Below are 113,998 nucleotides of genomic sequence, written 5' to 3'. Positions count from 1 at the left end.
AAAAGCACGATTTACGTCTCGGCGGCTGCGCTGGCGCTTGGCGCGTTTGTCGGCTCGGCTTCGTTCGAGCCGAATCCGGCACGCGCGTTCGCGCAGGGCGAGAATGTGTCTCAAGGCGAGGGCATGCGTCAAAAGCTGCCGAGCTTCGCGCCGCTCGTGAAGCAGGTGAAGCCCGCCGTGGTTTCGATCCGGGTGAAGGCGAACGCGGCGGCGAGAGCGGCGTTCGGGGACGATGAGGGCGGTCAGAGAGGAAATCCGTTCGAGGGCTCCCCGTTCGAGCGCTATTTCGGCGGCCCGAACGCCCCGCGCGGCGGCTTCGGCCCGTGGGGCGGCATGCCCGGCGGCAAGGGCGGCCCGCGTCAGCTCGTAACGGCGCAAGGCTCCGGCTTCTTCATCTCGCCGGACGGCTATCTCGTGACGAACAACCACGTCGCGCAGGACGCGGTGAGCCTCGAAGTCGTGATGGACGACGGCAAGACCTACACCGCGAAGGTGGTCGGCACCGATCCGCGCACAGACCTCGCTTTGCTCAAGGTGGATGGCCGAGACGATTTTCCCTACACGAAATTCTCGCGCTCCGGCGCTGAAATCGGCGACTGGGTCGTCGCCATGGGCAACCCCTTCGGGCTTGGCGGCACAGTGACGGCGGGCATCGTCTCGGCGCGCGGCCGCGACATCGGCGAAGGCCCGTATGACGATTTCATCCAGATCGACGCGTCCGTCAACAAGGGCAACTCCGGCGGCCCGACCTTCAACGAAAGCGGCGAGGTCATCGGGGTGAACACGGCGATCTATTCGCCCTCGGGCGGCTCGGTCGGCATCGCGTTCGCCATCCCCGCGCCGACGGTGGAGCGCGTCGTCGCGGCGCTGAAAGACAAGGGGCACGTCACGCGCGGCTGGCTCGGCGTACAGATCCAGGGCCTGACGCCCGAACTCGCCGAGAGCGTCGGCCTGAAGAGCACGACCGGCGCGCTGGTGGCGGCCCCCCAAAGCGGAAGCCCCGCCGAGAAGGCCGGAATCAGGACGGGCGACGTGATCACCGAGGTCGACGGCGCGGAAGTGAAGGACGGGCGCGACCTCGCGAAGAAGATCGCCGACCTTGCGCCGGGCTCCGACGCCAAACTCACCGTGCTTCGAGGCGGCGAAACGAAGACCATCGATCTCAAGATTGGACAGTTGCCGGAGAAGAGGACGCAGCGCGCAAGCCTCTCGGACAGCGGGAAGACCGGGCTTGACGATCTCGGCATCGCGGTCGCTCCCGCCGCCGACGTTAGCCCGAACGACAGTCAGGGGCTTGCCGTTGTCGGTGTCGAGCCGGGCGGCAGGGCGGCGGAAGCCGGGCTCGCCGAGGGCGACATCATCATGCGCGTCGGCAATCAGACGGTGAACCGCCCCGGCGATCTGAAGCGTGCGCTTTCCGATGCCGGCAAATCGGGCAAGAAGAACGCGCTCGCCCTCGTGAAGCGGAACGGCGATCAGCGGTTTGTCGCCCTGCCCGCGGTTGGTTAGGTCTTGCACAGCCAGCGCCGTCTTCCGGCGCTGACCCCCATCGAAAACCTGAACGCCGGAACGGATGCGCCGCTCCGGCGTTTCCTGTACGTGGGCTGACGGTTTTTCGCCCCCGGCAAGCGGCGAGAGGTCTTGCGGGAAACGGCGCCAACACCGAAATGACGAGTGCATGATCCGCAACAGGAGCGTGCCCAAAAGCAATCCTGGACGACAAAAGGCAAGTACGCCCCATGAATTTCTTCCGCACCATGCTCTTGCTCGCCGCGTTGACGGCGCTTTTCATGGCGATCGGCTTTCTCATCGGCGGCCAGACGGGCATGCTCATCGCGTTCCTGATCGCGGGCGGGATGAACATGTTCGCCTACTGGAACTCGGACAAGATGGTCCTCGCGCAGCAGGGCGCCGAAGAGGTGGACGAGCGTACCGCGCCCGAGCTTTATTCCATCGTGCGGCAACTCGCGGCGAACGCGAGCCTGCCGATGCCGAAGGTTTACATCATCCACACCGACCAGCCGAATGCGTTCGCAACCGGCCGCAACCCGGAGAACGCGGCGGTCGCGGCGTCCGCGGGGCTCCTGCGCATCATGAGCAAGGAGGAAGTGGCGGGCGTTCTCGCGCATGAACTGGCGCACATCAAGAACCGCGACACGCTCATCATGACGATTGCCGCCACCATCGCGGGCGCGATCTCCATGCTGGCGAATTTCGGCATGTTCTTCGGCAACCGCAATAACGGCGGCGGCGGCATCATCAGCACGCTGCTTGCTGTGATCGTGGCGCCGCTGGCGGCGGCCATCATCCAGATGGCGATCAGCCGCTCGCGCGAATATGTGGCCGACAAGGATGGCGGCGAAATCTGTCAGCGGCCGTTATGGCTCGCGTCCGCGCTCCAGAAGATCGAGCAGGCCGCGCATCAGATCCCGAACCAGCAGGCCGAGCGCAACCCCGCGAGCGCGCAGCTTTACATCATCAACCCGCTGTCGGGGCAAGGCATGGACAATCTGTTCTCCACGCATCCGAACACGGCAAACCGCGTCGCGGCGCTCGTCGAGCAGGCGCGCCAGATGGGCGACACGCAGCAGCCGACAGCGGCGCACATGTCGCCGGTTCCGGGCTTCGAGGACGGCGCGGGCCGAAGCGGCCCGTGGCAACAGCGCCCGCGCTCGGGTCGGCGGCCGTTCGAAGTGGGGCCGTGGAACCGCCGGTCCTGAGCTTGAACGGGCGAGGATGGATTTCGATGAGATGCGGCGCGTCGCGGTAAAGCGCCATTGTGCGACGCGCCGCTTTTGCCCATAAGAGCGGACCTTCATCGAAGCGCTTCCGCTTTGTGCAAACCCGAAAGGCCCGTTCGTGGCGCCGAAACCTTCTTCGAATACGACCGACTCCGATCACCATGCGCCCGTGAAAGGCGCCCCGTCGTCCGGGCTGATGGCCCGCCGCCTCGCTGTGTTCCTTCTGAAATCGGTGCTGCACGACCACCAGTCCTTCGACGAGGCCTTCGCCGGGTCGTCCGCGCGCGATGCCTTCGCGGCCATGGAAGCGCGCGACCGCGCCTTCGCTCGCGCCATCGCGACAATCGCGCTGCGCCGCCTCGGCCAGGTCGAGGACATGATTTCGCGCTTCCTCGAAAAGCCGCTCCCCGCCGATGCCTTCGAGGCGCGCGCCATCCTCATCGCAGGCACGACGCAGCTGGCCTTCATGGATGTCGCGCCGCATGCCGCCATCGGGCTGGCGGTGGAGCAGGCGAAGGCTTCGCGCTTCAGCCGCCATCTCGGGGGCCTCATCAACGCGGTGCTGCGGCGCGTGAGCGAGAACAAGGCCGAGATACTTCGCGCGCAGGACGCCTCCGTGCTCAACACGCCCGCATGGCTCCGCGAGCGCTGGGTCGCGCATTACGGCGAGGCCACGGCGCGCGAGATCGCGGGCGCGCATCTGGAAGAGCCGCCGCTCGACCTAAGCGTGAAGGCCGATGCCGCAGCATGGGCCGCGAAGCTTCAGGGCGACGTCATGCCATGGGGATCGGTGCGGCTATCGCACAAGGGCCGCGTGGAGGAAATCGAAGGTTACGCCGAGGGGGCGTGGTGGGTGCAGGACGCCGCCGCCGCGATCCCGGCGCTGCTGTTGGGCGATGTCGCGGGCAAGCGCGTGGCCGACCTTTGCGCAGCACCCGGAGGCAAGACGGCGCAGCTTGCGGCGGCGGGCGCGCGCGTGACGGCGGTGGACATTTCGGCCTCTCGGCTTCGGCGGCTCGGCGAAAATGCCGCGCGGCTCGCGCTTTCCGTCGAAATCGTCAAAGCCGGTGTCGTCGAATGGCAGCCGAAGGAGCGCTTCGAGGCGATCCTGCTCGATGCGCCATGCTCGGCGACGGGCACCATCCGCCGCAATCCCGACATCGCCTATCTAAAGACGGCGGAGGACATCGCCGCGCTCGCTCGCGTGCAGAAGCGGCTTCTCTCGCACGCGCTGACGCTGCTTGCGCCGGGCGGTACGCTGGTCTTCGCCACATGTTCGCTCGAACCGGAAGAAGGGGAGGCGCAGATCGCGGCGCTGCTGGCCGACCGCGCCGACGTGCGGCTGCTGCCCATCGATGCGGCGGCGCTCAATTTGCCGCCCGAGGCGATCACGGAGAACGGATGCCTGCGCACGCTGCCGTTTCACGCAGGCGGCATGGACGGCTTCTTCGCCGCGCGGCTGACGCGAAACTGAACGCGCGTTGGCGGCTCGCTTGCGCCGCTTACGCCTTCGCCAGCCGGTCGAACGCCTGAAGATTGCGCAGCAGCGCCTCAAGCTCGCCGAGCGGCACCATGTTCGGCCCGTCTGACGGCGCGCGATCCGGGTCTTCATGCGTTTCGATGAACACCGCCGCGACGCCGACCGCCACGGCTGCGCGCGCCAGCACCGGCACGAAACGCCGGTCGCCGCCCGTCGCTGTGCCCTGCCCGCCCGGCTGCTGGACCGAATGCGTGGCGTCGAACACCACGGGCGCGCCCGTCTCCGCGAGGATCGGCAGCGCGCGCATGTCCGTCACGAGCGTGTTGTAGCCGAAGCTCGCGCCGCGCTCGGTCACGAGCACGTTCGGGTTGCCCGCCGCGAGCACCTTCGCGACCACATTTTTCATGTCCCACGGGGCGAGGAACTGGCCCTTCTTCACCTTAACCACGCGGCCCGTTTCGGCGGCGGCGATCAGCAGATCCGTCTGGCGGCACAGGAAGGCGGGGATTTGCAGCACGTCCACCGCCTCGGCGACGCGCGCGCATTGCGATGCTTCATGCACGTCCGTCACGATGGGCAGGCCCAAACTCTCGCGGATTTCGGCGAAGATCGGCAGCGCCGCATCGAGGCCGAGCCCCCGCATCGCGTTCGCGCTCGTGCGGTTCGCCTTGTCGAAGCTCGTCTTGAACACAAGGCCGATGCCGAGACGGCCCGCGATTTCCTTCAGCGCCGACGCCATTTCGAGCGCATGCGCACGGCTTTCGAGTTGGCACGGCCCCGCAAAAAGCGCGAGCGGCAGCGCGTTGCCGACGCGGACGCCGCGAATGTCGACCGCGCTGTTGGGCGATTGCAAGGTCATGGGTGAGCCTCGGGTTGCGAAACGGTCCGTTACGAGCGCCGCCCTCGGCGCCGCCTCGGCAGTTTATAGCCGCCGGAGACGGCAAGCGACAACGGCTTTCGCCCGCATTCACGGACCCTAAACGAGGCGGCTTTGCGCCACGGCCGCCGCGATGAACGACGAGAACAGCGGGTGCGGCTCGAACGGCCGCGATTTCAGCTCCGGGTGGAACTGCACGCCGATGAACCACGGATGATCCGGGATCTCGATGATTTCGGGCAGGCTCTTGTCCGGCGACAGACCCGAGAAGCGCAAGCCCGCGCGCTCCAGCTTGTCGCGGTAGGTGATGTTGACTTCGTAGCGGTGGCGATGGCGCTCGCTGATGCGCGTCTGCCCGTAAATCTGGGCGACCTTCGAACCTTCCGCGAGCACGGCTTCGTAAGCGCCGAGCCGCATGGTGCCGCCCTTGTCGCTTTCCGCGTGGCGCTGCACGGCCTTTTCGCCCGCAACCCACTCCGTCATGAGGCCGACGACCGGCTCCGCCGCAGGGCCGAACTCGGTTGAACTTGCTCCATCGATCCCGGCGACATGACGCGCCGTTTCAATCACCGCCATCTGCATGCCGAAGCAGATGCCGAGGTAGGGCACGCGCTTGATGCGGGCAAATTGCACAGCGTCGATCTTGCCTTCCGTGCCGCGCTCGCCGAAGCCGCCGGGGACGATGATGCCGTGGATGTTTTCGAGATAAGGTGCGACGTCGGCCTTCTCGAACAGCTCCGAGTCGAGCCAGTGAATCTTGACGCGCACGCCGTTTTCGATGCCGCCGTGGCTCAACGCTTCGGTCAGCGACTTGTATGCGTCTTTCAGGTTGGTGTACTTGCCGACGATGGCGATGGAAACCTCGCCGTCGGGATGGTCGATGCGATCCGAAATCGTGCGCCACACGTCGAGGTTCGGCTCGGGCGCGTCGGTGATGCCGAAGGCGGCGAGCACTTCGCGGTCGAGCCCTTCGTCGTGATAGGCGAGCGGCACATCGTAGATGTTCGGCACGTCGAGCGCCTGAATAACGGCGCTCTCGCGCACATTACAGAACAGCGCGATCTTGGCGCGGTCGCTTTTCGGGACGGGCAGTTCGGAACGGCAGAGCAGGATATCCGGCTGGATGCCGATGGAGCGCAGCTCCTTCACCGAATGCTGCGTCGGCTTGGTCTTAAGCTCGCCCGCCGCCTTGATGTAGGGCAGGAGCGTCAGATGGATGAAGATCGCCTCGCCGCGCGGGAGTTCGTTGCCGAGCTGGCGAATCGCCTCGAAGAAGGGCAACCCCTCTATGTCGCCGACCGTGCCGCCGATCTCGACCAGCACGAAATCCGCGCCCTCGTTGCCGGAGAGGATGAAGTCCTTGATCGCGTTGGTGACGTGCGGGACGACCTGCACCGTGCCGCCGAGATAGTCGCCGCGGCGCTCGGCAGAGAGCACGTTCTGATAGATGCGGCCGGTGGTGATGTTGTCGTCGCGGCGCGCAGAGACGCCCGTGAAGCGCTCATAGTGGCCGAGGTCGAGGTCGGTTTCCGCACCGTCGTCGGTAACGAACACTTCGCCATGCTGATAGGGCGACATCGTGCCGGGATCGACGTTGAGATAGGGATCCAGCTTCCTCAATCGCACGGAATAGCCGCGCGCTTTGAGAAGCGCGCCGAGGGCCGCCGATGCGAGCCCCTTTCCGAGTGAGGAAACCACGCCGCCGGTAATGAAGATATATCGCGCCATGGACCTTGAACGTAATACCTTGCGCGCCCGAGGGAAAGGGCGCTGCCGTGGTTTCAACTTCTAGCCGGTCCGATTCCGAGAGCAAATGCCGGATTCAAAGGACCACTAGCGTATGCCGTTGGGCGCCGCTCTCGCGCCGCATCGGGTCCGCCTTGCGACGGCCTATTGCTGGGCGGGCGCGGCCGGCTTCGGAATACTGAGCTTGGGCAGCGCGGGTGCGTCGGCGGGGGCCTGAGCAGGCGCGGTCGTGGGCGCCGTGGTGCTCGTCGGCGTAATCGCCGAGGTAGGCGTCTTGCGCTGGCCGATGATACCGAGCGTGATCGAGGTCAGGAAGAAGATGGCTGCAAGGATCGCCGTGGTGCGCGTCATGACGTTGGCCGCGCCGCGCCCGCTGACGAAACCGCCGCCACCGCCGCCCATGCCGAGCGCGCCGCCTTCCGACCGCTGAAGGAGGATAATCACCACCATCGTCACGGCGACGACGATATGAAGCACAAGAAGGACGTTTGCCATTTCTCTCGACCGGTCGGGAATTTCGGAAAAGTTGCTCCATACATACCGGTTTCGGCGCCAAGATCAAGCGCGCGGGACACTTTAGCCGGGGCGCGCGTCACCGCGCCCGTTGCCGAAGGTGTCCGGCGCGAGCAACTGCGGGGAAGCGATTATGGAGTGCCGACGCCCACCGCCTGCGCCGGGGCGGGCGGCCTGGGCTGCTGCGCGACGGGTTTTTGTGTCTGCGTCGTCGCGGCGGCTTTCGGCCTGGGCTTCGCGGCCCGATCGGTGCCGGCCGCAGTCGCAGGCGCGCTGTCCGGCCCGGCCTGCGGCTTAACGCCGTCTTCTTTTTCGAGGTTCTTGAGTTGCACGAGCGAACTCGGCGCCATGCAGCGGAACTTCATCTGCTCGTCAAGTTCGATGTATTGTCGGACGAGGTTGAGATCGGACGCCGAGAGATTCGCTACGGCCCAGTTCGGGCCTCGCTCCATCAGGCGGTCCACGTCGAGGGCCTTGAGCGCCTGGAGGTCTTGCGTGAGCTTCGCGCACACCGCCTTGTCCTGTTGCGCCCCGTTCGCGGGACCGCCGGCTATCGCGGCGATGACCGCAAGCGCCGCCATCCCTGAAAAGGCAAATTTGCCCGCCTTCCCGGCGGAATTTCCATCGCATTTCATCGGGAGGGCCTTTCCCCCTGCGATCGGGAGCAATCCCGCCGCATCGGACTTATCTTGTAGCGTCTTCGCATGACGGAAAGATCAACGCGCCGCACGCCTCTCCGAGGCGCGTGCCGCCGCCGTGACGATTTCAAGGAACGTTGCCGCCTTGAGACTCGCTCCGCCGACCAGCACGCCATCCACTTCCGGACTTTCGAAAGTCGACGCGGCATTCGCGGGGCTGACCGAACCGCCATAAAGGACGCGCCAGCGCAGGCCGCTCGTCTGCCGGAAGCGATCCTTCAGGCAGCCGCGCACGATTTCGTGGACGGCCGTAATCTGCTCCGTCGTCGGTGAGACGCCCGAACCGATGGCCCAGACGGGTTCATAGGCGACGATGGTCGTTTCAGGTGTCGATTCGTCCGGCAGGCTGTCGGCGAGCTGGCGGCGGCAAACGCTGGCGGTCAATCCGCGGATGTGCTCGCCGCGCGTCTCGCCGATACAGACGACGATCCTGATGCCGGCGCGGAGCGCTGTGGCGGCCTTCGCGCGTATTTCGCGGCTCGTCTCGCCATGTTCGCCGCGCCGCTCGCTATGGCCGAGGATGACGGTCGTTGCGCCCGAATCCTTGAGCATCAGCGCCGACAGGTCGCCCGTGAACGGGCCCCTTTCACCGACATGGCAATCCTGCGCGCCGATCTCGACCGCCGACCCCTCGACGATCTGTGACGCGGCATGCAGAAGCGTCGCGGGCGGAAAAATCGTGACGTCGGGCGCGTTTTCAACGGAAGCGACGCCGTCGCGGATGGCCTCTATCTGCGTGATGTCTGCCCGCAGGCCGTTCATCTTCCAATTGCCTGCGACATATAGCTTCGGTCCGGACATTGCGTTTCTCTCGCTGGAACGGGGCGCGCGGAGGAATTTGTTGAAGTGGGCCGACCTCGCGAATCTTGATATTGCGCGCACGTTTTTATTCTCTAAATTACGGCCATCGCGAAACGTGCAAGAAATGCGCGCCCGAATCAAGCCTGCTCTGGCTTGAGCATTCAAGGACTTCATCTGATGCATTTCCTCCGGAAAGTGGCCGTCTTCTTTCTGTTCGCCATTCTGATCGGGGCGTTCGCCATAAGCATGGGCGGCAACTATTATGGCGACCGCGAGCGCCGCCAGAGCGTGGCGACGGTCGGTTCCGCGAACATCTCGCCGGAAGATTTCCGCCGCGCCTATCAGCGCGTTCTGGAAAACGTCAGCCAGCAGGCGGGGCGCCGCATCTCGGCTGCCGAGGCTCAGGCTTTCGGCCTTCCGAACCGCGTGCTTCAGGGCCTGATCCAGGACGCGGCGCTCGACCTTGAAGCCAAGGAACTCGGCGTCGGCCTGTCCGAAGAGGGCGTGCGCCGGGGGATCACGAGCCTTGAGGTCTTCCAGGACAAGGGCGAGTTCAGCGCCGACAAATATCATCGCTTCCTTCAGAGTATCGGCTATTCGGCGCCATTCTTCGAGCAGGAATTCAAGGGCGACCTCATGCGGCGGCAGTTGCGCGGCGTTTTCGACGGGAGCGGCGTGGTGTCGAAGGCGTTGCTCGATGCCTACAACAAGTACGGCAACGAACAGCGTACGCTCGCCTATTTTACCCTGACGCCCGAGGCGGCGGGGGCGGTCCCCGCTCCGACCGAGGCCGAGCTTGAGGCGTTTTTTGAGAACCGCAAGCCGCAATTCATGACAACGGAACTTCGCAAGGTGTCGGCGCTCGCCATTTCGCCGCAGATCGTCGCCAAAACCCTGACGATTCCGGACGAGGATCTCAAGGCCGAATACACCGCGAAGTCGTCGGTCTATTCGGTACCTGAGCGGCGCAAGCTTGAAATCGTCCCCTTCAAGACGCGCGCCGATGCGGAAGCGGCCTTTGCGAAACTCAAGTCAGGCGCGCGAGACTTGCTCGGCGTCGCGAAGGACGCGGGCTTCAGCCAGCCCGATATCGATGCGGGCGTCGTATCGAAGCAGGAACTGGCCGACAGGTTCGGCATCAACGATGCCATAGTGAAAACGGCTTTCTCGACGGAGAAGGAATGGACGGCGCGGCCCGTGGACGGCCCCGTTTCGACCGTGATCATTCGCGTTCTGGACGTTATTCCCGGACAGGAGCAGAGCTTCGACCAGGTCAAGGAAAAGATCCGCGCCGATCTCGCGAAGACGCGCGCCCAAAGCGAATTCCAACGCCTGATCAAGGCGTTCGAGGAAGACCGCACAACGGGCATACCGCTCGCCGACAGCGCGAAGAAGCTGAATTTGCCGCTTGAGGATGTCACCATCGATCGATCGGCCAACGGCGCCGACGGCAAGCCGGTAACGCTTTCCGCGGTGCCGGCCGGGCAACTCGCCGATGCCGCCTTCAAGTCCGATGTCGGTGTCGAGAACGAAGCCATTCGCCTTCCGGGCGGCGGTTATGCGTGGTTCGAAGTGGCTGACGTCGTGAAGCCTCGCCAGAAGCCGCTTGAGGAAGTCAAGGGCGAGGTCGAGGCGGCCTGGCGCGCCGATCAGGTTCGCGACAGGCTCGCGTCTAGGGCACGCGATCTGGTCGCGCGGCTCGACAAGGGCGAGCCCATCGCAGCCGTCGCGAAAAGCGCTGGCGCGACGGTCAAGACGAGCCAGCCCCTGAAGCGCAACAGCAAGGAAGAGGGGATTCCACCGGCGGCGGTGGCGCAGGCATTCACCTTGCCCGAGGGCGGCGCCGCATCGGCGGCGTCGGAGAACGGCACGTCGCGCGCCATTTTTCAGGTCGTGAAAATCACGCCCCCCGGCCCTCTTTCGGAAGAGCAGGCCAAGGGAATCGAGCAACAGCTTGCAGGCGCGATTTCGGACGACAACTTTTCGGGCTTCCTGAACCGGATCACGACGGTGTCTCCGATCTCCATCGACCGCAAGGCTTTCGCCAATGTGGCGGGAGGTTCTTATGACGGCGAATAGATTTCGATGGCGTCTCCCTCCCGCTTGATCCCACCGAGACGCAACCCCGCATTCCGAGAACAATCCGATGAAGGTCGAACCTTCGTTTTCCGAGTTCACCGCCCGCTACGATTCGGGCGAGCCGCAACTCGTCTTCACCCGCCTTGTCGCCGACCTCGAAACGCCCGTCTCCGCCATGCTCAAGCTCGGCGCGTCGCGGCCGTATTCCTTCCTGCTGGAATCGGTGGAAGGCGGCGCGGTGCGCGGCCGCTATTCGATCATCGGCCTCGATCCCGACCTCTTGTTTCGCGCGCAAGGCGACGTCGCCGAGATCAACAGCGACCCTTCGGCAAATGCAGACGCGTTCGAGCGCACCGGCGAAGGCACGCTTCAGGCGCTGCGGTCGCTGCTCGCGGCCTCGCATATCGATATCCCGGCGACGCTGCCGCCCATGTCGGCGGGCGTGTTCGGCTATCTCGGCTACGACACCGTGCGCCTCGTCGAACGGCTTCCGTCCGACAAGCCCGATCCCATCGGCGTGCCCGACGCGTTGCTGATGCGCCCGACGGTCATGCTGATCTTCGACGCGGTGAAGGACGAGATGACCCTCGTCGCGGCGGTGAGGCCAAGGCCGGGCCTCTCAGCAAAGGCCGCGTATTCGCGCGCCATCGACCGCCTGACGGAAATTCAGGATACGCTCGAACAGAAAAGCGCGCATGCCTCCTCTGCGGACGGCGTCTTCGATGCGATCCCTGCCGCCACCTCCAACATGCCCGCGCAAGCCTACATGGACATGGTGACGCGCTCGAAGGAGTACATCGCGGCGGGCGACATCTTCCAGGTGGTGCTGTCGCAGCGCTTCGCGGCGCCGTTCGAACTCCCGCCCTTCGCGCTCTATCGGGCGCTGCGCCGCGTGAACCCTTCGCCCTTCCTCTATTTCCTCAACTTCGGCGACTTCGCGGTGACGGGCTCAAGCCCGGAAATCCTCGTTCGCGTGCGCGATGGCGAAGTGACCATCCGTCCCATCGCGGGCACGCGTCCGCGTGGCGCGACGCCGGAGGACGACAAGCGCCTCGCCGCCGACCTCCTCGCCGACGCGAAGGAGCGCGCGGAACACCTCATGCTGCTCGACCTCGGCCGTAACGATGTCGGTCGCGTTGCCGGGATCGGCACGGTTCACGTCACCGGAAGCTTTTTCCTCGAATATTACAGCCAGGTGATGCACATCGTTTCGAACGTGATCGGCCGACTCGACGGAAAATTCGATTCCATCGACGCGCTGATGGCGGGCTTCCCGGCAGGCACGGTGTCGGGCGCGCCGAAGGTTCGCGCGATGCAGATCATCGACGAATTGGAAACGGACAAGCGCGGCGTCTATGCCGGATGCATCGGTTATTTCGCGGCAAACGGCGAAATGGACACGTGCATTGCGCTTCGCACCGCAATCGTGAAGAATGGCACGATGTATGTGCAGGCGGGTGCCGGCATCGTGGCCGACTCGGTTCCGGCCTCCGAGCAGGTCGAGTGCGAGAACAAGGCGAAGGCGCTGTTCCGCGCGGCGGAAGAAGCGGTGCGCTTCGCAGGTCAGGCCGGGCGGGGTCAGTAACGGGGCGTTCTGGAGTTGTGCCATGAAGACCGTAACGCTGTTCCGCCACGCCAAGTCGGGCGACAAGGACAATCCGAACATCGACGATTTCGACCGCCCACTGAGCGACCGCGGACTCAAGGCGGCGCCGAAAATGGGCGCCGCGCTGCGTGATCGCGGCGTGCGCCCGGATCTCGTCCTGTGCTCGCCGTCGGTTCGCACAAGCCAGACGCTGACGCTGGCGAGCGCCGCCGCGTGGGACGATCCGCCGAAGATCGACTTCGACAAGAAAATCTACGAAGCGAGCGAGCGCACCTTGCTGAAGCTCCTGCGGGAGTGCCCCGAGGATGCGGGTCACATCATGCTCGTTGGCCATAATCCGGGCTTGCAGGATCTGGCCGTGAGTCTCGCGCAGCCGGGCAGCGATGAGCGCCACGCGCTGAAGGAGAAACTGCCGACCGCCGCCATTGTCAGCTTCGAATTCGACGCCGACGCGTGGAACGATCTGGAGCCGGGGACGGGCCGCGTCCGTCTTTTTCTTACGCCGAACACGCTTCCGCACGGCCAAGGACAAGAATAATGATCATCATCATCGATAATTACGACAGCTTCACCTACAACCTCGTCCACTATTTCGGCGATCTCGGCGTGGAAGCGGCCGTCTATCGCAACGACGAGAAGACGGTGGCGCAAGTCTTCGCGGAGAAACCGGAAGCCATCGTCATGTCGCCCGGCCCGTGTACGCCGAACGAGGCGGGCATCTGCCTCGACCTCGTGCGCGAGAACAAGGGCCGCATCCCGCTGTTCGGCGTATGCCTCGGTCATCAGACCATCGGGCAGGCCTTCGGCGGCAACGTCATCCGCGCGCCGATCCTGATGCACGGCAAGATGTCGACCATCCATCATCAGGGCACGAGTCTGTTTCGCAACCTGCCGGACGGGTTCGAGGCGACGCGCTACCATTCGCTCATCGTCGAAAGCGACACGCTGCCCGACTGCCTCACCGCGACCGCGCGCACCTCGGACGGCCTCATCATGGCGCTGGAACATAAGGACGAGCCGACATTCGGCGTGCAGTTCCATCCCGAGAGCATCGCCAGCCAGCACGGCCACGCGATCCTCGCGAACTTCCTGACGCTGGGGGGCGTTCGCTTCTCGCCGAGAAAACCGGGGCTTGTGCCTTCGCAGGCCGCCTCCCCCGCATCCGTGGCAGCTTGAGGCACCGATGACTTCGCCCGTAACCGTCTCCGCAGCGTCCGACCTTCACATCGGGTTTCGGCTCGCGCTGGAAAAGGCCGCCATCGGCTCAACGCTCGGCGAGGATGAGGCGCGCGACGCCTTTCTCGCCATCATGCACGGCGCGGTTTCCGAGATCGAGCTGGCAGCTTTCGTCGCGGCGCTGAAGGCGCGCGGAGAAACGGTGGACGAGATCGCGGGCGCGGTCGCGGCCATGCGGTCGCTCATGGTGCCGGTCGAAGCGCCGGAAGGCGCGCTCGATGTCGTCGGCACCGGCGGCGACGCGAAGGGCACGTTCAACATCTCGACCGCCACGGCCTTCGTGCTGGCGGGCGCAGGCGTGCCGGTGGCGAAGCACGGCAACCGCGCGGTGTCGTCGAAGTCGGGCGCGGCCGACGTGCTCGAAAAGCTGGGCGTGACGCTGAAAATGCCGGTCGAGCGGCACAAGCGCTGCTTCGAGCGCGCCGGGCTTACGTTCCTCTGGGCGCCGACGCATCACCCCGCGATGCGACATGCCGCGCCGGTTCGCGCCGCGCTCAAGCTGCGCACGATCTTCAACCTGCTCGGCCCGCTCACCAATCCGGCCAGCGCGAAACGCATGCTGATCGGAGCGTACTCCGAGGATTGGCTGAAGCCCATGGCGGAGGTGCTTCGGCGCAATGGCGCGCACCATGTGTGGGCCGTGCACGGCGCTGACGGCATGGACGAACTTTCCACGACGGGCGCGAGCCGCGTGGTCGAACTGAAGAACGGCGCGTTCACCTCGTTCGACGTGCATCCTCGCGACGCTGGCCTGCCGGAAGCGCGGCTCGAAGATCTGCAAGCCGGGACGCCGGAAGACGCCGCCATTGCGATGCGCGCGCTTCTTCGCGGCGAACGCGGCCCCTTCCGCGACATCGTGCTGCTGAACGGCGCCGCCGCGTTCATCGTCGCGGGCCGCGCGGCGACCTTGCGCGAGGGTGCCGCGCTTGCGGCCGCCTCCATCGATGAAGGCCACGCGGAAAAGGCGCTCGACGGCCTGATCGCCGCCAGCGCCGACACACCCGACGCCGCCAATGACGACCGGCCGAGCGCGGCCGTAACAGGATAAGCCATGAGCATTCTCGACCGCATCGTCGCCTACAAGAAAGAGGAAGTGGCCGCCGCGAAAGCGCAAGCTTCGCTCGCCGAGCTTGAGGATCGCGCCGCCGCAGCGCCTCGCGTGCGGGATTTCTTCGACGCCCTGTCGCGCCGCGTCGCCTTGGTCGAGCCGGCGCTGATCGCCGAAGTGAAGAAGGCGAGTCCGTCGCGCGGGCTGATCCGCCCCGATTTCGACCCGGCCGCCATCGCGCGCGCCTATGAAGCGGGCGGCGCGAATTGCCTTTCGGTGCTGACGGACGGCCCGTCGTTCCAGGGCGCGCCCGCCTATCTCGTCGCCGCGCGCGAGGCGTGCTCGCTGCCGGTGCTGCGCAAGGATTTCATGGTCGATCCCTATCAGGTGACGGAGGCCCGCGCGATGGGCGCGGACTGCATCCTCGTCATCATGGCCTGCACGACCGACGCGCTGGCGGAAGAGCTGATCGCCGCCGCGAGCACGCACGACATGGATGTGCTGGTCGAGGTGCATGACGAAGACGAACTTGGCCGCGCGCTCGCGCTCGATTCGTGGCTGATCGGCATCAACAACCGCGACCTCAACAGCTTCGAGACGCGGCTCGAAACCACGGAGCGGCTCGCCCGGCTCATTCCGCCGGGGCGCATCGTCGTTTCCGAAAGCGGCATTTTCGCTCCAGCCGACATCGAAAGGCTCATGCGTCAAGGCGCGGGCGCGTTCCTCGTGGGCGAAAGCCTCATGCGCCACGACGATGTCGAGGCCGCGACGCGCGCGCTTCTCGGCGGCACGGGTCGTGGTGAAAGACACGCCGCCAGCGCATGAGCGGGCTTTCCCATATCGACGGGAAGGGCGAGGCCGCCATGGTCGACGTTGCGGGCAAGGCCGAAACGGTGCGCACCGCAATCGCCGAAGGCTGGCTCATGACGGCGCGTGAAACGCTGGCGCTGATCGAGGATGGCGCGGTCGCAAAGGGCGATGTGCTGGCGGCGGCGCGCATTGCGGGCATCATGGCGGCGAAACGCACCGCCGATTTCATCCCGCTGTGCCATCCGCTTTCGCTCTCCAAGGTGAGCGTCGGCTTCGAGTTGCACCCGGAGCGTCCGGGCGTGCGGGTGGAGGCGCTCGCGAAGGCGACCGGCAAGACCGGCGTCGAAATGGAGGCGCTGACGGCGGTCTCGGTCGCCTGCCTCACGCTTTACGACATGCTGAAAGCCGCCGACAAGGCGATGGTGATCGACGGCGTGCGCCTTTTGAGCAAGTCCGGCGGGCGAAGCGGCGACCGCCCTTAGAGGCCGTTTCGATCTGATCGACTGGTTGGAGCCGACCCCGCATCGAACCACCGCCACTCGTCCACGGAGGCAAGGAAGACATGCCGAAACTGATTTCCGTCGACGAGGCTCTCGCGAAAATTCTCGCCGACGTCGAGCCGGTCGGCGCTGAAGCCGTGGCGCTTCACGACGCGCGAGGCCGCGTCCTCGCTGCGGACCTCGCGGCGAAGCTCACGCAACCGCCTTTCGACGCATCGGCCATGGATGGCTATGCGGTGCGCGCTGTCGACATCGCCGCCGCGCCCGCGCGCCTTGCCGTGATCGGTGAAGCGGCGGCGGGGCAAGGCTTCGCGGGTACGCTCGGGCAGGGGCAGGCCGTGCGCATCTTTACGGGCGCTCCCGTCCCGGAGGGTGCCGACGCCGTCGTCATGCAGGAGGCGGCGCGGGAGGCAGATGGCGCGGTGACGGTGCTCGAAGCCTCGCCGCCCGGCGCGCATATCCGTCGCTGCGGCTACGATTTTCGCGAGGGGGACACGATGCTCCCGGCGGGTGCGACGCTCAACGCGCGCCAGATCATGCTTGCCGCCGCGATGAATCACGGGGCGCTTCGCGTGCGCCGCAGACCCGTCGTTGCCGTGCTGGCGGCGGGCGACGAACTTGCCGAGCCGGGCGCGGAGCTTCGCGCGGGACAGATCGTGTCGTCCGTCCCGGCGGGGCTTTCGGCGGCGGTCGCGGCATGGGGCGGGTCGGCGAACTGCCTCGCCATCGCGCGGGACACGCGGGGCAGCCTCGCCGCCGCTATCTCTGCTGCAAGCGATGCGGATCTTCTCGTCACCATCGGCGGCGCTTCGGTCGGTGCGCACGATCTCGTTCGCGGCGCGCTGGAAGCCGTCGGCGCGCGGTTCGAGGTGATGCGCGTGGCGATGCGGCCCGGAAAGCCGCTCATGGCGGGCCGTCTCGGAGGCCAGCGCGTGCTGACCCTGCCGGGCAACCCCGTGGCGGCGCTCGTCTGCGCGCGGTTGTTCCTGAAACCCCTGCTCGACCGGATGCTCGGCTGTGTGTCGAATGATGCGGTCGACGAGGCGCCGCTCGCGGTTGCCGTTGCCGCCAACGGCGCGAGGCAACATTACATGCGGGCGCGCCGCGAGCGCGGTGCCGTAACGCCGCTCGCCGATCAGGACAGCTCTCTCGTCTCGGTCTTCGCCGCCGCCGATTGCCTGATCGTGCGCCCGCCATACGCTGCGGCTCTCGATGCGGGCAACACCGTTCCGGTCATCCCGCTCGACTTTTAGCAGGTAGTGGAGCGCTTTTCCTCGGAGTCAGTGCGTCCAGGTGCCGATCCGGCCATATTTGAAATTGTCGGCGTAGGACTTCTTGATGATGGCGCGTGGGTTCGGCTCGAACACGCGATAAGGGATCGCGTTTTTCTTCGCGTAATCGACGGCCTCTTCCTTCGTATCGAAGAACAGCCTGATCTGGCTCAACATATCCTTCGAGCTTGTCCAGCCCATCAGCGGCTCGATTTCGCGCCGGGACGCGGGTTCGTAGTCGAGCACCCAGCCCTCGGCCTTCGCCTGACCGGACTGCATGGCGGTCTTCGCCGGTTTATAAATTCGCGCGATCATGTGCATTTCAACGGGAGCAATTGTTCCTCCGTTGAATTTGGGCCATACCGGCGCAAATGACAATCGCAAACAGCCGGGCCGAAGCATGACAATTCTGGTAACAGGCGCGGCGGGGTTCATCGGCTTCCACGTCGCCAAGGCACTGCTTGCTCGCGGCGAGGAGGTTGTCGGCTTCGATAACATCAACGGCTATTACGATCCCGCCCTCAAGCATGCCCGGCTTGAACGCCTCTCGGGTGCCAAGGCGTTCAGCTTCGTGAAGGCGGACCTCGCCGATGCCGCCGCCGTGCGCGACACGTTCGCGCGCTTCGAGCCCCGCCGGGTGGTGCATCTCGCGGCGCAGGCGGGCGTGCGCTACTCGCTGCAAAACCCTCAAGCCTATATCGACTCGAACGTCACGGGCTTTCTGAACATCCTTGAAGGCTGCCGCGCGCACCGGCCGGAGCACCTCGTCTTCGCGTCGTCCAGCTCGATCTACGGCCTGAATACGAAGCTTCCCTTCGCCGAGGCCGACAGGACCGACGCGCCCGCGAGCCTTTACGGGGCGACGAAGAAGGCGGGCGAGGCGATGGCCCACGCCTACGCGCATCTTTTCAAGCTGCCCATGACCGGCCTGCGCTTCTTCACCGTCTACGGCCCATGGGGGCGGCCGGACATGTCGCCCGCCATTTTCACGAAAGGGATTCTTGAAGGGCGCCCCATCGACCTTTACAACCACGGTCATCACGCCCGCGACTTCACCTATATCGACGACATCGTGGATGGCGTGTTGCGCGTCGTCGACATGACGCCGCGCGCGAGCGGCCCCGCCCTCGAAATCTACAACATCGGTCACAACGAGCCGGTGCGGCTCACCGACTTCGTGGCCTGTATCGAGGCGGCGACCGGCAAGAAGGCGATCCGCAACCTGTTGCCGATGCAGCCCGGCGACGTGGCCGAGACGCATGCGGATATCGAGCGGCTCGCGGAGGCGACGGGGTTCCGGCCCACCACGCCAATCGAGGTCGGCATTCCGCGCTTTGTGCACTGGTATCGGGACTATTATCGCGTCTGACCGGGAGCGAAGCGCCGCCTCGGCATCCGGGCTACCTTGCCTGCAAGACTCCCGCGTTCGCTGCCGCAAGTCTCGCCACGCTCCTGCGCAAGGCGACCTGTATCGCCGGTCCCTTGAACCTGTGCGCCTCGTATAGCGCCTCGATCTGAAGCCCATGCTCGAAGTCCTCGCCCGTGATCGCGGACGGTGAGAGCATCAGAAGCTTGACGTTCCGGAACACCGGAGGCTGTTCCGGTGCGTCTTTCAGGATGTCGTAGGCCAGCGACTTCTCGGACAGAAGGATGTCGGAAGGCAGCGGCTCGAAGGCGATGTCGTCTTCCTGCTCCTCGCCTTCCTCCGCGATGTCCGGCACGTCTTCCGGATCGCGAGCCAGGCTGTCGGGCTTCGCAAGCGTCTCCGGCAGACGCATGATCGATGCGGGCAGACGGTCGGCGTCTTTCGGCGCGGCTTTCGCAGGGGCGGCCGGGGCAGTGTCGGGCACGGAGAGGCTGGCGCGGCGCAGCAGCGGTGCGTCGTCTGCAACGAGGCTCGCGAGCATGGTGTTGGAGGCGCGCTTGCGAGTTACGACCCACGGCAGTTCCTTGCCGCTCTCTTTCCACTGCGCCAGATAGAAGCGCGAATCCTGAGGCGTGAGCGGGCGGCCATCGGCGGGGACGTGCTTCGAGCGGCCGTTCGGGAAGATCACCGCCAGTTCTGGGCGCGTGACGCGCGGCCAGTGGCGGACATTGCCGGTGTCGACATGCACGAATGGCAGGCCGGATCGCGGGTAATAGCCGACGCCGCCGCGCTCCTTCACAAGCGCAGAATAGCGGATCTGCTTCAGCGGCACGTCCGGAAACATGAGGTCGGCGGCCTGTCCGGTGATGTGGCGGCTGTTGCGCGCCTGTCCGCCGCGCGTGTGGCGCAAAAGCTCGTTCGTGCCGCCCGAACGGTAGCCGCAAATGAGGTGGATCGGTTCCTTGGAGCCGAGTTCGTTATGCAATTCCCACATGAGGTCGATGAGAGCCGGATCGATCCTGATGGTCATGTTCCGGCGCCAGTCGCGCATGAAATAGTTGAGCTTTTCGAGAGCTTCCGGGATGTAGCGTCCATCCCTCTTGAAGGCGATCGAAATCTTTTCCTTCGTGTGGATGTTGTACATCGAGATCGTGCGTTCCTCGGCAGAAGAAACTCCCGCCGCAAGGAAGCTGAACGCAACGCATAACGAGACTACCGCAGCCTTCATCAGGCCGCGCACGCCGCCAAACGCAACAACTATCACCAGTTGAACCCCTGTTTCGCGCCGACAAGCGCTGGTGTTCTCTACTCGACTGCGGTGCCGCCAGGTTGATGTCAGCAAAAGCACACGCCTTAGTAGATAAGCTCGAATTGGTAAACAAACCGTTAGGAAAGAAATGAGAGAAAAAGAAGGCGCGGCGAAAACTCGTTATGACATTTGCGCATCGCTCAAGCTAAATGATTGGCGGTACGCGCAATTTCCACATGTATGAAAAAATTCGGCGAAGAGTCGGACGGACGCGTTCCAGAATGGAAGCCTTCACATACCGTTACGACAAGAGGTCGCAATCCGACTAGGAGGGCTGGGCCGACGGCCCGCTTCCGGCAGCCCTTGCCGAGCACGCGCCCGACCGAGGCCGCCGACGCATCGAACGCCAGATGGCCGAGGCGCGTCTGCCGGCAGGAAAGACGCTTGGAAGTAATCATTGACGGAGCTTCGGGCGGCAGGTCGCTGGACAGCGCGACCGTTCACCACCTCGCGTTCGCTGACCGTGCGTTTGTTGCCGCCTCGGCTTCGCGGGTGGGATCATAGGGGCAATCGCCGCATTCCTCGTCCGTCAGATCGCTCGGATAGCGAAGTTTGCTCCTGTCATGCCGAGCGCGTTAGAAAGACGGTGGCACCGATGCTGATGCGTCGGACATGCTCGCGCCAGCCCTGCGGGCGAACAGCGACTAGCGCTTCATCGCAGGCCGATCAGTCGACGGGACGATAGACCCCCGCCGCGGCGTCGAACATCAATGGAGTGGCTACGACCGGACGCGCTGCGCGCCGGATACGACGGTCGGTCCGGCGGATCGCCGCCTCGACACGGTCAGCCTCGCGCCTGAACCAGCGCAGGGCGAAGACGAGCATCAAAGCTCCCAACGCAACAGCAAAAACCTGAGACATCACTGACAACCCCGACATTTGACATGAACGCGTCGGCTCCCGCCGACTACAGCCCGAAGCGCGCCCAGATCGCACGCTCTTCGAGGGCAGAGATCAGATCATCAGCAAAACCTTGCGCGAAGCTGACACCAACACCCGCGCCGGAAACCGAGACGCCCACTCCCGCTTTCCGCCTGAAGAATCCGCGCTCTGTGGAGATAAGCTTTAGCCGCACTCTATCTCCGTATTCCGAGCGCATCTTTGCCCTGAGATCAATGATGCCATCGATCAGGCCAAGTTCAAGAGCTTGCCTTCCGGACCAGAACTCGCCTGTGAATAAGTTTCCGCTCGAATTGGTGATGCGGTCGCCGCGGCTTTCCTTCACGAGCGCGATGAAATCTTCGTGGACTGTAGCCTGAAGGCGCTTAAGCCGCGCAATTTCCTCTGCCTTTTCCGGCCGGAAAGGATCGAGCTGCATCTTGTTTTCGCCGGAGGTGTAGATCCGCCGGTCGATGCCGAGCTTGTGGATAAGGTGAACGAAGCCGAAGCCCGCCGAAACCACGCCGATCGAGCCGACAATCGACGAGCCGTCCGCGTATATCTCGTCCGCCGCGCAAGCAATCATATAGCCGCCCGATGCCGCGACGTCCTCGCAGAAGGCATACACAGTCTTGTCGTGCTCCTGCTTGAGCGCGACGATGCGATCATGGATCAGGCGCGACTGAACGGGCGAACCGCCCGGCGAGTTGATCTGAAGCACGACCGCCGGACCGCTTGAGGCGAAAGCGCGGTCGAGCGCATTGGCGCATCCCGCGAGCGTCAGCCCTTGGCGCAGCGGCGAGGCCGCGCCGATGGTTCCGCTCAGACGCACGACGGGGATGGTGGTCCGCCCGCTGGAAAAAAGGTTGCCCGGAAAGATGTTGCCCCACATCGAGGTGTTGGGGCGAGGGGCCGGTTGTGTTGGCTCGCTATCGACATCCATGGAAACCCGCATGACATTTAGCCTCGTCGCTACGCGCCGGAGAACGCGGCCTGGTAAATATTATGACACATGTGTGTATGTGAACGAGGTTAACAAGCCATACGCGGCCGAGTTGCGGCTGGAGCCTGTGGCAAAGCGCGCAGCCGGAAGCGCTGCCGCCATGCCGACTCTCCAAAGCCCCGGTCAAGCGCGAAGCGCAAGCGATTGGCCGTGACGCAAGATTGCCGTTGCGGCCGCAGTCGGCGCGCCGTCCGCCTCGTGAAGCACGACGCCCGGCAGGATCGACGCGGGCGCGCGGCTCCCCTTGATGCCGCTGACAATGACACGGATCGCAGGCGCGCCGTTCCTCGGATGAAGCGGCAGGATGCTCACGGCCCCGAAGCGACGGTCGAAAGCGGCCAGGATCTGCGGCAAGGCGTCCGCCGTATGGATCACGGTCGCGCTGGCGGAGGGCCTTGCAGCGGCGGCGAGGAAGCGCGCCCAGTCCTCGAAGCCACCTTCGGCCATGGCGCGGGCGCGACTGTTTCGCGCGTCTTTCGAAGGGCGGGTGCGGCCGTGCTCGAAGAACGGCGGGTTGGCAATAACGTGGTCGTAGGTTTCGCGAAAAAGGCCCGCCGCTTCGAGCGCCGTCCATGTGTCGGTCACATCGGCGTTGACGACATCGAACCGCCCGTCGAGGCCGTTTCCGGTCGCGTTCTCCCGTGCCAGCGTCACAAGCCCGGCATCGATGTCAACGCCGGTGACGCTCACGCCCGGAACCCGCGCGAGGAGGCATAAAGACGCCGCGCCCGCCCCGCATCCCGCTTCGAGCACGCGCTCGCCCTCCCGCGCCGGACACGCCGCCGCGAGAAACACCGCATCGAGACCGGATCTGAAGCCCGTCCTCGGTTGCCGAACGGTCACCCGCCCGTCGATAAAGGCATCACACGTGAAAGTGACAGGACTCGTCATACGGCTTTTGCAATATTACGATGGTAAGACGCCGCCGGAGACAGTCCGCCCCGCGATCTGATCGCCGAGGCCGGCATCCGTGAGGAGCTTCGCGCTTTCCTCCCAGTCTTCGGCGGCGACGAGAACCCGCCGGGGAAAAGCGCCTATAGAGCCCTCTATCGAACTGACGTGAACGTCTGCGATGAGAGCCGGAAACCCTGCATCGTCTAACAAAGAGTTGACATAACTGAGGAGCACAATATCCGTAGTGCGCAACAACTCTTTCATCGAGCAAGCCTTTTCGGACAGGACAGGCATCCAGGGACATTAAGCCACGTGGCTAACTTATCAAAGCGGTGTTTTTCTGGTGCCCTGACGAGGTTCGCCCAGACCGTCATCATGCCCAAGCAGCACATTCGGAGGAAATCATGAACTTGGCGGCTCAAGTTCAGGAGCGCAGCGATCCGTCGGCGGCGCTCGAACCTCTTCTGCGGCTTGTCCATGACGAAATGGCCGAGGTGAACAACATTATCCTGTCGCAGGCCCGGTCCGACGTTGCGCTGATCCCCGAACTCGCTCGCCATCTCATCAATTCCGGCGGCAAGCGGCTGCGCCCGATGCTCACCATCGGAGCCGCCAAGATGTGCGGCTATGAAGGCATGGGCCACATCATGCTCGCGGCGTCGGTGGAGTTCATGCACACGGCGACGCTTCTGCACGACGACGTCGTCGACGAAAGCGACATGAGGCGCGGCAAGAAAAGTGCGCGCATGCTGTGGGGCAACCAGGCGAGCGTGCTGGTGGGCGACTTCCTGCTCGGGCAGGCCTTCCGCATGATGGTGGATGTCGGCTCGCTCGGCGCGCTGAAGGTGCTGTCGGAGGCGTCCTCCGTGATCGCAGAGGGCGAAGTCTGGCAACTCGCCGCCTCCAAGAACCTCGCGACCACCGAGGAAGAATATCTGAACGTCATCATTTCGAAGACGGCGGCGCTGTTTGCCGCTGCGGCCGAGATCGGCGCGATCCTGACCGCGCGCGACGCCGAGGAGCAGGCGGCGCTGCGTCTCTACGGCACCAACATCGGCCTTGCGTTCCAGCTCATCGACGACGCGCTCGACTATTCGGGCGAGGCGGCGAACCTCGGCAAATGCGTCGGCGACGATTTCCGCGAAGGCAAGATCACGCTGCCCGTGGTGCTTTCCTATCGGCGCGGCACACCGGAAGAGCGCGCTTTCTGGCGTCGCACACTTCAGGACGGCGCGATCGAGGACGGCGATCTCGAACACGCCATCCAGATCATGCGGCGCCATAACGCCATCGAGGAAACGATCCAGCGCGCTGTGTACTACGGCAAGGAGGCGCGCGAGGCGCTCGCAATCTTCCCCGCCGGCGAGGCGCGCAAGGCCCTGATGGACGCGGTGGATTTCAGCATCGCGCGCATGCATTAGCCCTTTGGACGAAGCGGGGTCCGAGCCTCGCCGTCGCCCGTTGAACAATGCGCGCATTGGCGCTGGAAAACACGGCTGGAAGCTGATCTGCGATCACAATGGCGCTTCCGGCGAGCGCGGTTTCGTGATTTGTAATTTCATATGACCAATGTTCCGCCTCCTGTCGCCATCATCATGGGCAGTCAGTCCGACTGGCCCGTCATGCGCGCCGCCGCGGCCGTTCTCGACGAACTCGGCGTACCTTATGACACTCGCGTGATTTCCGCTCACCGCACGCCGGAGCGCCTTTATTCCTTCGCGAAATCGGCGCGAGCCGAGGGCTTCAAGGTGATCGTGGCAGGCGCCGGCGGTGCCGCGCATCTTCCGGGGATGACGGCGGCGCTTACCACATTGCCGGTGCTCGGCGTCCCCATCGCGGCAACCGTGCTGAAGGGCCAGGATTCGCTGTTATCCATCGTGCAGATGCCGGCAGGCGTTCCGGTCGGCACGCTCGCGGTCGGCGAACCCGGCGCTACCAATGCCGGTCTGCTCGCCGCATCGATCCTCGCGCTCGGCGACGCGGCGCTTGCGGCCCGGGTGGATACGTGGCGCGCGAATCGTTCGGCCAAAGTGGCGGAAAAGCCCAATGACGTTCCGTGAGCCTCTGCCCCCCGGCGCGACCATCGGCATTTTCGGCGGCGGGCAACTCGGGCGTTTTCTTGCCGTCGCAGCCGCCAAACTCGGCTTCAGAACCGCCGTCTATTCCTCCAAGGAGGATAGCCCGGCCTTTCAGGTCGCATCGCAGCATTGGTGCGCCCCATACACGGACGAGGCCGCGCTCGCGGACTTCGCGCAGAATTGCGACGTGATCACCTTCGAATTCGAGAACGTCCCCGCCGCCGCGCTTGAGATCGCAGCCCTGCGCACGCCGGTTTGGCCGCCCGCTCGCGCCGCCGCCATGACGCAGGATCGGATCGCCGAGAAGCGCTTCCTGACGGCGCTCGGCCTTGGCACGGCGCCCTACGCGGTCGTCGAGACGGACGCCAACCTTACTGACGCCGCCGCGTTCTTGGCGCAGCACGGGCGTGGCATTCTCAAGATCGCGCGCGAAGGTTACGACGGCAAAGGGCAGGCGCGCGTGTCCAGCGAGGCCGAGCTTCGCGACGCGTTCGCCGACTTTTCCGCCGCCTGCGTGCTCGAAGGCATGGTCGACTTCGCGCTGGAGATTTCTGTTATCGCCGTGCGCGGTGCGGATGGCAGGGCTGCGGCCTACGACTGCCCGGAGAATCGCCATAGAGACGGCATCCTGCATCAAAGCATCGTGCCGGCTGCATGCCCGCCCACGCAGCAGGCCGCCGCACAGGAGATGGCCACGCGCATCGCCGCCGCGCTCGACTATCGCGGTACGCTTGGCGTTGAATTTTTTGTCATGCCGGGCGGCGAACGCGTTCTCGTGAACGAGATCGCCCCGCGTGTCCACAATTCCGGCCACTGGACGATGGAAGCCTGCGTCATAAGCCAGTTCGAGAACCACATTCGCGCCGTCGCGGGGTGGCCCATCGGCAGCGTGGAGCGGCACTCCGACGCGGTGATGACGAATCTCCTTGGCTCCGATGTGCTTGAGTGGCAGGACATTCTGAACCGCGATGCGGGTGCGTCCCTGCATCTCTACGGCAAGTCGGAGATCAAGGACGGTCGCAAGCTTGGACATGTGACCCAAATATCACCGATGAAGTGCAACCGTGGCACCTCTCGCGCCGCGTCAAGCTTGAAATAGACAGACAGGGTAAAGCCTGATAGAGTGCGCGCAATCGCCTGCACTTGTGCGGGCTTTTTTATTCCAGCCCATTCGAACCAAGGGAGTCAGCGTGCAGGTACACGTTCGCGATAACAATGTCGATCAGGCGCTGAAGGCGCTCAAAAAGAAGATGCAGCGCGAAGGTATCTTTCGCGAGATGAAGCTGCGTAACTACTACGAAAAGCCCTCCGAAAAGAGAGCCCGCGAAAAGGCCGAGGCCGTGCGCCGCGCCCGCAAGCTCGCTCGGAAGAAGGCTCAGAGAGAAGGTGTCGTCGCTCCCGGCCGCGGTGCCGCAGCTCGATAAGTCTTCGATTCAAATTCTACACAGTCGGCGAGAGGTTTCGCGCCGCCATTCGGATTGTAGCCTCATTCGGGGCTCAGTGTGGCGTCACTTGAGAACCTTTCGCGAGGGTGGAGCCGGTATTGTGACGACGGGGACGATAAAACGAGCGTTGACGGCGGGTCTGGCTTGTCTGGCGGTTCTCTCGCTGGCGGCGTGTGAAACCCCCGGAGTAAGCGATCAGCGAGCCGCCGAGCGTCTGAACAATCCGCAGGCCGACCCGAGAAATAACATCGCCTCAATCTCGCAGGTTCTGGCGAAGAACCCGCGCGATGCGAGCGCTCTTAATCTGCGCGGCACTGCCTATGGTCAGGCTGGCGACGGGGAGCGTGCCATCGCCGATTTCACGGCGGCAATCCAGATCAACCCGCAGTTCTATCAAGCGTACAACAATCGGGCGCTGATCTATCTCAAGATGGGCCGCTACGACGCCGCGCTCGCCGATTACAATCAGGCGCTGGCGATCAAGCCGGATTACGCCGGGGCTTATGTCGGCCGTGGCAACGTCTACAAGGACCAGCGAAACTATCCGTTGGCGATCGCCGATCTCAGCAAGGCCATCGAACTGAAGCCGGACGATCCCGCGCCCTATTACAGCCGTGGCTTGATTTATCAGGCCATGAACGATCATGGCAACGCGCTGGACGATCTTAACGTCGCCGTGAATTATCGGCCCGATTCCCCGGACCCGCATTTCGCGCGCGGCCAGAGCCTCATGGTCATGCAGGACTACAAGAAGGCCTTCGAGGATTTCCAGGTCGCGGGGACCAACAAGGTCAATAATTACGAGGCATGGGCGGCGGCCGGACAGGCTGCGGAAGGCATGGGCGACCGCAAGGAAGCCGCGCATGCGTACAAGCGCGCGCTTCGGATCAACCGGGAAAGCCGCGTGGCCTATGAAGGCCTGCGCCGCGTCGGCGGTGAAGACGCGTAGAGCGCTCTCTGATCGGATTCGGCGCATTCTCCGAGGCGCTCCCACCGCGCTCCCGCGTGCGTGACCCGCGAAGGCAGGCCCGCTTCGCTCGCGCCAGCAAGCGGAAGCGGCCCAATACCGTGCTCGTCAGAACATGTTGAGCGCGACACGCGCCTCGTCGGACATCCGCGACGGATCCCAAGGCGGCATGAACACGATCTTCACGCGCACAAGGCTCACACCTTCCACGGCGCCGAGCGCATTCTCGACCCACACCGGCATGTCGCCCGCCACGGGGCACCCCGGCGCTGTCAACGTCATTTCCACATCGACCTCGCGATCGGAATTGATGTCGATCTTGTAGATGAGGCCAAGCTCGTAGATGTCGACAGGAATTTCGGGGTCGTAGATCGTCTTTAGCGCGGCGATCAGTGTGTCGGTGAGGCGGTCCAGCTCTTCCTGCGGGATGCCGACTTCGTCATGCGCCGACTTCGCTGTCTCCACCGTATGCGCGCACGGCTCGGGCAACGCGTGCTTCGGTTCGTCTTGTGGGCCGTCCCACGGGGCGTTTTCGATCCGCATCTTTGCCTGTTCCATGGTCTCGCTCATCTGAAAAACCGCTCCGCTTTCTGTAGCCCTTCGGCGAGCGCGTCCACTTCCGCGCGCGTGTTGTAAAGGGCGAAGGATGCCCGGCATGTGGATGTCAGCCCGAAGCGCGTGAGAAGCGGCTCGGCGCAGTGGCTTCCCGCGCGCACCGCGATGCCCGAACGGTCGAGAATCGTTGCCACGTCGTGGCTGTGAGCGCCCTCCATCGCGAAGGAGAGAATCGCCCCCTTATCGCGCGAATTGCCGATGAAGCGCAGCGAGTTGATCGGCTTCAGCCGTTCCTCGGCGTAGCGCAACAGGTCGAGTTCGTGCGCGCGAATCTTCGCCTTGCCGATGCTGTCGATATAGTCGAGCGCCGCCGTCAGCCCCGCCGCCTGCGCGATCATCGGCGTGCCGGCCTCGAAGCGATAGGGCGGATCGTTGTATTTGACCGCGTCCCGCGTCACGGTCTCGATCATCTCGCCGCCGCCAAGGAAAGGCGGCATCGCTTCGAGATGCTCGCGCTTCGCATAGAGCGCGCCAATTCCGGTCGGGCCGTAAAGCTTGTGCCCGGTTATCACGTAGAAATCGCAGTCGATGTCCTGCACGTCCACGTCGCAATGCACCGCGCCCTGGCTGCCGTCGATCAGCACGTAAGCGCCATGCGCATGCGCGATGCGGCAGATCTCCTTGATCGGGGTCGTCGTGCCAAGCACGTTCGACATATGCGTGATGGCGACGATCTTCGTTTTCGGCGTCAGGGCGGCTTCGAAATCCTCAAGACGGAACTCGCCTTCGTCCGTTACCGGCACCCAGTTGAGAACCACGCCGCGCCGCTCGCGATGGAAATGCCACGGCACGATGTTCGAGTGATGCTCCATGATCGAGAGCAGCACTTCGTCGCCCTCTTTCAGGTGCAGCCCGCCGAAGGACGAGGCGACAAGGTTGATTGCCTCGCTCGCGTTCTTGGTGAAGACGATCTGCTCGGGGCTTGGCGCGTTGAGGAACCTGGCCACGCGCTCGCGGCCGCCCTCGTAAGCCGCCGTCGCCGCGTTTGCGAGGTAGTGCAGCCCGCGATGAACGTTCGCATATTCTTCGGAGTAGGATTTCACGATCGCGTCGAGCACGGCTTTCGGCTTCTGTGCGCTCGCCGCGTTGTCGAGATAGACGAGCGGCTTGCCGTAGACTTCGAGCGACATCGCCGGGAAGTCCTTGCGGATCGCTTCCACATCGTAGGAAGCCGCCGCGATGTCTTTCTCAATCAGGGTCATGACTTGTTCTCCCGGGGTGGCTCTACTTCGCCGCGAGCCATGCCGCAACCTTTTCATCCAGCGCCGCGTGCAAGCCTTCGTTATCGACGGTGTCGAGCGCCGCGCCGACAAAGGCCGCGATCAGGAGCGCCCGCGCCTGCGCTTCGGGGATACCGCGCGACTTGAGATAGAACATCAGATCCTCGTCGAGCTGGCCCGCCGTCGCGCCGTGACCGCAAACGACATCGTCGGCGAAAATCTCAAGCTCGGGCTTCGAGTCGAACTCGGCGTCGTTCGACAGAAGAAGCGCGTTCGCCATCTGCTTGCCGTCGGTTTTCTGCGCGCCGCGCTGCACGGCGACCTTGCCCTGGAAGACGCCCTTTGCGCGGTCGTCGAGCACGACCTTGACGAGTTCGCGGCTTTCGCAATGCGGCGCCGCGTGGTCGACAACGAGCGTGAAATCCACGTGGCTGTGGCCGCGCGCCAGAATCGCGGCGTTGTAGGTTGTGCGCGCGTTCGGCCCGTTGAACCGGATCGTGCCTTCAGACCGCGTCAGCGCGCCGCCGATGGCGGCATGCGTCGGCTCGTAAATCGCGCCTTCGCCGAGCGTGACGGTGGACGAGGCGAGATGCAGCGCGGCGTCGCTCTGCGTGAGCCGGGCATGCTTGAGCGTGGCGCCTTTGCCGATGTCGAGTGCCGTGTAGGACCACGCCTGCGCAGCGCCCGCTCCGACATGCGTCTCGATGATGGTCGCCTCCGCGCCATCGCCGAGCGTGACCGCGTGGCGCAGCGCATAGGCGTTTGCTTCGCCCGAAGCGATGACGATGATATGGATCGGCCTGTCGAGTTTTTGGCCCGGCGCGATGGAAATAAGCGCGCCCGATGTTGCGAACGCCGTCGACAGTGCCGCGATGATGTCGCGTTCCGGCAACGGAAGCGCCGCGAGGGTGGCTCCGGCGTCGGCCTCCGACTTCAGCTTGCTGCAAAGCGGCGCGAATGAGATGCCCGGCGCGCCCTGAATAGTTGAAAGGTCGGCGCGAAACTTGCCGCCCGCGAACACCGCGCGATAGGAATCGATGTTCGCAAGCGCGCGCCCGATGGACGCAATCACTTCAACCTGCTCCGAGCCGTCGATTCCGCCAAGCGGATGCACCGTCGTCATGAGCGCGCGAAGGTCGGTGTATTTCCACGCCTCGACACGGCGATGCGGCACGCCCATCGCGGCGAAAGCGTCGAGCGCTTCCTCGCGCCACGCCCTCACCGCCGGAACGTCCGCGCCCGGAAGCCGCCCGCAAACGCTCGCGTACAGATCGAGGAAGCGCTGCTCTGACGGCGTGGCCGCGGCTGTTATCGCTTGATGAATTGTCATGGCCGCTCCTTAAGCCGCTTCGGCGTCGTAAGACGCATAGCCCGACTCTTCCAGCTCAAGCGCGAGTTCCTTGCCGCCCGAGCGCAACACCTGCCCGCGCGCCATCACATGCACAACGTCCGGCACGATGTAATTCAAAAGCCGCTGATAATGCGTGATGACGACGACCGCGGTATCGGGGGAGCGCAGCCGGTTGACGCCCTCGGCCGCGATGCGGATTGCGTCGATGTCGAGGCCGGAGTCCATCTCGTCGAGGAGACAGAGCGTCGGCTTCAGGAGCGCCATTTGCAGCACTTCGTTGCGCTTCTTCTCGCCGCCGGAAAACCCGACATTGAGCGGCCGCTTCAGCATCTCCATGGAGATGCTGAGTTTTTCCGCCTCGGTCTTCACCGCGCGCATGAAATCGGGGATCGAGATTTCGGCCTCGCCGCGCGCCTTGCGGTGGGCGTTCATCGCCGCGCGGAGGAAGGTGAGCGACGCGACGCCGGGGATCTCCATCGGATACTGGAACGCGAGGAACACGCCCGCCTGTGCGCGTTCCTCCGGCGACATGGCGAGCAGATCCTGGCCGTTCCAGGTCGCCGAACCGCCCGTGACCTCGTAGTCTTCCTTGCCGGACAGCACGTAGGAGAGCGTCGATTTGCCCGAGCCATTCGGCCCCATGATGGCGTGAACCTCGCCCTTCGGCACTGTGAGGTTGAAGCCCCTCAGGATTTCCTTGCCGTCGACTTCCGCGCGAAGATCTCTGATTTCAAGCATGCGTTTTTTCCTGTCTCCGGTATCAGTCCAGACCCGCCTCGCGGCGCTTTTCCTTGGTCTTCTTCCAGTCATAAACGATCGCCAGAACGCCCAGCGCGATGAAGGCAGCGTAAACGATCACCTGCGGGGAACCCGCCAGAAGGGTGTTGACCAAGGCCACCACGACGACCAACGCCACGATTGCCAGAACCCATCCGTATTTCTTCATGTCGACCTCCTAAGCAGAATCAGTCCGAGACCAAGCGTAAAAGGCAGCGCGATCAGGTGCCGGACCGCCGCCGTCGCGCCGAGCGACTTTGCCGCGATCAGGAAATCGCCCACAGGCACCAGCGAAAGAGCCAACAACACAGCTCCCGTCGCCCGCGACTGCCGCGCCACCGCCAGCCCGAACACTATCAGGCCCAACGCGATGTCGCGAACCCCCAGTGCAGGCATGAGCGCGTTGTCTGCCGCCATGTGAGACGGGTCGATGCCGAACGCCTGTACCGCGTTGCCCGGCGCCCAGATCATCGCCGCGCCGATGAGGCAGAGGAACGCCCCGAGCAATGCGGCCAGTACCAGCGCCATACGATCCCCCGTTGTCCCGGCCTGCGCCGCCTTGAAGCCGTTACCCCACGCTGCCTTCGAGGCTGATCGAGATCAGCTTCTGCGTTTCGGCGAGAAACTCCATCGGAAGCTGCTGAAGCACGTCGCGCACGAAGCCGTTCACGATCAGCGCCACGGCCTCTTCCTGCGAAAGGCCGCGCTGGAGGCAGTAGAAGAGCTGGTCGTCAGAGATTTTCGACGTCGTCGCCTCGTGTTCGAACTGCGCGGAGGCGTTTTTCGCCTCGATATAAGGCACTGTATGCGCGCCGCACTGGTCGCCGATCAGCAGGCTGTCGCACTGCGTGAAGTTGCGCGCGTTCGTTGCGCGGCGATGCGCTGACACAAGTCCGCGATAGGTATTGTCCGAGCGGCCCGCCGCGATGCCCTTCGAGATGATGCGGCTCGACGTGTTCTTGCCGAGGTGGATCATCTTCGTGCCGCTGTCGACCTGCTGGCGTCCGTTCGAAATGGCGATGGAATAGAATTCGCCCCGGCTGCCGTCGCCGCGCAGGATGCATGACGGATATTTCCAGGTGATCGCGGAGCCGGTCTCGACCTGCGTCCACGAAATCTTGGAGTTGCGGCCACGGCAATCGCCGCGCTTCGTCACAAAATTGTAGATGCCGCCCTTGCCTTCCTTGTCGCCGGGATACCAGTTCTGCACCGTCGAATATTTGATCTCCGCATCGTCGAGCGCGATCAGTTCCACAACGGCGGCGTGAAGCTGGTTCTCGTCGCGCATCGGCGCGGTGCAGCCTTCGAGGTAGCTCACATAGGAGCCCTTGTCGGCGATGATGAGCGTGCGCTCGAACTGGCCGGTGTTCTGCTCGTTGATGCGGAAGTAGGTGGAAAGTTCCATCGGGCAGCGCACGCCTTCGGGCACGTAGACGAACGAGCCGTCCGAATAGACAGCCGAGTTCAGCGTGGCGAAATAATTGTCCGATGTCGGCACGACGCTGCCGAGATATTTGCGCACGAGTTCGGGATGGTCGCGCACGGCTTCCGAGATCGGGCAGAAGATCACGCCCGCCCTGCCAAGCTCTTCCTTGAAGGTCGTCACCACGGACACGCTGTCGAACACGGCGTCGACGGCCACGCGGGGGGCTGTGACCTGCGCGCCCTCGACTCCCGCGAGCACGGCCTGTTCCCTCAACGGAATGCCGAGCTTCTCATAGGTGCGAAGCAACTCCGGGTCCACATCGGCGAGGCTCTTAGGCTTCTCGGCGGATTTCGGCGCGGAATAATAATACAAATCGTCGTAGTCGATCTTCTGGTAGTGCACGCGCGCCCATGTGGGCTCTTCCATCGTGCGCCAGCGGCGATAGGCTTCGAGCCGCCATTCGAGCAGCCATTCCGGCTCGCCCTTCTTGGCCGAGATGAAGCGAACGGTGTCCTCGCTGAGACCTTTCGGCGCGCGCACGCTTTCGATGTCGGTGGTGAAACCGTACTTGTATTTGTCGACATCGATTTCGCTGACGCGTTCGATCGTGTCCTGCTCGGCCATGTCTCACTCCCTTCAGGCGGCCCGCCGAGGCGGACCCTTGATCTCAGGCGGCTGTGCGCATTTCGCGCCCGCCGCAAATCTTGTCCAGAGCGGCAAGAAACCGCTCAATATCTTCGTCTCGCGTGGCCCAACCCGTCGATACCCGGATCGCCCCCGCCGCCAGATCCTCACCCGCGCCCATCGCGGTGAGCACATGCGAGCGCTCAACCTTGCCCGATGAACAGGCGGAACCGGAACTCACCGCCACGCCATCAAGATCGAGCGCCATCAGCATCAGATCGGCGCGCTTACCCGGAACGGCGAAACATGTCGTGTTCGCCAGCCGGACCGCGCGTTCGCCGAAGATGACGGCTTCCGGAGCGATGGCTTGCAAGCGTTGTTCCAGCTTCGACCGGAATGCCCCCCATTTGGCAATCAACATCTCTTGATCGCGAAGCGCGGCGTCGAGGGCAGCCGCCAATCCGGCAATAGAGGCAACGTTTTCAGTGCCGGAACGCAAGCGACGCTCCTGCCCGCCGCCCTTCACAAAAGCGGGAGGCGGTTCCGAGCAGCCTCGCCAGATCGCGGCTCCGACGCCTTTCGGGCCGCCGAATTTGTGCGCGGAGAAAAAAACGGCGTCGGATTGTTCTAATTCCGACAAATGCATCCGGCCGATAGCCTGCACCGCATCGCAAACGAGCGTCGCGCCATGAGCGCGGGCTAGCGAGGCGATTTCGCGCACCGGCTGGAAAACGCCAGTCTCGTTATTTGCGGCCTGAACCGCGACGACCGCGCCGGGCGAAACGGCTTCTTCGAGCGCGGCAAGTTCGACGACCCCGTCGCCCGAAACCGGCACGAGGCGCACACGGTCCGCCGCGAAACGATGGCCCTTGAGCACGCAAGGATGCTCGACAGCTGAAACGACGAGCGCGCCGCCATCGCGCGGCTGAAGCAGCCAGTTCGCGGTCTCCGTCCCCCCGGACGTGAACGTCACGGCGGACGGCTTCGCGCCGAACGCCCGCGCCACCGTTTCGCGCGCCCGCTCGACGACCGCACGCGCCGCACGCCCCTCGCCATGGATGGACGACGGGTTGCCGACGACATCGAGCGCCTCGATCATCGCCTCGCGTGCCTCAGGTCGAAGCGGCGTCGTGGCGTTATAGTCCAGATACGCGCGCGCCACGATCAAGCCTCCGCTTTGGAGACGACAGGATGAGCCCCTTCGTCGACCGGAAATATCACGATTTCCGCACCCGAAAAGCGGCCGTTGAGCACGTCGGCCACGGTGGCATCGGCGAGAAAGCTCTGAATATGCGCGCCGAGCGCAAGCCAGAGGTGATGGGTGGAACAACGCTTCGAGGCGACACACCCCGATTTATCCTCGGGCTCGCAGCGCGTCATGCGCACCGGCTCGTCCACCGCGGCCATGACTTCGCCGATTGAGATCGCGTCCGCATCGCGCGCGAGGACATAACCGCCGCCCGGCCCACGCACCGACTGCACAATACCCTTTCGCCGCATCTTCATGAAAAGCTGTTCAAGATAGGCGAGCGACAGATCGAGGCGCAGCGAAATATCGCTCAAGGCAAGCGGCCGCCCGTCGTTCTGCCGAGCAACTTCGACAATGGCCATCACGGCGTAGCGACCTTTGGTACTGAGCAGCATATTTATGCTTTCTTTACGCCCGGTTAGTGCGAAGGTCGTGGAAATTCACGCCTCTTTCGTGTTACGACACCGAAAACCTCGCGCGGGCGAGGTCACAACGGGTCCAGATTCCCTTGCTACTTGTGTATAGGATTTCCGACCGTCAGAGTCAACTATTTGGGCGGTTATCTCGCTGCGCGCAAGTGCGCCTGAAACGCGAGATAAGCCACGTTCAAGCTCTGCGCCAGACCGTGCCGCGCTGACCATCAGTCAGCGCAGAATTCGCGATAACGAGGTTCAAGAAAATGCCCGAAGTAATTATCAATGGCCCGGCAGGCCGGATTGAAGGACGCTATCATCACGAGGCCGCCCCCGGCGCGCCGATCGCGATCATCCTTCATCCCCACCCGCAATTCGGCGGGACGATGAACAACCAGATCGTCTATAGCCTGTATTACACCTTCGTGCAGCGCGGATTTTCCGTCCTCCGCTTCAACTTTCGCGGCGTGGGACGCAGCCAGGGCCTTTTCGACCAGGGGCCGGGTGAACTGTCGGACGCCGCGACGGCGCTCGACTGGCTCCAGCTTGCCAACCCGGATGCGAAATCCTGCTGGATCGCGGGCGTATCGTTCGGGGCCTGGATCGCGATGCAGCTTCTCATGCGGCGGCCGGAAATCGACGGCTTCATCTCGGTCGCTCCCCCCGCGAACCTTTACGATTTCAGCTTCCTCGCGCCCTGCCCGTCGTCGGGACTGATGATCAACGGCGACCGCGACCGCGTCGTTCCCGCGTCCGCCGTGAAGACACTCGTGGACAAGCTCAAGACCCAAAAGGGCATCGTCGTCAGTCACGAGATCATTCCCGGCGCGAACCATTTTTTTGAAGACAAGATCGAAGACCTCGTCACCGCCATGGAAAAGTACCTCGACAAACGCGCTCTTGCGGTGCCGAAACCGTCGCGCCGGGAAAAAATCGAGCGGGACAGCGATCCGAAATGACGGCCTCTCGGCGGAGCCCTCCCGAAACTTGCGGGCCGGTGCGTTCCGTCGGCTTCACTCAAGCCAGACCCTATATTATTCCATTCGTCGGAAAGACGATCAAACTTTGTTAACTCTTTCGCGCGACTATGCCCGGGCTGAAGGTATTTGAAAATAAAGCCCATGCGCTCGAACACATATCTGAAACGACAAAGACCGATTAGGCATCCGGCGCCGGCATTGCCGCAAGGCCTTCGGCCCAAATCGAGCAAGGGCGCCATGGGGAAAACAATCCTGATCGTCGAAGACAACGAGCTCAACATGAAGCTCTTTCACGATCTTCTCGAAGCGCATGGCTACAACACGCTGCAAACGAGAAACGGGATCGACGCGATAGCGCTGGCGCGCAAGCATCGGCCGGACCTCATCGTCATGGATATACAGCTTCCGGAAGTCTCGGGACTCGATGTCACAAAATGGCTAAAGGAAGACGATAGCTTGCGGCATATTCCGATCGTGGCCGTTACCGCGTTCGCCATGAAGGGCGACGAGGAACGCATCCGCGAGGGCGGTTGCGAAGCCTATGTGTCGAAACCGATTTCCGTTGCCCGCTTCCTTGAAACAATTCGTCAATTCATTCCGACGAATTTGTCGTAGAAGGCTGGGGATAACGGGGAAAACTCGGTTTTCGTCGGTTTGTGCCGAAAAATGCAGTGCTTTTCGCGGATTATTTCCTATAGAACGGAAATGTGTTGTTAAACAAGCGCTTGCAGACACGCTTGAGTTACCCTTAAAAAGCGAAGGCGCGTTCACAAAGCGTTAAGGAGGATGAGCGCAAAATCCGATAAGTGAGGCAAAACAATGTCATTCTTGACTTGCCAAAATCGGGGGTTTCCTCATACTTATGCAGATACCCTGCGGAGTGCTCGGGTCCGCCGCATCTCCTGGGTCCGTAGGGCATACGACCGAAGCCTCTTGTCGTCGCAAACATGACGGTTTCGGTATAAGCACATTGGATCACGCCCTCTTGATCCGATGGCGCTCAGATCAGCTCCGCATCAAAATCGGGCTTACCCCGCTGCCGATAGTTGCGGAGCTGATCATCTCTTCATGTCTGATGAAAAATTCGAGCAGGGTATGCGAAGCCGCGGCTGGCGCGGCCGTCGCTATTTGATCTTCGCTTCCTTGAATTCCACGTGATGCTTGACCACGGGATCATATTTCCTGAGCGCAAGCTTCTCTGTCAAATTGCGCGGGTTCTTCTTGGTCACATAATAGTAGCCGGTACCCGCCGTGCTCACCAATTTGATTTTCTGAGTTACTGGTTTTGCCATGATACGTTCCGAAACATCTCCCCAATCGAGCGCAGAAAGTGCCCGCCTTGAGTCCCGCTGTCAACCCCGGCGGCGATTTTAAATCATTTCAGTTGAAAACTACGAGCCGGCAACAACCCGTTTCCATCACCGGCTGAAGGCGCTCTTCCGATAAGGAAAAGAGCGTCATCCGCCAGGCACCGGCCGGTTGCGACAAGACGTTGCGCTATCGACGGCCCTTCGTGCCCTTTGCGGGCTTCCGCCCCTCCGCCCGCGACGGTTTGCCTCCGCCGCGCTTCTGCCCCGCCTTCGCAAGCGCGGCCGAAAATTTTCCGTCGCTCTCCATCTCGAAACGGAGTGCGCCCGCAGCCGGGTTCGCCTCCACAAGCTTCACATCGACGCGGTCGCCAAGGCGGAAACTCTCGCCCGTGCGCTCCCCGACGATGGCATGAAGGTTTTCGAGGTGCTTGTAATAGTCGCGACCGAGCGTCGCCATGGGCACGAAGCCGTCCGCGCCGGTGTCGAGCAGCTTCACGAACAGGCCGAAGCGCGTCACGCCGGACACGCGCGCCTTGAACGTCTCGCCGACGCGCTCCGCGAGATGCATCGCGATGAGCCGGTCTACCGTCTCGCGCTCGGCCGACATGGCCTTGCGCTCGCACTGCGAAATGATCTCCGCGATGGCGTCGAGCTTCGTCTTCTCGGCGTCGGACAACCCGCCCTCGCCCAGTCCGAAGGCGCTCACCAGCGCCCGATGCACCACAAGGTCGGCGTAACGGCGGATCGGCGAGGTGAAATGCGCGTAGCGGCGCAAATTCAGGCCGAAATGGCCGATATTGCCGGGGCGGTACTCCGCCTGAGCCTGCGAGCGCAGCACCACTTCGTTGAGGATTTCCTCGTGCTCGGTGCCTATGGCCTTCGTCAGCACGCGATTGAACTGGCCGGGGCGGTTGAAGCTCGTCTTGCCCGCGTTGACACCGATGCTCGCGAGAAACTCGGAGAGCGCCACCAGCTTCTCCGATGACGGCGCATCATGCACGCGATAGATGAGGGGCGACTTCTTGGCCTCCAGCGCCTCGGCGGCGGCGACATTCGCCTGGATCATGAATTCCTCGATGAGCCGGTGGGCTTCCAGCCGTTCGGGAATGATGACCTTCGATACAAGCCCGCGTTCATCGAGAACGATCTTGCGCTCCGGCAGGTCGAGGTCGAGCGGCGCGCGGCGGTTGCGCGCTTCCTTCAGCACCTCGTAGACGGCCCAGAGCGGCTTGAGGATCGGCTCAAGCAGTGGCTTGGTCCTGGCGTTCGGGCTCCCGTCGATGGCCGCCTGCGCCTCCTGATACGACAGCTTCGCCGCCGAGCGCATCATGGCGCGCGAGAAGCGTTGACTTGTCTTCTTGCCGTCACGGTCGAACACAATGCGCACAGCGAGGCACGGCCTAAGCTCGTTTTCGCGCAGCGAGCATAACCCGTTCGAGAGTTTCTCCGGCAACATCGGCACGACGCGGTCTGGGAAATAGACCGAATTGCCGCGAAGCAGCGCTTCCTCGTCGAGCCCGGAGCCGGGGCGGATATAAAAAGACACATCGGCGATGGCGACGATCACGACGCAGCCGCCTTCGTTGGCGGGGTCCGTGTCGGGCGCGGCCCAAACCGCGTCGTCGTGGTCTTTTGCGTCCGAGGGATCGATGGTGATGAGCGGCACGCGCGTGAGATCTTCGCGGTGCGACATCGTCGCTTCGGGCAGGCGTTCAAGCTCGGCTAGCACATCCTCGCCGAACACATCGCGCAGCCCGTGATTGTGGATCGCGATGAGGCTCACGGCCTTCTCGGCCTTCGGATGGCCGATGCGCTCCGTCACGCGCGCGGATGGACGATTGGTGCGCGAATCGCGCAGCGTCTCGAAGCGGACGAGTTCGCCCTCCTCCGCGCCATCCATTTCGCCATCGGCGACGGGCCATTCCTTGAGGTCTTTCTTGTCGATGGACTCGACCACGAAGCCGGGCCCGGACTTGCGCAAAATCCCGAGCTGGCGCGCGCGCTCGCGTGGCAGGCGCTTGATCGGTGACGCGAGATAAGCAAATCCAGCGGCGTCCACGGGTGCTTCAGCGCCCTCGTCGTCTGCATCTGCGCCGCGGCCTGCTTGCCTGATCCGTGCAAGAACCTGATCGCCGACACCGATGGCCGCGCCTTCATAGCGACGCGTGATGGTCAGGAGAATGCGCGGAGGCGCGCCGTCTTCATCCTCGTTCCAGTTCAGCGGCGCGCAGATGAGATCGCCCTCGCGGTCCTGCGTCTTGACCACGATGACGGCGACATTCGCCAGCGCCTCTTTCTTAACGACGCGGCGCGTGTCCGCGATGAGGCCGTCTGCCGCCAGTTCCTTCAGGATGCGTTTGAGTTCGATGCGATCCGAGCCCTTGATGTCGAAGGCTCTGGCAATTTCGCGGCGGCCAATATTGCCGGTCGAGGAGCGAATGAATTTAAGAATATCGTCTTTGGTCGGCGTCTTCGAGCGCGCCACATCGGCGCGCTTCTCTTTCAGTTTCATAGCGTCTTTCTGGCGGGGTGGACTCATTTGGCCTCGCTCACCGCTTTTAGTGTTTTCTTCGCCGATGCTTTCGGCTTCTTGTCCGCTTCCTCGGTCTTGGCCGATTTCTCCTTCGTGGAGCTTTTAGCCTTGCCGTTGGCGGCTGCCTTTTTCGGTGCAGCGGTCTTCGCCTTTTTCGGCGCTTCCGCCTCGTCGCCCGCTTCGGCGGTCTTGGCCTTCGCGGGCTTCTTCTCTTTCGCGGGCGCGTCTTTCGCCTTGGCGGCTTTCGCCGGCTTGCCGCGCCCCTTCTTGCCGTCGCCCGCTTCGATGCGCGCCGCGAGCAGCCGAACCGCTTCTTCAACGGTCACGGCCTGCGGCTCGGTCCCCTTAGGGATCGTCGCGTTGACCTTGCCCCACTTTATATAGGGACCGAAACGCCCGGCGAGAACTTCCATCTTGCCGCCTTTTTCGGGGTGCTCGCCCAGAACCTTGATCGGCTCGGTTTTCGGCGCGCGGCCCTTGCCGCCGGAGCCGCCTTCCGCGATCACCGTCACGGCGCGGTTGAGGCCGATGGTGAACACCTCCTCCGCGTCGATCTTCACATATTTCCCGTCATGTTCGACATAGGGGCCATAACGGCCGAAGCCCGCCATGATGGTCTTCTGCGTCTCCGGATGCGAGCCAACTTCGCGCGGCAGCGCCAGCAGCTTCAGCGCATAGGCGAAGTCCACATCCGCGAGCCCCATGCCGCCCGGAATGGACGCGCGCTTCGGCTTTTCGCCGTCGCCGCCCTCGCCGAGCTGAATGTACGGGCCGAAGCGCCCATTCTTCAGGCATATGGCAAGCCCAGTCTCGGGATCGTTGCCGAGCACGGTGTCGCCCGTTGGCGCGGCGCCGTCGCCATTGCCGTTTTCGCCGGTCTTGAGCTGGCGCGTGTAGCGGCATTCGGGGTAGTTTGAACAGCCGACGAACGCGCCGAACTTGCCGACCTTCAACGACAATTGCCCCTGATTGCAGAGCGGGCACAGACGCGGGTCGCCGCCGTCTTCCTTCGCGGGGAAGATGTGCGGGCCGAGCAGTTCGTTCAGCGCGTCGAGCACCTGCGCCACGCGCAGATCCTTGATGTCTGTCACGGCCCCGATGAAGTCTTGCCAGAACTCCCGCAGCAGCGCCTTCCAGTCGAGCTTGCCGTCGGAAATCTGGTCGAGCCGGTCTTCGAGATAGGCGGTGAAGTCGTATTCCACATAGCGCTTGAAGAACGCTTCGAGGAAGGTGGTGACGAGCCGCCCCTTGTCCTCGGGGACGAGCCGCTTCTTTTCGAGCTTCACATATTCGCGCTCGCGGAGCACGGCCATCGTGCTCGCGTAGGTGGACGGGCGGCCGATGCCGAGGCGCTCCATCTCGCGGATCAGCGTCGCTTCGGAATAGCGCGGCGGCGGTTCGGTGAAATGCTGCGCGGCAGTGACGCCGGACTCCTTCAGCATCTCGCCCTGCTTCAGCGCGGGAAGGCGGGCGGAGTCTTCGTCGTCAGTGTCGTCGCGGCCTTCCTCATAGAGCCGCATGAAGCCGTCGAACTTCACGACGGAGCCGGTGGCGCGCACACCATAGGGCACGCCGTCCTTGCCGGGCACGGAGATTTCAGCCGTGGTGCGCTCGATGTCGGCGCTTGCCATCTGGCTTGCGACGGCGCGCTGCCATATCAGCTTGTAGAGCCGCGCCTCTTCGGCGGAGAGGCCGCGCAGCTTGTCCGGCTGGCGACGGAAGTCGGTCGGGCGGATGGCCTCGTGCGCTTCCTGCGCGTTCTTCGCCTTCGTCTTGTAGATGCGCGGCACATTCGGCACGTAGCGCGCGCCGAACTGGCTTTCGATCTGACCGCGAGCCTCGGCGATAGCCTCGCCCACGATCTGCACGCCGTCCGTTCTCATATAGGTAATGAGACCGACCGTTTCGCCGCCGATGTCGATGCCCTCATAAAGCTTCTGGGCAATCTGCATCGTCTGGCGCGGCGAAAGGCCGAGCTTGCGCGATGCTTCCTGTTGCAGCGACGAGGTGGTGAACGGCGGCGCGGGATTGCGCTTGTGGTCCTTTGCCTCAATGCTGTCCACGCGGAAAGGCTGGCCCACGATCGCGTCGCGACAGGCGTGCGCCGTCGTCTCGTCGGGGATGTCGAACTTGTCGAGCTTCTTGCCCGCCCGCGCCACGAGCCGCGCCGTGAACGCATCGCCGCCACCGTTTTTCAGCGCCGCTTCGACCGTCCAGTATTCGCGGGTGCGGAATGCCTCGATTTCGGCCTCGCGGTCGACGACGAGACGCAGCGCCACGGATTGCACGCGGCCCGCCGAGCGAGCGCCCGGCAGCTTGCGCCACAGCACCGGCGAAAGCGTGAAGCCGACGAGATAATCGAGAGCGCGGCGGGCGAGATAGGCATCGACCAGCGGCTCGTCGATCTTGCGCGGGTTTTTCATCGCGGTGAGGATCGCGTCTTTCGTCACCGCGTTGAACGCCACGCGCTCCACCGAGACGCCGGTCAGCGCGCGCTTCTGCTCCAGAATTTTCAGCAGGTGCCAGGAAATGGCTTCGCCTTCGCGATCCGGGTCGGTTGCGAGAATGAGACGATCCGCACCCTTCACGGCCTTGGCGATTTCGTTGACGATCCGGTTGGAGTCGGCCTCCACCTCCCACGTCATTTCGAAGTCGTTGTCCGGCAGGACGGAGCCGTCCTTCGCGGGCAGGTCTCGCACATGGCCATACGACGCGATGACCTTGTAATCGGCCCCCAGATACTTGTTGATAGTTTTCGCCTTTGCGGCGCTTTCGACGATAACGATGTTCATTGAGATGTGATCTTGTTCCTGAGGCCGTGGCCTGGAGGGCTATCAAGTCGGCGGGAAAAATCGATCCTTCAAGGGTAGAACAGTTGCACCATAGCGGCGCATCGATCCTTTCCGCTCTGACAATCAAGCCCGCGCGAGAGTTTTCCTCGCCCTAACTCGCCGCGATGTCTTGCTTTTTACCGGTTTCAACCAGAGAGGACATTCCCTGCAAATGCGTGCTTTTTCCGCAACCCTTCCCTTGGTCAGTCGCTTCCATCGCCATCTCCAGGATTCGGATATCAAGCTTGTAATGCGCAACCGCGCCCGATAAATCAAGCCAGAAGCGTTCAGATGTCGGACACACGGCCCGCCAACCGGAGCGAAACCTGTATGAAAGAAGTTACAGTATCTCTTCGCGACGACGCGGATCGGAGCGCCATTGGCGATGATCGACAAATGCGGTATCATCATTTGATGACGATAAGAGCTTTGCCGAAAGAGCCACAGGATCGAACGACCCAGGCAGCCGAGGGGATGCTGAGGCGGCGCTTCACGCTCGACGAACTGGAGAAGATGACGGCCGCAGGCATCCTCGGCGAGGATGAGCGCATCGAGCTGATCGGTGGAGATGTCGTGCCGATGACCCCGAAGGGGAACCACCACGAGGTTGTGAAGGCCGCGTTGAACTGGCATTGGGCGCGCAGAACGCCCGATCATCTGCGTTTCGTGCCGGAAACCACCTTGCGGCTCGCGTCCGACACCTATCTCGAACCCGACTTCGTGTTTTTCGACAGGGAAACCGGCATCGCGGGCCTGAGCGCTGAGACGGCGCATCTGGTGGTGGAAATCGCGGATACGAGCTACGCTTACGACATCGGCCGCAAGGCGGCGCTCTATGCGATGTTCGGCATCCCGGAGCTTTGGGTGATCCACGCGGTCAAGCTCGAAACGCGAATTCACCGCCAGCCGTCGCTCACCGGCTATCGGACAACAAGCGACATTGCGGCGGATCGCTGTCTCGTCCCGGCTTTCTGCGAAAGTCTCGCGGTAATGCTCGGCGAACTCGACCTGCGGTAGAACGTTCGCCTGTCTTCACCTCACACCAGCGCGGCGGCTTCCTCGATGGCGGCATAAACCGCATCGAGTTCGGCAGGCGTCGTGCAATAGGGCGGCATGATGTAGATCGTGTTGCCGAGCGGACGCAGCAACAGGCCGCGCGACAGGAAAAAATCCATCAGCTTCGGCGCGACGCCCGCGAGGTATCCCGCATCCTTCACGCGAAGGTTCATCGCCGCGATGGTGCCGAGGCTGCGCGCGTCGTTGAAAGCGTGATGCCCCGCCAGCCGCGCGACACGCTCCGCCTGCGCCGCGACGAGGCCCGCGATACGCTCTCGCACCGGCTCCTCGCGCCAGACCCGCAAATTTGCGGCGGCGGCGGCGCAAGCGATGGGGTTCGCCGTGAACGAACTCGAATGGAAAAACATGCGCGCGCGGTCCGGCGAATAATGCGCCTCGAAAATTTCGCGCGTGGCGAGCGTCACGGCGAGCGGAATCGCGCCGCCCGTCAGCCCCTTCGCGAGACACATGATGTCGGGCGCGATGCCCGCCTGCTCGCAGGCGAAAAGCGTGCCGGTGCGGCCAAACCCGGTCATCACCTCGTCCGCGATAAACAGCACGCCGTGGGCTCGCGCAATGCGGTGAAGCTCGCGCAGCGCGTCCGGCGTATAAAAGAGCATGCCGCCAGAGCCGAGAATCAGCGGTTCCACGATGATCGCGGCGGGCGGATCGCGGCGGCACACGGCTTCGAAAGCGTCGAACGCCTCCTGCTTGCAGCCCGGTGCGGGATAGGGGATGCGCTCCACCTCGAACAGCAGCGGCCCGTAAGGATCGTTGAACACGCCGCGCGCGCCAACCGACATGCAGCCGATGGTGTCGCCGTGATAGGCGTGCTCCAGCGCAACGACGCGCGTCCGCTTCTCGCCGCGATGGACGAAGAACCCCAGCGCCATCTTCAGCGCCACTTCCACGGCCGTCGAGCCGCTATCCGAGAAGAAGACGTGTTCGAGGCCCTCCGGCGCGATCTTGACAAGCCCCCGCGCGACCTCCTCCGCCGGTTCGTGCGTGAAACCCGCGAAAATGAGCTGATCCAGCACCCCCGCCTGCGCGCGGATCGCATCCACGATGGGCGGATAATTGTGCCCGTGCGTGATCACCCACCAGGACGCGATGCCGTCATAGATGCATCGGCCATCCTCGGTTTCGAGCGATGCGCCCTCGCTCCGCGCGACCTTCGTCATGACGGGCTGAAGCGCGTGTTGCGTGAACGGGTGCCAGATCGGCGATTGAGATGACATGCTTGCTCCTTGCGGACGCGGCGGCGCTTCGGGCTATCGGCGGCTTGCGGCGCGCGCTTCCTTCGCGACGGTGAGCAGAAAGCGCGCGGCGATATCTTCGGCGAGCGCGGGTTTCAGGCGCGTATCGCGCAGCGCGACGTTGAGGTCGTCCAGCCGCGCGGCCAGCGCCGGGATGGTCCATTTGCGAAGCTGACCCGCGAGCGCATCCTGTTGTTTGTAAAATACCGGCGGGCGCAGATCCTTGATCGCCTGCATCGGCGACGCGCCCGCGTCGACGGCGGCCCGCAGCGCGTAGAGGCGAAGCAGACTCGACGCGAGCACGACGAAGACGGGCGACACATTCGCTTCCGCCGCCATATAGCGCTCGAATGCTTGGATCGCCTTGCGGCCGTCCCCGTCGAGCGCCGCATCCACGATGTCGGACAGCCCCGCCGTTTGCTGATCGTTCAGGCAGTCTTCAACCTGCGCGGCGGTGATGCGGCGGTCCTCGCCCGCATAGGTGATGAGCTTCCCGGTTTCCGAGCGCGCAAGCAGCGCCGAAAAATCGCAGCGCGAAGCCACGAGCGCCGCCGCTTCGCCATCGATCTCGTATCCGGCCTCGACGACCTGCTGGCGGATCGCCGCTGTGACGCTGTCGTGATCCTCGCCGTAGCACGCGATTGCCGCGAGATAGGGCGCGGCCTCGAAGCTTTGCGCGAGCTTGTGGCTCTTCTTCATGTCCGGCGCTTGCGCGATGAGGAACGCGCCGTCGATGGGTCGCGCGACGGCATCCTGCACGATTGCCTGCGCCTTCGCGGGCAGCGAGGTCAGCCAGACGATGCGCGTTCCACCGAACAGCGAATGCGTCGTCAATTCCACGATGACGCGGTCGGGATCGGCGGCAAGGTCCGTGTCATGCAGGCGGACGAGTTCCGCGTCCGGCCCAAGCTTTTTCAGAAGCACGTGGCTCAAGGCGTCGGCGCGCGCCGCGATCTGGAGCGCGTCCGAGCCATAGAACAGGAAGCCGCGCACCGCAGGCTGCGGGGCGGCGAGGAAATTGGCGAGCGATGCGGCGCCTGGCGCGACCATGGCTAGACTTTCGGCCCGGTTAGATCAGCATGCGTTGAACCGAACTCGATTCGGCAAAGAGAAGCTGATCGACAACCGAAACTCGCAGCGGCGCGCGGCGTCTGATTTACGGCACGATGCTGAAGAATCGAGCTTCAGTCGCGAATTTCCGCGAGCAGGGCGCACCCGTCAACCCGCTTGCTGCGACCGATAGCGGTAAAAGCCTAAGCGTCGCGCGAGAGATAAGCGGCGAGGCGCGTCTTCAGCGTGTCGGCGAGTGAACGGGCGGCGCGGTTCTGCGCGTCGAGCGCAGCGCGCGTATCGCCGTAGACAGAGCCGGCGTTGCCCGTCGAACCCGCAAGGTCGTAGGCCGCTTCGGACGTGCTTGCGCCCTTGAACACGGTTTCATTATCCGCGAGGCGAACGAGGCGGAACTCTGCGTCGAGCTGAAGGATACGGCCCGTCGGATTGCCCGCCTGCGTGACGAGCGTGTTGCGGTAGCTTTCGCGCAGCGCGATGTCGAGGCGGTAGACGGGCGGTAGCGTGCCGCCGCCTCCGGTCGTGCCGAAGAGAAGCTCATTGCGCAGTTTCTGGCCCGTGCGGCTCGGAATGGTCGCGATATCGACGCGCTTCATTGTGTCGACAAGAGACTGTCCGCCCGCTGTCGGCGTCCCGTACATCGGATGAAACCCGCACCCGGCTGAACCGAAAGCGAGGAAACCCGCGATCACGGCAAATCCTGCCCCCCTGCGAAGCCGCTTGCCGCTTTTCGAGATTTCAAGCCACGACATTGACGATCCTTTCGGGAACCACGATCACCTTTTTGATCGGCCTACCGTCCACTGCCCGAGTGACGCTTTCGAGGCGAAGCGCTGCCGCTTCGAGATCCGCGCGATCCGCGTTGCGCGGCACCACGATCTCGTCACGGCGCTTCCCGTTCACCTGTACGGCAATGGTTACGGTATCGTCAACGAGCAAGCTTCGCTCAACCTCCGGCCAAGGTTCGTTTGCGAGAAGCGTGTTGTAGCCAAGCAGCGAATAGCCCTCTTCGGCGAGGTGCGGCATGATCGGATTGATCATGTGCATGAAGAACACGCTTGCCTCGCGCAGCGCGAAGCCGAAGCTTTCGTCGCCCGCCGTGGCCTTGTCCTGAAGCGCGGCTTGCAGCGCATTCGCGAACTCATAGACCGCCGCGATGGCGCGGTTGAAGCGCAGACCCTCGATTTCCTCGGCGACGGCGGCAAGGCCCTTGTGCGCGGCGCGGCGCAAGGCTTGAGCGGGCGCGGAGAACGTGGCGGGCGCCTTTGCATCGAGAGGCGCAAGCCTCGGCTCCGCCTCGTTCAGAAGCCGCCAGACGCGCTGCGTGAAGCGCCACGCACCCTGCACGCCTTCCTCGGTCCACACCACATCGCGCTCCGGCGGGCTGTCGGACAGCACGAACCAGCGCGCAACATCGGCGCCGTAATGCTGCGTGAAGAGATCGGGGTCGATGGTGTTCTTCTTGGATTTCGACATCTTTTCGATGCTGCCGATGCTGACCGGCTCACGCGCTCCTTCAAGGCGGAACGCCTTGCGCACGCCGTTCTCGGTTTCGATCGTAACCTCGTCCGGGGCGAGCCAGTTCTGCTTGTCATCGAAATAGGTTTCGTGCAGCACCATGCCCTGCGTGAACAGCGCGTTGAAAGGCTCTGCAAGGCCGAGATAGCCGCAATCCCTCATCGCGCGCGTAAAGAACCGCGCATAGAGAAGATGCAGGATCGCGTGCTCGACGCCGCCGATATACTGATCGACCGGCAGCCAGTAATCCGCCTCCGCGCTTTCCACCGGCTCGGCGGCGTGTGGCGCAGTGAAGCGCGCGAAGTACCATGAGCTATCGACGAAGGTGTCGAACGTATCCGTTTCACGCGTCGCCTTGCCGCCGCAAGTGGGGCATGTGACGTGCTTCCACGTGGGGTGGTGATCCAGCGGGTTGCCGGGCTTGTCGAACGACACATCGTCCGGCAGGCGCACGGGCAGATCCTCGTCCGGTACCGGCACGACGCCGCATTTTTCGCAATGGATGACGGGGATCGGACAGCCCCAGTAGCGCTGACGCGACACGCCCCAGTCGCGAAGGCGGAAGCTCGTCTTCTTCTCGCCCATGCTGCGCTTGGCGAGACGCTCCGCAACTTCTTCCTTGGCAGCCTCCACGGTCAGGCCGTTGAGGAAGGACGAATTTTGCAGCAGCCCCGGCCCGGTGTAGGCTTCGTCGCCGACCTTGAACTCGGCCGGATCGGTCCCTTCCGGAATGACGACGGCCTTCACCTTGAGCTTATATTTCCGCGCGAAGTCGAGGTCGCGCTGGTCGTGCGCGGGGCAGCCGAAAATCGCGCCCGTGCCGTAATCCATCAGGATGAAGTTCGCCACATAGACCGGCAACTTGGTCGTCGAGCGGAACGGATGCGCCGCCACGATGCCGGTGTCGTAGCCCTTCTTCTCCGCGCGGTCGATGTCCTCCTGCGCGGTGCCGATACGCCGACAATCCTCAATGAACTCGGCGAGCTTCGCGTCCGTCTTCGCGAGTTCCTTCGCGAGCGGATGCTCGGGCGAAATGCCGATAAAACTCGCGCCGAAGATCGTGTCGGGCCGCGTGGTGAACACCTGCACGCTGCCGAAATCGGCGGGCACCTTTTCGCCGGACAGGTTGAAGCGCATGAGCAGGCCCTGGCTCTTGCCGATCCAGTTGCGCTGCATGAGGCGCACCTTGTCGGGCCACTTGTCGAGCGTGTCGAGGCCGTCGAGGAGGTCGTCGGCATAGTGGGTGATCTTGAAGAACCACTGCGCCAGCTCTTTCTGTTCGACGAGCGCGCCAGAGCGCCAGCCGCGCCCGTCGATCACCTGCTCGTTCGCGAGCACTGTGTGATCCACCGGATCCCAGTTGACCTTGCTCTTCTTGCGATAGACGAGGCCCTTCTTGTGGAACGCCTGAAAGATGCGCTGCTGCTGATGGTAATAGTCCGGGTCGCAGGTGGCGAATTCGCGCGTCCAGTCGAGCGACAGGCCGATGCGCTTCAACTGCGTGCGCATGGCCTCGATGTTGTCGTAGGTCCATTCACGCGGATTGACGTTCTTCTGGATGGCGGCGTTCTCCGCCGGGAGGCCGAACGCATCCCACCCAAATGGGTGGAGCACGTTGAAGCCCCGCGCGCGCTTGTAGCGCGCCACGACATCGCCCATCGTATAGTTGCGGACGTGGCCGACATGGATGCGCCCGGAGGGATAGGGGAACATCTCCAGCACGTAATATTTGGGCCTGGAGCGGTCGGCGGAGGTGAGAAAAGTCTGTTGCTCTTCCCAAATCCGCTGCCAATGTTTCTCGCGCTCCGGCGCGTTGTAGCGTTCCTGTGCCATGGATCATGTTCCTCGCGCGAAAGCGCGGCAAAAAGGTTTGCGTGATATGAAGTTGAAAGGGAGCCTCGGTCAAGAGAAGCGCACGACATGAGCACAGACGATCAACCGTTCAATTCCTGCGCCATCGAAGACGCATATCTTTCGATCCGCGAACGTGTGTGGCGCGCGGCGCAGAATGCGGGGCGCGATCCGGCCTCCGTGAAGCTCGTGGCGGTGACGAAAACCTTCGACGCCGAGCATATAAGGCCGGTGCTTCGGCAGGGGCACGTTCTCTTCGGAGAAAACCGCATTCAGGAGGCCATGCGGAAATGGCCGCCGCTGCGCGAGGAATTCCCGCGCGCGGAGTTGCACGTCATCGGCCCGATCCAGACCAACAAGGCGCGCGAGGCTGTGTCGTTCTTCGACTGCATCGAAACCGTCGACCGTCCGAAACTCGCGGCGGCGCTGGCGCAGGAAATCCGGAAGCAGGGGCGCGCGCCGAAGCTGTTCGTGCAGGTGAATATCGGCGAGGAACCGCAGAAAGCGGGCGTCGCGCCGGACGAAGCGGCTGCGTTCGTGCGCCAGTGCGAGCGCGAGTTCGGCCTTTCCATCGCGGGGCTGATGTGCATTCCGCCGTTCGATGACGATCCCGTGCCCTATTTCGAAAGGATGGCGGCGCTGCGGAAGGAACTCGCGCTGCTCGATCTCAGCATGGGCATGAGCGGCGACTTCGAGGCCGCCATCGCTGCGGGCGCGACTGTTGTGCGCGTCGGCTCCGCGATATTCGGCGGACGGTGAGAGAGCGGGCGCTCTCGCGTCCAAACGGGGATTGGCGAATTTCCACCGATATGAATCCGCCCCCTTTCAGCGAAGGGAGCACGGAAGCGCGACGCCGTTACCAGATCGGCGCAATCTGCGCGCCGTCGAAAATTTCTGCGAGCCGCCGCTTCACGGGCTCGACCGTTCCCTCCGGCAGGTCGTCTCGCGCAAAGAACCGGCTTTCAGCGATTTCGCGGTTCGGCTTCGGGACGCGCGGGCGCTCCCATTCGCGGACGACGAACAGCACGACCTGATCGTTCGGCATTGTGGAGAAATTCGCGAACAGCCCGTGAAGGCGCGCCGCGCCTCTGAGGACCACGCCGGCCTCCTCGAACAGCTCGCGTGCGAGCGCCGTCTCGGCGGTTTCCCGCCATTCGATGCCGCCGCCGGGAAAATGCCATCCGGCGCGATAGCCGTGGCGCACAAGAAGCACGCGGCCGACTTCGTCGATGACGACGCCCTGCGCGCCGAGCGTTGCACCTCGCGTGAAGCGCCAGTATGTGGCGATGACGCGCATCGGAAATTTGCGGAGCATGGCGTGAGGTCGATGGTTGAGCTTGGCCGGACCATGCGACGCGCCGCCGCGCTTGGCAAGTGTCCATATCATGTGCGCGGTGCGCCGACCGCATCACACCGCGATGATTTGCTTTGCCCGGAGCCTGCGGTAGAAGTGCTTCAGGAATTGCTACGGATCGCGCCGGGCGCCTGCCATTCGGGCTTGCTGTGCGACCGATCCGGGAGACCCTCATGCGCCGCGCGCCTACCGTAACCCTGCTTATCGCCTGCGCGGCCATCATGCTCGCCATCAACATGGGCATACGGCAGACCTTCGGCCTCTACATGAAGCCGATCAGCCAGGATCTCGACCTCGACCGGCAGGTGTTCTCCTTCGCCATGGCGATCATGAATATCGTATGGGGCGTTGCGGGGCCGTTCGCGGGCGCGGTCGCGGACAAGTTCGGCTCGCTGCGCGTGGTGATCGGCGGCACGATCTTCTATGCGGGCGGCCTTGCGCTCATGGCGACGGCGTCGAGCGGAAGCCAGCTCGTGCTCGCGGGAAGCCTTGTCGGCATCGGCATCGCGGGGACGGGCTTTTCGGCCGTTTTCGGCGCGGTCGCGCGCGCGGCATCGCCGGAACGCCGCGCTTCAGCACTCGGCCTCGTCACCATGGGCAGCGCCATCGGCCAATTTATGGCTTTGCCTTACGCGCATGTGATCCTCGAAGCGACGGACTGGTCGGCCACGCTCTGGATCATGGCGATCACGGCCGCCCTGATCGCTCCTCTCGGCTTCGCGCTGACGAGCGGCGACAGCAACCCGCACCCGAGCGCGCATTCCGATCAACGCGTCGGCGCCGCTCTGTCGGAGGCGCTGCGCTATCGGAGCTTCCTTCTGCTGACGGCGGGTTTCTTCGTCTGCGGCTTCCACCTCGCGGGCATCGGCGTGCATCTGCCTGCGTTCCTCGCGGACAAGGGTTTCGGCCCCGGTCTTGGCGCGCTCGCGCTCACGATCATCGGTGCGGCGAACATTCTCGGCACCTGGGCGTTCGGCCGGATCGGCGACATCGCACCGAAGCATCTGACGCTCGCGGCGCTCTACTTCGCCCGCGCGCTGATCTTCCTCGCCCTCATCTATCTGCCGCTGACCGAAACGGCGGTGCTGATCTATGCCTTCCTGATCGGGTTTATGTGGCTCGGCACCGTACCGCTGACGAGCGGACTCATCGTCACGTTCTTCGGCCCGCGCTGGCTGTCGATGCTTTACGGCGTGGTGTTCTTCTCGCATCAGGTCGGCAGCTTCATGGGCGCGTGGCTCGGCGGCTGGTTTTATGATACCACCCAATCATACGATCTATTGTGGTGGGCCTCGGTTGCGGTCGGGATGATCGCCGCGCTTCTGCATCTCCCGATCCGCGAGCGGCCCGCGCCACGGCTCGCCGCCGCCGCGGAATGAGAGGAACAGACATGCCGCAAGCCCTGAAATGGAGTTTCATCGCAGCCGTCGCGGTCCTCGTCGCGGGCGCGGGCTGGCTCATGATCACGCGCGGGCCTGTGCTGCTGCTCGATCTCGGCGGCGCAATCGCGGGCTGCTTCTGACGACGATCCCCGCGACATGAGCGACAGGCGAAGATCCGTGAAAGCAAACGCAAGCTTCGCCAGGCCCCGCCGTCCCATGGTCGAAAGGCCGATGGTCGCCATCATGGCGAAGGCTCCCGTGTGCGGCGCGGTCAAGACGCGGCTTGCCGGGGAGATTGGCGCTGTGCCTGCCGTAGCTCTCACGCGCGCCTTGACGGCGAGGCTCGTTCGTGAGCTTGCCCGCGACACGCGCTTTCGATGTGTGCTGGCGGTATCGCCTCCATCGGCGACGACGGCGCGTTTTCCGGCTTGGCGCGCGGGCTGCGTGCCTCGAACGGCGCAGCGGCGAGGCGACCTCGGCGCGCGCATGCAAGCAATCTTCAATCGCTGCGGAACGGGCCCGCTCGCCATCGTCGGCACCGATATTCCCGGCATCACGCGCGAAATCATCGCGGACGTCTTTCGCCGATTGCGACGCGCCGACGCCGTTTTCGGCCCTGCGGAAGATGGCGGCTATTGGCTCGTCGGGCTGAGGCGACGCCCGAAGATCCTGAAGCCTTTCGCGAATGTCCGCTGGTCGTCGCCGCATGCACTGGCCGACACGCTCGCCAACCTCGATGGCCATCGGGTCGCCTTCGCGAAGACGCTGTTCGATATCGATACGGGAACGGACTACCGGCGCCACCGGCGGCGATCCGCTTAAGCGTTTGCAAAAAATTTATTGAAAATTCGCTATAACGGTAAGGCTTGCGTTTGGACAGGCAAAACCCTCTCGCAGCCGTGCCCGCCCGACACCTGGCACGATGCTGCGAAATTCGACCGGCCGAGCAGCGCTCTGCCGGTCGAGCTATGAGAAACGCGGCTTCGCGCGCTGAGGCTTCGCGCCCATGACAAAGACCTGCCGCGTCGAACGCCGCAGGCCATACAGATCGGCAGAACAGGCGGAACACATGGCAGACGATGCAAAGCCAGAGGGTGCCGGAGCAGCGAAACCCCCAGCGGGATCGCCCGCCGCGCCGAGTTACGTCATTACCCTCACGCCGGCGCCGCCGTCCGCTCCACCGGCGCCACCCGCAAGCGCCCCCGCCGAAAAAGAAAGTCCTCCGCCACCGAAAGACGCCGCGATGGTTCCGCCTCGCCTGCTCTACTTCGTCCTGATCCCCATCGCGCTCTGGGACATCTACACGACTTACCTCGGCGTTTCATATTTCTTCGACTTGCCGACGAACCCGGACATCAACCCCGGTCAGTTCGCCTTCGGGCTCGTGGTGACGCTGATCGTTTTCGGCTTCGTCCTCGCCACGCAACTCATCTATTCGCTTCCCGCCGACAACAGTCCCGTCCTCATATTGAAGGGCGCATGGGCGACCGCAGTGGCAATCGATCTTTACACCGCATGGGAAGGGACGCGGCGCGTGGTGTTCTACGGCGAAGAAGATCCGGTGAAGGGCGTGGGCGTCGCCATCGTTGCGGCGCTGATCGTGACGTCGACGATATTTCTGTCGCAGCTTTTGCTCGGAAAGAGCGCCAAATCCTGAAACGCGTTTTCTTCGCGCCGACAACATCTGCCTCACTGACTACCCGTAGCGGTCGACCAGCTTCTCCGGCGGCACGCCGCGCAAATAGAGCGACAGGCACCACAGATTTCGTGCCGAGCGCCTGAAATAGCCCTGCTCGCGGAACCTCTCGGCGCTGGTGACCGCGTTCGTCTTCAACATGGCGAGCCGCCCGCGGCCGAGCTTGCGAACGATTTCGACGTCCTCCATCAGCGGGATCGGCGCAAAACCGCCCACCTCGTCGTAGAGGTCGCGCGAGATGAGAAGCCCCTGATCGCCGTAGGGAAGCCGGAACAGCGCGCAGCGCAGGCCGACGAGACGCTCCAGAAGGCGCGGATTGAAACCCTCGTCCGCGAGCCGGAACCGGAACGCCGCCGCGCCGCTGCCCCGCTTCATGAAGGCGAGCGCGTCTTTCGTCCAGCCCACCTCCAGCGCCGTGTCGGCGTGCAGAAACAGGAGCCACGGCTTTCGCGCCGCTTCCGCCCCCGCCCGCAATTGCTGGCCGCGCCCCCGTTCGGCGACGACAAAGCGCGCGCCGGCGTCCTCCGCGATTTGCCGCGTGGCGTCGGTGGAGCCGCCGTCGCTCACGATGACCTCGCTGACGATGCCTTCGACGGCCGCGTCGAAGATCGAAAGAAAGGTCGCCGGAAGCGTTCGTCCTGCGTTCAGCGTTGGGATGACAACCGAAATCATGACCGTTTGTTAACCGATCGCGGGCGCTGTGGAAAGCGAAAAATGTTCTTTATTTGTTCCAAAATGCACGCTAGGGTGGAGGCATGGTCTGGAAGGAAGCGAGATGCGCGACCGGGGAAGAACATGTCGGCGCCGAGCGCAGGCGCGGGCGCGGCGCGGTTTCGAACGCAACCGGCCGCTTCGAGCCGGAACGTCGCGAGGCGGTGGACGACGGCTGGGACTGTCTGGACGATCTGCCACCTTTCAGGACGGAGGTGCGGGAGGAACGCGTCAGGACGATCATCGCGCGCAACACCTCGCCCGATATCGGATTCGACCGCTCCATCAATCCTTATCGTGGTTGCGAACATGGGTGCATCTATTGTTATGCGCGGCCGTCCCATGCCTATTGGGGTTGTTCGGCCGGGCTCGATTTCGAGACGAAGCTCGTCGCGAAGGTGAACGCCGCCGATGCTCTGGAAGCGGAACTCGCGCGCCCCGGCTACGAGCCCGCGACCATCATGATCGGCGCCAATACGGACGCCTATCAGCCTGTCGAGCGCGAGCGGAAAATCACGCGGGCGGTGCTGGAGGTGCTGGATCGCACATCCCATCCGGTCGCGCTCGTCACCAAATCGGCGCTGATCCTGCGCGATATCGACATTCTTGCCCGGCTCGCGGAGCGTTCCCTGGTGCGGGTCGCCATTTCCATTACGACGCTGGATCATCGCCTCGCCCGCCGGATGGAGCCGCGCGCGTCTGCGCCGCTCCGGCGCGTCGAGACGATCCGGAAGCTCGCCGCCGCGAACATCCCCGTCTCCGTCATGGCCGCGCCCCTGATACCCGCCCTTACCGACAACGAACTCGAATCCATCCTGAAGGCGGCGGCGGACGCCGGGGCGACCGACGCGGGCTATGTGCTTCTTCGCCTGCCGCTCGAAGTGAGCCCGCTTTTTCAGGAGTGGCTGCGCGCGGAGTTTCCACATCGCGCCGACCGGGTGATGTCCCTCGTCCGGCAGACGCGCGAGGGCAACGACTACGTCTCCCGCTTCGGGGAAAGGCACAGCGGCACCGGGCACTATGCGCAACAGATCGCCGCGCGATTCCAGATGGCACTGCGCCGCCTCGGCCTTGGCAAACGCGACCTGGCCTTGCGCCGCGACCTGTTCCGAAGGCCAAGCGCGCAATTCAGCCTTTTTTGACGGGGTGCAACGTCGTCATGTGCAAAGGTTCATCGGGAAAAGGCGGTCCGGGAAAAAGCGTGAGTATCTCCGTCTGGACACTTGATTGCATAAGCGTGGCAGTTCATGAACAGCTGATGCCGCCTCGCACGACACAGAAGCCAACGCGCCGCCCGGATCTCGCGCTCCAGCGGAAATATGGCGGGCTTATCGCCGGTGTCGACGAAGCGGGTCGCGGCCCTTGGGCTGGTCCCGTTGTCGCTGCCGCCGTCATCTTTCACGGCAAGCCGCCCGCTGGGATCAACGACTCGAAGAAGCTGGATCCGGCGGAACGCGAAGCGCTGTTTTCGAAGATATTCGCCGCCGCGCATGTGGGCATCGGTATCGCCGCCGTCGATCTTATCGACGAAATCAACATCTATCATGCCACCCATCGCGCGATGTGCGATGCGATCCTGGCGCTTGCTGTCCCGCCAAGCGCTGCGCTCATCGACGGCAACCGCTGCCCGAAGCTCGACATTCCGTCCGAAGCGCTCATATCCGGCGATGCGCTTTCGATCTCGGTAGCGGCAGCGTCGATCGTCGCCAAGGTGACACGCGATCGGGTGATGATCGACCTGGCTGCAACTTTCCCGCCCTATCGCTGGGAACGCAACAAGGGTTACGGCACGGCCGATCACGCATCGGCGCTGAAGGAATACGGCGTCACACCGCACCACAGAAGGAGTTTCCGCCCGGTCTGGGAGCGTTTGCTGATGGAGGCCGCCGCCTGAGGATGCTTCGCAGCTCTTTTTGACGGGCTTTTCATTCCGACCGTAATCGTTATGTTACCATCTGACCTTTTCCCGCACAGGTGTCCGGCATGCTGTCGTCCGTGAACATTTCTCTCGTACGGGGTTCCGATGCGTAAGCTCGTCGCCTGGATCATCATTTGGGCCCTCGCGCTGGGCCTGCCGATTCCAGTCACGCGACCCGCTTTCGCACAGGCGCCCCGCGTCGTGACAATCGACGAGTGCCGAAACCTCACCGACACCGAGGTGCGGGACCGCATCCGCGAACTCGCCACCACCAGCCTGAAGACGGAACTGACGGCGATCGATTACATGGCGCTCGTCAATCAATATTGGGCCAAAGCGGATCTGAACGCGCGAATTGACCGCGAAATCGACGCCGCAGTCGAAGTCGTGCGCTCCGACTCGAGCTGGGCCGACCGCGCCTACTCGACGATCAGCCAATCCCGCGCCACTCTTTATGCAACCGCGGTCGCGGAACGGGCCTACACTTCGCAAACATTCCGCGACGCCATCAATGACCTGGCAACAGGCGTCGCGAAAGAAGCCGCCGCGCGTATCGAGAAAGCGACATCGCGAATCTCGAATCCGATTATCGCATGCGTGCAGACCGCGCTTCAGTCGCGCTACGGTGGCGCGGTCGCGCAGGTCTTCGCGCAAGAAAGCCAGCGCAATCTCGACGCGACGGCGGCCGGGCAGTCCCCCGCGAGGATAGACGCCGGCGACCTCGTCGCGACAAACGCGGGTTCGATTTCCGGCCTCGTGCTGATCGTGACACGGCGCGTGATCGGCAAAGTCGTGCAGAGCGTGGGCACGCGCATCGCCGGAATGGTGGCAAGCCGGATCGTGTCCTCGGTTGCGGGGCTTGCGGGCATCGCTCTCATCGCCAAGGACATCTACGACGCTGGCGATGGCGTCTTTCCGATCATCGCGGAGCGCATGAAGTCCGACGACACGAAGCTTCTCATCAAGGAAGAAATCGGCAAGTCGATCCAGGCCGATATCGGACAACAGGTGGAGGTCATCGCCGATGAAACCGCTGAACGCATCTACACAGTCTGGCTCGATTTCAGGCAAAAGTATAATCGTCTTCTCGCGTTGAGCGAGAAATCTCCGGCGTTCGCCGAATTCCTCAAGAACAGGCGGCTCGACCAGATCGGGCGCCTTGGGCAGATCGTCGACATCGTGAGCGGTACCGAAGGAGGCGAAGCGGCCGTGCTCGCGCGCGTCGCGAACGGTTCGCTTAATCGCGCACTGCTCGACCTCTCCGACGCGGGGCTCGTGATCGCGGAGGAGCAGAAGTCCATCGACAAGGCGCTGCGCTGGACGCAGGTCGCCGGGCGCGAACTGCCACGCGTCGTCGAACTCGGCGTCTATCGCTGGCTGCCGGTGGAGGGACTGACCTCCGAGACGCTCCAGAAGATCCTGTCCATCAACGATCGCATTGCGGTCGGACGCATCGCCAATCTCTCGCCGGAGGCGCGCGATTTTATTCTGAGTCTCCCCGGCGATCAGGTGCGGGAATTTGCGCGTCGTCTCAACGACCGGCAGCTCGCGGCCTTCGCGGACTACGAGCGCAATCTTGAGCCAGGCGCCGCGAAGCGACTGCTGCGGGCCGTCACCGACGACCCGTCCGTCATGCGCGACCTTACCGCCGATGGCATTCGCGAGGGGATTCTCGGGAGCCGCGATCAACTCGCCGCGCTGGAAATGATGCTGCAGGAAGCGCCGAGCCTTTTCGGCTATGGGCGCATTTTCAAGGATGTCGATCTCGTCAGCAGCGGTAGCGTCGCATTTCGCGTGTTTTGGGAACGCTATTGGCTCGCGGTAATCGTCGGCTTTTTTGTCCTCCTCGTCCTCGTGTCCTGGCTACGCCGCTTGCTCTTCGGCCGCCAGCAGCAGATCGTGATCAGCGACCATAGAAAGCCGCGTTAGACGCTTTTCGATTGGCTTCGCGGCAGCGCGACTGAACGGTTCGGGTGAAGGGGGGATGCGGCTTCAGTTGCTGCCTCATTCACTTCGGCAGCCTTGCGCGTCTCCGCTCACGCCGCTCGGCGGCGACGCCAATCAGCCGTCATATCGCCGGACGACTTCAGACGATCCTCATCTACCGCCGGGTTGCGGATGAATGACATAGGATTGATTCGCTGCCGACAAGCATGTTCGCTCATATCCACGCGATGCAAGATGCTCGATCATGTTGCAACGCAACATAATTTGCGCTAATATCACAGGCAAGACATATTTGACCCAAAGGCGACAGCCATGTTTCCGTTTCTTGCATTCGCGCAGGCAGGGCAGTTCAACCCGACCTCATCTCGCGCGTCGGTAAATTACTTCGCCGCCCCGTGGGTGGCCGCACCGCTGCCGAAATCGGAACCCGCCCGCCCGCTCGACCTTGGCGATGTGTTTGTCGATTTCCTGCGGGAGGCCATCTCGTTCTGGGCGAGCCATTACGAGACGCTCGGTAATCGCGCGCACTTGCTGTTCACGCAGATCGCCGCCGCTCTGGCATTCGAGCGAGCCGCGCGCGAAACGTCTGCCGCCGTCACCCAGGCTTATGCCGCGTTCGGTCTCAAGCCGCCTGCCTCCGTCGCGCAGCAATGGTCGCAGCCGCAGTTCCTTCTGCCGCTGACCGCCTTCACGCCGGGCGGCATTCCCGCACATTGGGCTGCATTCAATCCTTGGTTCAACCCGTCAGCGACGAAAACGGCTTTCGACACGTGGGGCGCCGTGGCCGAAAGCTTCAACGTCTGGACGAAGGCTTGGCAACCCGCGGTCCAGCAAAAGGCCGCTGCGACGCCAATGAGTTCCGCGCTCGTGCCTGCGAAGCCCATCACCGCCACCGTGACAGCGCCCGGCGGTTTCAACTGGACTTTCTCGTTCGGCGTCTAGAGCCCGTTCCGATCTGATTGAATCGCAATCAGATCGGCAAAACGGTCTCTTCTTTTAAGTTCAGAGACGGATTCACCGATCAGGTTGGGTCAACCTGATCGGATCCGGCTCTAGTTTAGTAGGCGACGGAGATGCGGACGCCGCCGTAGATCGCGTTTTCGTTATCCGAATTCGCGGCGGGGTTCCACATATACTGAAGGTCCGGCTGGATGCTCAGGCCCGGCACGATCTGAGCCTTGTAGAAGACCTCGACAATGGATTCATATTTTCTGTCGAACTCCGAGCCAGGCGCATCCAGAGCGTCTTCCGAGATCTGCGCATAGGCGAAGCCGGCGCCGAAGCTGTCGTCCGGACGGCTCGGGATGAAGCCCGAGAACACCACGCCGCCGTCGAGGTAGAAATCGACCGCGTTGCGGTTCGACGGCGCACCGGCGATGCGAGCGAAGGCGTTGATGCCCTTCGTCGGGTCGGTCGGCAGAGCGTAGATCTGCTGGTCGATCGAGGCGTAGAAGCCGTAGTTGGAATCGAAGCGATTAGTATTATAAACCGGGAAATAGCTGCTGTCTTCGGTGTGCTGCCACGAACCGAACTTGATCGTTCCGGGAAGGCTCGTGATGCCTGAGGGTTCCGGAGCGAAGTCCTTGTAGCCGCCGTCCTTCGCGCCGCCTTCCGCGCGCTTGTTGTAGCTATATTGCAGTTCCTGGATCAGGAACGGATCGTCGTTCGTGCGGAATGCCGTACCGTTCTCATTGGTGTCGCCATCCGGGTTTGTCGGGCTGCCGTTGAAGATCGCGGCGCGGAACGTCAACGCATCTGTCAGGTCCACCTGCACGCGCGCGCCTGGCGTTGCCAGCGGGTAGGCGTTGGCGTATCCGACATCCGCAGCCCAGACGCCTGCCCAGCCGAAGGTCGAGTTGATGAAGTTGCCGCCGGTGTCGCTGGTGAAGAATTCGCTGTCGACCGCGAGCTGACCGGCGCGCACCGAAACGCGCTCGCCGAACTTCTGCTCGAGCCACAGTTCGAAGAGGTACGTGCTCGGATCGGCTTCGATGGAGCTGATCGCCATCAGCGGGCCGCCGAGCTTGTCGCCAAGACCGCGACCGTGGATCTGATAGCCGTTCGCGTGGAACGTCAGCCCCTTGAAGCCCATCAGCTTTTCGAGGTCGGCGTCGACGAGGAGTTCGAGGCGGCCCTGATAGGTCGAGCCGTCCTTCGCGCCGCCCGAGCTGGTGAACGTCTCGCCGATGTAATTGATGCCGTAGGTGATGCCTTTCGCGGCAAGGGCGGCGCGGGCGCTCGCATCGGGACCGCCGTTGAGGCTGGTCGCAATGGATTCTTCCGGCAGACCGTCGTTCTCGTCAGCCACCGCGGCTGTCGCGCCGAGACCGAGCGCCAGAATTGCAGCGGCGCTGCACGCCGTGCGCAACGTCATCATGTTTTTCATGTGTGTGCCCCCCAAAGGTCACCTTTGCCCAAAACGCGGCCTAGCCCGGCCGTTTCTTCCGAAGCCCAATTCAAGGTTGTGCATAGCACTTACTATGCAACCGAAAGTAATTCACCAACCGCTTGTTTCGCGTGCCTATGACGAAATGCGGTTTGACTGATTCCGCCTCAAATTCAAGCACTGACGGATTCAAATATCGTCAACGTAAACGCGGGTCAATCGCTCCGATGCCAGATAAGCAAGCTTAGAAGCCTTATTGACTTCATGCGTTGCAAAAACACACGCTATTAGAACCGCTCTAAACTGGACCGACATAAGTTATATTGTTAATCATATCCAGTACATCTTCGTTTATTGCTTGACCTATAATCAGCCTGGCAAAAGTCACCACGAGATTTTCTGGAGACAAACAGCAAGCGATCCGAGGATATTCCGCATGAAACATGGGCGCCTGGGTGTCGCCGGGGGATCGGCGTTTCCGTTTCATGTCTGGAAGCTTCGGCTGAGGAAATTCGAACTGGCAAAGCTCAAGAAAAAGGCGCCCCGCCTGTGTCGCTGCCGTTTACCTTTGCCCAACGCCACGGCGAGATGGCAGCTGCGACCTTTAGGCCCGTTCCGGGGCAGTAGTGACGACGGTGCCGCTCGTGCTTCGCGCGGGCACAGGCCCGGGGGCGCCGGTCGCGGACGCTGCCTCACTGCTTGCGCCTCACGCTTCAGGCGGGAAATGAAACCGACGCTGTTGCAAAGCGCGTCGTGAATGCTAATCTGAGCGCTGGCCGATTTCGGCTGGCGGTACCGGGCGTCGCTCGGGTCCGATGCGGGTATGGTGAAATGGTATCACAGGAGCTTCCCAAGCTTCTAGCGCGGGTTCGATTCCCGCTACCCGCTCCACTCCTCCTGAGGCGCGCTGGCTGACTTTTCCGCGAAGCGGCGGAAGCCGCAGTCTGCAAACGCAGAATGCTGTCGAGCACGGCGCTTGTATCGGGTTGACGGGTCGAATTCGCTCGCCCTTGGCCCGCTACCGAGCGATCAGAATTTGACATTCGAGCGAGAGCTTGGCGCGAGCGAGCCACATACGCGCCAACGGACGATTTCGGCGCGTTTTCCGCTCGCGTCGTCACCATCTTCTTCTCTTCGGCACAGAAAAGCGGCGCGGGTCTCCCCGCGCCGCCCGGTCGAACCGCCCCGTATCACCCCGGAGCGCGCTCGTCCCCCCAAACGGAACTATTGCACGCGTTTCCAGGTGCGCGCCTTGCAGATCATGCCGCCCAGCACGCAGCCTTCAAGCTTCAATTCATCCTTGCCGGACGGCGTCAAATAACCGGTGTAGGTCTCGCCGTCCTCGCTGTTGTAGAGCTTGCCCTTCCACTTGTCGCCGCCGGACTTGGCTGCCCCGCTCATGAGCACGACACCCGCCATCGAGCGGCCCTTGAGCTGCGGGTTGGGGTTTGCGTCGTCCTTCTCGCGGCCCTTGCCGGGCTTGACGACCTTCACGCAGATGCCGCCGCCGCAGGAATAAACCGAAAGTATGCCGCCCGAATCCGCGTCGCGCCATGTGCCGATGGCGTCTTCGGGGGCTGCATGGGCCGAAAGCGGCAACGCGACGGCAAGCGCGCATGCGCCCGCGATGGCGCGGATGCGCCGTCCCTTGATCATTTCCATCCCCTATATTTTGTGCCTTGTCCTGACAAAAATGTCAGTGTGCCGTTCAAGCTATCACCGGCGGAAAAATCCTCAAGTCAAACTTCAGTTGAGGCACTGCTTTCCCGCACGCGCCGAGTCGGGTTGCGGGCCACACACAGTCAAGTCGTGGCTCGATCCGTTAAGGACTCATCCAGCGGAATCATTCCGCTGTGCACGCTCCGCGAATCGCAGGTCGGGCGCCTTCGGGATGGATCGCGAATCGGCTTTCATCGCGCCCATGAGACGTTCCCCCGCCCTTTCCGCCGTTCCTGCCAGGTCCGCCCTGGCGGATAGCATTGAATCCCTGCCCTTCCGACAGGCTCCGCATAACATCGAAGCCGAGCAGGCGCTGCTCGGCGCGGTGCTGATAAACAATGAATCGTTCGATCGCGTGTCCGGCTTCCTTGAGCCGAATCACTTCTTCGAGCCGCTCCATGGCCGCCTGTTCGAGATCATGGGCAAGCTGATTCAGGCCGGCAAGCACGCCTCGCCGATCACGCTCAAGACCTTCTTCGACAACGAGCCGCCCATCGGCGAAATCACCGTTCCGCAGTATCTCGGCCGCCTCGCCGCCGCCGCGACCACAATCATCAACGCGCAGGCCTACGGCCGCACGATCTACGACCTCGCCGTTCGCCGCGAACTCATCCTCATCGGCGAGGACATGGTGAATGTCGCCTACGATTCGCCCATCGAACAGCCGCCGGAACGCCAGATCGAAGAGGCCGAACAGCGGCTTTACGACCTCGCCGACAAGGGCAAATACGGCTCCGGCTTCATGTCGTTCGGCGACGCGACCATCGAGGCCGTCGAGATGGCGGCGCGCGCCTATGAGCGCGACGGCGGCCTGTCGGGCCTCTCGTCCGGCCTGACGGACCTCGACCGCATGATGGGCGGCCTGCAAAACTCCGACTTGCTCGTTCTCGCGGGCCGCCCGTCGATGGGCAAGACCGCGCTCGCCACCAACATCGCGTTCAACGTCGCGAAGGCTTACCGCACACGCCAGAAGGAAGACGGCACCAAAGAGGCCCTCGACGGCGCGGTGGTCGGCTTCTTCTCTCTCGAAATGTCGTCCGAACAGCTCGCGACCCGTATCCTCGCCGAGCAGGCGCAAATCCCGTCAGAGAAGATCCGGCGCGGCAACATCTCCGACGTGGAGTTCCAGCGCCTCCAGCAAGCCGCTATGGAGCTTCAGACGCTGCCACTGTTCATCGACCACACCGGCGGCATTTCCATCGCCCAGCTCGCGGCGCGCGCGCGCCGCCTGAAGCGCCAGAAGGGCCTCGGCCTCATCATCGTCGACTATCTCCAGCTTCTGACCGGCTCGGCGAAGCGCTCGCAGGAAGGCCGCGTGCAGGAAGTTTCGGAAATCACGGTGGGCCTCAAGGCGCTGGCCAAGGAACTCGCGGTGCCGATCATCGCGCTGTCGCAGCTTTCGCGTCAGGTTGAAAACCGCGACGACAAGCGTCCGCAACTGTCGGACCTGCGCGAGTCGGGCTCGATCGAACAGGATGCCGACGTCGTGATGTTCGTCTTCCGCGAAGAGTATTATGTTTCGCGGAAGGAGCCTTCCATGACGAAGGTCGAAGAGCACCAGAAATGGCAGGATGAGATGGATCAGGTGCAGGGCCTCGCCGAGGTGATCATCGGCAAGCAGCGCCACGGCCCGACGGGCACGGTCCGGCTGCAATTCCAGTCCGAAATCACGCGCTTCGGCGATCTGGCCGACGACCGCCGCGTGCCCGAGCGGTACGAATAGGAATGGTAGCGACAGGCATGGACGCGGCATTTTCAGAGGCAGTGGAACGCGCGCTGGCCGCCGCCCCCGCATCCGTCAACGGCGTGCTGGTGATCCGGCTTCCGGCGCTGCGCCGCAACTACCGCCGCGCAAGCGAGGCCTCGCTCAAGGCCGAGACGGCGGCGGTGGTGAAAGCCGACGCGTACGGCCTCGGCATCGAGCCGGTCCTGACGGCGCTGCAAAAAGAAACGGCCCGAACCTTCTTCGTTGCCACGCTCGACGAGGCGCTGGCGCTTCGCGCGCTCGCGAACGACGCCACCATCTACACGCTGAACGGGCTGATGCCCGGCACGTCCGCCGTCTACCGTGACGCGCGTCTGCGCCCCGTTCTGAACAGCTTCGCCGAGGTTGAGGAATGGTCCGCCTACTGCCGCGAACACGAGGCGCGGCTTCCCGCCGCGATCCAGTTCGACACGGGCATGTGCCGCGTCGGTCTCGAACCGGAAGCCGCCGACGCTCTGGCCCAAAAGCCGGAGCTGTTGCAGCCATTCCGCCCGGCCGTGCTGATGAGCCATCTCGTCCGCGCGGACGAGCCGATGCACCCGCTGAACGAAACGCAGTTCAAGCGCTTCGAGGCGGTGACGTCGCTGTTTCCCGGCATCGCGAAGAGCCTCGTCAATTCGTCGGGCTGCCTGCTTCGGCGCAAATACCATCTCGACCTCGCTAGGCCCGGCATCGCGCTCTATGGCGGCAACCCGCAAAAGGTCGAGCCGTCGCGATTCGAGCCGGTCGTCTGGCTGTTCGGGCGCGTCGTGCAGGTGCGCCACGGCGAGGCGGGTTTCACCGTCGGCTACGGCGCGACACAGACGCTGAAGCGCGACAGCCGCATCGCCACCGTCGGCGTCGGCTATGCGGACGGTTATTTTCGGGGCGTTTCCTCATCCGATGACAAGCCGGGCGCGGTCGGCCATATCGGCGACCACGCGCTGCCGCTTCTCGGCCGCGTGTCGATGGACCTCACAACCTTCGACGCGACGGACGTGCCGGAAGCGCTCGTTCATCGCGGCGGCTTCGTCGAATTGCTCGGCGCGAAAACCACGGTCGACGACCTCGCGCGGCTCGCGGGCACCATCGGCTACGAAGTGCTGACCTCGCTCGGACGGCGCTATCACCGGGTCTACGTCGATGAGTAAGGGCGCGGCGGATTACGTCTGCCAATCCTGCGGAGCGGTCTCGCCGAAATGGCAGGGGAAGTGCCCCACCTGTGGCGACTGGAACACACTCGTTCAGGAAAGGGCGGCCGCCTCCGCGCCGGGCGGCGTCGGGCTGAAGGCGAAGCGCCGCGCGAAGGCTTGCGCCGTGGAAAGCCTCGACGCGGAAGGCCGCGACGTGCGCCGCATCTCGTCCGGCATCGGCGAACTCGACCGCGCGGTCGGCGACGGCTTCGCGCAAGGGTCTGCGGTGCTGCTTTCGGGCGAACCCGGCATCGGCAAATCCACCCTCCTGTTACAGGCCGCCGCCGCCATCGCCGAACAGGGCCACAGCGCGCTCTACTTTTCCGGCGAAGAGGCAACCGACCAGATTCGCATGCGCGCCCACCGTCTCGGCCTCGCGAAAGCGCCGCTCGGCCTCGTGGCGGAAACCTGCGTCGAGCGCATCCTCGCCACGATCGAGCAGGGCGCGCCGCCCGATTTCGTCGTCATCGACTCGATTCAGACGCTGTGGACCGAAAGCATCGAGTCGGCGCCGGGCACCGTCAGTCAGGTGCGCGCGAGCATGCAGGCGCTGATTGCGCTGGCGAAGACGAAAGGCCCGGTGATCGTCGTCGTCGGCCACGTGACGAAGGACGGCCAGATTGCCGGGCCGAAAGTGATCGAGCACATGGTCGACACCGTTCTCACGTTCGAGGGCGAGGGCGCGCACAATCTCCGCCTGCTTCGCGCGACGAAGAACCGTTTCGGCGCGTCGAATGAAATCGGCGTCTTCGACATGCATGGCGACGGTCTTCGCGAGGTGTCGAACCCGTCCGAATTGTTCCTCAGCCTCGATCATTGCGACGCGGCGGGAAGCGCGATCTTCGCCGGGATCGAGGGCACGCGCCCGATCCTCGTCGAGGTGCAGGCGCTGCTGGCGCCCTCGCCCTATGCCGCGCCGCGCCGCGCCGTCGTCGGCTGGGACACGAACCGCCTTGCCATGATCCTCGCCGTGCTCGAAGCGCGCTGCGGCGTCAAGATCGGCCCGCAGGACGTTTATCTGAACGTCGCCGGCGGCCTTCGCATCACCGAACCCGCCGCCGACATGGCCGTCGCCGCCTCGCTCTTGTCGGCATTCACCGGCATTGCCTTGCCCCGCGACGCGGTCTATTTCGGCGAGGTGGGATTGTCGGGGGCGCTGCGTCCCGTGCAGCAGATGAGCGTCCGACTGAAGGAGGCGCAGAAGCTCGGCTTCCGCCAGGCTTTCCTTCCATCGGCCGGAGAAATTTCCGCAACAGGGCTTGCCGTGAAATTAACCCGGCTGCCGCAATTGAAAGATTTGGCTACTCTTTTCGCGTAATCCGCCGTAGAAGATGCGTGCGTGAACGGTCGCGATCTGCATGAAAGGGAAGGCTCATGCCGATTCAAGGGCTAGACATCATACTCGTTGGCATCATGATCCTGTCAGGCTTCCTCGCCATGCTGCGGGGCCTGACGCGCGAGATGCTGTCCATCATGTCCTGGGCGCTCGCCGCCATCGTGACGCTGCTCGCCTACTCGCACTTCAAGGACGACGTGCGTGGCATGATCGACACGCCGATGCTCGCGGATGCGACGCTGATCGCGCTCGCCTTCATCACAAGTCTCATCGTTTTCAGCCTTCTTACCGCGAATATTTCGGAGCGCGTGCTCGACAGCCGCGTCGGCGCTGTAGACCGCACGCTGGGCTTCGTTTACGGCCTCCTGCGCGGACTTATCCTCGTGGTTATCGCCTTCCTCATCGTGAGCCAGATCGTCGACCGACAGAACCTGCCGAGATGGGTGCGCGAAGCACGTTCGCTGCCGCTCATTGAAAGCACCGGCGATACCATTAAATCCTTGTTGCCAGACAACCCAGAGTCGCTCTTCAAACGTGACCGGCCAGCTTCGCCCGCGCCCGAAGCTGAACGAGGTTGAGGCATTCTTGAGGGCGCCCATCCGGCCCCGCCGGAGACTGCTAAAAGGACGAAGCCAAGTGGACGAGATTGCCGGCATTCCGCCTTTGCCGACGGAGCCTTTCGGGCTGGCTGACGACAAGTTGCACGAAGAATGCGGCGTGTTCGGCGTTTTCAATCACCCGGAAGCCGCAGCGCTCACCGCGCTCGGTCTCCATGCCCTTCAGCATCGCGGACAGGAAGCGGCCGGCATCGTCACCTTTGACGGCGCGCAATTCCACGCGGAACGCCGCCTCGGCCTTGTCGGCGACCACTTCAACCGCAAGGGCGTGATCGACAACCTGCGTGGCAATATGGCGGTCGGACATGTCCGTTATGCGACAGTCGGCGAAACGGCGCTCCGAAATGTGCAGCCGCTCTTCGCGGACCTCGACATCGGCGGTTGCGCGCTCGCCCATAATGGCAACCTCACCAACGCGCTGACGCTCCGCCGCGAACTCGTCTCCTCCGGCTCTATCTTCCAATCCACATCCGACACCGAAGTCATCGTCCATCTCATCGCGCGAAGTCGCGAGCGCCGCGACGGTTTCATGAGCCGCCTGTTCGATGCGCTCCGCCAGATCGAGGGCGCCTACGCGCTCGCCGCGCTGACCCGAAAACGGCTCATCGGCATCCGCGACCCGCTCGGCATCCGCCCGCTCGTCATCGGCAAGCTCGGCGATGCGACGATCCTTTCGTCCGAAACCTGCGCACTCGACATCATCGGCGCGGAGTTCATCCGCGAGGTCGAAAACGGCGAGGTGGTGGAAATCTCCGATCAGGGAATCGACAGCCATCGCGCCTTTCCGGCGCAACCCGCGCGGCCGTGTATTTTCGAATATATCTATTTCGCGCGCCCCGATTCCATCATGGGCGGCCATTGCGTCTATGACGTGCGCAAGGGCCTCGGCCGCGAACTCGCCCGCGAGGCGCCCGCCGACGTCGATGTCGTCGTGCCGGTGCCGGACTCGGGCGTTCCCGCCGCCATCGGCTACGCGCACGAGGCGCGCATTCCGTTCGAACTCGGCATCATCCGCAATCATTATGTCGGCCGTACCTTCATCGAGCCTGAGCAACGCATCCGCAAGCTCGGCGTAAAGCTGAAGCACAACCCGACGCCGTCGATCAGCGTCGAAGGCAAGCGCATCGTTCTCATCGACGATTCCATCGTGCGCGGCACGACCTCGACCAAGATCGTCTCCATGATGCGTGAACATGGCGCGCGCGAGGTGCATATGCGAATCGCCTGCCCGCCCATCAAATACCCCGACTTTTACGGCATCGACACGCCCGACACCGGGGCGCTTCTCGCGGCGAACCACGATGTGGAGAGCATGCGCCGCATCCTCGGCTGCGACAGCCTCGCCTTCCTTACGGTCGACGGCACCTACCGCGCCCTCGGGCTGCCGCGCCGCGACCCGGACCAACCCCAGTTCACCGACCATTGCTTCACGGGCGATTATCCGACGAAGCTTCGCGATTGGGACGGTCCGGAACCGGGCCAGCGGCATCGCCTTTCATTGATGGCGGTCTGATTTTTTTAGAAACTCATGAACGGTTGAAAACGTGACAACTGAACCTTCCCTGCCGCGCTTCGACGGCAAAGTGGCGCTCGTGACGGGCGCATCTCGCGGCATCGGTCGCGCCATCGCCAAGGCGCTGGCCCTTCAGGGGGCGCATGTGGTGGCGACGGCCCGTACGCAAGGCGCGCTCGAAGAACTCGACGACGAGGTGCGAACCGCTGGCGGCGTGCCGCTGTCGATCATGCCGTTCGACCTCGACAAGCAACTCGGCGAGATCGACACGCTTGGCCCGACGCTTTACCAGCGCTGGCAGAAACTCGACATCTTCGTCGGCAATGCGGGGCTGCTCGGGCCGCTTTCGCCGCTCGGCCACATCAAGGAGGGCGACTGGGCGCTCACGCTTCAGATCAACCTCACGGCCAACTGGCGGCTGATCCGCACGCTCGATCCCGTGCTGAAGCTTTCGCCCGCGGGCCGCGTGCTGTTCATGACCTCGGGCGCCGCGCAGCGATGCCGCGCCTATTGGGGACCGTATTCGGTATCGAAGGCCGCCCTCGACGCGCTGGCAAAGACCTATGCGGCGGAGAACGCATCGACCAATATCCGCGTGAATCTGCTCGATCCGGGCAAGGTGCGCACTCACATGCGCGCGAAAGCCTATCCCGGCGAAGAGCCGAACACGCTGCCCCCGCCGGACGCGCTCGTGCCGCTCGCGCTCTCGCTTCTCACGCCCGAGACGACCGCATCCGGGGAGATCTTCACCTTCGCACCGGAAACGTCGCTCTAACGCATCCACCTCCTTCATCGTGCGGCGTGCCGTCTTACATAAGCGTCAGGCCGCAAGATGAAGAGGAGCCGGTTTCATGGCGTCGAACCGTTCGATGAAGGAGAACAAGCTCGACGTGCGCACCGGCGGGCTTCTCCTGCGCCCGCTGGAGAAAGACGACCTGCTCTTCGTCCATAAGCTCGATAACAATTCGAGCATGATGCACTACTGGTTCGAGGAGCCGTACGAGGCTTACGTCGAGCTTCAGGAGCTTTACGAGAAGCACATCCACGACCAGACCGAACGCCGCTTCGTGGTCGAGGTGGAGGGCCAGCGCGTCGGCCTCGTGGAACTCGTCGAAATCAATTACATCCACCGCCGCTCCGAGTTCCAGATCATGATTGCGCCGGAGTTTCAGGGGCGCGGTTACGCGAAGAAGGCGACGAGCCTCGCGATGCAATACGCCTTTTCGACGCTCAATCTCTACAAGCTCTATCTGGTCGTGGACGCCGACAACGAGAAGGCAATCCACCTTTACGAGCAGATGGGTTTCATCAAGGAAGGCGACCTGATCAAGGAGTTCTTCGTGGAGGGCGAATATCACAACGCCATTCGCATGTGCATCTTTCAGGACCAGTTCTTCCGCGATCACGCGCGAAAGAAGTGAGGCGGCTTGTCATGAGCGCCGCCCTACCGCCGGTCGGGCGCAAGCTCCGCGTAATTCGGGAACTTCTGCAAGCTTTCCTCGCCGCGCGTCGGCTCCAGATAAGGCAGCACGCGCTTCAGGATCGCGTTGGCGACGGGAGAGGTGTGGCGAACATAGAGATCGAGCGGGCGCAACTCGTGGCGCATTTGCAGCTTCGGGGCGTAGCCGAGGCTCGTGCTGACGATCTCCTTGAAGCCGTTCTCGATGGCCCATGAAATCGTGTCGCGCATCACGTAGAAATAGAGGTGAAGCTGTAACGCGATGGTGTAGTCGAGGCCGAGATACTCGCCGTAAAGCGTTTCGCCCTCGATGAGGCAGAGCGAAAACGCGATCACCTTGCCCTCCTGCCGCCAGATAAAGAACCGCGCCTTGTCCGGCATGCGGCGGCCAAGCTCGGCGAAGTATTCCTTCGTGAGCTTCTCGAACTTCATGTCCGACTTCTCGTAAACCTGCTCGTAAAGCGCGAAGATCTGGTCGAGCGCATCGCCTGCGTTGTGGCGCACTTCAAGCTCGATCGGCGCTGATTGCGCCGCTGCCTTGAACTTCTTACGGAATTCAGTACGGCGCTTGCTCTTGATCGCCTTGTTCAGATAGTCGTCGAAGCTCTTGTATGCGGAAATGTCGAGCCGCGTCATCGGCATGCTCGGAACCGCTGTGAAGCCCTTGTCGCGAAACGCCGAAAGCGCCTCGCGATACTCGGCCGGAAACTCTTTCAGCACGATCAGCGACGCCTTCTCGACCCGCGCGAGGCGGACGATATCGGCCGAGAGCAGCTCGGCCTCGCGCGCCCGAGTGGCTTGGTCCTTCGCGGCGAGATGGCCCTCGCCCGCCGCGCAGCCCATCATCAGCGTGCGCATGGTCAGAAAGCGCGGCCATACGCGACGCACGCGGTCGACGAACCCTTTGAGGCGCGCCCCGGAGCCTGCGACCAGATCCTGATCGAGCACAAAGAACGGCTGCACCGCCATCGCGCGGCCCAAGTGGTCGGTCAGCGCAAAATAACGATAGCGGAACTCCGGACAGACCGTGTCTTCCACGATCTCGTAATAGCGGCTGTCTTTCCTCAGATGCGCGAAGGCATTCGACCAGAGCGGCACACCGGCAAGCGACCGGCGCTCGACGATGGAAACGCTACCCTTTGCCCGAAGGTCCAACTCGACGGAACGCACCGCCGGGCCGCGAACATACTCGGCCCGCTCCAATAAACTCGACATGAACAAAACGCCCCACACCTATGCTGGATCGATGGACAAGCCCAATGCGCCATCGAAGTTCCCTCGGTATACCTGCTGTTTAATGATCGGGATGCGAATCGCAAAGCCGAACTTGTCGCAAAACTTAATGCTCTCGCGAGTGTGATGCGCAGCCGGAATGCTTGAGCGCGCATCTGTGAAATCGGCAGAATACGCTGCCGCGACAAGGCGGGCCCCGTTGCCACGAAGACGCGCCCCGCCGCCCGAGCCCGTGGCACCGACACGGCATCGCGCGTTCCCGCGAACGCGCCATAACGCTCCAAACTATTATTCCAGTGGAGTTATTCGCGCGCGCCTGTCAGCGGATCGATCTAAAGCATACCGAGAACGGCCTTGAAGGCCTGGATGCCGAGGGCGAATGCGAGCACCAGATAGAGGATGCCGAGAAAGCCGAGCACCGCGCCGAGGCTCGCCGCCTTGCCGTCCTTTTCGATAATGCCGACCGACATGAAAGCTATGCCGAAAGCAGGCAGGATGTTGCCGAAGGGCATCGGGAGCATGAGGAAGGCGGCGACGATAGCGATGTAGAGCCCAAGCAGCCGCTCGCCGCCATCGCTGACCACCGCGATCCACCGCGGCCGGGCGCGCTTTTCGATCCAGACGAGAAACCGTTCGACGCGGTCGGCAAGGGCTTCGAAGACGTTCGGCGGGATGACCTGCCGGCGCATCACTTGCGGAAGCCACACTTTCTTCCGTCCCGATGCCAGTTGAAGCCCGAGCAGCACGACCGGCGCACCGAGGACGAAGGATATTCCGGGGATCACAGCGTTCGGCAGCGCAAACAGGATCATCAGCACGCCGAAGCCGCCGTCTTCCAGCGCATCGAGCAACTCCCCGACGGTGACGGGTTGACCGCGCTTTTGCTCGGTAAGGCGGCGGACCGCTTGAGAGGTCCGTTCCAGTTCGTCCTCGGGGCCGCTGGAGTCCATCGTTTTCTCCAGTGTCACGCGGCCTCCCGTCCGACAATGTCCTTCTCGTCCTGCACCGGCAGAATGCAAGTTACCGTCGTGCCTTCGCCGACGCGGCTCTTGATGTCGAGCTTGCCGCCATGCATCTCGATCAGCGAACGCGAAATGGCGAGGCCGAGGCCGGTTCCCTTGTGTCCTTTGGTCAACTGGTTGCTCACCTGCTCGAACGGCCTGCCGAGGCGACCGAGGTCGTGTTTTGGAATACCAACACCCGTATCGGCGATTGCGATCCGTATGCTGCCGCGATAGCGATAGGCGCGCAGCGAAACCCTTCCGCCTTGCGGCGTGAATTTGATGGCGTTCGACAACAGATTGATGAGCACCTGTTTCAGCGCGCGTCGGTCGCCGTGAAGCGGAATACCGGTGTTGCCAGACTGGGTCAGTTCGACGCTGCCTTCCATTGCGACGGGGCTGACCACCGAGAGACACTCCTGAAACACATCGCTCATGGTGAACCATTCGGGCGACAGCGTCCAGCGTCCGGCCTCGATCTTGGACATGTCGAGAATGTCGTTAATCATCTCAAGCAGGTAGCGCCCGCTGTTGTGAATGTCCTTCACATAGGATTCGTATTTCGGGTTGCCAATCGGCCCCAGCACGCCGTCGCGCATCATTTCCGAAAAGCCGATGATGGCGTTCAGCGGCGTGCGAAGCTCGTGGCTGACGTTCGCAAGGAATTCGGACTTCGCCTGATTGGCGGCTTCCGCGCGGATTTTCTCCTCGTTGTAGGATTCCGCGAGTTCGCGAAGCTGCCGCGCCTGAATTTCCAGTTGCCGCCGGCTCTGCTCGAAGCCGTCCACCCTCGCTCGCATCTGCTGCTCCCGTTCGAGAACCCGGTGCTGCGTCTGCTTCTGCATGGTGATGTCCGTGCCGAAGCTCACCAGGGTTCCCTCCCCCGTCCAGTATTCGCCGATCTGGAGCCAGGTACCGTCGCCGAGTTGCCGTTCCTGAAGCTGGAACCGGCCCACAACGCCGCGCCCTTCCGGCGGCCGCTGCGCGATAGCCTCCTGCGTTTGCGCCTTTATCGCCTCGTAGGATGTGCCGGGCAGCGCCGCCGCCGCCGACACGCGATAAAGCTGGCGAAACTTCCGGTTGCACAGCACGAGGCGGTTTTCACGATTCCAGATCGCAATGGAAATAGGCAGCGATTCCACGATGTCGGGCAACGACGGAAAGCCCTCCAGTCCTTGCGGGCTTTCGCTTGCGTCTGCGGGGACGAGAAGGCCCTCGAAGGCGGGAGCGCCTTGAGGCGACGAGGAAATTTCTCCTTTGAGCTGGAACGTGCGCCAACCCGTTTCCGCATCCTTGATGCGCACAGGCCAATTGACGCGCTTTTGCGAGGTTTTCAGCGCCTGCGAAATCGACGCATAGAGGAAATCGTCCGGATGGAGCCAATGGCGGAAGTCGCGGAAACTCGCCGGCTGCGCTTCGCCAGCGGTAAAGACGCGGCTCGTATCGCCCGACCATGCGAGATCGCCGGTCACGAGATTCCAGCGAAGGCCCAGCGCTCCCGCCGCGACGACGCCCTGCGCGTGACACGCGATCGCCATGCGCGCCGCCTCGGCACGATCGAGGCTGCGCCGACACATCCACAGGCACGACACCAAAGACAGGGCGGCTGCGCCGATGCAGAACGCCACCACCTCCGGCTCCACCGGCGTCGAGCCGAAGCAGAGGATGGCGAGCAACCCGAGCGCCGCAAGGCCGGTACCGCCGAGCACCGTCAGCAATTGCCGCGTCTCGACGAGGGCGCCCGATGCTTGCGAGGGTGCCCGCGTTGCGTCCGATTTCAGCGAAAGCGCCACCGTGCGCGGCGCATCGACAGCGCGCGCATTGGAAAAGGTCTGGCTCAACTCATGAAGCGCCATGTCTTCCCGCCGGTAGAAAAGCCCCGGAATTAGTCTTAGTCACCTTTATCTTAACATGGGCACGATTAGTTAATAAAGAGTCACCGTTTGTATACCCCTACCGATGCAACCATAAGTATTTCATATACCATCGCGACGACTCGCGATGATCAGGCTGCCACTTCGCCTGCGCGGTCGCCAACGATTTTTGACCCGATCTCGAACACGTCAGGGGAGAGATCCTTCTTGTCGAGGATGCGGCCCAGCGCTCTCTCCGCGAATGCGCGGCGGTTCGGCTCGAAAATGCGCCAGCTTTCGAAGGCGCTGACAAGCCGCGACGCCATCTGCGGGTTGAAGCCGTCGATCTCGATCACGGCATCGGCGATGAGGTCGTAGCCCGCGCCGCTCGCATCGTTGAAACGGACCTGATTTCCGTGTGCGAACGCCCCGTAAACCGCGCGCACGCGATTGGGGTTCTGGATTGAAAACAACGGGTTGGCGACGAGGTCGGCCATGCGCGCGAGGGTATCGGCCGAAGGCGACGACGCTTGCAGCGCGAACCACTTGTTGATGACGAGCGGCTCGTCCTTCCATTTTCTGTGGAAACGCTGGAGCGCCTGATCGTAGGCTTCGCCGCCGACCTGCGAGAGGATCGAAAGCGCGCCGATGGCCTCGGTCATGTTGGTTGCGGTCTTCGCCTGCTCCTTCACGCGCGCGATGCCGAACCGGCTCTTGCCTGCGGCAAGCAGGCTCAGTGCGGATTGTCGCAGCGCGCGCCTACCCGCGCTTTCCGCGTCAGGGTTGTAGGGTTCGACCGGTGCGCTGCGTTCGTAAACCCCTTCCAGGATGGCGCGCAGGCTCTTGCCCATCGCCTCGCGCAGGAGCGTACGCGCCCGATGGATCGCCTCCGGGTCGACGTTCTCAGCGATGGCGAGCGCCACATCCGATTCGGATGGAAGGGTGAGAAACGCGGCGCGGTAGGCATGTTCGAGCGTGTCGTCGTCCGCGACCTCGCCGACAGCCGCCACGAAGCGGGGATCGACCCGCGCCGTCTCGCCCTTGGCGATGGCGTTCGCAAGGCCGACGATATGCTTCAGCGCAAAGGCCTGCGCGCTCTGCCAGCGGTTGAACAGATCGGTATCGGCGCGAATGAGCGTGAGCATATCCTTGTCGCGCGTGCCCGCGTTGAGGTTGACCGGCGCCGAGAAGTCGCGCAGCAGCGAGAGCACGGGCCGCGAGCCGACCTTCTCGAAGGTGAAGACCTCCTTCTTCTTCGAGAGCACCACGAGGCCGCCATCGACGGGTTTGCCCTCCACTTCGAGGGGGATCTCGCCGCCATTCGGGCCGAGCAGGCCGAGCTTCACCGGAATCGGTACGGCCTTGCGCTTCGGCTGTCCCGGCAGGTCGGGGAAGGTCTGACTGAGCGTCAGCCGCGCCTCCTTGGCACCCTCCGAATAGGACAGCCGCGCGTCGAGCGTCGGCGTACCCGCCTGATTGTACCAGAGGAGATAAGGAGAAAGATCCGTGCCGTTCGCGTCGCCCAGCGCCGAAACGAAATCTTCGACCGTCACCGCCTGCCCGTCGTGGCGCTCGAAATAGAGGGCGAGGCCCTTGCGGAATCCGTCGCGGCCGAGCACGGTTTGCAGCATGCGGCACAGCTCGGCGCCCTTGTTGTAGACCGTGCGCGTATAGAAGTTGTTGATCTCGATGAAGGACGAAGGCCGCACGGGATGGGCGAGCGGCCCCGCGTCCTCGGGAAACTGTCCGCTCCGAAGCATCCGCACATCCTGAATGCGCTTTACGACAGCGGAGCGCATGTCGGCGGTGAACTCCTGGTCGCGGAAAACCGTCAGCCCTTCCTTCAGGCAGAGCTGGAACCAGTCGCGGCAGGTGACGCGGTCGCCCGTCCAGTTGTGAAAATACTCGTGCGCGATCACGCTTTCGATGCGCTCGTAATCGCCATCGGTGGCAGTGTCGGGCCGCGCCAGTATCAGCGCGTCGTTGAACACATTGAGGCCCTTGTTCTCCATCGCGCCCATGTTGAAGTCCGATACGGCGACGATCATGAACATATCGAGGTCGTATTCGAGGCCGAACCGGTCCTCATCCCATTTCATCGACCGCTTGAGGCTTTCCATGGCCCAGCCGCAGCGATCTTCCTTGCCGGGTTCGACATAGATCCGCAGGGTGACATCGCGCCCCGACCCCGTGGTGAAATGGTCCTCCACCATGGCGAGCTTGCCGGCCACGAGCGCGAAGAGATAGGCGGGCTTCGGGAACGGGTCTTCCCAAACCGCGAAGTGGCGCTTGCCGGGAAGATCGCCCGATCCCACCAGGTTGCCGTTCGACAGCAGAACCGGCGCATCCTGTTTTGGCGCTTCGATGCGGACGCGGAACCTCGCCAGCACGTCCGGCCGGTCGAGATAATAGGTGATCCGGCGGAAGCCTTCGGCCTCGCACTGCGTACAGTAGACCCCGCGCGAGACATAGAGTCCCGTCAGCGCCTTGTTCGCGGCCGGGTCGCAGATCGTCTCGATTTCGAGCGTGAACGGTTTTGCGGGCACGTCGCGGATGGTCAGATCCTTGGCCGTCGCGACGAGCCGCGATCCGTCGACTGCTTCGCCATCAATGGCCACGCGCAGAAGCCTGAGCAGTTCGCCGTCGAGCCTGATTTCTGACGAGCGCTTCTTCACAGCCGGATTGGGCAGCACGGACAGCCGCGATTTCACCCGCGTTTCCGCCGGATCGAGCGTCACATCAAGGCAGGTTTCGGAAATGAGGAACGCGGGGGGAGCGTAATCCTTGAGGTAGATCGGCTTCGGCGTGTCGGTTTTCATTGCGTCTCCCCTTCAACTTCTGGCCGTAGAGATAGCCCCTCGCCGCGTCCACGGCAAACAGCCGCGCGAGTTTTCCTCATGACAACATGGTGTTCGAACGCAGACTTCGCACCCGACGTCAGGGCGAACCCCTCGAAAGGCTTGACCGGACCGCCCGACGCAGAAGACGGTGCGGGTTGACGTTCAACCGGATCGCCTCATGCCGAAACCTCCCGTCCGCATCCTCGGGCTCGACCCCGGCCTCTGCCATCTCGGCTGGGGCGTTGTGGATTGGGACGGCCAGCGGCTTTCCTACGTCGCCTGCGGCACCATCGATACGGGCGCGGGCGATGCGATGGGCCAGCGGCTTACCGCCCTGTTCGAAGGATTGAACGAGGTGGTTCGCACTCATGCGCCCGACGAGGCCGCCATCGAGGAAACCTTCGTCAACACGAACGCGCGCGCGGCGCTGAAGCTCGGCCAGGCGCGAGGAGTGGCGCTGCTCGTGCCCGCGAGGCTTGGCCTCAGCGTCGCCGAATACGCGCCGAACTCGATCAAGAAGACTGTCACCGGCGCGGGCCACGCCGACAAGACGCAGATCCGCGCGATGCTGCGCTATCTGCTGCCCAGGGCGCAGCCGCAATCGGCGGACGCCGCCGATGCGCTCGCCGTCGCCATTTGCCACGCCCATCACAGGCGCGCGCTGGCTATACGAGCGGCGGCGCTTTCAACTCCGGCTTGAGGTCGCCGGACTTCAGCGCGGCGATAATTTCTTCCGCGAGCGGTTCGAGGTCCGGCAGAAGGACAACGCTCTCCTGCTCGCTTGCGTCGGTCCGCGCGATCACAGCGGATATCGGCTTGTCGCTCAGGTTCACGGGCAGGTGCGGCACCCCTGCGGGGATATAAAGCAGGTCGCCAGCGCGCGTCAGCGTTTGATGCTGAAGCAGCTCGCCATGAAGCGTCCACGCCTCGCCTTCGAGAACATAGATCGCCGTTTCGTGCTTCTCGTGCAGATGCACCTTCGCGCGGCCACCCGGCGGGACCGTCAGCAGGTGCATGCAGATGCCCGTGGAGCCGACGGTTTCGGCGGCGATGCCGCGACGATAGGTCAGGCCCTGCTTTCCATCGTAGGTGGTCTCGGCCCTTACGAGCCGGCATTCGGGTTCGGTGCTCATAAGCCTTCCTGTGTTTGGCTATCCGGATCATGTAAGCTTCGTTCCCGCGCTTGCCGTCGCCACACACGGACTATCGAGAAAAATTGAACCGCGACAGTCGATGCCTCCTGTTCGCAAAAAACCCCCTCGCGCCGTCGATGCCGACTCGGGTTATGCTGAAGCATGATCGGAAAGCTCAAAGGCATCGTCGACGCGGTGGGCGCGGACCACGCCATCATCGATGTTGGCGGCGTCGGCTATGAAGTCGCATGCTCGCCGCGAACGCTCTCCGCGCTCAAGCCCGGCGAGCCGGTCGCGCTTTCCATCGAGACCTATGTCCGCGAAGACGCCATCAAGCTTTACGGATTCCTCTCCGAGGCCGAACGCGGCTGGTTCCGCCTTTTGCAGAGCGTGCAGGGCGTCGGCGCGAAGGTGGCGCTGTCCATCCTCGCGACACTCGACTCCGCGCAGCTCGCACAGGCCATCGCCATGCAGGACCGCGTGAGCGTGACGCGCGCGCCGGGTGTCGGGCCGAAGGTGGCGCTTCGGATCGTGAACGAACTCAAGGACAAGGCCCCGCCTCTCGCTTTCAGCGTCGCAGCCATCGCCGCGCCTGCCTCCGGCGCCGGGTCGGCCGCGACGCCCGCCTCCGCAGCGCCCTCTCCCGCTGCGGAGGCGGTATCCGCGCTTGTGAATCTCGGCTACGCACCGCTTCAGGCGAACGCCGCCATTACAGCCGCCCTCGGCAAGGCGGGCGAGGAGGCGCGGACGGAAGATCTCATCCGTCTCGGCCTCAAGGATCTGGCGCGTTGAAGCTTCAAGCGCCCTTTTCGCCGCCTTTGTTCGCGTGAACCGGCGCCAGATCTGCTCCCCGTTCAGGCGATAATGGCGGCCATCCTGCCCTTTACGCGAGATTGGCGCATAAATCGCGCTCGTGTTGCTTGAGGCTGCCTAAAACTTATCGTAAATGCTCCTGAGACCGGGAGGGGCTATGACGGGCACATTCACGATTATGCGCGCGGCTGCGTTCGCGCTTGTTTGCGTGGCGGCGGGGGCTTTCGTTGCATCGCCCGCGCGCGCCCAGGCTCCCGCCGAAGGGCCGCTGGAGCTGCACTTTTCGCATATCGGGTCGGAAGGCACGCTGTACTACATTTCAGCGGAGGAATATGCGCGACGCGTGGAAGCGATGTCGCGCGGCAGAATTCGCATCGTGCTGCACCCGAAAAGCGGCCTTGGCGGCGATGCCCTGGTGCTGAAAAAGATGCTGAAGAACGAGGTCGACATCTCTGTCATCGGCACGCCGATGTCCAACATCTCCGGCGAGTTCGGCGTGTTCGAGATGCCTTTCCTCGTGCGCAATCGCGCCCATGTCCGCCAGTTCCGCGACAAGATCATGAAGCAGTACCTTCATCAGGCGGCCAATGCGAAGGGCTACCAGTTGCTCGCGATGTGGGAACTCGGCTTCCGCCATGTGCTCAACAACAAGCGTCCCGTCGAAGGGCCCGGAAGCCTGAAGGGCCTCAAGCTGCGCGTGCCTAAAGGCGCGTGGCGCATCAAGATGTTCAAGGCTTATGGCGTCGAGACGTTCCCTGTCGAATTCAAGGATGTCTATGCCGGCATCCAGAAGGGGGAACTGGATGGCATCGAATCGACACTCGACCTGATCTACGGCGCCAACATCCATAAGGTGCAGAACTACCTCACCCTCTCCTATCATCTCTACACGCCCGGCTTCCTGATCATGCCGAAAGATCGCTATCAGGGGCTTCCCACCTCGGTGCGCGCTATCCTGACCAAGGTCGGTGTGGAGATGCAGGAATGGGTTCTGGACAAGGGCGAGCGCATGGACGCGGAAATCGTGCAGAAGATGGGATTGAAGACGAATGAGGCCGACCGCCTCGCCTTCACGATCCAGAGTCTGGCCATCTACAAGGAGTATGCGCAGGTTCCCGCGCAGAAGGCGCTCATCAAGCTCATTTTCGATTCGGACGTGAACCCGCTGGCGAACGATGGACCGAGGGGCACGGGATCGTTCGTAAACGGCCCCGGTTCGAAAGGCAACGATGTCAGGGCGGACGACGCGAGCACGGATGCCAAGAATCCCTGGGCGCCGCGCTGATTTCGCAGTCTGTCGACTCGCGCATATTCCTGTATGCTGTGGCAAACGACCTGATAGCGTCTTGTGAAATTGCGGCCGAAACTCCGGTTCACGGTGATCGGAAGAAACTGGAGCACGACGCGGCCTTCAGAACGCGCGAGGCTCCAGATAATCAGAGTGGCGCTCGCCGCGAGGCGGTGTTGCCCGAGCGATCGAAAGACACGTTGGCACGGCGATCCGAGGCGTTGACGATTTCGTCTCGGAGCCTGCCACAGCGAGGAGGCTCAATATGTCCCGTCCAGAGCAGGATATACTTGATTACATGGACGACAAATCGCAGAACGAGGACGAGACCGCGTTCCTCCCAATTCGCCCGGACGGCTATCCGGACAGCTGGACCGTCTTTTTCCTCGGCATTCTCTTCGCCATCGCCGCCGGGGCTCTGATCCCCATCTCGCCATGGCTCGGCGGAACGCTGGTTTTCGCCGGCTACGGCGCAGCCGCGCTCACGCTGACCGGAACCAGAAACCGCGTTTCGCGCGCGCTTCGGTTCGGCTTTGCAGTCTTCGCCGCGATCGGCGCGGCGATCGTTGCCGGCATGATCGCGTGGCCGACGCTGACGCGTTCCGTGGTCGACGCGGCGGCGGAAACGAATCTCGTGTTCCTTTCGGTCGCGTTGTTGCCCTGGCTTCTAGCCACCTTCCGCTACATCCACATCCGCCTTCCGGACTGACGGGCCTGGCGGGCTCACCGTATCTCCTTGTCTCTGAGAGAAGGCCGCGCGGCGTGGCCTTTCCTTTTACGAACAAATAGCGAGACGGAAGTAAGTCTCAGGTTCCACCTGCGTGTATATGATGCCAGGTCATTTCAATATCCTTTTGGTATATACTTATAATTTTGTTTCATATTGCTAGAAGGGCATAGATTTTTTTTAGATCGTGATAATTAAAATCCGCGTTCGACGTTGCACGGAGTGCCATCAGAAGCGAGTTTAGCGCAGGCCTGTACTTTGCAGGTATCGTTGTTTGCGCGAAAACTGGAGAGATTTCGAATGGCCACGAATCTTCTATCGACCATCTCGCAGTCGTTTACTCCCGATGTGATCGGGAAACTGGCGTCGACGCTCGGACTTGAACAGCAGGCCGCAAAAAAAGGAATCTCGGCCGGTGTGCCTGGCATCCTGACGAGCCTCGCGAACATGGCACAGGCCTCCGACGGTCCGAAGCGGATCGGCTACGCTCTTTCCCAGTCGGAGAACATCGTTGGCCGGGATGCCGTAAGCAACGGCGACATCGTCGGCAGCCTTCTCGGCTCGAATCGGGACATCCTTCAGACCGGCTGGAGCCTCCTGTCGTCGCTGATCGGCGGCGGGACGTTGGACACGCTTGCGTCCCGCCTCGCACAATATGCCGGTCTCGGCCATGGCTCCGCGAAAAAGCTGATCGGCTTCCTCGCTCCCGTAGTGCTTGCCTATCTGAAGCGTCATCAGACCGCTGCCGGTCTCGATAATCAGGGCATGGCGAGCATGCTCGTGAGCAAGAAAGGCGAGTTCGAGCGCGCCATGCCCAGCGCTTCCGCCGTCCGGCCTGTGCAAGATGCGCAGGACGAGGCACATACCTCGTCTCCGGCCCATCAACCGCGCGCGGCGACGGCGTCCGGTGGCGCGAACTGGGCCTACTGGCTGCTTCCCGCGCTCATCATCGCGGGTGCGGCGCTTTACTTCTGGCCAAGCGAGAACAGAACGCAGGAAGCCCAGCAGATCAACCGGAACACGCGAATGGTCACCCCCGCGCCCGAGTCGGCGACCGGCTCGGCCCCGTCCGCGACTCCTTTCCCGTCGCGAACCGAAACCCAGCAATCGGCCACGAACGATAGTGCGGCACCCATGCCCCCCCAGCAATCCGCGGTCGCGGGAACCTCGGCCGTCGCTCTGCAAAACGATATCCTGACAAACATCTCGCGCCTTCAGGCCGCGCTCGCGCGAATTACGGACTCAGGGTCCGCTCAGGCCGCAATGGACGAAATCCGCGCTATATCGGATCGCTTCGCCAGCCTGAAATCAAAGGCCCAGGATCTTACGCCCGAGGCAAGGCAGGCTCTCGCGCAGTCGGTGCAACAGCGCGTCCCCGATCTCAACTCGACGCTCGACCGTATCGGCAACGAAATCAACCTCGGTGGCGAGGCCAAGCCGGTTATGGAAACGCTCAAAAGCCAACTGGCCAAGCTGTCCAAGGCTTGAGACAGCCGTCGTCCGGGCGCCAATCCGCCCTTTCCATCCCTTTCCGGTCAGGTGAACGTCGAAAAAATGGGGATTGACCGGAGGCGATCAAAGTTTGAGAGGATCGACCGATGGCGATCGGTCGATCCTCTCAAGATTCGGCCACCATCGCATGCCAGATTGACGCGCCATGACTGACTCGCCGTGAGGAAAAGTTCGGGGTGCGTTTCGAGATGCCGTCATCACGATAATGGCGCGAAGAAGCCTCGGGGCGCGCCCATCGCATCTTGCTCGCAGCCGGCGCATTTGTTATCCATCGCAGTGGAAAGTCGGACGCGCGACTGGCCGAGCCGCGAGCGTGATCGAATGGCATGACGCAGGGCGGCGAGAAGCGGCCACTCCAACGGAGGGGTGCTAGAGTGGTTGAATAGACCGGTCTTGAAAACCGGCGTGCGGGCAACCGTACCGTGGGTTCGAATCCCACCCCCTCCGCCACCAGCCCTCGCGAAGTTTCCGTAAGCATCTGTCTTAATTCAGCTTTTTGCCGTAGCGTAAATTGTTCAGCGCCGTTTCGCCCAAATCCGCGTGCCCGCGCGCTATGCCCCCGTCGAAGAGCGCAAGGTGATCTGGCTCAGTCTTCACACCGATTCGGAAAGCGTGGCGCGCCGCAAGGCCGCCGCCTATAACCGAGAGCGCTACGGCAAAGGCGGAAGCCTCGAACGCTTGCGCGAAACGATTTTGGCGGCGGCGCTTTGAGCGACTTCGGGGGCGCGCTATGGAGCGCTCTGGACCCGGCAGTAATCTACGGATGTACATCGGCTAGATATGCCTTCATCTCTCGCCCGCTCTAATGCGTCCCGGCTTGAACAGAGGTCAGGCCGCTGTGCTCTGGTGCGAGCAAGGCGCGAAGGCGGATCGCACAACGCGAGCGTTCGCGGGACAAATGCATGCAGCGCAAACCGCTGCAAAGTGCCGCATGCCGCCCGCCAAGGCATTCATCTAGTGTTCCGTCCAAAGAGATTTTTTAATCCATTTTCGGCAGTCGGCACGCACCGATTTGCCGGTTCAGACGGGAGATCCGCATGCTGCTCGATGGCGCCAAGGCGATGCGTATTTCCCTGCTGATCGCCCTTTCGGCTTTCGGCTGGATCGCCGTCTATATTCTGTTCAACGAGGAACTTCGTCTGAGCATCGGCGACGCGGCGCATGCGAGCGCCTTCCTTTCTCTTTTCGTCGGGCTCTCCGCGTTCATCACGGCGTTCTACTTCCGCCGTCTCGCAAAAGTTCGGGCCGACCTCTCGCAGGGCGAACCTCTCGCTCGGTGGCGCGTGCCGCGCGGCGATTGGGATGTCTTCGCGCAGACGGAGGCGCGCGAGACCGAAGAAGGCCACCGCGCCACACTCTTCATCATTCTCGGCTTCGCCGTCCTGATCCCTGCCGTGATGGCGCTGATCCTTGGGGATGCGCAAATCTTCGCCTTCATATCCCTCGGCATCATGGCGATTGGCGGCATCGGCTTCCTCCTCGGCCGCAACGCTGCGAAGGCGCATCTGCGTTACCGCGACGGCGTCATTTCCGTCGGCGAAGACGGTGTGCTCGTGAACGGCGTGGTTCACGGCTGGCGGCTTCCGGGTTCCGCCCTTGTCGGCGTCGAACTTGATGAAAGCGCGACGGCCGTCGTCCTCGCCATCACCTATGCCTTCTGGACGCGCGCAGGCCGACAGTATGTCACGGTGCATGCCCCCGTTCCGGCCGACGCGATCGGCGAGGTCCGCGCGGCGGTGGACCGGCTTCGGCCTATGGCGGAGCGGCGAGAGCCGAAGCGGGCGATGTCGAAACAAAGCGCCGCGCTCGTCGCGATGCTGGCCGCCGGGACGCTCCTCGCGCAGGCGTTGCCCGCCGCGGCACAAACGGGCGACTGGCAACGCTTCAAACTCGATGAAGCGAGCATCGCCACCCCGCCCGGCTGGCGAGCCGGACTCACCGAGAAGGGCCGGACAGTGCAGGCCGTCGAGCCGCGCGGCGGCCGGGAAGTCCGCGTCTGGTGGTGGTTTCCCGACGAGCCGCTGCTCGGCTATACCGATGAAATCGAACATGACAAGGTGACGGTCGCGGGTCAGCCCGCGCTTCGCGTCCATACCCGCTTCGAGGGACGCGATACCATCACCGTGACGCTCGACAAGCCGCGCAAGGACGGCAAGCGGCTGCACATCCTTTTCGAGGGACAGGGCCGCCTCGACATCAACGATCCGGCCCTTATCGGCATGGTGACGCGGCTGACTCTCGCCGGGTGGGCGACGTCCAACACCTCGCCGGAGACGCCGGATGCTGTCGATGTCTCGGGCGGCGATGCGGAAGCAGCCGCCGAGCCCGAGCCGGAAGCGCCGGTGCAGCGCGCTGAACTCGGCAACATCGCCGCCGTCGTCAACGGCCCGCGCAAGAATACGATCATCGCGATCAAGCGCCCTATCTTCGTGCGCACGCTTGAGACCTATCACTGGAACAACGCGCGCGGCCGGAAGCCAGGCATTATCGCGCTGCTCAGGCCGGATGGAACGGAGGTTGGCCGCTGGGCGGCGCGCGGCAAGCCGGGACAGGGCGGCGTCCCGAACGCCTATTGGGAAGCCGACGTCAATCAGCGGCTCGACGAAGGCAGCTATGTGCTGTCCACCTCAAGCAACGAGACATGGGCCACGAATGCGGGTGTAGGCTGGCGGGGCTTCTACACGATGGACTATCAGGTGCTGAAGCAGGCGCCCACGCCGGAAAGCATTCCGGACGAGACATCGCAGGACGGCGCGCCGGCCGATGAGACGCCCTCGCACGAGACGAGGGGGCAGCAGCCCAACACGACGCTTGCTTCGGCGGCCGACGATCCGACACGGCCGTTGCGCCCCGGCGAAACGCAGAATCTCGTTCTCTACGAGGGCGGCGAGATCTTGCCGCCGTGGAGCGCATTTCAGGGTCAGGGTGGGCGCTTCAAGGACCACGCCCGTGTCGAGGGCGGTGCGCTTCGCGTGCGCGCGCCGGAAAAATCGGGCTGGGGGCTTGCCGGTCTCTACAGTCAGGGTGCGCTTCTCTGGCTCGATGCCCTCCGCAACGGCGGCGAAGCCGTGCTGACCTTCGACTTCGACCCTTCGGAGACGACTGGCTTCCTGATCGGCCTCAGCACGCATCACAATCTCAACGGCAACGATCCATCGACTCCGCGTTTCATGCTGCATTGGCGAAGGACGGCGGACGGCACCGGCAAGGTTACGCTGGTTCGCGACCAGAAAAACACGTTGGAGGCAACCGCGCCCGCCAGTGCGCCGCAAAGCGTGCGTCTCGTCGTCGCCGAAAAGGGCGTGCGGGTCGAATGCGACGGGCTGCCGGGCAACGTCACGCCGTGGGCCGATCTCTCGGAGGGTCAAGGGTTCCGCGTCTACGCCATCTCCCGCCCGGACAAGAATGGCGAGGCCGTATCAATGGCGCTGAAGCGCATCACGCTCACCCGCAAGGGCGGCGGCAAGCCTGCGGGCGACGGGCAGCCCGCGCCCGACGTCGAGCCGCTGCCGTCACAGGTTCTTTTCGACGGAAAGCCGGGCGCGCTGTGGCAGGCAGCGGGGCTTCATGCGGATAAGGAGGCGAAGTTTGTCGCCTTCCGTTCAGGCGCGATGATCGCCGATGTGCCGGAAAAGCAATTCGCCTGGGCGCTGGCGGGGCTTCTGTCGACCGAGCCCGTGCTGCGCTTCAACGAGCGCATCGCCAAGACGCCCTACCGTCTCGTCCTGACAGTCGATCCGCGCGCGACCACCGGCTTACGGGTAGTGTTCGGCGGTGACAAGGTACCGGAGATGTGGGGTGGCATGGCGCACGCCTTCCGTCTGATCCGCCGGACGCAAGGCGAGATGGCAGGCAAAACCCACCTTCAAATCAGGGGGAACAGCGGCCCTTACGCGGTCTGGGACCGCGCCATCTCCTCGGCCTTCCTCGACAGGAACTGGGACGGGCGCATCGTCCTGACCTTCGGCGGCACGTGGGCGACGGCGGAGCTTCCGGGCATCGTCTCGTTGCGCGGCACCGTGTTCAATCTCGGCCCGGGCGCTGCGAAATACATGACGATCTACTCGGAACCGGAGAGGGAGTACCAGCCGTCCCGGCTCGTCCTGAAGAGGATAGAGGGCGGCTGGGTCACGCCCTCGGGCATGACCGCGGCGGAACGCTGGACGCTCGTCGATGACGCCGCATTCGACAAGGATCGCTTCCTCGACGACCTCGCGGCCGATCTCGATGCTCCGGCGCAACCGAACTGAGGACCATGCAATGGCCCGTCTCACCTCCTTTTCCGTCCTTCGCGGCGCGGTGGCGCTGATCGTCTCGCTGCCGCTTCTGCTCCTCGCGCCCGCCCCGGCATCGGCCTGGGACACCCAACTCACGCGGGCGATCATGCAGGTCCATCTCGGAACGGCGAGCGAGGCGCAGCTCGCGCTCGTCCGCGCGAACAACCACGTCGTCAACAACATGGCGAGCACGGGCCATCTGCGCGACCACGTCTATCAAAAGGTGCAGGCCGATTTCGCGCGCTTCAATGCCGAGGTGGCGACGAACGCCGCCCGCAACAACGGACTGGACCTCAACACACAGAAGGCGACGAAAGCCGCGTCCCCCGGCACCGACAGCGATTTCATCACGTCGAGCAACAGCGGCAAGATGGACGTGAGGCAGATCGAAGGCTCGATCCGCGATTACAACACGGAGATGAACCGGCGGCTTGGCACGCAGAACGTCGATTACGCGAAGCGGCTCAACACGGATTTCATGGCCAATCCGAACCAGATGAGCGCCGACGACTTCGCCAAGGTTTCGAAGCTCAACAACGATGCCTACAAGAAGCAGGGCGCAGCGAGTTATGAAGCCAAGGTGCGCACGCCGGGCGAGACGGTAACGGCGAGCGAAATCGTCGACTACCAGAAGGACATGCGCGATCTGATCGGAAAGAAGAGCGGGCAGATCAAGGATTTGCAGGGCAGGCTTTCCGACGCGCTCAGGGCCGATCCTTCCGGCATCAAGCCGGAGACGCGCAATCTCAAGGCCGAATTGCAGATCCGCCAGCAGCAACAGGCTAAATATATCGAGCGCTTCACGGAGGCAACGCGGCTGACCGCCGAGACTTACGGGGTCGCGGCACCCGAGGGCTCGCCCATCGCTCAAGAAGGGGCCGACCGCTCGCTGAAGCCCGGCGAGGGGCAACTCGAATCCGACAAGGTGCGCGCGAACCAGAAGGCCGCCGCGAAATCCTCTTCGCTCGCCGACTACCAGACCGGAAAGGCGACCGGCGAAAGCGTTCGCGTGAACGTCGAGGCCAGCGGCAACATCGAGGCCCAGGCGGGGCGTATTCCGGATCGCGGCCGGCTGATGGGGAACGCGGCCGACCAACTGACCGACCTGCCGCCTTCCCAGCAAGGCGAAGTGATTGACGATGTCCGCCGGCGCTTCGGCGACGACGCGGCCCGCGAGCTTACCGAACGCGCCCGCGCGGCGAACTCCGCGAAGGCTGCGGCAGGGCGAACCGAGACCTTGAAAGCAAACGCCAAGGCCGCCGCCGAGAAGATTGCGGTCGTTTCGGCGATCGCCGGGCTCGCGAACGAAGTCCGCGCCTGGGTCAAGGGCGAGAAGTCCAATTGGGAAGCGGCCGAGACAGCCGCCGACATGGTGAGCCAGGGCCTTTACAACACGGGCAAGAACCTCGCGGGCTGGAAGGAAACCTACGACCTCAATAAGTCGGCTTTCACGAACGAGACGCAGGCGCGCATCTTCCGCATCGCCAAGGAATTGCACGACCGTGGCGTGGACCTCGCCGACGTCAAGCGCATCGTCGCCGACATGGAGAACGGCTCCGAGGCCAGCCTCGACGGCCAGATCAAGGAGCTGGCCGCGAAGGGCGTCGCCTATACAAAACCGGCGCCTGTCGAGCGGACGACCTTCTCCGACCGAAGCTGGACTGACTACGCAAAGGAACAGGGCGGCGTAGCCGCCGACATCGTCAAGGGAATCCTCGTGGCGCCCGTCAAGCTGGCCTGGGACACGGGCAAGGATCTCGGCGAACTCGTTCTGATCACGAGCGACATCTACAAGGCTCACAAGAACATCTCGGATGCCGATCTCGAAATCATCGAGCAGCAGAACACGATCACCCGAAAGAAGCTGATCCGGCGGCTGACCGAAATGGGCGCCGATCCGCGTGAGGCCGAAGCGGCAGTGGACGCCTGGTTCGACGGCAAGAGCGAGGGTATCGAGAAGCTGCGGGGCCTGCGCGATAAGTTGAGAGGCGACGCCGACGTCTCGGCTGCCGCCCCCGAGGCCAAGCCCGTCAGCCCGGAGGAGATCGCAAAGCGCCGCGCCCACATCGTGGATCGCCTCGCGAAGCTCAATCATACCAAGCTGACGGCCGCGCTTGAAGGCATGGGGATCGCGCCGCCGGTGGACTTCTATAACTGCCTGTGTCGAGCGGCTGCCTATGGCTCGTCCAGCGCCGCGCAATTTTATCATCCGGATACGATCGGCGAGTACAATCCGAGGTATAGTTGCTCGCACCCGGGCGATCCCTGCATCGTCTCCGGTTTCGGGTGCGGGCGCTATCCGCTACCGAGCGATGCGAAGATCTGGACGAAATGCATCGCCAGAAACAGGGTGAACCCGACGCTCGGCGCGGACGGCAAGCCAGTGCCGGGCAGCGGCACGTCGCTCGACGAGGCCATCGAACAGGCGCTCCGGCAAAGAAAACGTCCCTGACCTGGCGGCGCTATGGCCGCTTTGGATCATCGGTTTAGCCAGAAGCCGCGCCCGCGTCTCTTCACGACCCTGAAGACTCCTTTGCAAGGCGGAGCGTCGGCTCCGCCCGCCACCATTTAAATGTCGACCTGCTCGGAGATCGCAAGCGCGTCATCAACCTCGACGCCAAGATACCGGACCGTGCTTTCGATCTTTGTATGACCGAGCGGACACGAGTCATAATGAACATTCTCCTAAGTCATTGAAAGAAAAGGGTCTTCTGATCGGGATTTGGTGTTAGTGGAGGGCTTTGATGGCGCCCGGCTGGTAAATCCGGCCAGGTCCGCAGCCTTGACCGCCCAGAGAGCGCCCGGACAGACCTGTCGGCCTTCGATCTCGCCGCGTCGAAGCATGCGCAGAGCCGTCATATTGCACACTCCGACGATTTGCGCCGCCGCCTCAAGCGTAATTTCGCCTCGCTCTGCCCATTCTCCGTCGCGGTAGACCTCGATCTCGTGGTGGTTGCGGAAGCCGCGCACGCGCTCCAGCGTCCACGCATTGCCGTGACCTGTTTCCACGCCAATACGATTGAGCAGGCGCGCGATCTGCCGGTCGGGCATCAACCGGGCCAGTTCGCCTATGAGAGCGATCGTGCCGTCCGGAATGCGTGGATTGTGCCTGCCAGCTGCATTCAACCGCTGCTTCACCTGCACCTCAGTGTGATCTCCGCCTTGCCAGTGAAGGATCGCATGAATGATTGCGCCGTCACGGCGCACGACGATCTCCGAGATCGCGGTGCGCAGGATGCGCTTGCGCGTCGCCGCTGTTGCGCCGGGATGCGACCAGGCGCTCTCGAGATCGGCGCCAAGCGCCATGAGGCGCCGCCGCTCCGGCTCGCCAAGAGGCGGCGGACGCCGCACGACCAGGGCCGCGATGTCGCCCTCGATCTTGGCGACCGCTTGCAAGGCCTCGTTCCATCGGCGCTCCAGCTCGCCAGCGACGAGTCGATTGGCCGGATCGACGGCGTCGTACTGGCGCCGGGCATGGGCGGCCTCATAGCGCGCCTGCTGCAACGAGAGTTCCAGTTGCCGCTCAGACGCCGTGGTCTTGCTCGACTGGGCCTCGATCGCCTTGATTGCGGCTTCTATGCCGAGCGGCTTCAGGACGCTCAGCGCCTCCTTGGCGATTGCGGCGTCTATGCTCAAGCCGCTCACCGAGATGCACCGCGCCGCGCCGTGGTTCGTCCGGGCGCCATGGCATTGGTATCGGCCGAGCTTCCCGCCATAGTGAACATGGAGTTTGCGACCGCAGTGGCCGCAGCGCAAAAGTCCAGGCAGCAGCAGTTCTCCTTCACGGGCAGCTCCGCGAGCGAGCGCGCTGGTCATGCCGGTCGCATTATTGGCGATGGTCTTGAGGTTGCGTTCGAACACATCCCAGCTGATGTAAGCCTCGTGATGGTCCTTGATCAGGACGTCCCATTCGGCCATCGGCCGGTGCACGCCACGCCTGATGCGCTTGCGACCGTCCGCCACGCTGACCCGGCTCGTCGTGCGTCCGAAAGCGTAGGCGCCGGCATAAATGGGATTGGTCAGGATGTTGTGGACGATGTTGTAGGCCGGCAAGCGCCAGACCACGCCGTGCGCCTCTCCCTGGCGCGACTTGGCGGGCAACTCGATCCCTTCGTCTCTCAGCCAGATATGCGTTTGCCGCGCGCTAGGAGACCAGGCGGGGGCATGTCGTTAGCCGCCCAGAGGCTCGGTCTTCGCAACTCCACACAAGTCAACGCAAACAGGTTAGCGGTTACCGCTCGACAAATCGGTATCCGACCCCGGGCTCATTCTGGATCAGCATCGGAGCCGAGGAGTCTTCCTCGAGCTTCTTGCGCAAGGAACGGACGGTAACGCGAAGGTATTCGACGTGGTCGGTATGAGCCGGGCCCCATACTTCTCGCAGAAGGTGCGTATGGGTAAGGACCTTGCCCGGATGGCTGGCCAGAACGGCCAGAAGTGTGAACTCTTTCGGCGTGAGTTTCACCTCGGCTCCATTCTTCCATACGCCATGAACATCGAGGTCGATGGTGACGGGTCCGACCGTCAGCTTGCGCAGGTGCCCGTGGCTCTGATCTGCCCTGCGAAGGCATGACCGTATCCGGGCCATGAGCTCCGCGCTGTCGAACGGCTTGGTGACGTAGTCATCGGCACCGAGGTCAAGGGCCGCGACTTTCTCGCTCGATGCCTCTCTGGCCGTCAGCACGATGATCGGCACGAGCTTCTCTCGGAACGCCCCGATCAGTTCCAGCCCGTCGCGGTCGGGCAGGCCGAGATCCAATAGCACGAGCTTCGGCACGGACCGTCGAAGTGCATCGAGCGCGGCCGCCCCGCAATCCGCCTCGACGGTCGCATATCCGCTGCGCTCTATGGCAACACGAAGAAGGCGGCGGATCGGCATTTCGTCGTCGACGATCAGGATGTGCCCGCTCACGCGATGTCCTCCATCGACACATCGACTGTTGCATCATGCGGGATACGGATCGTGAAGCGCGATCCGCCGCCCTGGCGCCGTGCAGCCTCGACCGTGAAGCCCATCGCTTCCGCGAAGCCCTTGACGATGGCAAGGCCGAGCCCCGATCCGCCGGTGCGATCCGATGTCTCGCCGCGGGCGAAGCGGTCGAAAATGCGCTGTTCGCTGCCTTGGGGAATGCCGGGGCCACCATTGAGCACGTCGATCACCGGGCCGCGCCGCCCCATCCGCGCGATAATCTCGATCGGTTCCTCCTGCGGCGAATACTTGGCCGCATTGTCGACGAGGTTCAGGAGCGCGTGGTTCAACAGAACCGCGTCGGCCCGCACGAGAGGCAGGTTCGGGTCGATCGAGGTCTGTACCTTTCGTCCCGCCAGCGTCTTGGCCAGGTCGCCGACCGCCGAAGCGATCACGTCGGTCAGATCGGTAGGCACAAGATCGGGCGTGACGGCGCCTTCCTCGATCCGCGTCAAGTCCAGCAGATCGGACAGGAACCGGTTCAGCCTGCGGGCCTCGCTGCGCACCGTCTCGACCAACTCGGCCTCGTCACCTGTTGCCGAGAGCGCCTCGGCCGCCGCGGTGACGGCCGTGAGCGGTGTGCGCAGGTCGTGGCTGAGCGACGCGAGCAGCGCCGCGCGCAAGGAGTCGCGCTGGCGCACTACCTCCATGTCACGCATGTCGGTTTCCAGCTTCAGGCGCTCGTGCGCCAGTGCGGCCTGGTCGATCAGGCTTTCGGCCAGAGCCGCTCGCTCGGTTGGAATGGGGTCGCGACCGGGCGGTCCGCGGAACCCAAGGACAGCGAGCGTTCCGAGGGACGTCCTGAGGGGACGGAACTGCCATTCGCTGGCCGTGAGTGTGTTGGTTCCCAAACCGGCGTCCTCTCCGTGCTCCATCACCCACTCGGCCGCCGCTTGATCGATGGGGCTCAGTTTCGGTTTGGTCTGCCCGAACGCGCTGATCTCGACGCTGTCCCCGGAGCGGTGCAGCACGATGGTCTGCACCGCCAACAACGACCGAAGCTCATCTCTTATAAGCTGTGCCGTCTCTTCCTTGGTGCTCGCGGCGCCGAGGCGCGTGGCGAAACGGGCGAGACCGGCGTTCTCGCGGGCGCTGCGCATGGCAAGGGCGGCGGCAGCCCGTGCGCGCGCCGCCAGCTGTCCGGTGATGATCGCAACCACCACGAGCAGCACCGCCGTGATGATGTTCGCGGGGCCATAGATGATGAACGTGTAGACCGGGGGAAGGAAAAAGAAGTTGTAGGCGATGCCTGCTGCGATGGCAGCGATCAATCCGGCACGGAAGCCGTAGAGGCTTGCGCTGAAGATGACGGGCAGCAGGTAGAGAAGGTCGATAGGTCCGCGGCTGATCCAGCCCTGCGCCAGAAATGCGGCAAGCGTCAATGCCCCCACCGACCCGATTGCCGCCACATCCCCGGTCCAACTCCCTCGGGGCCACAGCCGCCGCCAGTCTCGCCCGCGCGGTGTGTCCTGAAAGGGGATGACATGGATGGCGATGCCGGTCGTCCCGTCGAGGATGTCCTGAACGATTCCATCGCGCCGCCTGAACCAGCCGCCCCTGCCACGCGATCTGCCAAGGACCAGCTGCGTGGCGCGCAGCTCCTTGCACTGGGCCAGCATGGCCTCCTGAACCGAGGTGGCCGGTACGGATTGCAAGGTGGCTCCCAGAGAAGCCGCGAGTGACAGGTTACGGGCTAGCTGGGTCTTTTCGGCGTCGCCGAACCGCTCGGCCCTCGGCGTCTCGACGTAGAGCGCGATGAGCGGCGCCTTAAGTGCATCTGCGAGCCTCTTGGCGGCCCGCACGACCTGCTCGCCACCGGCCGCTTCGGAGATGGCGACAAGGATGCGCTGCCCTCCGGCATAGCCGTTCTCCTTGCCGGTGACGTTCTTGTGTTCCTGAATGCGCGCATCGACGTATTGCGCGGCATGGCGCAGGGCGAGTTCCCGCAGCGCCAACAGGTTGCCCTTGGAAAAGAAGTGTTCAAGCGCGTGGCGGGCCTGGTCGGGAACATAAATCTTCCCGGCATCGAGACGCTTGATCAGGTCTTCGGGCGGCAGGTCGATCAGTTCGATCTCGGCGTTCTCGAACACCTTGTCGGGCACGGTCTCCCGCACCCGGACATGCGTGAAGCTGCCCACGACGTCGTTCAGGCTTTCGACATGCTGGATGTTGACCGTGGTCATCACGTCGATGCCCGCAGCCAGCAGCTCCTCGATATCCTGCCGGCGCTTGGGGTGCCGGCTGCCGGGCGCATTGGTGTGCGCCAGTTCGTCGACGAGGACAATCTCCGGATGGCGCTCCAGAACCGCGTCGAGGTCCATCTCGGTCAGGGTCTGGCCCTTGTAATCGATGGACTTGCGGGGGATCACCTGCAGGGGCGAAACCAGCGCCTCGGTTTCTTTCCGGCCGTGGGTCTCGACGATGCCAATCACCACATCCGCGCCAGCCTCAAGCTTTGCTGCGCCTTCGAGAAGCATCTCGTAGGTTTTCCCGACACCTGGGGCGGCGCCGAGAAAGATCTTGAGGGTGCCACGCCCCTCGCGTTGCGCTTCGCGCAGCAGGGCATCGGGCGAGGGGCGGGCATCATCTGTCATGGCACTGTTTTACTCTGTGCTCGCGGGACTTACCAATTCCGCATCGAGTTCGAGGTTCAGTTCCAGTACGTTGACGATCGGCGCCGGGGTGAAGACCCCCCCGGGCCGCTCGGCCAGCCGGTCGATGATCGCCCGGACGGCTGCAGGTTCGACCCCGCGCGCCTCGGCCACGCGATCCACCTGGAACAGCGCACCCTCGAGCGAGATATGGGGGTCAAGCCCTGCGCCCGAGGCGGTCACCAGATCGGCAGGGATCGGCGTGCCGTCCCGACCATGGGCCGCGATAAGCGCCGCGGCGCGCTCTGCCAACGCCGGATTGGCCGGCGAAAGGTTCGATCCGCCCGCGCCCGCGGCGTCGTAGTCCACCGCCGAGGGGCGCGGCCAGACGTATTCCGGCGAGGTGAAGCCCTGCGCGATCAGGCGGCTGCCGATCACGCTGCCATCGCCTTTCGTGATCAAGGACCCGTTGGCGGTGGCTGGTGTCACGGCCTGCGCGAAGCCGAGGATCACCGTGGTATAGCCGGCGACGCAGATCGCCATGGTGGCGGCCGTGACGCGAAGCCCCGAGATGATGTCATTCATGGGTCTGTCTCCTTTCAGCGCCGGTCAAGGCAGCGAGAAGTGTTCGGCCAGCGGGCCAAGGGCCGCCGCCGGAAGGAAGGTGAGTGCGCCGAAGATGACGACTGTCAGGCCAAGCATCGTGCCGAAGGTCGCATCCTCGACGCCGAGGGTGCCGGCGCTCTCCGCCGCGCGGCGCTTGGCCATCAGGCTGCCCACGATGGCGAGCGGCAAGATGATGGGCAGGTAACGGCCGAGCAGCATCACGACGCCGGTGGCGATGTTCCAGGCCCAGGTTCCGTCGCCCAAGCCCTCGAAGCCCGAGCCGTTGTTGGCCGCAGCCGACGTGAACTCGTAAAGGATCTCGGAGAAGCCGTGCGCGCCCGGGTCCTGAACAGTGGCCTGGCCCAGCGAGGTCGCGGCGAACAGCGCCGTAGGCCCAAGGATCAGGAACGCGTGAGAGAACAGCGCCAGAATGGCGAGCCGCACCTCCTTGGCCTCGATCCTGTGGCCAAGGTATTCCGGGGTGCGCCCGACCATCATGCCCGCGACGAAAACCGCGACGATGATGTAGAGGAACATGTTGATCATCCCCACGCCGACGCCGCCGAAGGTCGCGTTCAGCCACATGCCCGCCATGGGCATCAGTCCGGTCAGCGGGTTGAGGCTGTCATGCATCGCTCCCACCGATCCGTTCGAGGTCGAGGTGGTCAGCACCGCCCAGAGCGGCCCGCCCGTGGCGCCGAAGCGAAGCTCCTTGCCTTCGAGGTTGCCGGTTTCCGTGGACACGGGCAGTTCGGCAAAGGCCGGGGTGGGGGCGGACTCGAATGCTATCGAGCCGGTTATCTTGACCAGGATGAACAGCGCCATCACGGCAAAGATGACGGTGGCGTGTTTCATCCGGCCAAGGATGCCGCCGAACATCCAGACGCAGGCCATCGGGATCAGCATGATAGCGATCATCGCCAGCCCGTTGGTCCAGAAGCTGGGGTTCTCCAGCGGATGCGTGGCATTGGGGCCAAAGAAGCCGCCGCCATTGGTGCCCAACTGCTTGATGGTCAGGAACGCCGCGACGGGGCCGCGCGCGATGGTCTGCGTCACCCCCTCGAGCGTCGTAGCCACCGCCGCGCCTTGCAGCGTCATCGGCATGCCCATCAGCACCATCAGCATCGCGACGATCAGCGCCAGCGGCAGCAGCACAAGAAAGCTCGCCCGCTGCACGTCGATCATGAAGTTGCCCAAGCTCGCGCGCCCGGCAATGCCGCGCGCCAGCGCGGCCAGCGCCGCGATGCCCGTGGCGGCCGAGACGAACTGCAGCCACATCAGCCCTGCAAGCTGGCTGAGATAGCTCATCGACGCCTCGCCCGAATAGTGCTGCAGGTTTGTGTTGGTGGTGAAGGACGCCGCGGTGTTGAACACCAGCGTAGGGTCGTGCGGCCCCATGCCGTCGGGGTTGAGCGGAAGCCATTGCTGCAACGCGAGGATTGTGAAGGTCACTGTGAACATGATGGCATTGAAGATCAGCATCGTGACCAGGTAGCGCTTCCAGCCCTGCTCCTCGGTAGCGCCGCCGATCCGCCCGAAGAGGCTGGTCCAGCGCGTCATCCGGTCTGGCGCCGGGTCCATGGCCAGTTTCATCCAGGCACCCAGCGGCAGCGACAGGAGCGCCGTTCCGCCGATGATCAGCGCGACGATAAAGACGTGTTCCATCTTTTCAGTCCTCGAGAAGCCGGGTCACGACGCCTATCAGCGCGGCGAAGATCGCAATCCCGAGTGCATAGGTTAGAATGATCATGTTCGTCTCCCTTCACGCGAGGCCGAGGCCGGATACGAACACGTCGATCAGCTTGATGCCGACGAAGGGGACGATCAGGCCGCCGAGGCCGTAAATGCAGAGGTTGCGGACAAGCTGGCGCGACGCACTCTGCGGGCGGTAGGTCACCCCTCGCAGAGCCAGTGGAACCAGCAGCGGGATGATGAGGGCGTTGAAGATGATCGCCGACAGGATCGCGCTTTGAGGACTCGACAATCCCATGACCTTCAGCGCGTCGAGGCCCGGATAGAGGGCCACGAAGATCGCCGGCAGGATGGCGAAATACTTGGCCACGTCGTTCGAGATCGAGAAAGTGGTCAGCGCGCCGCGCGTCATCAGCAGCTGCTTGCCGATCCCCACGATCTCGATGAGCTTGGTGGGGTTGTTGTCGAGGTCGACCATGTTGCCTGCCTCGCGCGCGGCCTGGGTGCCGGTGTTCATTGCGACGCCGACATCGGACTGCGCCAGAGCTGGCGCGTCGTTCGTTCCGTCACCGCACATGGCGACCAGCTTGCCGCCGGATTGCTCCTTGCGGATCAACTCGAGCTTGTCCTCCGGAGTCGCCTCGGCAAGGAAGTCGTCGACACCGGATTCCGCCGCGATGGCCGCAGCCGTCAGCGGATTGTCCCCGGTGATCATCACCGTCCGGATGCCCATCCGGCGCAACTCGGCAAAGCGTTCCTTGATGCCTGCCTTGACGATGTCCTTGAGAGCGATGGCCCCTAAAAGCCGGGTGCCGTCCGCTACGGCCAGCGGTGTGCCACCGGCGCGCGCGATCTTTTCGGTGAGGGTGCGGATCTGCCTGACTGCACCCTGATCGAAATCATGCAGCTTCAGGATCGCATCGACCGCGCCCTTGCGGATCTTGCGTTCCCCGATGTCGATCCCGCTGACGCGCGTCTGCGCGGTGAAGGAAACCGTTTCCGCACCCGCAGGTGCAGTCTCGCCAGCCCCCGCCAACTCGACGATAGAGCGGCCTTCGGGGGTCTCATCCCCCAGCGAGGACAGGCGCGCCGCCTCGACCAGTTCACCTTCGCGCACGCCCGACAGCGGCAGGAAGTCGGTCGCCTGCCGGTCGCCGAGCGTGATCGTCCCGGTCTTGTCGAGCAGCAGCGTGTCGATGTCGCCCGCCGCCTCGACCGCGCGCCCCGACTTGGCCAGAACGTTGAAGCGGATCAGCCGGTCCATGCCTGCGATGCCGATCGCCGACAGCAGCGCCGAAATGGTCGTCGGGATCAGCGCCACGAGGATCGGCACCGAAATGGACCCGCCCGCGTATGCGGCGAAAGCGGGCAGCGTGCCGACCGCGATCAGGAAGATCAGCGTCAGCCCCGTCAGAAGCACCGTCAGAGCAACCTCGTTCGGCGTCTTCGCGCGGCTAGCGCCCTCGACAAGGCTGATCATCCGGTCGAGGAACCCTTCGCCAGGCTCTGCGGTCACCCTGACCTTGATCCAGTCGGAAATGACCCGCGTGCCTGCCGTGACGGCGGAACGGTCACCGCCCGACTCGCGGATGACAGGTGCGGATTCCCCGGTGATCGCCGCTTCGTTGACGGATGCCACGCCCTCCACGGCCTCGCCATCGGCCGGGATCTGATCGCCGGTCTCGACCAGCACGATGTCGCCCGCGCGCAACTCGCTGGCCGGAACGACCTTGACGGTATCGCCCTTGACCCGCTTGCCCTTCAGTTCGGCCTTGGTAGACCGGAGCGAGGCCGCTTGCGCCTTGCCGCGGCCCTCCGCAAGCGCTTCTGCGAAGTTGCCGAACAGCACCGTCAGCCAGAGCCAGAAGACGATCTGCGCCTCGAATGCTATGTCGCCGCCCGAGATGATCGAGCGCACCAGCAGAACCGTCGCAAGCAGTGCGACACTCGCCGTGGTGAACATCACCGGGTTGCAGATCAGCTGGCGCGGGTCGAGTTTGGTGAAGCTGTCCCGGATCGCTGGCCCGACGAGGTCGGCGGAAAACATCGATGTGTTTTGATGTTGTGCCATGCCACGCTCCTCAGAACCGTTCCGGCCGCAAGAGCACAGCCAGCAGGTAGACAAGGAGCGCTGCGGCAACGATGCCGCCGAGCACGAGATCGAAGCCCATGTATCAAACCTCCAGATACCGTTTCCTTTTGGATATCTGCGCTTGATGGGCGTAAAGCCGCCATGTGAAGTTCAGGCCACCGGAATAAGATCTCCGTAAAAACTGTTTAAGTTCAATAACTTGATATGGAGAAGGTCGGATATCAGGTCCACCCCCTCCGCCAGACCGCCAAAAACTGGCCGTGTGATCGCCGTCCGATGAGTCGACGAGAACGGAATCGTAGCGCAGCACGCCGCCGCGCGGACTCGCGAAGACGCGTTTCATGGCTTTCAACGGACCCGTTCTCATGCGCAATGCCGCGATTGTTGCGCGTCGGCGCCATCCCGTAGTCACGCATGAGGCTCTCGTAACGCTGCCCTGCTCTCGTGCTTCTTGCCAATCCGCACGGCATCCGAGCGGCGCACGCCAAGATAAAGCATGATCGCCATTGAACGGCGCGAAAGTTCTGACGTTGCCGATCCTGCCGCAGCTTCGCGCCGTCCTCGATGCGAGCGCGCTCGGGGCGGAGACCTGGCGGCCTACGGAAAGCCGCACAGCGCGGCGGGCTTCGGCAACATTTTTCGCGAGTGGTGCAGGGAGGCCGGACTGCCGCAATGCGCGCCGCATGGGTTGAGGAAGATCGGCGCGGTGCGCGTGGACTGTCCATGTTCGGCGGCATTTGATGACAGACACCACGCAACCTGCTTCGTTGGCACCTAGGCCATGCCATCGCCACGCTGCTCGCAACCCGCGGCACGGCGGAGAAACGCCGTCCAGAAAGGTTTGGGATCTCCAGAATACCCGATGAGCTTCAAAGGGAGGATTTTCGAGGGTTGGGAGTGCTAACGCATTGATCCCATTAAGATTTGGCGCACCATAGAAAGTGAAGATGAGAACTTCACTATCGAAATCATGCTTTGAAATAGACCCAATCGGTACTCAAGTCTGCACCCCGACCAAGTGTAGGTTTAAATCTACACTGCCGCGGGCCTTCTCCATCTCTTCCTCAGCCGTTGGCGGGTTCTTGGCTTGCCGGCTCAGGCAAAAATGCGATCACTTTGTATCCTGCGCAACCTTGTAGGCACTATGATATTCCTTTAAAGGAATATCATAGCAATATGATTCGGAGAGCAGCAATAATGTCGGGTGAGCGCGAATTTGTTGACGCCGTCCGGGTTGGCGATGGCGACGCGGGACGCGTCGTGGGTCAATCTCTCAGGGCGTTGAGGCAGGCTGCGGGCTTTACCCAACTTGAGATGGCCAAACGTTTAGGTGTCGGCCAAGCGGCGATCTCCAAGATAGAACAGCGAGGCGATGTCCAGATCTCCTCGTTGCAGCGCTATGTCGAGGCTCTCGGTGCCAGCTTGCGCATCGATGCAGCATTTCCAGTTCATTCGGAGTTCGGAGTACGGATCCAGGCCGAGCTTGGCGGGACCGTTGCCGACGACGATCAGTATGTCCTTCCGATTTTTGGCAATCGCGACGATGCCCACCCTGCAAACCGGGACATCGTTATCAGCATAAAGCCGAACTTTTCGGGCAAGATATTTGATGGCGTTAAGACCATCGAGCTGCGACGGCGTTTCCCCTTGTCAGTGGCTCCCGGCGCTACTGCTTATATTTATTCCACGTCGCCAGAAATGGCTTTGGTGGGCGCAATTAAAATTGAGAGCGTTGAACGCCTTGAACTCTCTGCCCTCTGGAAAAAGCACGGTCGATCTGCATCAATCAGGAAAGCCGCTTTTTACGAGTACTTTAGTGGCCTGGAAGAAGGCTTTGCACTAAAACTGTCGATGCCACGCCGATTTACGAGGCCGTTGACATTGCCTGAATTGAAGGAGCGATTTGGATTTAAGGCTCCGCAGTCTTTCCTCTACGCGAAGCCCGAGCTTCAGAAGGCGCTCCGGAATGAGCACACAAACATATCTGATTGATACGAATGTAATTATTCATCTTGAAGACAATAAAACCGTAGAGCCGGCCTTTTCTGCACTGACAAGCCTCGCTGCCAAGCACAAGGTCGATATCTTCGTGCACGAGGCGGCGCGCGACGATGTTGGCCGCGACAAGGATACGGCCCGCCGGGCGATATCTCTGAGTAAGCTCGAGAAATTTCAAACTCTATCTAAAGTCCGCGGCTTGACCACCGCGGATCTTTCGAACGAATTCGGGCCCCTTCCGAAGCACAACGACATAGTTGATGCCACCCTACTACATGCGCTTCATATCGGCGCCGTGGACTTTCTTGTCAGCCAGGACAGAGGCCTTCACGAGCGGGCCAGGCGCCATTCTCGAGAACTCGGTCGCCGGGTGCTCTATGTAGCAGACGCCGTTTACCTCCTTCGAACGACCTATGAGCCGATCGAAGCGCCGGTGCGTTTCATCGATGAGGTCGCCGCTCATGCGATACCTCTGACGGACATCATCTTTGACAGTCTGCGCGAGGACTATCCGGGTTTCGATAAATGGTGGACGGAAAAATGTGTAAAGCAGCGTCGTCTTTGCTGGATCATCGAAGACGACGGAATTGCCGGCCTTCTCGTCAGAAAGGATGAGATCGGCTCGGACACCGACGCGACTGAAAAAGCCAACAAGATACTGAAGATCTGCACGTTCAAGGTTCGGCCGGATAGACGCGGCCTCAAGCTCGGTGAGCTGCTTTTGAAGAAGGTCTTCTGGTTCGCTCAGAAGAACAAATATGACCTCGTCTATGTCACCACGTATGAGGGGCAGACCTCCCTAATCGATTTGCTTGAGTATTTCGGGTTCAGGCATACCGCGACAAAAAAGGACGGTGAGAGGGTCTATGAAAAACGCATGGGTATGCGCGCTCCCACGCCGATAGATGGCGACAATCACTTTGATGTCCATCGGCTGAATTATCCGCGCTTTCCTATCGTGCCGGACACCGCGGCGTTCGGTATCCCGATTAAAGAGGACTACCACGATATCCTCTACCCAGATCTCATGCAGCAGAAACAGTTGAATCTATTCGGAGCGCTTGGGGTGGAGGGAGGTCCGCGACGGCCGGGCAACGAGAATGCACGACGAAGGCTTGTTTTCCAGCACTTGCAGGCCAGTGATCTCATCAAGGCGGAGAGGCGGGAGCGCCAAGGCAAACCTGTCGCCCACGATCTTCTGCGCGAGGGAAATATCGACGACAACCAGGCCCTTCTGATATCCGGCTTCATGAGATACGCTCCGGAAGATGGATTGGTCGTTCTCGACGGTCACACCGTCATAGACACCCCTGATGGCCTCGTGGAAATTTCGCCTTCGGTTTTTTCGGCGATCGATGTTTCCCGCTTCGTTGTCCTGGTCGATGACGTAGAAAAGATCGCCTTGCGACGTTTATCTGACACACGGAGAACGAGACCGACCCGATCACATGAAGAGCTTGCTGAACATCAAGAGCGGTCCGTACTTGCGGCCTATCGTGCGGCGCTGGCTCTCAGTGTCCCTCTGTTCATTGTCCCCTTGAACGAACATCCGGATATCGTAATGTTTCTCGATTGGTAGTTCGTTTCACCAACGGAGGTGGCGTTGCTATTTGGGCATCGTAGCTAGGCCGCCATGCCTGTCGGTGTACAGTGGACTAAGACCGCCAGTCTGTTCAAGCCAACGCCGATAGCCGGAAAATTCAGGTCCGCCCATGTTGATCGAAAACTCCACCCCGAATATCGTCAAGACAAGAACCATTCGCTTTGCTCGGTAACAAGAAAACCGAACTCGTGGACGATCTGTTCTGCTTTGCCCTCGAGCCCAAAAGTCTTTCCGTTTTGATGATAAATGGTCCTGATGTGAACGGGCCAAGGGCTGATATAACCCTTCCTGGCATGATCGTGCAGAACGTCAAGCTGCGCCTCGTCACAGAGATAGGTGATACCTTGTGGGAAATCGACCAGGCGCAAGGCCATTGCTTCCAGAGCGATCTTCGCTAAGAATCGCGAGACAACTTGCGTGTCGGGGAGGTCTCTGGCCAGTGGAAACAGCATCGTTCCTTCCTTGGCCTGGAGAATTTTCGCGAGATCCGGCTCCGACACCTGAACCGACGTGAAATCATACTTCGGATATCGCGTAAGCAGTGCCGGTATATCCGGTGCTATTAACCCGGTTATCGATGGGATATTGCCGCGCTTGCTTTCAAGGTCCTGCTGGAAACGCAACTGTCGAACGGCTGGCAGATCCAGAAACGGTTTTCGACCTTTCTAGAAAAGTAATTGTTACAACCGTCGCATACGATGCCCTTCGGCAAAACATGCTGTCGATTTCCCAGAGATTCAGGCACTAAGGCGGGATCGCGCGCCGGAATATTCTCCCAGAAATCCGCCGAGCTAATCGACTGGGGGCCTTTGACAGGTGTAGGCACCGGATGGATTGTGGCAGCGCTCCCCTCGATCCGGACCACGCCGCGTTCGATTATCAGCGTTTTCGCGAGGATGCCCGGAACCACAAGGATGTCGCCGGTGCCGCTTTTCCACGTCGCCAACTCGACCAGCGCGAAGGCGAAATGCACGCCCGCATGACTTTGCAGGAGCGCGCCGAGCGCCGCCGCGAATGCCGTCGCCGAGCACGATGGCGAGCATCCGCCCGCCACGGAGATTGAGCGACACCGCGTCGATGAAGGAAGCCTCCGCCAGAGCGTCGGGGCGCTCGCGGTTGAAGTCATAAAGCTGTCGTGGCGCACCCCGTCCCCGCGACACGGCCTTCTCAAACTCATCGAAGGTCATGGTTCTGGCGTTGATCAGGCTCTGCCGGGCGCTCAAATGCGATCTTGCAACGCTCGGCCAAGGCATCCCAGCGGGGCAACCGCCCGAACCGAAGCGATAAGCGCAGGCGACGGTGCGCCGCCTGCGTCTACCCGGGTAGATTCTGCCAGCCCTATTTCACTATCAGGTCGGTCTGCTGATGCATGGCAAGGTGTTCCTGGAGGACTTCAATGGCGGCCATAGCTACATCAGGGCCGCAGGAGGCAGCAGCGGTCGCAAGTTTCTGCAGGAGAACATCGGGGTCCTGGTACTTCAGCCGCTCCTCGATCGTCATGCTGCCCATGAAGTCGCCGCAAACAAGCTCAAGGGCGGCGTTGTCGTTCTTCGTGCCGCTTTGAGCCTTAGCCCTTTCGAGAGCCAACTCTACAATTTCGGCCTGTCCCTGATAAAGGCGGAAGGTCTTGGCCTGTTTTTGCTCCTCGCCGCCTTCCAGGCTCTTGCCTTTCGCTTTCGCCTTCCGGACGAGTTCGTTGAGATCACCCCTCGACATCTCTTCTGCCGCCTCAAGCCACTCCGCTGCGTTTTCGGGGGTAAGGACGCCTGAGATCGCCCGCAGCTTGGTCCAGCCGATGGCGTCAAGCTGCGCGGCAGAAATCTTGCAATTCGAAAGGACGTCGTAGATGCGCATCAAGGCGTACGCTCTCGCCCGCTTGATGCTCTTTCCCTTCTCGAGCCATTCATTGAAGGACGAGTGAGGAGCGAACCAGCCTTTTCGTTTCACGAGCGATAGCCGACCGCCCAGCCGGAAGGCCGTCTTGTCGTAAAGATTTGCCGAGGAGTCGATATCGCTGAGGGTCTCGTCGAGATCTGCGTTCTCGATTTCATGAACGAGGTCGCCAAGTTCGCTGTAGGGCTCGGTCCATCCGGCAGGCGCGGGAAGGCTCGTCTGCGGCCCCTCAGTTTGAAGCGCCGCTTCGACAAGCGCATCGTGACCAATAGGGACGACGGCATTGTCGGGCGCGGCGGGCATTTTCTTTCTGGTGATATTGACTGGCATCTGTGGAGGCCTTTCCTGAAAAATGGAGAGGCACCGACACGCCTGTCGAAAGACATAGAGAGCCCCCGAACAGTTTTCATGTCGGTGCCCTCCTTGGCTATGGCCAGACATCTGAGAACTCGGGATGATCCGTCCTCACCCCGCATATCTGGCTCAATGGTCGAGCATGCGGGAGGAGACATCAGAAGCCCGATCTTGATCGAGATCCTGCGGGAGCGCAAAGCGCGGATTCCGAGACGTTTCTCAGCGTCTGTTGGAGCGGAACGTAGTGTGCATTTTTTTCAAAGGCAAGCAATCAACCAGCTTGACCACGGCAGTCCACCCGGGTAGATACCGCACTGCCTGTGGCGACAAGGAGGTCGATCCGCTGTAAAAAGCGGCAGGCGCACGGAAGTGCGCGACCTCCCTTTGAGCGCACTCCAAGGAAAGGAGAAGCGCGGTGCCAGTTGCCCTGATCGAAGGCGTTCCGTTCGAACACAATCTTCCCGACGCCTATTTAAAACGGGTGCGGAAGGAAATCGATCTCGCGCGCAGGACCACAAAAAAGCTGACCCAGAACCTCATTCAGTCAATCCAGAGCTGTGACCAACTGGCGAAGCAGGAAGCCGTCACCGCACTTCTCACCGATCAGGGCGTAAAGCTCGTCTCCGCCCTCAGCGCCAATCGGAAGCTCGCGGCCTCCAAACGCAAGACCCTCGACGAATGCCTTGAGGTCTCGACCACGCTCGACCTTTGGCATCCCATCACGGAACCGGTGCGGGTCTGGCCGATCATGAAGTCGAACGGCGGCTATCGCATGATCCACGATCACGGTTTGCGGCACAGGACGGCGCAGCACCTCGTCAAGCGCGTGCTCGACGTCTTCTTTGTGCCCCGCTCCTTCCAGTATACCCATCTCGGCTATCAGGCCGCGATCCAGCAGACGAAGGCTTTCATCACGCAAGGTTATGTCCATGTCGCGCATCTGGACATCACCGACTTCTTTGGCAGCTTCGAACTCGAGAAGCTGCTTTCCGAGCTGCCCTTCAAGCAGGCAACGGCAGGAGCGCCCTCCAATGGGGGGCTACCGCCCCAATCGGGGAAAGGGAAAGGACTGCCGCTCCCGCATGAAGTGGTGGAGCATGTCGTCACAGGACGACACATGGCTGTGCGCTTGAAGCTCAGGAAGAATCCCTATTGGAATTCTCCCCTCGCTTCCTCTGCACAGTTGCTTGACACCGCCCGCCTGGGAATTCCCCAGGGCTCGGCTTGTTCATCGGTCGTTGCCGCCTATACGGTTTCGGGTCTGGAGTGGTCTCCCACTCCGGATGTGAAGCTCGTCAATCTGGCTGACGATTTCCTGCTTCTCGCAAAAAGCCCAGAGCTTTGCGCGGAGGAAACCGATGCACTCGCCGAGGCCATAGGGAAGCTCCCGGGCGGGACTTTCAAACTCAAGCTCAAGACCGCGACAGAGGCCAGCAACGGATTTCAGTTTCTGGGGCACCACATTCAACTCGTCGACGGCTCGCTTCAGGTCACCCCGACCCTTGCGGCCGACGAGGACCTTGTAGGAAAGCTCGACGACCTCGAAGTGAAACTCGGCGAGATCGTGTTTCTCAAGCTATCCAAGACCGTCGAGGTCGACAAGAAGGCCGCGATCCAGTCCCTCGCGAAGTCCGTCGCCATCCTGACTGGATGGAAGTCCGCCTTCTCCCAATGCTCGGACATCGACGGCTTCATCGCGCCCTATGTCGATACGCTGAGCTGGTGGCTTGATGAGATCGGTGCGACCGTCGACGACCTCAAACAGGCTATCAGCCCCGATATGGAGTACACGCCAAGTTTCTATGCCTTGGGGAAATAATCCGACTGGCGTCGGGGAGGGGGAACAGTCTTGGCGCGAGCTTGGCTTGCGGGACCATTATCGGCTTCCCCCCGAGGAGGAGCCCGTCGCGCTGGGTTGGACGCAAATTTGCCATCCGCCAAGGCTATCGTTTACATCATTGATTAAATTTGCGGAATTTCAGCATGGTGACTGTTCTCGAAGAAGTCGCGCCCCAGCGGGCTAGCGGCGGCACGGCGAAGTTTTCCATCATTGATGGTCGCATCCCGATCATGCTGGGCGGCATAGGCCATCGCACATTCGCCAACAAGGAGCGGATCGCCGAGATCATCGCAACCGAGTCCAAGAAGTTGAAGGCGCGCTATCCGAACTCTCCTTTCGTTATTCTTTCCCCCCTCGCGGAAGGTGCGGACCGGCTCATCGCAAAGGTCGTGGTAGAGCATTTGGACGCCGAACTGATTGCGGTGCTCCCCATGCCGCGCAACGAATACGAGAAAGACTTCGCGAGCGAGGAGTCCCGGGCCGAATTTGCGGCGCTCATCGGCAAGGCGACCGCCGTGAAGGTGGCGCCCACGCCGGAGAACGATATCTCCTGGAAAGAACCGGGGGACGAGCGGAACGCCCTATATGCCCGCGCGGGCGCTATCATCGCCGACCACGCGCAGATCTTGTTCGCGATCTGGGACAGCCGCCCTGCGAAAGGCACGGGCGGCACTGCGGACCAGGTCGCGTGGTTCGACCGCGGCTATGCTCCGTCGGCCTACTCCCTTTACGGTGCGCAGATTTCGCCGCTCGACCCCCCGGAGCCCGGTCTTCGCATCGCCATCGATCCGATTTCACTCGACGTCGAAGAGATCGTGAACCCGCAAGCGGCTAACAGGACGAAGCCGGATGCTCGGCGCAGCAATATCCTTTCGATCCTGAAACGCACCGACCGCTACAACAAGGATGTGCTCGGTCATCGCAGCGTGATCGAGGGCGAGGGAAAAGACCCCGCTGGTGAATGTAAGTCCGGCCTCGCCGCAAGCGTCTTCAACGCAGCGGATCGGTTGTCGTCACATTTCGCGAGCATCGCCCGTTTCAACGATGCCGTGATCTACGGGCTTGCGATCATCGCTATCATCTCCTTCAACTTCATCAACAAATTCCCGATCGCGGTCAGCATCTATCTCGTCGTCACGGTCGTCATGCTCGCGCTCTTTTACTGGGTCAGGTTCCGTTCTGTCGACAATCGGTTCCTTGAATACAGGGCGCTTGCCGAGCCCTTGCGCGTCTTCCGCTTCTGGCGGCAGACAGGCGTGAGCCGTTCGGTGTGGCTGTCCTATCTGGCCCGGCATGACGGGGTCGTTCACTGGCTACGCCACGCAACGAGAACCGTGGAATTTTGTCAGGACTCCGTCAGCCCTCCCCAGAAGACGACCGAGCATGCAATCGAGGCGGTCAAGCGCGACTGGGTGCAGGATCAGCTGACTTGGTTCTCGGAAAAGCGGCTGCCTGAACATGAACGACGCTGGAAACGGTTTCGCCTTTTCTGGCGGATCGTGATCGGAGCATCGTTCGCGCTTTCCATTGCGCTCTTCCTGATGACATTTCTTCCCGCCCGACCCTTCGCGCCTCTTTTCAGTTTCTTCGGATATACTCCAGAAGCAGGCGCGACCTTGTGGCAGGAACTGGTGAAACCGGACGACAACGGCGATCTTTGGCAAGCAGTTCTGGCCTTTCTCGCTGCAAGCGGTCTCGCGGCGAGAGGCTACAGCCAGCGTCGCGGCGATGCCGACATGGCCAAACAATACGCCTCGCAAAGACGGATTTTCGAGACGGCGAATGTTATGTTGCGGGAGGTAGGAACGCCGGGCACAGAGTGGACGGCCGAGCAGATCCTTGAGCGTCTTGGCGACGAAGCCTTGCAGGAACAGGCCGAATTTGTCTGGCTTCGCCATTCACGGCCCTTCGAGATGCCGCAGTAGGAGGGGCGCGATAAAGCATGCCGTCGAATGGTCGACTTGTCGTCGATGGGGCATCGCCCCGGTTCGCCGCAGCGCTGGAAACACAAGGCCGCCGCTACAGGAAAGTGGCCGAGGTTCGCGCCGACCGCGTTTCGCGGCCGCAGCCGGTGAAAACGGTGCTTTTGAACGGCCAGACCGAAACCACGAACCGCGCCGAGAAGGGCGACTACATCGTGACGGCCGGCACGGGCGAGCGCTGGGTGGTGAGGCCCGACGCCTTCGCGCAGCACTATTCAGCGAAGCCCGGTGCGAAAAACGTCTATGTCGCGCAAGGCGAGGTGATTGCCGTGCAGAACCCCTTCGGCTGTCCGATCGAGATCATCGCGCCGTGGGGAAAGAAGCAGGCGGGCGAGGCGGATTGCATGGTCGCGGACGCGCTCGATCCGGCCACCGGCGAGCGAGGGGGCGAGCCCTATCTCATCGCCCGCGCCGAGTTCGAAGGGAGCTACCGGGCCGTCTGAATGCGCGCGCCGCTCAGGGCCTTTCTTATTGCTCCCAACTAGATGACATTCCGGACGTCGGCGACGAGCGTATCGAGCGTCGAGTAGACCATTCCGTCCAGCTTGCGATCCTTCACGGTTTCGACGTGATATTTCAGGTTGCGCCGGAAAGCAGCCAGCATATGTTCAAGCGAGCGGTGCTGCACAGCTTTCAGAATTTCTGCCTGCTTCCCCTCAAGAGCGAACTGCCGCTTCTTGAGGCGCGTCATCCTCGGTGAATCGACAAGAGGGTAGACGGTGGTCGGGAGGTCGATGCAAAAGGTGACGCCCTTGCGAATGCCGCCGCTGTAAAACCAGCCGGACCAGCCCCGCTTGCCGCGCGCGCCTTCCGTCTCGATTGCACCTCGCTCGACGCTTATTCCTTCTGCCTTCAGCACGGCCTGAATTTGTTGCCAGTCGGAATGCCAATCCTTCTTCAGAAGGGAGGGTGGCTCGACAACGACAAGTGTCTTCAACTCGACGGCCTTGCTTCGTGTCTTGAACAGGCGCGCGATGCGCTTCTTCTGCTCGATCGTCAGCGTACACGTGCTGCCCGAGAAGCCTCCGGGCGCGATGAAGCGCATCACGGCGTTGATGAAATATCCAAGCGCGAGGCCCGACGGACCGGAAATATCCACGAGCGGCAGCCCCTCGAAATGAGATGTGAGGATGTTAGCCGACATATCCCCTCGGGCATCCGCGCTTGACAGGAAAAAGGCGAGCCTGTCGTAGAGATCACGCTGTGTGGCGCTCTTGGAGCCTTCCACAAAATCATCATCCAGATTGAATCGGGTGATGACCTGCGTTCCGCTGAAATAGAAGGGAACCTTCTCATCCTGAGAGACGAAAATATGGGGTATGCCAAGCGCGTGGATGATCGCCGCCTCGTAGGCGACGTTTGGCCGTCCTCCCGTCAGGTCGATCACGACAAGATCAGCCTGCTCCACATAATCGAGCACCATCTGTACAATGACATTCTGGCTTGGAGCGTCCGGCGTGATCACGCGAAAAGCCGCCCCTGCTGACTGAAGACTTCGAGACATCTGCTGGAGTATCTCCCCCAGACGTCGGGTAATACTTCTGCCGGTTACGATGTCTCCCTCGCGTTTCTCCATCGGGCCAAGCACAAGAAGATTGTATTCCACGGACAACCTCTAATAATCATTAGACTGAAAAATGAGCACCGAGCACACGCGATGCTCCCGGGCAAGACATAATTAAAATTGTGGCTTTTGTGGCCGCCGCGCCTGAATCGCGCTGGCGTCAATAGTGCCCGCTCGTGCCCCGCCAACCCTGAGATGATGCACCGCCAGTGGGCGCACTCTGTAACTTCGGTCCAAACGAGTTTGCTGGCGGCGTGGGTCGCAGTCACCCTCCATTGGGCGTGCTGTGTAACGTCGTACGCATGCCTGTGCACATCTTGTACACGGTCGCAGTCACCCTCCATTGGGCGTGCTGTGTAACCAGCATGTTCGCGGTAAATGCGAGAACCAGGAGGTCGCAGTCACCCTCCATTGGGCGTGCTGTGTAACCCCTCCCTTATAACCCATTGATCGGCCTTGGGCAATAAGCCTGTTTTGACGACTCTCCGCCAGCCCCCCGCTTTTGGCGGCGTTTGCTGCAAGAAATCGCCCGATATTTTTCTGGTATACCTCGCTGCTGCAATGACTTGCTGACTCGGCAGCCCCTCGTTCCGGAACGCCAGAAAGTGTGATAGACTGTATCCTGAATATCCGGACTGCATTTTTACCGATCGATTTTGTCGGAGCCTGTTCATGAAAATTGTTCACCCCTATGGAACGAGCCGCAGCAAGGAACGCGACGGAAAGCTGCGCAGGGTATTGATCGCCAATTCGGCCCCACGGGCTGAGCGTGAAGTCACCGAATTTGCTGCAAGCCATAATGAACTCGTCATCGCTCAATGGATATCGACGATCGACAAGATCGCATGCAAGCCGACTGGCGACAAGAAGCCCACCACCGCTCAGCAGAAATTTCGCGACCGACTGGGCGAGGCCTGCTGGCAGCGGTTGCTTGCTGGGGAACGTCTCAGTTGGGCAAGCGACGATGAGAAGCAGAGTCTGGTGGACCTGTGGCAGTTCAAGACCCACCCCTATAAGGACGGCAGCGAGCCGACGGAACCCCGCGTCAAGGGCCGTTGGTACGGAGTCTTCGCCGGAAACTGCGCCCCCGAAAGCGCCGATGCCGCGAAGATCGCCGAGGGTATCGAGGAGGATCTCTATTCATGCGAGTATCGCCGAGGCTCCAACGCGCGGCTGAAGACCGAGGGCAGGATTGCGCGGCGGGCGAAAAGCATCGAGCGCAATGTCTTTCGGAAGCCCGAGGACGCGAAGGGCAAAGCCGCGCCAGGATGGACGGACGCGGACATTCAGGATTATATAAAGGCGGGTGATCCCGTTCGGAAAATCCGGGCCGAGGCCGCGAAGGCGCAAGGCCGCGTTCACCTGTCCCTTGCTGGCAAGGTTCTGTTCGAGCATTGGGGCACGGTGTTTCGCGACCGCAGCGGCGCCGTGCGGAGCAGGGAGGATGCGAAAGGCGATCATCCTGGCATGGTCGCGTTGCACGATGAACTCAGGCAGGTCTACCGGCATCTGCTGAAGCGCACGAAAAAGGACACGCCGGAAAACCTGAAGAAGAACGGGCAGCGGAAGCTTCCGGGCCTTTTGCCGCTCGACATCCATGCGGCGCTGGCGCTCTCCACGCGGCATCGAAACAACGCCGAGCTTGCGAACCTGCTGCGGCTTGGCAAGATCGTCCACTATTCGGCCTCCGAAGGCGGTGTCGACCGAACCGTCACGATCCAAAATCACTGGCCCGAGGACATTTCCGGGAGCCGCTTCTGGCAAAGCCCCGGACAAGCGGAAATCAAGCGCGCCGAGGCTTTCGTCCGCGTCTGGCGGCAAGCGCTGGTGTTCGCGCGCTGGACGCTGACGGATTGGGTGTCGATGAAGGCCGGTCCGTTCACGAAGGACATACTTGGCGGGGAGAACCGAATTGACGAGGCGCTGGGAAGAAAGAATTTCGATCCCGAAATCTTCGACCGCAAGTTGCTCCTGCTTTTCGGGAGCAGGAAAGAGCTTTTCGGGCTCGACTCCGATGACCGCCGACGCCAATTCCTGCGCGGATTAACTAACGGGGCGAGGAACCTGCGCAACGCAGCTTTTCACTTCACCGGACGTGGGCGTTTACTCGACGAGTTGGGCCGATTGCCCGGTCATCTTGGAGAGGTGGCTCTGGCCTCTGCCCAGGAGCTGTGGAGCGAAGATGCGCGAGGGTTCTCCGCTCGCCTGAAGGCCGACCTTAAGGCGGCTCACGTACAGAAATATCTGACACAAAGCCAAGTAAAACAGGTTTTCACGGCTCTGGCTGGCGTGTCGGCCGAAGATGTTCCGCTCCCGCGCTTTTCACGGGTACTGCTGCGCAAGAAAGGCGCCTGGGGGCATTTACGGCTGCCTGACCCTGCCAACCTGGGTGCTCTGGAGCAGAAGCCCGCGCGTGCCTGCCAGTATACGCTGTTGAAGCTTCTCTATGAACGACCCTTCCGCGCCTGGCTGAAAGAGGTGAAAGCGGAAAAGATATCCGTCTGGATCGACAAGGCGATCGATCGCGCCACAAAGGCGGCGAAACGTCAGAACGCGCACAAGAATGAGGTTGCCGAGCGCGTCATCGCAGCCAAGGCTTGAGCGTCTCCCGAAGCTGGCGCAGGACGGAGATATCATCAGTTTCTTCAAGCTCTTGTCCGCAGAAACCGCAAGTGAAATGCGAGTGCAGCGCGGATATGAAAGTGACCCCGAAGCAGCGCGCAAGCAGGCTGGATATATCGATGATCTGCTCTGCGACGTGACAGTTCTTGGGTTCAGCGCCTATCTCCAGACAAAGCGCCTCGATTGGCTGCTCAATATCCAGCCGGACGAACCCGCCCCAGCCTCTCCCAGGTGCTCTCTGGAGAGTGTCGCTGGTCCTGAAGTCAAACCCGGGACCGATTGGCAACCAGCGCTATATCTCATTTTGCATCTGTTGCCGGTTCAATCGGCTGCGCAACTGCTCCATCAGCTTGTGAGGTGGAACATCGCGGCAGGACTGCCTGAGGATGAAACAGCCGATGAGTCAGATGTCACTTGGCAGGACAAGCCCGGCTTGAAGCGCCTTCTCAGCACGTTTTCACTCTATCTCGACATGCATGACGCGAAATTCGAGGGTGGGTTCGCTCTGACAGGGTGCGATGGCTTCCGGAAGCTTTTCAAGACAGAGGCGGGATTTAACCGAGTCTTTCCGAAAGACGCCGAGATGGACGGCCGCATTCCCCGGCGCGGCCTTCGGGAGATCATGCGGTTTGGTCATCTGCCGCTAATCCTAAGCATCTCAGGCGCAAAGCGCATCGATGACACAAGTATCGATTGTGTGGCTCACAAGGAACAGGCGTCTCCAGGTAACCCTTCGCGGATCGCCGAGATGCAAAAGCGTCGCGAAGAACTTCATGCCAATTGGGTCAGAGCGAGGCGAGGCGAAAGATTGTCCGCCGCTGACCTGCGTAAATATGCCGAGCTTGTTTCGGATATATCGTTAGCGGTGTTCTCAGACCATGGGATCAGCGTTTTGGCTGGCGGCATAGGCCCAAGGCATGAGTTCATCGATTTTGCGCATCGGCCAGCCGTTGACGAGGCGTGAGAGAATGCTGGCGAGATAGGCCTGGGGATCGACGCCGTTCAGTTTGCAGCTCTCGATCAGGGAGGCGACGATTCCCCAATGCTCTGCTCCGCGGTCGTGGCCGGCGAAGAGTGCGTTTTTCCTGTTCAGAGCCAGAGGCCTGATGGAACGC

At 62.9% G+C, this 113,998-nt stretch carries 99 protein-coding genes, 2 tRNA genes, 4 pseudogenes and 1 CRISPR repeat array (1 of these 106 cut by a window edge); of the genes and pseudogenes, 54 read left to right on the top strand and 51 right to left on the bottom strand.

Going from position 1 to position 113,998, the window contains the following annotated elements; genetic code table 11:
- The 3 genes from KKP04_RS04390 to KKP04_RS04380 form a co-directional block, all read left to right on the top strand.
- Window positions 1-1,509 carry the 3' portion of a Do family serine endopeptidase gene (locus KKP04_RS04390; protein WP_215027347.1) on the top strand. It extends 84 nt beyond the left edge of the window, so only the last 1,509 of its 1,593 coding nucleotides appear in the window; its start codon lies off the left edge, out of view; the stop codon is at window positions 1,507-1,509.
- Between the two features lie 230 nt (window positions 1,510-1,739).
- Window positions 1,740-2,720 carry a zinc metalloprotease HtpX gene (htpX, locus tag KKP04_RS04385; protein WP_215027345.1) on the top strand — a complete coding sequence of 327 codons (981 nt, stop codon included), beginning with the start codon at window positions 1,740-1,742 and terminating at the stop codon, window positions 2,718-2,720.
- A 217-nt stretch (window positions 2,721-2,937) separates the two neighbouring features.
- Window positions 2,938-4,215, top strand: a complete 1,278-nt coding sequence (locus KKP04_RS04380) for an RsmB/NOP family class I SAM-dependent RNA methyltransferase (protein WP_215027597.1) — start codon at window positions 2,938-2,940, stop codon at window positions 4,213-4,215.
- A gap of 28 nt (window positions 4,216-4,243) precedes the next feature.
- Here the strand turns inward: KKP04_RS04380 and kdsA are convergent, their stop codons facing one another.
- The 5 genes from kdsA to tpiA all read right to left on the bottom strand — a co-directional run bounded on the left by kdsA (window position 4,244) and on the right by tpiA (window position 8,856).
- Complete coding sequence (gene kdsA / locus KKP04_RS04375; RefSeq protein WP_215027343.1) at window positions 4,244-5,080, bottom strand: 3-deoxy-8-phosphooctulonate synthase; 837 nt, start codon at window positions 5,078-5,080, stop codon at window positions 4,244-4,246.
- Window positions 5,081-5,197: 117 nt separating this feature from the next.
- A complete protein-coding gene (locus KKP04_RS04370; RefSeq protein ID WP_215027341.1) occupies window positions 5,198-6,826 on the bottom strand; it encodes a CTP synthase in 1,629 nt (542 codons plus the stop codon).
- A gap of 162 nt (window positions 6,827-6,988) precedes the next feature.
- Window positions 6,989-7,339, bottom strand: a complete 351-nt coding sequence (secG, locus tag KKP04_RS04365) for a preprotein translocase subunit SecG (RefSeq protein ID WP_215027339.1) — start codon at window positions 7,337-7,339, stop codon at window positions 6,989-6,991.
- A gap of 149 nt (window positions 7,340-7,488) precedes the next feature.
- The gene (locus tag KKP04_RS04360) at window positions 7,489-7,992 is read right to left on the bottom strand and encodes a hypothetical protein (RefSeq protein WP_215027337.1); all 504 of its coding nucleotides are present in this window, start codon (window positions 7,990-7,992) and stop codon (window positions 7,489-7,491) included.
- A gap of 81 nt (window positions 7,993-8,073) precedes the next feature.
- Complete coding sequence (gene tpiA, locus KKP04_RS04355; RefSeq protein ID WP_215027335.1) at window positions 8,074-8,856, bottom strand: triose-phosphate isomerase; 783 nt, start codon at window positions 8,854-8,856, stop codon at window positions 8,074-8,076.
- A gap of 177 nt (window positions 8,857-9,033) precedes the next feature.
- Here tpiA and KKP04_RS04350 point away from each other — a divergent pair, with 177 nt between their 5' ends.
- The 8 genes from KKP04_RS04350 (at window position 9,034) to glp (ending at window position 17,388) form a co-directional block, all read left to right on the top strand.
- Entirely contained in the window at window positions 9,034-10,935 is a 1,902-nt protein-coding gene (locus tag KKP04_RS04350) for a SurA N-terminal domain-containing protein (protein ID WP_215027333.1), read from the top strand.
- 67 nt (window positions 10,936-11,002) lie between these two features.
- The gene (trpE, locus tag KKP04_RS04345; RefSeq protein ID WP_215027331.1) at window positions 11,003-12,520 is read left to right on the top strand and encodes an anthranilate synthase component I; all 1,518 of its coding nucleotides are present in this window, start codon (window positions 11,003-11,005) and stop codon (window positions 12,518-12,520) included.
- Between the two features lie 22 nt (window positions 12,521-12,542).
- Entirely contained in the window at window positions 12,543-13,079 is a 537-nt protein-coding gene (locus tag KKP04_RS04340; RefSeq protein WP_215027329.1) for a histidine phosphatase family protein, read from the top strand.
- A complete protein-coding gene (locus tag KKP04_RS04335; RefSeq protein WP_215027327.1) occupies window positions 13,079-13,717 on the top strand; it encodes an aminodeoxychorismate/anthranilate synthase component II in 639 nt (212 codons plus the stop codon). Before KKP04_RS04340 ends, KKP04_RS04335 begins: the two co-directional genes overlap by 1 nt.
- 7 nt (window positions 13,718-13,724) lie before the next feature.
- Window positions 13,725-14,825 carry an anthranilate phosphoribosyltransferase gene (gene trpD / locus KKP04_RS04330; protein ID WP_215027325.1) on the top strand — a complete coding sequence of 367 codons (1,101 nt, stop codon included), beginning with the start codon at window positions 13,725-13,727 and terminating at the stop codon, window positions 14,823-14,825.
- Window positions 14,826-14,828: 3 nt separating this feature from the next.
- A complete protein-coding gene (gene trpC, locus KKP04_RS04325; RefSeq protein ID WP_215027323.1) occupies window positions 14,829-15,650 on the top strand; it encodes an indole-3-glycerol phosphate synthase TrpC in 822 nt (273 codons plus the stop codon).
- Window positions 15,647-16,117, top strand: a complete 471-nt coding sequence (gene moaC, locus KKP04_RS04320; RefSeq protein ID WP_215027321.1) for a cyclic pyranopterin monophosphate synthase MoaC — start codon at window positions 15,647-15,649, stop codon at window positions 16,115-16,117. The genes trpC and moaC overlap by 4 nt, the downstream gene beginning before the upstream one ends.
- Window positions 16,118-16,197: 80 nt before the next feature.
- On the top strand, window positions 16,198-17,388 hold the full coding sequence (gene glp / locus KKP04_RS04315; protein WP_215027319.1) for a gephyrin-like molybdotransferase Glp: 1,191 nt from the start codon (window positions 16,198-16,200) through the stop codon (window positions 17,386-17,388).
- Window positions 17,389-17,415: 27 nt separating this feature from the next.
- Here glp and KKP04_RS04310 read toward each other — a convergent pair whose 3' ends face one another.
- Window positions 17,416-17,721, bottom strand: coding sequence for an ETC complex I subunit (locus KKP04_RS04310; RefSeq protein WP_215027317.1), 306 nt, complete (start codon window positions 17,719-17,721; stop codon window positions 17,416-17,418).
- An 85-nt stretch (window positions 17,722-17,806) separates the two neighbouring features.
- Here KKP04_RS04310 and KKP04_RS04305 point away from each other — a divergent pair, with 85 nt between their 5' ends.
- The gene (locus KKP04_RS04305; RefSeq protein ID WP_215027310.1) at window positions 17,807-18,775 is read left to right on the top strand and encodes an NAD-dependent epimerase; all 969 of its coding nucleotides are present in this window, start codon (window positions 17,807-17,809) and stop codon (window positions 18,773-18,775) included.
- A 31-nt stretch (window positions 18,776-18,806) separates the two neighbouring features.
- On the opposite strand, the gene KKP04_RS04300 is transcribed toward KKP04_RS04305, so the two are convergent.
- The 6 genes and pseudogenes from KKP04_RS04300 to KKP04_RS04275 all read right to left on the bottom strand — a co-directional run bounded on the left by KKP04_RS04300 (window position 18,807) and on the right by KKP04_RS04275 (window position 23,121).
- Complete coding sequence (locus tag KKP04_RS04300; protein ID WP_371818695.1) at window positions 18,807-20,036, bottom strand: DUF882 domain-containing protein; 1,230 nt, start codon at window positions 20,034-20,036, stop codon at window positions 18,807-18,809.
- Window positions 20,037-20,468: 432 nt separating this feature from the next.
- Window positions 20,469-20,614, bottom strand: a pseudogene (locus KKP04_RS04295) (IS5/IS1182 family transposase); the annotation flags it as partial.
- Between the two features lie 133 nt (window positions 20,615-20,747).
- Window positions 20,748-20,942, bottom strand: coding sequence for a hypothetical protein (locus KKP04_RS04290; RefSeq protein WP_215027308.1), 195 nt, complete (start codon window positions 20,940-20,942; stop codon window positions 20,748-20,750).
- A 46-nt stretch (window positions 20,943-20,988) separates the two neighbouring features.
- The gene (locus tag KKP04_RS04285; RefSeq protein ID WP_215027306.1) at window positions 20,989-21,915 is read right to left on the bottom strand and encodes a S49 family peptidase; all 927 of its coding nucleotides are present in this window, start codon (window positions 21,913-21,915) and stop codon (window positions 20,989-20,991) included.
- A gap of 171 nt (window positions 21,916-22,086) precedes the next feature.
- Window positions 22,087-22,806, bottom strand: a complete 720-nt coding sequence (locus KKP04_RS04280) for a methyltransferase (RefSeq protein WP_215027304.1) — start codon at window positions 22,804-22,806, stop codon at window positions 22,087-22,089.
- A gap of 63 nt (window positions 22,807-22,869) precedes the next feature.
- Window positions 22,870-23,121: a DUF2007 domain-containing protein gene (locus tag KKP04_RS04275; RefSeq protein ID WP_215027593.1), complete on the bottom strand. Its 252-nt coding sequence runs from the start codon at window positions 23,119-23,121 to the stop codon at window positions 22,870-22,872.
- A gap of 140 nt (window positions 23,122-23,261) precedes the next feature.
- Between KKP04_RS04275 and KKP04_RS04270 the strand changes: the two genes are divergently transcribed.
- The 5 genes from KKP04_RS04270 to KKP04_RS04250 all read left to right on the top strand — a co-directional run bounded on the left by KKP04_RS04270 (window position 23,262) and on the right by KKP04_RS04250 (window position 27,329).
- Window positions 23,262-24,278, top strand: a complete 1,017-nt coding sequence (locus KKP04_RS04270) for a polyprenyl synthetase family protein (protein WP_215027302.1) — start codon at window positions 23,262-23,264, stop codon at window positions 24,276-24,278.
- 141 nt (window positions 24,279-24,419) lie between these two features.
- Window positions 24,420-24,917, top strand: a complete 498-nt coding sequence (gene purE, locus KKP04_RS04265; protein ID WP_215027300.1) for a 5-(carboxyamino)imidazole ribonucleotide mutase — start codon at window positions 24,420-24,422, stop codon at window positions 24,915-24,917.
- On the top strand, window positions 24,904-26,034 hold the full coding sequence (locus KKP04_RS04260) for a 5-(carboxyamino)imidazole ribonucleotide synthase (RefSeq protein WP_215027298.1): 1,131 nt from the start codon (window positions 24,904-24,906) through the stop codon (window positions 26,032-26,034). The genes purE and KKP04_RS04260 overlap by 14 nt, the downstream gene beginning before the upstream one ends.
- 91 nt (window positions 26,035-26,125) lie before the next feature.
- Window positions 26,126-26,359, top strand: a complete 234-nt coding sequence (gene rpsU / locus KKP04_RS04255) for a 30S ribosomal protein S21 (RefSeq protein ID WP_215027296.1) — start codon at window positions 26,126-26,128, stop codon at window positions 26,357-26,359.
- A 148-nt stretch (window positions 26,360-26,507) separates the two neighbouring features.
- Complete coding sequence (locus KKP04_RS04250; RefSeq protein ID WP_215027294.1) at window positions 26,508-27,329, top strand: tetratricopeptide repeat protein; 822 nt, start codon at window positions 26,508-26,510, stop codon at window positions 27,327-27,329.
- A gap of 126 nt (window positions 27,330-27,455) precedes the next feature.
- On the opposite strand, the gene KKP04_RS04245 is transcribed toward KKP04_RS04250, so the two are convergent.
- From KKP04_RS04245 to KKP04_RS04205, 9 genes are read right to left on the bottom strand one after another with little or no spacing between them, the layout of a single operon-like run.
- Window positions 27,456-27,905, bottom strand: a complete 450-nt coding sequence (locus KKP04_RS04245; protein ID WP_371818703.1) for an SUF system Fe-S cluster assembly protein — start codon at window positions 27,903-27,905, stop codon at window positions 27,456-27,458.
- A gap of 8 nt (window positions 27,906-27,913) precedes the next feature.
- The gene (locus KKP04_RS04240) at window positions 27,914-29,164 is read right to left on the bottom strand and encodes an aminotransferase class V-fold PLP-dependent enzyme (protein WP_215027289.1); all 1,251 of its coding nucleotides are present in this window, start codon (window positions 29,162-29,164) and stop codon (window positions 27,914-27,916) included.
- 22 nt (window positions 29,165-29,186) lie between these two features.
- Window positions 29,187-30,512 (bottom strand): Fe-S cluster assembly protein SufD, encoded by a 1,326-nt coding sequence (gene sufD, locus KKP04_RS04235; protein ID WP_215027287.1) that lies wholly within the window; start codon window positions 30,510-30,512, stop codon window positions 29,187-29,189.
- Between the two features lie 9 nt (window positions 30,513-30,521).
- Window positions 30,522-31,271: a Fe-S cluster assembly ATPase SufC gene (sufC, locus tag KKP04_RS04230; protein WP_215027284.1), complete on the bottom strand. Its 750-nt coding sequence runs from the start codon at window positions 31,269-31,271 to the stop codon at window positions 30,522-30,524.
- Window positions 31,272-31,293: 22 nt separating this feature from the next.
- A complete protein-coding gene (locus tag KKP04_RS04225; protein ID WP_215027282.1) occupies window positions 31,294-31,479 on the bottom strand; it encodes a hypothetical protein in 186 nt (61 codons plus the stop codon).
- On the bottom strand, window positions 31,476-31,838 hold the full coding sequence (locus KKP04_RS04220; protein WP_215027280.1) for a DUF4267 domain-containing protein: 363 nt from the start codon (window positions 31,836-31,838) through the stop codon (window positions 31,476-31,478). Before KKP04_RS04220 ends, KKP04_RS04225 begins: the two co-directional genes overlap by 4 nt.
- Window positions 31,839-31,878: 40 nt before the next feature.
- A complete protein-coding gene (sufB, locus tag KKP04_RS04215; protein WP_215027278.1) occupies window positions 31,879-33,360 on the bottom strand; it encodes a Fe-S cluster assembly protein SufB in 1,482 nt (493 codons plus the stop codon).
- A 43-nt stretch (window positions 33,361-33,403) separates the two neighbouring features.
- Entirely contained in the window at window positions 33,404-34,528 is a 1,125-nt protein-coding gene (locus KKP04_RS04210; RefSeq protein ID WP_215027276.1) for a cysteine desulfurase family protein, read from the bottom strand.
- On the bottom strand, window positions 34,525-35,004 hold the full coding sequence (locus KKP04_RS04205) for an Rrf2 family transcriptional regulator (protein ID WP_215027274.1): 480 nt from the start codon (window positions 35,002-35,004) through the stop codon (window positions 34,525-34,527). The genes KKP04_RS04210 and KKP04_RS04205 overlap by 4 nt, the downstream gene beginning before the upstream one ends.
- Before the next feature lie 284 nt (window positions 35,005-35,288).
- Between KKP04_RS04205 and KKP04_RS04200 the strand changes: the two genes are divergently transcribed.
- Window positions 35,289-35,981 (top strand): alpha/beta hydrolase, encoded by a 693-nt coding sequence (locus KKP04_RS04200; protein ID WP_215027272.1) that lies wholly within the window; start codon window positions 35,289-35,291, stop codon window positions 35,979-35,981.
- A 258-nt stretch (window positions 35,982-36,239) separates the two neighbouring features.
- Window positions 36,240-36,617: a response regulator gene (locus KKP04_RS04195; RefSeq protein ID WP_215027270.1), complete on the top strand. Its 378-nt coding sequence runs from the start codon at window positions 36,240-36,242 to the stop codon at window positions 36,615-36,617.
- 509 nt (window positions 36,618-37,126) lie between these two features.
- Here the strand turns inward: KKP04_RS04195 and rpmG are convergent.
- From rpmG to topA, 3 genes are all read right to left on the bottom strand, one after another.
- A complete protein-coding gene (rpmG, locus tag KKP04_RS04190) occupies window positions 37,127-37,294 on the bottom strand; it encodes a 50S ribosomal protein L33 (protein WP_215027268.1) in 168 nt (55 codons plus the stop codon).
- 205 nt (window positions 37,295-37,499) lie between these two features.
- Window positions 37,500-39,824 (bottom strand): ribonuclease R, encoded by a 2,325-nt coding sequence (rnr, locus tag KKP04_RS04185; protein ID WP_251133897.1) that lies wholly within the window; start codon window positions 39,822-39,824, stop codon window positions 37,500-37,502.
- Window positions 39,825-39,847: 23 nt separating this feature from the next.
- Complete coding sequence (gene topA / locus KKP04_RS04180) at window positions 39,848-42,637, bottom strand: type I DNA topoisomerase (RefSeq protein ID WP_215027258.1); 2,790 nt, start codon at window positions 42,635-42,637, stop codon at window positions 39,848-39,850.
- A 468-nt stretch (window positions 42,638-43,105) separates the two neighbouring features.
- Here topA and KKP04_RS04175 point away from each other — a divergent pair, with 468 nt between their 5' ends.
- The gene (locus KKP04_RS04175; RefSeq protein ID WP_215027256.1) at window positions 43,106-43,693 is read left to right on the top strand and encodes a Uma2 family endonuclease; all 588 of its coding nucleotides are present in this window, start codon (window positions 43,106-43,108) and stop codon (window positions 43,691-43,693) included.
- A 20-nt stretch (window positions 43,694-43,713) separates the two neighbouring features.
- Here KKP04_RS04175 and KKP04_RS04170 read toward each other — a convergent pair whose 3' ends face one another.
- The 4 genes from KKP04_RS04170 to leuS form a co-directional block, all read right to left on the bottom strand.
- Entirely contained in the window at window positions 43,714-44,970 is a 1,257-nt protein-coding gene (locus KKP04_RS04170; RefSeq protein ID WP_215027253.1) for an adenosylmethionine--8-amino-7-oxononanoate transaminase, read from the bottom strand.
- Window positions 44,971-45,003: 33 nt separating this feature from the next.
- A complete protein-coding gene (gene holA / locus KKP04_RS04165) occupies window positions 45,004-46,038 on the bottom strand; it encodes a DNA polymerase III subunit delta (protein WP_215027249.1) in 1,035 nt (344 codons plus the stop codon).
- Window positions 46,039-46,241: 203 nt separating this feature from the next.
- A complete protein-coding gene (locus tag KKP04_RS04160) occupies window positions 46,242-46,808 on the bottom strand; it encodes a hypothetical protein (RefSeq protein WP_215027245.1) in 567 nt (188 codons plus the stop codon).
- Entirely contained in the window at window positions 46,795-49,407 is a 2,613-nt protein-coding gene (gene leuS, locus KKP04_RS04155; protein ID WP_215027242.1) for a leucine--tRNA ligase, read from the bottom strand. Before leuS ends, KKP04_RS04160 begins: the two co-directional genes overlap by 14 nt.
- An 87-nt stretch (window positions 49,408-49,494) precedes the next feature.
- Between leuS and KKP04_RS04150 the strand changes: the two genes are divergently transcribed.
- On the top strand, window positions 49,495-50,184 hold the full coding sequence (locus tag KKP04_RS04150) for a YggS family pyridoxal phosphate-dependent enzyme (RefSeq protein WP_215027240.1): 690 nt from the start codon (window positions 49,495-49,497) through the stop codon (window positions 50,182-50,184).
- Window positions 50,185-50,281: 97 nt separating this feature from the next.
- Here the strand turns inward: KKP04_RS04150 and KKP04_RS04145 are convergent, their stop codons facing one another.
- A complete protein-coding gene (locus tag KKP04_RS04145; protein WP_251133896.1) occupies window positions 50,282-50,812 on the bottom strand; it encodes an NUDIX domain-containing protein in 531 nt (176 codons plus the stop codon).
- A gap of 140 nt (window positions 50,813-50,952) precedes the next feature.
- Here KKP04_RS04145 and KKP04_RS04140 point away from each other — a divergent pair, with 140 nt between their 5' ends.
- From KKP04_RS04140 to KKP04_RS04130, 4 genes are all read left to right on the top strand, one after another.
- Window positions 50,953-52,158: an MFS transporter gene (locus KKP04_RS04140; RefSeq protein ID WP_215027235.1), complete on the top strand. Its 1,206-nt coding sequence runs from the start codon at window positions 50,953-50,955 to the stop codon at window positions 52,156-52,158.
- A gap of 11 nt (window positions 52,159-52,169) precedes the next feature.
- Window positions 52,170-52,301 (top strand): hypothetical protein, encoded by a 132-nt coding sequence (locus KKP04_RS15725; protein ID WP_256437968.1) that lies wholly within the window; start codon window positions 52,170-52,172, stop codon window positions 52,299-52,301.
- A 37-nt stretch (window positions 52,302-52,338) separates the two neighbouring features.
- Window positions 52,339-52,983, top strand: coding sequence for a TIGR04282 family arsenosugar biosynthesis glycosyltransferase (locus tag KKP04_RS04135; RefSeq protein ID WP_371818694.1), 645 nt, complete (start codon window positions 52,339-52,341; stop codon window positions 52,981-52,983).
- 421 nt (window positions 52,984-53,404) lie between these two features.
- Window positions 53,405-53,818, top strand: coding sequence for a hypothetical protein (locus tag KKP04_RS04130; RefSeq protein ID WP_215027232.1), 414 nt, complete (start codon window positions 53,405-53,407; stop codon window positions 53,816-53,818).
- A 39-nt stretch (window positions 53,819-53,857) separates the two neighbouring features.
- On the opposite strand, the gene KKP04_RS04125 is transcribed toward KKP04_RS04130, so the two are convergent.
- Window positions 53,858-54,529: a TIGR04283 family arsenosugar biosynthesis glycosyltransferase gene (locus KKP04_RS04125; RefSeq protein WP_215027228.1), complete on the bottom strand. Its 672-nt coding sequence runs from the start codon at window positions 54,527-54,529 to the stop codon at window positions 53,858-53,860.
- Between the two features lie 83 nt (window positions 54,530-54,612).
- On the opposite strand from KKP04_RS04125, the gene KKP04_RS04120 reads away from it, so the two are divergent.
- The 4 genes from KKP04_RS04120 (at window position 54,613) to KKP04_RS04105 (ending at window position 59,375) form a co-directional block, all read left to right on the top strand.
- Window positions 54,613-55,710, top strand: a complete 1,098-nt coding sequence (locus KKP04_RS04120) for a PA0069 family radical SAM protein (RefSeq protein ID WP_215027225.1) — start codon at window positions 54,613-54,615, stop codon at window positions 55,708-55,710.
- 116 nt (window positions 55,711-55,826) lie between these two features.
- On the top strand, window positions 55,827-56,462 hold the full coding sequence (locus KKP04_RS04115) for a ribonuclease HII (protein ID WP_251133895.1): 636 nt from the start codon (window positions 55,827-55,829) through the stop codon (window positions 56,460-56,462).
- A gap of 129 nt (window positions 56,463-56,591) precedes the next feature.
- A complete protein-coding gene (locus KKP04_RS04110) occupies window positions 56,592-58,415 on the top strand; it encodes a hypothetical protein (RefSeq protein ID WP_215027221.1) in 1,824 nt (607 codons plus the stop codon).
- Between the two features lie 330 nt (window positions 58,416-58,745).
- Window positions 58,746-59,375: a hypothetical protein gene (locus KKP04_RS04105; protein WP_215027218.1), complete on the top strand. Its 630-nt coding sequence runs from the start codon at window positions 58,746-58,748 to the stop codon at window positions 59,373-59,375.
- A gap of 115 nt (window positions 59,376-59,490) precedes the next feature.
- Here KKP04_RS04105 and KKP04_RS04100 read toward each other — a convergent pair whose 3' ends face one another.
- Window positions 59,491-60,819 (bottom strand): carbohydrate porin, encoded by a 1,329-nt coding sequence (locus KKP04_RS04100; protein WP_251133894.1) that lies wholly within the window; start codon window positions 60,817-60,819, stop codon window positions 59,491-59,493.
- Window positions 60,820-61,636: 817 nt separating this feature from the next.
- Here KKP04_RS04100 and KKP04_RS04095 point away from each other — a divergent pair.
- Window positions 61,637-61,710 (top strand) — tRNA-Gly (locus tag KKP04_RS04095).
- Window positions 61,711-62,043: 333 nt separating this feature from the next.
- Here the strand turns inward: KKP04_RS04095 and KKP04_RS04090 are convergent.
- Window positions 62,044-62,475 (bottom strand): DUF2147 domain-containing protein, encoded by a 432-nt coding sequence (locus tag KKP04_RS04090; RefSeq protein WP_215027216.1) that lies wholly within the window; start codon window positions 62,473-62,475, stop codon window positions 62,044-62,046.
- 265 nt (window positions 62,476-62,740) lie between these two features.
- Between KKP04_RS04090 and KKP04_RS04085 the strand changes: the two genes are divergently transcribed.
- The 7 genes from KKP04_RS04085 to speG all read left to right on the top strand — a co-directional run bounded on the left by KKP04_RS04085 (window position 62,741) and on the right by speG (window position 70,362).
- The gene (locus tag KKP04_RS04085) at window positions 62,741-64,261 is read left to right on the top strand and encodes a replicative DNA helicase (protein ID WP_215027213.1); all 1,521 of its coding nucleotides are present in this window, start codon (window positions 62,741-62,743) and stop codon (window positions 64,259-64,261) included.
- A gap of 2 nt (window positions 64,262-64,263) precedes the next feature.
- A complete protein-coding gene (gene alr, locus KKP04_RS04080; RefSeq protein WP_251133893.1) occupies window positions 64,264-65,433 on the top strand; it encodes an alanine racemase in 1,170 nt (389 codons plus the stop codon).
- Entirely contained in the window at window positions 65,426-66,793 is a 1,368-nt protein-coding gene (radA, locus tag KKP04_RS04075) for a DNA repair protein RadA (protein WP_215027210.1), read from the top strand. Before alr ends, radA begins: the two co-directional genes overlap by 8 nt.
- Before the next feature lie 56 nt (window positions 66,794-66,849).
- Window positions 66,850-67,389: a CvpA family protein gene (locus tag KKP04_RS04070; RefSeq protein WP_215027207.1), complete on the top strand. Its 540-nt coding sequence runs from the start codon at window positions 66,850-66,852 to the stop codon at window positions 67,387-67,389.
- Window positions 67,390-67,447: 58 nt separating this feature from the next.
- A complete protein-coding gene (gene purF / locus KKP04_RS04065; RefSeq protein WP_215027204.1) occupies window positions 67,448-68,941 on the top strand; it encodes an amidophosphoribosyltransferase in 1,494 nt (497 codons plus the stop codon).
- A 31-nt stretch (window positions 68,942-68,972) separates the two neighbouring features.
- Window positions 68,973-69,716: an SDR family NAD(P)-dependent oxidoreductase gene (locus KKP04_RS04060; RefSeq protein ID WP_215027201.1), complete on the top strand. Its 744-nt coding sequence runs from the start codon at window positions 68,973-68,975 to the stop codon at window positions 69,714-69,716.
- A gap of 76 nt (window positions 69,717-69,792) precedes the next feature.
- Window positions 69,793-70,362 carry a spermidine N1-acetyltransferase gene (speG, locus tag KKP04_RS04055; protein WP_215027198.1) on the top strand — a complete coding sequence of 190 codons (570 nt, stop codon included), beginning with the start codon at window positions 69,793-69,795 and terminating at the stop codon, window positions 70,360-70,362.
- A gap of 23 nt (window positions 70,363-70,385) precedes the next feature.
- Here the strand turns inward: speG and KKP04_RS04050 are convergent, their stop codons facing one another.
- The 4 genes from KKP04_RS04050 to pepN all read right to left on the bottom strand — a co-directional run bounded on the left by KKP04_RS04050 (window position 70,386) and on the right by pepN (window position 77,306).
- On the bottom strand, window positions 70,386-71,615 hold the full coding sequence (locus tag KKP04_RS04050) for a GNAT family N-acetyltransferase (protein ID WP_215027195.1): 1,230 nt from the start codon (window positions 71,613-71,615) through the stop codon (window positions 70,386-70,388).
- Window positions 71,616-71,965: 350 nt separating this feature from the next.
- Complete coding sequence (locus tag KKP04_RS04045) at window positions 71,966-72,601, bottom strand: exopolysaccharide biosynthesis protein (RefSeq protein ID WP_215027191.1); 636 nt, start codon at window positions 72,599-72,601, stop codon at window positions 71,966-71,968.
- A complete protein-coding gene (locus KKP04_RS04040) occupies window positions 72,598-74,490 on the bottom strand; it encodes a PAS domain-containing sensor histidine kinase (protein ID WP_215027188.1) in 1,893 nt (630 codons plus the stop codon). Before KKP04_RS04040 ends, KKP04_RS04045 begins: the two co-directional genes overlap by 4 nt.
- Before the next feature lie 149 nt (window positions 74,491-74,639).
- Window positions 74,640-77,306: an aminopeptidase N gene (gene pepN / locus KKP04_RS04035; RefSeq protein ID WP_215027185.1), complete on the bottom strand. Its 2,667-nt coding sequence runs from the start codon at window positions 77,304-77,306 to the stop codon at window positions 74,640-74,642.
- 199 nt (window positions 77,307-77,505) lie between these two features.
- Between pepN and ruvC the strand changes: the two genes are divergently transcribed.
- Window positions 77,506-78,027 carry a crossover junction endodeoxyribonuclease RuvC gene (gene ruvC / locus KKP04_RS04030; RefSeq protein ID WP_215027182.1) on the top strand — a complete coding sequence of 174 codons (522 nt, stop codon included), beginning with the start codon at window positions 77,506-77,508 and terminating at the stop codon, window positions 78,025-78,027.
- On the opposite strand, the gene KKP04_RS04025 is transcribed toward ruvC, so the two are convergent.
- Window positions 77,993-78,460 carry a cupin domain-containing protein gene (locus tag KKP04_RS04025; protein WP_215027179.1) on the bottom strand — a complete coding sequence of 156 codons (468 nt, stop codon included), beginning with the start codon at window positions 78,458-78,460 and terminating at the stop codon, window positions 77,993-77,995. The two genes, ruvC and KKP04_RS04025, sit on opposite strands and share 35 nt — an antisense overlap.
- Before the next feature lie 162 nt (window positions 78,461-78,622).
- Between KKP04_RS04025 and ruvA the strand changes: the two genes are divergently transcribed.
- The 8 genes from ruvA (at window position 78,623) to KKP04_RS03985 (ending at window position 89,529) form a co-directional block, all read left to right on the top strand.
- Window positions 78,623-79,252 (top strand): Holliday junction branch migration protein RuvA, encoded by a 630-nt coding sequence (ruvA, locus tag KKP04_RS04020; protein ID WP_215027176.1) that lies wholly within the window; start codon window positions 78,623-78,625, stop codon window positions 79,250-79,252.
- A gap of 178 nt (window positions 79,253-79,430) precedes the next feature.
- Window positions 79,431-80,558 (top strand): TRAP transporter substrate-binding protein, encoded by a 1,128-nt coding sequence (locus tag KKP04_RS04015; RefSeq protein WP_215027173.1) that lies wholly within the window; start codon window positions 79,431-79,433, stop codon window positions 80,556-80,558.
- A gap of 301 nt (window positions 80,559-80,859) precedes the next feature.
- The gene (locus KKP04_RS04010; RefSeq protein ID WP_215027171.1) at window positions 80,860-81,270 is read left to right on the top strand and encodes a hypothetical protein; all 411 of its coding nucleotides are present in this window, start codon (window positions 80,860-80,862) and stop codon (window positions 81,268-81,270) included.
- 318 nt (window positions 81,271-81,588) lie between these two features.
- Window positions 81,589-82,776: a DUF937 domain-containing protein gene (locus tag KKP04_RS04005; protein ID WP_215027168.1), complete on the top strand. Its 1,188-nt coding sequence runs from the start codon at window positions 81,589-81,591 to the stop codon at window positions 82,774-82,776.
- 384 nt (window positions 82,777-83,160) lie between these two features.
- Window positions 83,161-83,250: transfer RNA gene (locus KKP04_RS04000), tRNA-Ser, on the top strand.
- 90 nt (window positions 83,251-83,340) lie between these two features.
- Entirely contained in the window at window positions 83,341-83,511 is a 171-nt protein-coding gene (locus KKP04_RS03995) for a hypothetical protein (protein WP_215027165.1), read from the top strand.
- A gap of 326 nt (window positions 83,512-83,837) precedes the next feature.
- Window positions 83,838-87,050, top strand: a complete 3,213-nt coding sequence (locus tag KKP04_RS03990) for a hypothetical protein (RefSeq protein WP_215027162.1) — start codon at window positions 83,838-83,840, stop codon at window positions 87,048-87,050.
- Between the two features lie 10 nt (window positions 87,051-87,060).
- Entirely contained in the window at window positions 87,061-89,529 is a 2,469-nt protein-coding gene (locus tag KKP04_RS03985) for a hypothetical protein (protein ID WP_215027159.1), read from the top strand.
- A 116-nt stretch (window positions 89,530-89,645) separates the two neighbouring features.
- Here the strand turns inward: KKP04_RS03985 and KKP04_RS15475 are convergent.
- The 9 genes and pseudogenes from KKP04_RS15475 to kdpF form a co-directional block, all read right to left on the bottom strand.
- A pseudogene (locus KKP04_RS15475) lies at window positions 89,646-89,735 on the bottom strand (integrase); the annotation flags it as partial.
- Between the two features lie 27 nt (window positions 89,736-89,762).
- Entirely contained in the window at window positions 89,763-90,893 is a 1,131-nt protein-coding gene (locus KKP04_RS03980) for a zinc ribbon domain-containing protein (RefSeq protein WP_256437971.1), read from the bottom strand.
- Between the two features lie 27 nt (window positions 90,894-90,920).
- A pseudogene (locus KKP04_RS15720) lies at window positions 90,921-91,211 on the bottom strand (recombinase family protein); the annotation flags it as partial.
- Window positions 91,212-91,308: 97 nt separating this feature from the next.
- Complete coding sequence (locus KKP04_RS03975; RefSeq protein ID WP_215027154.1) at window positions 91,309-91,989, bottom strand: response regulator transcription factor; 681 nt, start codon at window positions 91,987-91,989, stop codon at window positions 91,309-91,311.
- Window positions 91,986-94,640 carry a sensor histidine kinase KdpD gene (locus KKP04_RS03970; protein ID WP_215027151.1) on the bottom strand — a complete coding sequence of 885 codons (2,655 nt, stop codon included), beginning with the start codon at window positions 94,638-94,640 and terminating at the stop codon, window positions 91,986-91,988. Before KKP04_RS03970 ends, KKP04_RS03975 begins: the two co-directional genes overlap by 4 nt.
- A 9-nt stretch (window positions 94,641-94,649) precedes the next feature.
- Window positions 94,650-95,222 carry a potassium-transporting ATPase subunit C gene (locus KKP04_RS03965; RefSeq protein WP_215027148.1) on the bottom strand — a complete coding sequence of 191 codons (573 nt, stop codon included), beginning with the start codon at window positions 95,220-95,222 and terminating at the stop codon, window positions 94,650-94,652.
- Window positions 95,223-95,246: 24 nt separating this feature from the next.
- Complete coding sequence (gene kdpA / locus KKP04_RS03960) at window positions 95,247-96,908, bottom strand: potassium-transporting ATPase subunit KdpA (RefSeq protein WP_215027145.1); 1,662 nt, start codon at window positions 96,906-96,908, stop codon at window positions 95,247-95,249.
- A 97-nt stretch (window positions 96,909-97,005) separates the two neighbouring features.
- Window positions 97,006-99,006, bottom strand: a complete 2,001-nt coding sequence (gene kdpB / locus KKP04_RS03955; protein ID WP_215027142.1) for a potassium-transporting ATPase subunit KdpB — start codon at window positions 99,004-99,006, stop codon at window positions 97,006-97,008.
- A 10-nt stretch (window positions 99,007-99,016) separates the two neighbouring features.
- The gene (kdpF, locus tag KKP04_RS03950) at window positions 99,017-99,106 is read right to left on the bottom strand and encodes a K(+)-transporting ATPase subunit F (protein ID WP_080517485.1); all 90 of its coding nucleotides are present in this window, start codon (window positions 99,104-99,106) and stop codon (window positions 99,017-99,019) included.
- Between the two features lie 1,118 nt (window positions 99,107-100,224).
- Between kdpF and KKP04_RS03945 the strand changes: the two genes are divergently transcribed.
- From KKP04_RS03945 to KKP04_RS15470, 3 genes and pseudogenes are all read left to right on the top strand, one after another.
- Window positions 100,225-101,019, top strand: a complete 795-nt coding sequence (locus KKP04_RS03945) for a helix-turn-helix domain-containing protein (RefSeq protein WP_215027139.1) — start codon at window positions 100,225-100,227, stop codon at window positions 101,017-101,019.
- Window positions 100,994-101,842: pseudogene (locus KKP04_RS15875) on the top strand (GNAT family N-acetyltransferase); the annotation flags it as partial. The gene KKP04_RS03945 and the pseudogene KKP04_RS15875, both read left to right, overlap by 26 nt.
- A gap of 225 nt (window positions 101,843-102,067) precedes the next feature.
- On the top strand, window positions 102,068-102,604 hold the full coding sequence (locus tag KKP04_RS15470) for an AAA family ATPase (RefSeq protein ID WP_251133905.1): 537 nt from the start codon (window positions 102,068-102,070) through the stop codon (window positions 102,602-102,604).
- 164 nt (window positions 102,605-102,768) lie between these two features.
- Here KKP04_RS15470 and KKP04_RS03935 read toward each other — a convergent pair whose 3' ends face one another.
- The 3 genes from KKP04_RS03935 to KKP04_RS03925 all read right to left on the bottom strand — a co-directional run bounded on the left by KKP04_RS03935 (window position 102,769) and on the right by KKP04_RS03925 (window position 104,824).
- Complete coding sequence (locus tag KKP04_RS03935) at window positions 102,769-103,080, bottom strand: hypothetical protein (RefSeq protein WP_215027136.1); 312 nt, start codon at window positions 103,078-103,080, stop codon at window positions 102,769-102,771.
- A 119-nt stretch (window positions 103,081-103,199) separates the two neighbouring features.
- Window positions 103,200-103,682: an HNH endonuclease gene (locus KKP04_RS03930; protein ID WP_215027133.1), complete on the bottom strand. Its 483-nt coding sequence runs from the start codon at window positions 103,680-103,682 to the stop codon at window positions 103,200-103,202.
- 284 nt (window positions 103,683-103,966) lie between these two features.
- On the bottom strand, window positions 103,967-104,824 hold the full coding sequence (locus tag KKP04_RS03925) for a hypothetical protein (protein ID WP_215027130.1): 858 nt from the start codon (window positions 104,822-104,824) through the stop codon (window positions 103,967-103,969).
- 466 nt (window positions 104,825-105,290) lie between these two features.
- On the opposite strand from KKP04_RS03925, the gene KKP04_RS03920 reads away from it, so the two are divergent.
- The 3 genes from KKP04_RS03920 to KKP04_RS03910 all read left to right on the top strand — a co-directional run bounded on the left by KKP04_RS03920 (window position 105,291) and on the right by KKP04_RS03910 (window position 109,140).
- Window positions 105,291-106,694: a hypothetical protein gene (locus tag KKP04_RS03920; protein ID WP_215027126.1), complete on the top strand. Its 1,404-nt coding sequence runs from the start codon at window positions 105,291-105,293 to the stop codon at window positions 106,692-106,694.
- A 164-nt stretch (window positions 106,695-106,858) separates the two neighbouring features.
- Complete coding sequence (locus KKP04_RS03915; RefSeq protein ID WP_215027123.1) at window positions 106,859-108,640, top strand: hypothetical protein; 1,782 nt, start codon at window positions 106,859-106,861, stop codon at window positions 108,638-108,640.
- Between the two features lie 17 nt (window positions 108,641-108,657).
- Window positions 108,658-109,140 carry a PGDYG domain-containing protein gene (locus tag KKP04_RS03910; protein WP_215027120.1) on the top strand — a complete coding sequence of 161 codons (483 nt, stop codon included), beginning with the start codon at window positions 108,658-108,660 and terminating at the stop codon, window positions 109,138-109,140.
- A gap of 38 nt (window positions 109,141-109,178) precedes the next feature.
- Here KKP04_RS03910 and KKP04_RS03905 read toward each other — a convergent pair whose 3' ends face one another.
- Entirely contained in the window at window positions 109,179-110,201 is a 1,023-nt protein-coding gene (locus tag KKP04_RS03905) for an STING domain-containing protein (protein WP_215027117.1), read from the bottom strand.
- 317 nt (window positions 110,202-110,518) lie between these two features.
- Window positions 110,519-110,691: a CRISPR direct-repeat array (repeat unit 36 nt; unit sequence GGTCGCAGTCACCCTCCATTGGGCGTGCTGTGTAAC).
- A gap of 242 nt (window positions 110,692-110,933) precedes the next feature.
- Between KKP04_RS03905 and cas13a (KKP04_RS03900) the strand changes: the two genes are divergently transcribed.
- Together cas13a (KKP04_RS03900) and cas13a (KKP04_RS03895) are read left to right on the top strand one after the other, a co-directional pair.
- Window positions 110,934-112,862 (top strand): type VI-A CRISPR-associated RNA-guided ribonuclease Cas13a, encoded by a 1,929-nt coding sequence (cas13a, locus tag KKP04_RS03900; RefSeq protein WP_215027114.1) that lies wholly within the window; start codon window positions 110,934-110,936, stop codon window positions 112,860-112,862.
- Complete coding sequence (gene cas13a, locus KKP04_RS03895) at window positions 112,825-113,847, top strand: type VI-A CRISPR-associated RNA-guided ribonuclease Cas13a (protein WP_215027100.1); 1,023 nt, start codon at window positions 112,825-112,827, stop codon at window positions 113,845-113,847. Before cas13a (KKP04_RS03900) ends, cas13a (KKP04_RS03895) begins: the two co-directional genes overlap by 38 nt.
- On the opposite strand, the gene KKP04_RS03890 is transcribed toward cas13a (KKP04_RS03895), so the two are convergent.
- A partial coding sequence (locus KKP04_RS03890) for a transposase domain-containing protein (RefSeq protein WP_215027084.1) occupies window positions 113,755-113,998 on the bottom strand: 244 nt, incomplete at its 5' end. The two genes, cas13a (KKP04_RS03895) and KKP04_RS03890, sit on opposite strands and share 93 nt — an antisense overlap.

The sequence above is a fragment of the Rhodomicrobium sp. Az07 genome (assembly GCF_018619475.1).
Taxonomy (GTDB): domain Bacteria; phylum Pseudomonadota; class Alphaproteobacteria; order Rhizobiales; family Rhodomicrobiaceae; genus Rhodomicrobium.
The sequence above is the reverse complement of the archived record's forward strand: the minus strand, read 5'-3'. Positions and strand labels throughout refer to the sequence as shown.

Excerpts from the sequence above, each read along its gene's own strand:
- htpX (WP_215027345.1), top strand. The coding sequence starts at position 1,740 with ATGAATTTCTTCCGCACCATGCTCTTGCTCGCCGCGTTGACGGCGCTT.
- KKP04_RS04380 (WP_215027597.1), top strand. The coding sequence starts at position 2,938 with ATGGCCCGCCGCCTCGCTGTGTTCCTTCTGAAATCGGTGCTGCACGAC.
- kdsA (WP_215027343.1), bottom strand. The coding sequence starts at position 5,080 with ATGACCTTGCAATCGCCCAACAGCGCGGTCGACATTCGCGGCGTCCGC.
- KKP04_RS04370 (WP_215027341.1), bottom strand. The coding sequence starts at position 6,826 with ATGGCGCGATATATCTTCATTACCGGCGGCGTGGTTTCCTCACTCGGA.
- secG (WP_215027339.1), bottom strand. The coding sequence starts at position 7,339 with ATGGCAAACGTCCTTCTTGTGCTTCATATCGTCGTCGCCGTGACGATG.
- KKP04_RS04360 (WP_215027337.1), bottom strand. The coding sequence starts at position 7,992 with ATGAAATGCGATGGAAATTCCGCCGGGAAGGCGGGCAAATTTGCCTTT.
- tpiA (WP_215027335.1), bottom strand. The coding sequence starts at position 8,856 with ATGTCCGGACCGAAGCTATATGTCGCAGGCAATTGGAAGATGAACGGC.
- KKP04_RS04350 (WP_215027333.1), top strand. The coding sequence starts at position 9,034 with ATGCATTTCCTCCGGAAAGTGGCCGTCTTCTTTCTGTTCGCCATTCTG.
- trpE (WP_215027331.1), top strand. The coding sequence starts at position 11,003 with ATGAAGGTCGAACCTTCGTTTTCCGAGTTCACCGCCCGCTACGATTCG.
- KKP04_RS04340 (WP_215027329.1), top strand. The coding sequence starts at position 12,543 with ATGAAGACCGTAACGCTGTTCCGCCACGCCAAGTCGGGCGACAAGGAC.
- KKP04_RS04335 (WP_215027327.1), top strand. The coding sequence starts at position 13,079 with ATGATCATCATCATCGATAATTACGACAGCTTCACCTACAACCTCGTC.
- trpD (WP_215027325.1), top strand. The coding sequence starts at position 13,725 with ATGACTTCGCCCGTAACCGTCTCCGCAGCGTCCGACCTTCACATCGGG.
- trpC (WP_215027323.1), top strand. The coding sequence starts at position 14,829 with ATGAGCATTCTCGACCGCATCGTCGCCTACAAGAAAGAGGAAGTGGCC.
- moaC (WP_215027321.1), top strand. The coding sequence starts at position 15,647 with ATGAGCGGGCTTTCCCATATCGACGGGAAGGGCGAGGCCGCCATGGTC.
- glp (WP_215027319.1), top strand. The coding sequence starts at position 16,198 with ATGCCGAAACTGATTTCCGTCGACGAGGCTCTCGCGAAAATTCTCGCC.
- KKP04_RS04310 (WP_215027317.1), bottom strand. The coding sequence starts at position 17,721 with ATGATCGCGCGAATTTATAAACCGGCGAAGACCGCCATGCAGTCCGGT.
- KKP04_RS04305 (WP_215027310.1), top strand. The coding sequence starts at position 17,807 with ATGACAATTCTGGTAACAGGCGCGGCGGGGTTCATCGGCTTCCACGTC.
- KKP04_RS04290 (WP_215027308.1), bottom strand. The coding sequence starts at position 20,942 with ATGTCTCAGGTTTTTGCTGTTGCGTTGGGAGCTTTGATGCTCGTCTTC.
- KKP04_RS04285 (WP_215027306.1), bottom strand. The coding sequence starts at position 21,915 with ATGCGGGTTTCCATGGATGTCGATAGCGAGCCAACACAACCGGCCCCT.
- KKP04_RS04275 (WP_215027593.1), bottom strand. The coding sequence starts at position 23,121 with ATGAAAGAGTTGTTGCGCACTACGGATATTGTGCTCCTCAGTTATGTC.
- KKP04_RS04270 (WP_215027302.1), top strand. The coding sequence starts at position 23,262 with ATGAACTTGGCGGCTCAAGTTCAGGAGCGCAGCGATCCGTCGGCGGCG.
- purE (WP_215027300.1), top strand. The coding sequence starts at position 24,420 with ATGACCAATGTTCCGCCTCCTGTCGCCATCATCATGGGCAGTCAGTCC.
- KKP04_RS04260 (WP_215027298.1), top strand. The coding sequence starts at position 24,904 with ATGACGTTCCGTGAGCCTCTGCCCCCCGGCGCGACCATCGGCATTTTC.
- KKP04_RS04245 (WP_371818703.1), bottom strand. The coding sequence starts at position 27,905 with ATGGAACAGGCAAAGATGCGGATCGAAAACGCCCCGTGGGACGGCCCA.
- KKP04_RS04240 (WP_215027289.1), bottom strand. The coding sequence starts at position 29,164 with ATGACCCTGATTGAGAAAGACATCGCGGCGGCTTCCTACGATGTGGAA.
- sufD (WP_215027287.1), bottom strand. The coding sequence starts at position 30,512 with ATGACAATTCATCAAGCGATAACAGCCGCGGCCACGCCGTCAGAGCAG.
- sufC (WP_215027284.1), bottom strand. The coding sequence starts at position 31,271 with ATGCTTGAAATCAGAGATCTTCGCGCGGAAGTCGACGGCAAGGAAATC.
- KKP04_RS04225 (WP_215027282.1), bottom strand. The coding sequence starts at position 31,479 with ATGAAGAAATACGGATGGGTTCTGGCAATCGTGGCGTTGGTCGTCGTG.
- KKP04_RS04220 (WP_215027280.1), bottom strand. The coding sequence starts at position 31,838 with ATGGCGCTGGTACTGGCCGCATTGCTCGGGGCGTTCCTCTGCCTCATC.
- sufB (WP_215027278.1), bottom strand. The coding sequence starts at position 33,360 with ATGGCCGAGCAGGACACGATCGAACGCGTCAGCGAAATCGATGTCGAC.
- KKP04_RS04205 (WP_215027274.1), bottom strand. The coding sequence starts at position 35,004 with ATGCTGCTCAGTACCAAAGGTCGCTACGCCGTGATGGCCATTGTCGAA.
- KKP04_RS04200 (WP_215027272.1), top strand. The coding sequence starts at position 35,289 with ATGCCCGAAGTAATTATCAATGGCCCGGCAGGCCGGATTGAAGGACGC.
- KKP04_RS04195 (WP_215027270.1), top strand. The coding sequence starts at position 36,240 with ATGGGGAAAACAATCCTGATCGTCGAAGACAACGAGCTCAACATGAAG.
- rpmG (WP_215027268.1), bottom strand. The coding sequence starts at position 37,294 with ATGGCAAAACCAGTAACTCAGAAAATCAAATTGGTGAGCACGGCGGGT.
- rnr (WP_251133897.1), bottom strand. The coding sequence starts at position 39,824 with ATGAAACTGAAAGAGAAGCGCGCCGATGTGGCGCGCTCGAAGACGCCG.
- topA (WP_215027258.1), bottom strand. The coding sequence starts at position 42,637 with ATGAACATCGTTATCGTCGAAAGCGCCGCAAAGGCGAAAACTATCAAC.
- KKP04_RS04170 (WP_215027253.1), bottom strand. The coding sequence starts at position 44,970 with ATGTCATCTCAATCGCCGATCTGGCACCCGTTCACGCAACACGCGCTT.
- holA (WP_215027249.1), bottom strand. The coding sequence starts at position 46,038 with ATGGTCGCGCCAGGCGCCGCATCGCTCGCCAATTTCCTCGCCGCCCCG.
- KKP04_RS04160 (WP_215027245.1), bottom strand. The coding sequence starts at position 46,808 with ATGTCGTGGCTTGAAATCTCGAAAAGCGGCAAGCGGCTTCGCAGGGGG.
- leuS (WP_215027242.1), bottom strand. The coding sequence starts at position 49,407 with ATGGCACAGGAACGCTACAACGCGCCGGAGCGCGAGAAACATTGGCAG.
- KKP04_RS04150 (WP_215027240.1), top strand. The coding sequence starts at position 49,495 with ATGAGCACAGACGATCAACCGTTCAATTCCTGCGCCATCGAAGACGCA.
- KKP04_RS04145 (WP_251133896.1), bottom strand. The coding sequence starts at position 50,812 with ATGATATGGACACTTGCCAAGCGCGGCGGCGCGTCGCATGGTCCGGCC.
- KKP04_RS04140 (WP_215027235.1), top strand. The coding sequence starts at position 50,953 with ATGCGCCGCGCGCCTACCGTAACCCTGCTTATCGCCTGCGCGGCCATC.
- KKP04_RS15725 (WP_256437968.1), top strand. The coding sequence starts at position 52,170 with ATGCCGCAAGCCCTGAAATGGAGTTTCATCGCAGCCGTCGCGGTCCTC.
- KKP04_RS04130 (WP_215027232.1), top strand. The coding sequence starts at position 53,405 with ATGGTTCCGCCTCGCCTGCTCTACTTCGTCCTGATCCCCATCGCGCTC.
- KKP04_RS04125 (WP_215027228.1), bottom strand. The coding sequence starts at position 54,529 with ATGATTTCGGTTGTCATCCCAACGCTGAACGCAGGACGAACGCTTCCG.
- KKP04_RS04120 (WP_215027225.1), top strand. The coding sequence starts at position 54,613 with ATGGTCTGGAAGGAAGCGAGATGCGCGACCGGGGAAGAACATGTCGGC.
- KKP04_RS04115 (WP_251133895.1), top strand. The coding sequence starts at position 55,827 with ATGCCGCCTCGCACGACACAGAAGCCAACGCGCCGCCCGGATCTCGCG.
- KKP04_RS04110 (WP_215027221.1), top strand. The coding sequence starts at position 56,592 with ATGCGTAAGCTCGTCGCCTGGATCATCATTTGGGCCCTCGCGCTGGGC.
- KKP04_RS04105 (WP_215027218.1), top strand. The coding sequence starts at position 58,746 with ATGTTTCCGTTTCTTGCATTCGCGCAGGCAGGGCAGTTCAACCCGACC.
- KKP04_RS04100 (WP_251133894.1), bottom strand. The coding sequence starts at position 60,819 with ATGAAAAACATGATGACGTTGCGCACGGCGTGCAGCGCCGCTGCAATT.
- KKP04_RS04090 (WP_215027216.1), bottom strand. The coding sequence starts at position 62,475 with ATGATCAAGGGACGGCGCATCCGCGCCATCGCGGGCGCATGCGCGCTT.
- KKP04_RS04085 (WP_215027213.1), top strand. The coding sequence starts at position 62,741 with ATGAGACGTTCCCCCGCCCTTTCCGCCGTTCCTGCCAGGTCCGCCCTG.
- alr (WP_251133893.1), top strand. The coding sequence starts at position 64,264 with ATGGTAGCGACAGGCATGGACGCGGCATTTTCAGAGGCAGTGGAACGC.
- radA (WP_215027210.1), top strand. The coding sequence starts at position 65,426 with ATGAGTAAGGGCGCGGCGGATTACGTCTGCCAATCCTGCGGAGCGGTC.
- KKP04_RS04070 (WP_215027207.1), top strand. The coding sequence starts at position 66,850 with ATGCCGATTCAAGGGCTAGACATCATACTCGTTGGCATCATGATCCTG.
- speG (WP_215027198.1), top strand. The coding sequence starts at position 69,793 with ATGGCGTCGAACCGTTCGATGAAGGAGAACAAGCTCGACGTGCGCACC.
- KKP04_RS04050 (WP_215027195.1), bottom strand. The coding sequence starts at position 71,615 with ATGTCGAGTTTATTGGAGCGGGCCGAGTATGTTCGCGGCCCGGCGGTG.
- KKP04_RS04040 (WP_215027188.1), bottom strand. The coding sequence starts at position 74,490 with ATGGCGCTTCATGAGTTGAGCCAGACCTTTTCCAATGCGCGCGCTGTC.
- pepN (WP_215027185.1), bottom strand. The coding sequence starts at position 77,306 with ATGAAAACCGACACGCCGAAGCCGATCTACCTCAAGGATTACGCTCCC.
- ruvC (WP_215027182.1), top strand. The coding sequence starts at position 77,506 with ATGCCGAAACCTCCCGTCCGCATCCTCGGGCTCGACCCCGGCCTCTGC.
- KKP04_RS04025 (WP_215027179.1), bottom strand. The coding sequence starts at position 78,460 with ATGAGCACCGAACCCGAATGCCGGCTCGTAAGGGCCGAGACCACCTAC.
- ruvA (WP_215027176.1), top strand. The coding sequence starts at position 78,623 with ATGATCGGAAAGCTCAAAGGCATCGTCGACGCGGTGGGCGCGGACCAC.
- KKP04_RS04015 (WP_215027173.1), top strand. The coding sequence starts at position 79,431 with ATGACGGGCACATTCACGATTATGCGCGCGGCTGCGTTCGCGCTTGTT.
- KKP04_RS04010 (WP_215027171.1), top strand. The coding sequence starts at position 80,860 with ATGGACGACAAATCGCAGAACGAGGACGAGACCGCGTTCCTCCCAATT.
- KKP04_RS04005 (WP_215027168.1), top strand. The coding sequence starts at position 81,589 with ATGGCCACGAATCTTCTATCGACCATCTCGCAGTCGTTTACTCCCGAT.
- KKP04_RS03990 (WP_215027162.1), top strand. The coding sequence starts at position 83,838 with ATGCTGCTCGATGGCGCCAAGGCGATGCGTATTTCCCTGCTGATCGCC.
- KKP04_RS03985 (WP_215027159.1), top strand. The coding sequence starts at position 87,061 with ATGGCCCGTCTCACCTCCTTTTCCGTCCTTCGCGGCGCGGTGGCGCTG.
- KKP04_RS03980 (WP_256437971.1), bottom strand. The coding sequence starts at position 90,893 with ATGACCAGCGCGCTCGCTCGCGGAGCTGCCCGTGAAGGAGAACTGCTG.
- KKP04_RS03970 (WP_215027151.1), bottom strand. The coding sequence starts at position 94,640 with ATGACAGATGATGCCCGCCCCTCGCCCGATGCCCTGCTGCGCGAAGCG.
- KKP04_RS03965 (WP_215027148.1), bottom strand. The coding sequence starts at position 95,222 with ATGAATGACATCATCTCGGGGCTTCGCGTCACGGCCGCCACCATGGCG.
- kdpA (WP_215027145.1), bottom strand. The coding sequence starts at position 96,908 with ATGGAACACGTCTTTATCGTCGCGCTGATCATCGGCGGAACGGCGCTC.
- kdpB (WP_215027142.1), bottom strand. The coding sequence starts at position 99,006 with ATGGCACAACATCAAAACACATCGATGTTTTCCGCCGACCTCGTCGGG.
- kdpF (WP_080517485.1), bottom strand. The coding sequence starts at position 99,106 with ATGGGCTTCGATCTCGTGCTCGGCGGCATCGTTGCCGCAGCGCTCCTT.
- KKP04_RS03945 (WP_215027139.1), top strand. The coding sequence starts at position 100,225 with ATGTCGGGTGAGCGCGAATTTGTTGACGCCGTCCGGGTTGGCGATGGC.
- KKP04_RS03935 (WP_215027136.1), bottom strand. The coding sequence starts at position 103,080 with ATGCTGTTTCCACTGGCCAGAGACCTCCCCGACACGCAAGTTGTCTCG.
- KKP04_RS03925 (WP_215027130.1), bottom strand. The coding sequence starts at position 104,824 with ATGCCCGCCGCGCCCGACAATGCCGTCGTCCCTATTGGTCACGATGCG.
- KKP04_RS03915 (WP_215027123.1), top strand. The coding sequence starts at position 106,859 with ATGGTGACTGTTCTCGAAGAAGTCGCGCCCCAGCGGGCTAGCGGCGGC.
- KKP04_RS03910 (WP_215027120.1), top strand. The coding sequence starts at position 108,658 with ATGCCGTCGAATGGTCGACTTGTCGTCGATGGGGCATCGCCCCGGTTC.
- KKP04_RS03905 (WP_215027117.1), bottom strand. The coding sequence starts at position 110,201 with ATGTCTCGAAGTCTTCAGTCAGCAGGGGCGGCTTTTCGCGTGATCACG.
- cas13a (WP_215027114.1), top strand. The coding sequence starts at position 110,934 with ATGAAAATTGTTCACCCCTATGGAACGAGCCGCAGCAAGGAACGCGAC.
- cas13a (WP_215027100.1), top strand. The coding sequence starts at position 112,825 with ATGAGGTTGCCGAGCGCGTCATCGCAGCCAAGGCTTGAGCGTCTCCCG.